The following is a 91,069-nucleotide window of genomic DNA, read 5'->3' on the forward strand; positions in this document are numbered from 1 at the left end:
CGTTCAAGATAGCAGTCCAAGCTGCATCTCCTAAGCCAATTTTTAAATTTAAATAAAATTTATAAACAATAGTATCTTTTAACACATCTTTTAAAAATTCTATAATCCTAAAAAAATCTTTATATCCTACATCTAAAGTCGAAAATTTTTTCTCTTTTTTAGTTCTCTCTAATTTTTTTGTTCCTGTACTTTTAAGTATCTGAATGCCAAAAATTTTAAAATACAATTCCTCTTTTTCAGGCTCTTTCTGTAATTTAAAGGTTAAAAAATTTACAATAAATATATTAGTTGCTATTTCCAGGGAAATATTTTTCTCCTCTTTATTCGCTTTTATTTTAATTTTAAGAGGCAAAAAATACAGTAAAATCAAAAAAATAATGGTTATAAAAAAAACAGACAAATATTTCATCCTTTCACACCTCATATTACGCTGTTTATAAACCTTTTTAGTAAAGATTTAGGTTTTTATTATAGTTTTGGTAAAAAGATTGATACTTATTAAAAACTGCCTATATTGTATTTTTATCCATATAAAGGAAATATAGTATCTTGATATATGATAACCTCTTTTTGAAAAAATAGCAAGTACAATTGTAGAAAACTTCTATGTAAAATCATAGCAGGTTAACTCTTTATAAAAGAGCACCTGCTTTTTTGCCTCTTTTAGGGTGTACTTTCGATTTGCGGTAATTCTTTTAAAGATTTAATTCCAAAATACTTTAAAAAGTCTTCTGTAGTAGTGTACAGTATTGGCCTACCAGCAGATAAAGCTCTTCCGCTTTCTTTGATCAAATTATACTCCAGTAAAGTATTCATAGCTTTATCGCTTTTTACACCCCTTATTCTTTCAATTTCTGCCCTTGTGATAGGTTGATTATAAGCTATTATAGCCAAAACCTCTAATGCTGCTTGAGAAAGTCCTTGTTTTATTTCTAATCCCAAAGCTTGTCTAACTATTTCTCCATAATTATCATTTGTACACATTTGAACTTTATCTTCAAAAAATATAATATCTAAACCACGATTTTCCATGTTGTAATATTCTTTTAATTTGTTTACAACATCTACTATTTCCTCTTGAGAAAGTCCTACTACTTCGGATAAGGTTTTTAATTTTACTGGTCCCCCTGATGCAAACAATATAGCTTCTATTTTTCCTTCATAACTCATTTTTTTCTCCTCTCCTAAAGGATTTAATAAGTATATCCCCATAAGTAGTCTTTTGTTCTGCTATAATTTTATTTAATCTCACTAACTCTAAAACAGCGATAAAAGAAATAATAATTTCTCCTTTTGCTCGACTTTTCTTAATAAATTCACTAAACCAAAGGAAAGGTTTTTTTACTAATTTCACTAATAACTCTTTAATCTTAATCTCTACAGTATATTCATCTTTTTTTATTTCTATTTCATTTTCTCTGGCGTTATTTTTTGAAATAACTTTAAGATATGCTTTATATATATCTTCACTAGAGTAGTTTAAAGCAATTTTTTTATCTATATATTTTATTTCAGGCTCTTCTCTAAAAAAACGAGAACCAATTTTGCACATTTCTCTAAAAGTCTGGGCAATAATTTTATATTTTTTGTACTCAATCAATTTAGTTACCAATTCTTCTCTTGGGTCTACTTCTTCTATTTCCAATTGTTGCCCATCAAACTGCTGTTTGGGAAGTAACATTTTAGATTTAATTTCTAATAAAGTAGCTGCCATTACAATAAATTCTGATGCTACATCTAAATCCATTTCTTGCAAAGTTTTAATATATTCCATATATTGATCTAAAATAACTGAAATCGGGATATCCATCAAATCAATTTCATTTTTTTCTATAAGGTGAAAAAGCAAATCAAAAGGTCCTTCAAACACTTCTAATTTTACGTTGTACATCTTCACACCCCAAAAGGCTTTAAAATAAGAGTTATAAAAGAGTCTAAAGCATTCATAATAGGCCACATGATTTGTCCTATAACCCCAGTGAAAACAAGAATGATCAAAATAACCTGTCCATACATTTCATATTGGGAAATTATATAAGCTTCTCTTGTGGGTAACAAACTCCACAGTACTTTTGATCCATCCAAAGGCGGTACTGGTATTATATTGAAAACAGCAAAAACTAGATTGTAAATGTACAATAGATATAAAATTGGATACAGTATAGGAACATCTTTAAATACTACCATCAATATTCGAGAAACGATAGCCAACAAGACGTTGGAAAGAGGGCCTGCTAAGGATACAAGCAATACACCTTTTTTCCTATCTCTAAAATATAAAGGATTAATAGGAACAGGTTTCGCCCACCCAAACCTTAAAAGCCAAAGCATTAAAAGACCAAGGGGGTCAATATGAGCCAATGGATTTAATGTAAGCCTACCACTTTGCCTTGGAGTAGGGTCCCCCAACTTATCTGCCACATAACCATGACTAAATTCGTGGAAACTCATCGCAATAAGAAGCGCAGGTATTCTATACAAAAAATCTATCAAATTTATTCTCCTTTCTGTAATTTTTTTATCAGTTTTTTTAAAAATGCAATTTCTTCATCTTTTGTAGCAATAATTCCATTCATTTTTGCTTCAAACACTTTGTCCATTAATTCTCCATATAAAGGACTTGGAGGAAGTCCTAAATTTTCTATGTCTTTTCCTGTTACAGTCAATTTTCCCTTTATAATTTTTTCGGCTTTTTCTCCTTCCATTACTTCAATAGCTTTTAAAACTTCTTCTTTTGTTTCTTCTATAGTTTCTCTTGTCTTTCTGATATTTTTATTTTGACAATTGAGTTGCTCTCTCAAAAAAACCAAGTCTTTTAAAGCCTTAAGATAAATTTTATTTATTCGCAACCGCTTTTCAATTTCATTAATATCTTTTTCTTTTAAGTAGTAAAAAAGCACTAAAAATTTGTATAATTCAATTTCTAAATTTACATCTACTGTATCGAGATTTTGAGTATTAAGTGTAATTCCATCAAAAATAACTTTATCAATACCGTAAGAAATAAGTTTTTCAATCATTTCTTTGACTTTACTTTCTTTCAAAATTAAAAAGATCTCATTTCTTATTCTATCAGCAGACAAAAGTCTAATATTTTCTATTGATTCCTTCATCAAATTGTGTGTCTTTTCTTCAATCTCAAAAGAATATCTGACAGAATACCTGATGGCTCTAAATATTCGCGTAGGGTCATCAATAAAACTTTTGGGATGAAGAACTCTAATTAAACCCTTTTTTAAGTCCTCTAATCCATTAAAATAATCCAAAATCTTACCTTCTATTACATCATAAGCCAAAGTGTTAATAGTAAAATCTCTTCTTGCCATATCATCGTATATATTTGAAAATTCGATTGTTGGCAGTGCAGCAGGACGTTCATAATACTCTTTCCGAGCAGATATAACATCAATAAAAATACCGTCATAGCTTAAGGTAGCAGTCTTAAAAGCTTCATACACTACAATATCACCTTTTAAATAAGAAAGCAATGTGTAGGCAAACTTAATACCGTCTCCTTCCACTACTACATCGATATCAAGGTTTTTAACTCCTAATAAAAAGTCTCTTACAACTCCACCTACAATATAAGATTTAACTTTTGTTTTTAAAGAAATTTCTTTCAGCAGTTTAATTAAATCTATTCCATTAACCTCTATACGCAAAAAATCACCCTTTTACCAACAAAATAATTCCTTGCTTTATATTATACCATAGGATAATATAAAAAAATAAGTATAGGTTAAAGTTCATTAACCTATACTTATTTCTTAGTCCTTGGATTAAAGATTAAAGAAAAAATGTATCCAAAAAATATTGCTGCAGAAATTCCTCCAGCAGTAGCTGTCAATCCTCCTGTAAAAATTCCAATTAATCCATCTTTCTCAACAGCTTTTATTACACCTTGGGCAAGAGAATTTCCAAAGCCTAAAAGAGGTATTGTAGCTCCTGCACCACCTATATCTATCAATTTTTTATAAACTCCAAGACCCCCAAGTATTGCTCCTAATGTCACATAAGTTACTAATATTCTTGCAGGAGTCAATTTAGTCTTATCAATCAAAATTTGTGCAATAGCACAAATCAAACCTCCCATTAAAAACGCTTTTATATAATCCATATTGACCTCCTTATAATGTTGTCGATATTGTAATAGCATGGGCAATTCCAGGAATAGATTCCCCTTGCTGGCTGCTGGTAGGAGATAAAAGAGCTCCCGTCGCCATAAATAAAACTTTTTTATAGACTCCATTTTGTATTTGAGATAAAAGCCATCCATTCAAAACCACTGCAGAACAAGCCGCACCGCTGCCACCAGAGTGAACGTCTTGTGATTCATCAAAAATTTCTATTCCACAATCTTTATACTTACTCTCTATATCATAGCCCTCTTTATATAATAACTCTAAAAGTATGTCTTTTCCTACTCTTCCCATGTCTCCTGTCATAATAAGGTCATAGTCTTCTATTGTAAAACCTGTATCTTTAAAATGAGTGATAATTGTATCTGCTGCAGCAGGTGCCATTGCCGCTCCCATGTTATTGGCATCCTTCATCCCCAAATCTACAACTTTGCCAGTAGTAGCATGGGTAATATAAGGGCCTTCTCCTGTGGAGGCTAAAATTGTAGCTCCTGCACCTGTCACCGTCCACTGTGAAGTAAAAGGCCTTTGAATGCCTTGTTCTAAAGGATATCTAAACTGTCTTTCGGCAGTAGAAAAATGGCTGGAAGTTGCCGCTATTATATAGTCAGCGTAGCCTCCATCAATAAGCATAGCCCCTAAAGTCAATCCCTCTGTCATAGTAGAACAAGCACCATACAATCCAAAATGTGGCACATTCAGTTGTCGCGCAGCAAAATTTGCACTTATAATTTGATTTAGCAAATCACCACCTAATAGGTAATCAATGTCTGAAATCTTGAGATTGGCCTTTTTTAATGCTAAATTTACAGCATCTTGAAACATTTTTGACTCTGCTTTTTCCCAACTTTTTTCTCCATATGTATCGTCTACTAAAATCATATCAAAATAATCTCTTAAAGGTCCTTCTCCTTCTTTAGGTCCTACAATAGTGCCTCCAGCTATTATAGAAGGAGGATTTTTAAATTTAACTGTTTGTGCGCCTAATTTTTTTTCTGCCATATCTAACTTCCCCTTTTACTTCAAAAAATAATATATTAAGCCTATAATAATTGAAGTACTGACACCATATACAATAACAGGTCCTGCAATTGTAAACATCTTTGCTGCTGCTCCAAAAACAAAACCTTCCCTTTTAAACTCCATTGCCGGTGACACAATAGAATTTGCAAAACCTGTTATTGGCACTATAGAACCTGCCCCTGCAAACTTCCCTATATCATCATAGACCCCAATTCCAGTTAAAAAAGCCCCAAGAAATACCATAGTAATTGATACAAGAGTATTGGCATCTTGCATAGAATAACCTCTTGTTAGGTAAAAATTTAAAAAGAACTGCCCTATGTCGCTTATCAATCCTCCTACCACAAAAGCCATTACTACGTTTTTAAGCAAAGTAGGTTTAGGCTCATATTTCTGTGCTATATTTTTATACTCTTGCTCTTTTTTTACATCCCTTTCCATTAATTTCACCCTTTCTTATGAGAAGAGCACCATAGACGGTGCTCATTTATTTTCAATCTAATTCTTTATCTGCTCTATAAGCTATTTGTATATTAGCTTTATATTCTACTATTTTGCCATTTTTTACATTAGCTGTTTGATTGACAACTTCAATTCCTGATATATTGTCAATAGACTTAGCTGCTTCTTCTACAGCTTTGTGTATTGCATCTTCCCAGCTCACTGTTGAATCTCCTACTACATTTAAAACTTTAACAACTGCCATACTTTTTCCTCCTCCCTTATATACCAAATCAGCACTGTCAGGTATTTTTTTATTGGTTTTGTGCATATAAAAATAGCTAACAGTAAAAATTAGCAATATTGCCACGATTATAATTAACATCTTTTTCATTTTCATTTCACCAGCCATTATTAGTATGTGAAAATAAGCAAAATTAATTCAAAAAAAGTGTAGTATTTACGTTAAAATACTACACTTCTTCCAATTCTTTTCTTAGTTTTTGTAAAACTTTTTTTTCGAGTCTTGATACTTGCACTTGTGAAATTCCTAAAATGTTTGCTACTTCCATTTGGGTCATATCCTTAAAATATCTCAAAAATATTATCTGTTTTTCTCTTGGTTTAAGTTTATTTATAACCATTTGTAAAGCTAATTTATCGTCTATATCAACTTCTTTTTCCTCTTCACTCACCATTTCAATTAAAAGTCTGTCATCTTCGTCATGAGTTATATTGTCATATAATGACTCAGCAGTAGCAGACGATTCAAAAGCCATCGCAATTTCTTCAGGACTTACATTTAATCTTTCAGCAATTTCATTAATAGTTGGTTCTCTATTTAATTCATTGCTTAAAATCTCTTTCACATAAAAAGCTTTTGTAGAAAGCTCTTTTAAAGAACGACTCACTTTTATTAATCCATCATCTCTTATAAATCTCTTAATTTCTCCGATTATTATAGGTACTGCATAGGTTGACAATTTTACATTGTAAGACTCATCAAATTTTTGAATCGCCTTTACAAAACCTATACAGCCTATTTGATATAAATCCTCCAATTCATACCCTCTATTAGAAAACTTTTTAACAATACTCCAAATAAGACCACTATTTTCTAAAATTAATTTTTCCAAGCTTTCTTTATCATTTTTTTGTGCCGCTCTTATCAATTTCAAATTCTCATCACTTTTTTCAAAATTCCCTTCTTTCATAAGGTCACCTCATTTATCAGGCCTTATATACTTTATCATTCGAACAAGAGTTCCCTTTCCTGGAGTTGATTCAACTTCCAATTCATCCATAAAGGTCTGCATGACAGTAAAGCCCATTCCTGCTCGCTCTTCTTCTAAGCGAGTAGTAAAAAGAGGTTGCATGGCTTTCTCAATATCGTCAATCCCTTTTCCCTCATCTATAACTTCAATTGTTATTTTGTTACCTGAAATAAAAGCTTTAATGGTAATGATGCCGATTTTATTCTCATATCCGTGAATTATGCAGTTAGTAACTGCTTCTGAAACAGCAGTTTTTATATCTGCAATTTCTTCAATTGTCGGATCTAGTTGAGCAGCAAAAGCTGCAACAACAGTCCTTGCAAAAGACTCATTTTGCGACTTACTTAAAAATTTTAACTCCATCATGTTTGTATATTCCATGATAATCCCCCTTCTATATTTCCTTTAAGGCTTCTTCAATGTCATTATAACATTTAATTATACGCAACAATCCAGAAACTTCAATAATTTTATGTAATTGTTTATTGGCATTTACTATAGCTACCTTGCCATTATTCTCTTTAATTTTTTTATATCTTCCTATTATAACGCCAATTCCTGAACTATCCATAAAATTTACATTTTTAAAATCAAAAATTAAATTTTTACACAACTTTTTTTCATACTCTTCATCAATAACACTTTTTATACTCTCCGCCACATGATGATCTAACTCACCTTCAATTTTGGCTATCAAAGCATCCCCTTTTTTTGCAAATTTTACTCTCATTTTATCAACCTCCCCCTATTATATTCGATATAAATTTTAAAATTCCTCCTTTTTTGTGATATTTTTCTAAAAAATATAAAAAAGCACTAAACTACTGTTTAGTGCTTAAAGTAAATTACTCATATTTTAGCCAACCAATAAAAACTTTATTGAGATTTTCAAAAAAGTTCGCTTTTTCTACTGTTTCCTGAGGATATATGTTAAATGTCTTTATAATCTTGCCATCCTGTGTTATTTTTACAGTACCTATTGGGACCTCTTTGGCTAGAGGAGCTAATACAGCATTCTTTAGCTCCACCTCTGTTTTTATATTTTTACCTTCTCCTTTTTTAATCAGTATATACTCATCATCGCGGCACACAACACTAACAGCCTGCTTTTTCCCTTTTAAAACTTTAACATTGCCAAAGCTTTGCCCTTTTGAAGCTACTTTTACACTTTCATAATTAGCAAATCCATAATCTAATAATTTAGCCGCTTCACTAAACCTCGTCTCAGAATCAGGTGCTCCGAACACCACCGCTATTAGCCTTGTATCTCCCCTTTTAGCTGTTGCTGCCATACAATAAAGTGCTTCCGATGTAGATCCTGTTTTAATACCATCTGCTCCTTTATATCGCCATAGTAATTTATTAGTATTTATGAGACTAAATTTCCCATTTCTTAAAGAATCTAATTTATTGGTTAAATATTTAAATATGCTCTCGTGCTTTACTAATTCCCTTGAAATCATTGCAATATCATATACGCTTGTCAAGTGCCCTTCCTCAGGTAGTCCAGTTGCATTTTTAAAAGTAGTATTTTTTGCTCCCAATTCTTTAGCCCTTTTATTCATCATTTCAACAAAATTTTCCTCTGTACCCGCAATATATTCAGCTAAAGCAACAGAAGCATCGTTTGCCGAATTCATCGCTATAGCCTTCATTAAATCATCTACTGTCATTTCCTCTCCTACTTCTAAATATATTTGTGTACCTCCCATATCAAAGGCATGTTTACTTGTGACAACTTTATCTGTTATTTTAATTTTACCAGAATCTATTGCTTCAATCGCCAGTAAAAGAGTCATTACTTTGGTAACACTGGCAGGCGGCAAGGGCTTATGGATATCTTTTTCATAAAGAATTTGTCCAGTATTAGCCTCTATCAAAATAGCAGATTTTGACTTTAAATTTAATGTATCAGCATATACTGTGCCATTTAAGACAAAAGAAATAGCTAGTATCACACTCACTAATAATGTTAAAAGCCTTTTAAACATAAAATCACCCTCCTCATCACTATTTATTTTGCGCTGGAGGGTAAATATTATACTTTTTAAAATTTTAAGCACGAGGGTGAAATTTATTATAAACTTCTTTTATTTTTGACTTTGAAATTAAAGAAAGTAAATTTGCGTTTAAATCCGTTTGATAACCTAACATTTCTTGAACAGCTCGAATATCTGCACCATTTTGAAGCATATGCTGTGCAAAAGATTGTCTTAGCGTATTTGGAGTAACAGGAAAACCAGGATTAATTTTATCAGTGTATTCTCTTATTATTTTCCAACAGCCTTGTCTTGTGAGTTTTTCTCCTCGCAAATTTAAAAAAAGAGTATTTTCTCCATTTTTTGTTTTTCTTCCTTTTTCAATATAATTTTTTAAAGCCTCAATTGCATGAGAACCTATTGGAATAACTCTCTCTTTATTAGAGCGAATAACTACATAGCCATAAGAGAGATTCACATCTTCTAATTTTAAAGAAATAACTTCGGAGACTTTAAGTCCTGTAGCATACATAAGTTCAATAAGAGCTTTATCTCTAATTCCTTTTTCATCATCACCAAAATCTAGTGAAAGTAACATATCTACCTGTTCAACTGTTAAAGTAGCAGGCGGCTTTTTTTCTACTTTCGGGGTATTAATCATGTATGTTGGGTCTTCTTCTATTTTCTTTTTCATAAATAGATAATGATAAAAGGCTTTAAGAGAAGAAAGATTTCGCGAAACAGTTGCTTGTGATTTTCCTTTTTTCTTCAAGTAATAAAGATAATTTAATATTGTCGATTTTTTGACATTATAATATTCAAATTCGATTTCTTCAAGGTAATTTAAAAATTGTTTTATGTCTCTGTTATAAGATTCAAGAGTGTTATTTGACAATTTTTTGTTCTTTTTTAAAAAATCCAAAAACTCCCCAACCACATTATTTAACATATTCTTTACCCCTACAATCTTGATTTTTTATAATAGATCCATTTAATTATAAATATTCAACATAAATCGTCATTTTCCTTCTTTTATGGTGAAAAAATCGGCAAAAGTAATATATAAGGTGAAAGATAAGATTCTATCAAACAGCCTATTAATATAACTAAAAATCCTGCATATACCATAAAAGTATAAGAAACAAATTGCGATATTAATTCTTCAAAATGAAATTTGCGATTTTTCAAAAGATATAAAGAAAAATTAATAGCTGTTACAGATATAAACAAGATTCCTGATAAAATAAAAACATTTTGAGGTAAAATTCCCATCAATACGAGTAATATACCTTTTATTTCAAATTCTTTTATCAAAACTCCAATAGAAAATCCTAAAATAAATCCTCTTATCCCCGCAAGCAAAAATATAAAAGGAATCCCTATAATTGTAGCTCCTAAAATCCATAAAACAAAAACAGTAACAAAATTATTTAGAAGGGATTGTTTAAAAATTTGGGCAGAATTCAAGTCTACAGATTTTGCAATTTTATAAAATTTTGAAATATATCCTATTATTTGCTCCATCTGTATGTCAGTGAGGTTATTAACAGTAAAAGATCCTGCTGCTATTCCTATCATTAAACACATTACAGCTAACACATACAATAAAAAATTATTTTTAATATGCAAATAAAGATTTCCTTTTAAAAACTTCAAGAATATTGCCCCCTATTTTTTATAAAGCTAATTTAAATTTATGATTCAAAAGGGGACAATATTCCTTTTAAGTGATAGTAACTTTGCCGTATATTCCTCCTCCTCCCGCTAAAACATCCAGTTTCCCTTCTCTTCCTCTTAAAATATTTAATGCCTTTGAAGTTCCTATCACTTTCTCTAATTCTTCATAAGGTGCATGATGCAAAGCATACAATTCACTTCCAAAGTAATTCACCAATTTTTCGATAGTCTTACCTCCAATATTAGGAATAAATTCTAGGGGAATTTGATAGACATATAAAGGTCTAAAAGGAGGATGTTTTGTATCATAATCTTTAATTTGCTTTATTCTATCCTTTACACCTAAAACTATATTTGAACTTCCACATTTTAAGCATTTTTTTACAGGAGATTCTTCCTTCGCAATATAACCACAATCCAAGCAAAAAGTTCTGTGGTATTTCCCTAATTTAGGATTTAGGCCATAATTTCTTACAATTTCTCTTCCTTTTTCTCTTTTTATAGCCAACAAAATCTCTTCAAAATTTGCATCTTTTATATCAAAAACATTAAACTCTCTGCCTATTTTTTCTAAAGAATGGGCATCTGAATTGGAAAGAAAAGTTTTATTTTGCAACTCCTCAATCTGATCAGCCATATCAGAGTCTGCACTAAGGCCCAATTCCACTCCATAAATATATTGATAAAAATCTTTAAAGACATATTTAAGCCTATCAGTAGAACTGCCATAGTAACTTTTAAAGGGAGTAAAAACATGGGCAGGAATCACAATCCCGCTGTATTTTTCTGCGATTTCAACAGCCTGTACACTTGTAAGATTTACTCGCTGAGAACTTAGATTTATATTTTTAACGTATTTAGAAATTTCTTGAGAAAACAACGAAATACTCTCAATATCTCTAAAATAACATATTAAATGAGGAGAACCCTTTTCCTCTTTGCCAATTTCTATTTCACTGCCTAAAATCAAAGTAACTTTATTTTTATACCTAAGCCCTCCTTCTTCAAGGGAGAATAGTATTCCTTCTTGTATATATTCTTTTAGCTCCTCCAAAATAAGCGGAGAAGCGCCATCTACAATGCCAACTATATCAATTCCTTTTAATATACTTTTTTCTAATATATTTAAAACAGTTAAATTTTTTGAGGCCGCAATTTTTACAGGAGCTCCTTTTATACTCCTTGCAACATGAACATGCAAATCCCCGTAAAATCTCATAAACTATTCCTCATTTTTAAATAATATAAAATTCCAATTATCGTTTTAGAATCTTTTATTTGATTTTGTAAAATCATTTCCCACAATTCCTCTGGAGTATATTCATATACTTCTAAAAATTCATCCTCATCAGGTTGAGCAGTGTATTTTTTTAAATCTTTTGCAAAATACAAATACATTTTTTCATTAGAAAAACCGGGAGTGGTATAAAAAGTAATCAAATGCTTTATAAAACCTGCTTCATAACCTGTCTCTTCTAATAACTCTCTTTTAGCACAAATCAAAGGGTCTTCACCCTTTTCTAATTTTCCTGCCGGTATTTCTAATAAAGACTCCTCTGCAGGTTTTCTATATTGTTTGACTAATAAAATCTTTCCTTCTTCATTAACTGCTACTATGGATACGCCGCCAGGATGCTCAACTATTTCTCGCGTAGTAACTTTTCCATTAGGCAGTTTTACCTCATCTACTCTTAAATTTATTATTTTCCCTTCAAAAATCTTGTTGGTGTTAACTGTAACTTCTTTTTGTTCCAAAATTCATCTTCCTTTCTATGTATAATTTTAACAATAAATACATACTATAGAAATGAGGTGAGAAAAATGATTATAGTGGGAAACACTCTTTATTATGCTGGAAAATTTTCCACACTATTATTTTTATTAAAGGAACTAAATAAAAAATACAAAACTTTAGGAGAAGTAATCAAATCAGTTTCGCACTAATTTAGACGACACATAAAGGGCTGCAGCTCCGCAAGCATTAAAAAAGTCTGGCTCACTTTCATAATTTCTTCCCATTGTTGATAAGTTAAGCCCAGATTCTTCTATGTATTTTCTTATAATTTCAGCTTCAATAAATTCTATTTTATATCGCGAAAATACAGGATTTGAATTTATCTGCTCCTTTATTATTTTTTCTTTTTCTTCTTCCATTGTAGGAAAAGTCAAAACACAGGAACTGTTACACAGCTCTAAAACAGTTATAGTATGGTGACTAATCCCTTGATGTCTCTGCCTTTTATCATTAAACCCAATTCTTGGGATAAGTACAGGCTTACCTCCTAATTTATTTGTAGCATCTATTATATGGGCTTGTTCTACCCCTGAAAACCCATATTTGGTTCCTGTGCCAATTATTCCTGGTCCCATTGCTACTATAACAACATCTGCTTTTAACACTTCCTTTGCACCTATCAAAGCAGTATAAATATTTACACACTCATAATCTCCTCCAAAAGCATGTCCAATTGTAACTGTTTTATCTATTATTCCCCTCTTTTTAAGCTCAAAAACTGTATTGCTGAAACTAATAGGCAGACATCCTCCATCTGTCATCACATACGTAATTTTAAGGTTAGGATTTGTACTTTTTAACACTAAGGCTACAGGTGCTACCATACTGTGAAGTTCTCCAACTATTACAGGCAAATCTTCTAAACTTTCGAACTCTTCAAAAGCAGTATGATAAGGATTGTTTTGCTCCTCCATTGCTAACACATTTATTTGAAAAGGTGTATATCTTAATTTCATAATATGCCCATTTCCTATAGCATCGTATTTAGGGTATTTGAGATTTACAACTATAAAGTCATAGCCCCCTGTTCCAAGATTTAAAAGGCGAGCAGTTCGGTTTACATAAACTTTATCTCCTACTTCTATTTTCCCAGTTACATCGTCATAATTTAAAGCTAATACCTTTTCTCCCTCTGACTCAACCTCTACAACAGTTATACCCTCTCTTTGTGACACAATTTTACTTACCTTAGCTAAATAAACACTAATCACCTTATCTTTCTCCTTTTCTTCCTAACATATCGAGGTAATTTAAAAATTTATTTTTTTCGATTAAAGCAGTCAAAGAATATTTTTCTGTAAAAATATGTAATAAAATTAGCAATGCCAATATTATCAACTTGTTATATAAATCAAAAATAAGAATACTGCTTATTCCCAAAGACATTCCTAAAACATTTGATCCAGTATCTCCCATCATCACATTTGATTTTAAATCCTCTGGCAAATACACTAAAAGAATCAGAGTAAGTAATATCAAGAAATAGAGATGAGCCTTTCCAATTATTAAAAAAATCAAAGAAATAGCTAAAAAAATTTTTCCACATCTTCCAGGTCGCAAGTCTACAAGGTTTAAAAAATTTGTAAAAAGTGCGATTATCAAGGTATTTATTATCAATTCCTCTATATTATTTTTCCCAACATTAAAACTTATAAAAAAAGCAATTAAAACTCCTGATAAAGCCTTTAAACTGCCTGTAGTAGGCTTTCCTTTTAAAAGCATAGTTATATGACCCTTTAGCCCTCTTACACTTCTGTCTCCTAATACATCATCTATAAAACCGACAAAAGAAATCAGTGATAAGCTCAATAAAATTATCTCTTGATATTCTATTCTAACTCCAAATAAATTGAGGATTACAATTGACACAAATAAAGCAGGAACAAATACAATACCACCACAAACAGGTATCATAACTTTTTTATAGTTTTCTTTCAAACACAAAGGCTTGTTAATAATGCTATAAAAAAGCTTTTTTGTTATAACTGTCATTATTAAAGGAATTAATATTTTAGCCCAAAACACTATCTCACCTGCTCTTCTCTAATATTCTTTGAAAACAACTTATACACTAATACTTTTAGTATATCCCAAAACTGCTTACCTCTGTGCAGAAAGCCTTTCAAGTTTCTCCCTGTAACAGAGTGTGTCATATTCACTTCTACTTCTTTTATTTTAAACCCTTTCTTTAATATATCTATTGTCATACCAACTTCTATTCCAAAACCTTTATAAAAAGTTTTTAAACTCTCTAAAACCTCTTTTTTAAAAGCCCTTTGACCTGACAAGACAGATTCAATTTCATATCCTGTAAAGTATTTTACTCCTTTTCTGGCTAAAGTTTTAACAAAGCCAAATCCAGCTTTTATATTTGTCTTTGGAAACTTAGCAATTGTAACATCTGCTTTTCCCTCAAGAACAGGCAATATAAGTTTTTTGACTTCTCGTGACGAAAGACCTACATCTGCATCTAAAAAAACTATCACGTCATTTTTTGTATATTTTAAACCTTCTTTTAAAGCTGTTCCTTTGCCAACATTTCTCTTCATATTGACTATTTTAGCTCCTGCTTTTCTTGCCTTTTCAGCAGTACTATCAGTTGAGCCATCATTTATTACGATGACTTCATCAATTTCTTCAACATCTTTTAATCCTTTTATGGTATCAATTATTCTTTCTTCTTCATTGTAAGCAGGTATCAATACACTAACTTTTTTATTCATCTGTCTACCCTCACTTTTTAGAATTAGCAGCGGAATTATGAGTAGAATTGTCAGCCTTTATAAAAGAATCTGGCATTAAACTCATCGCACTTGGCTTAACTCCATAATTGCCTTCTTTGCCTTCCATTACCATTATAAGTGACGTTTGCCCTATTATATCCTCCACATTATCTATTGTGGAAATATGCTGTTTTTTATAAGCATCAATATAGGAATATTTAGCATCACTTTGTTCAACACCTACAATAGGAACATTAAGTAGTTTCACTTGTTTTATTATAGGAATATCTATAGAAACTACATTATAGTCCTTATTATTACTTCCTCCAGCTATAATTACAAAATCTGTATTACCTGGAATTCCTGTAAAATCTATATAACCATTTGTCTTTAAATAATTAATAAGGTCCACATCCTGACCAGTTACAATTGCATTCGCTAATTTCGAAGCTACGAACTCATTCAGATGTTTTTCGTCTATTGTAACTCCATATTTATTAGAAAGAAAATTTACTAAATTTTCCACTTCTAATTCATTGCCAGTATTAAAGCTGTCTTTTATAACAGTAATTGACTCAATAGTAGCTCCTGCCTTTAAAAGAGCATTTCTCATGCCAGAATATATAAACTCATTTGTAGTTTCAATAATTGCTACCTTAACTCCACTTAACTTATCAGCTACTAACTCAGGAAAAATAATTTGATGATATTGATTATAATACCCTATCTGTTTATTTAACTCTTGAACAGTGTTTTTTAAATTGTTATTTTCTGTTTGTAAATCCTTAAATTTTTGTTCTAACTCGTTTATAATTGCGGTTTGTTGCTCTGAAAAAACCTTTTGCCCATCTAACATAAAACCTATAAAAATACCAATTCCTAAAGCAATAAAAATAGAAGCAATTGTTAAAACATAGTATTTAATATTTATATTCATAAAAATCCTCCTCAAAATCCGATTAAAAGACGAATTCTAAGTTGCAATAGCTTTAATAACTGTTGCATAGGTGGAGAAAAATACGCTATTACTCCAAGAGGAATCAAAGCTGCTAGTATAATGCTAAATATATAAGAAATTTTGAAAGTTTCCCTGTACAGTTTATTTACTCCTTTAGCATCGATTAATTTTTCTCCTACTTTTAATCGCACTAAAAAAGTGCTGGACATTCCTTTTCTCCCTTTTTCCAGAAAATCAATCATGCTGGAATGGGTCCCTACCGCAACAATTAAGTCAGCACCTTTTTCAAAAGCCAAAAGCATAGCTATATCTTCACTTGTACCTGGGGCCTTAAAAATTTCTGCTTTAAGACCTAATGCTGTTACTCTTTCCAAGCCAGGTGCTCTTCCGTCGGGATAAGCATGAACTACGATTTCTCGAGCCTTTTTTAAAGCTTCATCACTTACACTGTCCATATCTCCAATGACTATGTCAGGAATAAGCCCAAACTCTAAAAGAGCATCTGCCCCTCCATCTACTCCTATTAAAATAGGTTTTACATCGTTGATATACTGTTTTATTGTAAATAAATCTTCTTTGTAATCCTTTCCTCTAACGACTACAAGAGCATGTCTATTTTTAAAGCGCGTTTTAATATTGGGTAATTCAACCCCCCCTAGAATAAAATATTTTTCTTTTTTTGCATATTCCAATGTATTTTCAATAAATTTATCCAATTCAACACCTATGTTTTCGCGGCTTTCCTGCAATTTATAGTTTATAACGTCTTTTGTAAGAAGTTTCCCTCTTTTTATAAACACACCGTCTTTATATATTTCATTATCCATTATAGTTATTTTGTCATTTTCTTTCAATAAATCAAAAATGTCTTTTCCTACATCGTCAATAATTGGAATTCCCGCCTCACACAAGATAGAAGGTCCTATGTTAGGATATCTGCCACTTATAGATTTATCAGCATTTATGACTGCCAATACTTTTTTTTCAACTAAAGATTCAGCAGCCACTTCATCTATATCTCTATGATCAATTATAGCTATTTCTCCAGGATTTAATCTTTTCACTAAATTTTTAGTTCTTTTATCCATTTTAATTGTTCCTGTTATTTGCATACAAGCTTCCTCCATAAAGTAACATCCCATTGTTTATTATTATAGCATAAAAAATTTTTACATGAAATAAAAAGTCATTTTACTCAGTTATATAAAAATCCTTCCACTTGTTGAACTTTCAACAAATGGAAGGATTTATTACTTTGTTTTATGTTTATCATATTTTAAATGGGAGGTTAAAAAAGAGAAAGCAGGTATCTGCCCCTTTTACCCTGCTTTCATCCCCAACCTCAATTTATCAGCAATAAGCGCAATAAATTCGGAATTTGTCGGTTTACCTTTTTCGTCATTTATAGTATATCCAAAAAGTTCATTTAAAACTTCTGTTTTACCCCTGTTCCACGCAACTTCTATTGCATGCCTTATAGCTCTTTCTACTCTGCTAGGAGTAGTATTGTACTTTTCAGCAATTTTAGGATATAACATTTTAGTTACAGAATTTAAATATTCCATATTGCTAATAACAAGAGAAATAGCATCTCTTAGATACATATAGCCTTTTATATGAGCTGGTACTCCTACCTCATGAATAATTTCTGTAATCATTGCTTCAAGGTCATAATTTTTCTTCGCTTTTACCACAGGAAAAACAGTCTTTGATACTACATCTAATTCAGGTTCCATAAGCTCAGAAATCCTTTTTGACAACATAGCTAAATCAAAAGGTTTTAAAATATAATAATCTGCTCCTAATTTAATAGCACGTTGAGTTATTTTTTCTTGGCCTACTGCAGATAAAACTAAAATTTTGGGCTTTTTTAATTGTTCTTCATTTATCTTTTCCAAAACACCAATGCCATCTAAATAGGGCATTATAATATCTAAAATTAACAAATCTGGCGATTGATTTTTAATGAGTTCAATCGCTTGGTTGCCATCATTGGCAACACCTACCATTTCAATATTTTCTTGAGTAGATAAATACTCAGCTAAAATAGTTGCAAACTCTTTGTTATCATCTGCTATTCCTACTCTAATCTTCTTAACCAATTATTTAACCTCCCATTGCTAATATTAGTATATAATATTTATTCTACATAATATTTGAATTTCCTTCTTTTTCCCAAAAAATTTTAATTATTTGTAAAGACTTGCTTATTATTAAGTAGACTATTCATTTCATCGATCATCCATTCTGCATAAACAGCATATCCTTTTGTAGGGTCATTAACAAAAACGTGAGTAACTGCTCCTACCAGTTTCCCATCTTGTATAATAGGGCTCCCGCTCATACCCTGTATTATACCTCCAGTCTTTTTTAATAAATTCTTATCAACTATTTTAATTATCATGCTTTTAGAACTAGGAGTTTCTTGATACACTTTTTTTATAATATCAATATCAAATTGCTGTATGCCTGTATTGTCAATGGTAGCCAATATTTTAGCTGGCCCTTCTTTTATTTGGCTTTGATACGCTATGGGAATCTCTCCATACAAATCGTTCTTAAAATCTTCATACATATTTCCGTAAATTCCAAATTCAGTATTTTTTAATATATTACCTATTGTATCAACTTCTTCTAAAAAAATCCCTTTTAATTCCCCAGGTTTACTTCTTCTTCCCTGGTCAATAGAAGTAATTCGAGAATTCATAATCTCTCCATTTTCTATTGATAACATATGACCAGTGTCTATATCAGTTATAGCATGACCTAAAGCTCCATACATCTTGGTAGCAGGATAATAAAAGGTTAAAGTACCTATACCAGCAGTGTGGTCTCTCACCCAAAGACCTATTCTGTATTGTCTATCTTCTTTTGACTTTATAGGATAAATGGTAGTATAAAAAATATGATTTTTTCTATTTATTTTTAACTTTAAGGCTTTTCCCTGTAATTCATTTGCAATTTGTGTAATATCTTCTGCTTGCTTTATTTCCCTGCCGTTGACTTCTAATATTATATCTCCTATCTGTATTTTACCTTGCTTATAAGGACTATAAATTTTGCCGTCCTCTCCCATTATATCTGAGTAACCTACTACTAATGCTCCCTTTGTATTTAACTTAACCCCTATCGCTTGACCGCCGGGTACTACTTTTATGGTCGGAACAATGTCAACACTAATATGCTTTAAAGGAAATATTCCAAATAGCTTAAAATCCAAATTTACTGTACCGGTGTTTACTGCTTCAATAGTAATAGGTTTTTTCAAATTTAAAACATTTTTATCTTCTGTATCATTAATTTTTAAAAAACCTTTTTTATCAGCTTGAAAACTTACTTTTATTGGTATATTAAAGTTATAATTAACTTTTTCCCCTTGAAAAAATTTAAAACTTGAGGGGGTTTTTGCTATATCCTGTATAGGAGTAAAATAATTTGCAAATACTAAAAAAAAGCTTAAGGATATAAAAAGTAATAATCTTATTGTATTTTTTGTCATTTTCTCACTTCCTTTTTTGCGGCTTATTTAATCTAAAATTAACTTAACCTTTTTTAAAGTTTTATATACTGTCAATATATTATCCGATAGTAAAAGGAAGTGAGATTAAACTAAAATATTAAATTTTGCTTTTAAATTGAGATGCAATATCTAATAATTCTTTTGAATGTTCTAAAGTAGTCTGAGTAACACGCGATCCTCCCATAATACGAGCTAATTCATTTATTTTGCCTTGATAGTCAAGTTTTTCCACATTTATGTAAGTTCTTTCATTTTTTGCAATTTTGGAAATTCGATAATGTGTATCTGCCATAGAGGCAATTTGAGGCAGGTGAGTAACACAAATCAATTGAAGTTTTTTGGAAAGATATGCCATTTTTTCAGCTACTAATTGGGCAGTTTTCCCGCTTATTCCTGTATCAACTTCGTCGAAAATCAAAGTGGAAATTCCATCTGCGGAAGCAAGAATAGTTTTTAACGCCAGCATAATTCTCGAAAGCTCGCCACCAGAAGCAATTTTAGATAAAGGCTTCAAAGGCTCTCCTCTATTTGTAGAAATTAAAAATTCAATTTTATCAAATCCTGTTTCAGTAGGTTCTTCTATTTTTTCTATATTCACTTTAAAATAAGCATTTGGCATATTAAGTTCACCCAAAATTTGATTTATATTTTTTTCTATATTGTCTGCTATTTGCTTCCTTTTGAGATGTAATACTTCACCAACTTCTAAAATTTTTTCCCATAACTTTTGCTGCTTAAGCTTCAATTCTCGTTGCTTTTCTTCAAAATTTAATATATCCTCTAATTCCCTTTTTTTATTTTCTTTAAATTCTAAAACATGCTGTATTGTAGGTCCATATTTTCTTTTCAAGGAATTTATTTGATCTAATCGTATTTCTATTTCCTCTAAACTTTGCTGGTTAAAATCTAAACTATTCAAGTAATCCCGTATCTGTAAGGCACAATCCTCCAATTCATAGAGAATATTCTCCAGCTTATCTTTTAAACTTTTTAGCTTTTCATCTATAGAAAGAGCAGTTTCTAAATTTTTAATTGCAATATGTAAATTATCTAAAACAGAAAAGCTCCCACTACCTTCGTACAAAATTTTGTAACTAGAATTCATAGCAGTAAATAATTTTTCGAAATTCATCAGCAAATTTCTTTTTTCCACCAACTGACTCTCTTCTTCTACACTTAAATTCGCCTTTTCAATCTCTTCAATTTGATACTTTAAAAGGTCAATTGTTTCATTTTTTTCTTTTTCATCTTTAAAAAAAGCTGAAATCTCTTTTTGTATCTTGTTATATTCTTCTAACAGCTCCTTAAATCTTTTTTTTAAAGTTTTAAACTCTTGGTCTCCAAAATTATCTAAAATAGAAAGATGTTTAGTATTGTCTAAAAGGAACTGATGCTCATGTTGGCCTAAAATATCTACCAAGAAAGCACCTATTTTACTCAAAAAAGAAAGAGGCACTATTCTACCATTTATCCTACAATAACTTCTTCCACTGCTTGTAATTTCTCTATTTATTATCAAAGTATCATCTTCTTCTAAACTCAAACCTACTTCTTCCAAAATTTCTACGATTTTATCCTTATTGGAATCCACAAAAAATATTCCCTCAACGATAGCTTTTTCTTCACCAGTACGTATTATATCTCTGCTGGCTCGACTACCTAAAAGCAGCAAAACCGAATCAATAACTATAGATTTCCCTGCCCCTGTCTCTCCAGTTAATACATTGAATCCTTCTTTGAATTGTAATTCTACCTTGTCAATGAGTGCAACGTTTTGGATGCTAAGTGCTAAAAGCATAGCAAAACCCCCAAAAATCACTTAACCAACTTTTTGAACTTTTCTAATAATTCTTGAAGAGTTTCTTCATTTCTTACTAAAACAAAAATAGTATTATCTCCCGCTAATGTACCTACTATATTCTTCCAATTTAATGTATCAATGGCCTCTGCTGCTGCAGGAGCTGTGCCTGATAACGTTTTTATGACTATGATATTTCCGGCATAATCAACGCTCACTATAGACTCAGACAATAAAGTCATTAGTCTATCTGTAATATGGCTGTCTACTTTTCCCATCGGGGCGTATTTATATCTTTTTCCATCCTCTGTTAAAACTTTTATCAGTCTCAATTCTTTTATATCTCTTGACACAGTCGCTTGAGTCACATCAATACCTTGTTTTTGAAGTTCAGCTGCTAACTCTTCCTGTGTTTCAATTTCTTTTTCAGAGATTATTTCAAGAATTTTTGCGTGTCGAGCTATTTTCATCATATTAATCTTCACCTCTTTTAATTTTTATCTTTCTGTAAGTTTGTCCCTCAATAAGTCAAAAAAATTGGTATTTTTTACTTTTATAAGATTGGTATATTCATTGCTCTTTTTAATGTAAATTATATCTCTATAATCAAGTTTATATCCCTGTTGTCCGTCGGTTGTTATCATTAAATCTTGATTCTCTTCGCTTATTTCCAACCTGATGACATCATCTGGTGAAACTATTATAGATCTTGAATATAAAGTATGTGGACAGATAGGTGTTATTATTATAACTTCTACTGTAGGATATACAATAGGCCCCCCTGCTGAAAGTGAATAAGCAGTTGAACCAGTAGGAGTTGCAATTATTACTCCATCTGCTAAATAAGTATCTACATAGTTATTATTGACATAGGCATTAATACGAGCCATTCTTGAAAAAGCTCCTCTTGTAATGACAATATCATTTAAAGCTCTAAAATTAATAATCTCCATATCATTTTTAACTACATTTGCCTCTAGCATCATCCTTTTTTCTACTGTATATTCTCCTTTATATATTTTATCTAAAGAAACAAACACCTCATTTACATCTACTTCCGTAAGAAATCCAAGATGACCTAAATTTACGGCGAAAATAGGCGTGTCAAAAGGCGCACAGAGCCTTGCAACATTTAAAATAGTACCATCTCCACCCAAGGCAATTATAAAGTCGCATTTACCATATATATCTGTAGATTTTCTACCGTATTCATCATAACCCATTTTAGACGCAACTATTTCGTTAAGATATGGTTCAGAACTATGCTCCAATAGCCATTTTACTACAGATTTTGTCACTTCTAAGTCTTTATCTTTATTAATATTTGGAATTACACCGACTTTTTTCATTATAATATCACCACATTTATCATATTCTACAAAAAAACAAATTTTCCTGCTAAAGATTTTATTTGTTCAAATTTTTAAAAGCCTCTTCTACAATTTTCGTAATGTCAAAATTATGTTGTTTTCCAATTCCCTTTTTTCCGCAAATTAAATATTCTATATTGCCTTCTGCCCCTTTTATAGGAGAATAGGTAATACCTATTATACCGTAGTTAAACTTTTGAAACAAACTCACAATTTTTTCAATCACTTCCCTATGAACGGCAGGGTCTCTCACGACACCTTTTTTACCTACTTTTTCTCTCCCTGCTTCAAATTGAGGTTTTATTAAAGCTATCAAATCTCCCTCTGGTTTTAAAAATTTATCTGCAGAAGGTATAACAAGTTCAAGGGAGATAAAAGAAACATCTATTGTGATCATGTCCACTATTTCAGGCAATGTCTCTAAAAATCTTATATTAGTCTTTTCCATATTTATGACACGAGGGTCATTTCTTAAACTCCAATCCAATTGCCCGTATCCTACATCTACAGCATATACTTTCAAAGCACCGTGTTTTAAAAGGCAGTCAGTAAAACCTCCTGTGGAAGCTCCAATGTCTAAGGCAATCTTGCCAGTTACATTAATATTAAATGTTTCTATAGCTTTTTGTAACTTTAGCCCACCTCTACTGACATAAGGCAAAGAATTAGTTTTTACTTCAATTGAAGATTCTGTGTTGACAAACTCTCCAGCTTTTTCAATTTTCTTGCCATCAACATATACTTCTCCTGCCATAATAGAAGCTTTTGCTTTTTCTCTTGAGGAGAAAAGGCCTTTTTGAACAAGCAATACATCCAATCTTTCTTTTTTTGAAGCCATATTTACCTCATTTCCTTATATTTTTGTAGTATAGTATTTGCGATAGACTCGGCATCTAAATTGTATTTTTTAAACAAGCTTTCTACATCTCCATGTTCTATAAATTTATCAGGAAATCCTAAGCATAAAACTGGTTTGTAAATTCCTTTCAAATTTAAAAGCTCTAGTATAGCGTTTCCAACACCACCAGCTATTACATTGTCTTCCACTGTAACAATAAATTTAACTTTGTTTGAGATATCCAAGATCAGCTCTTCATCTAAAGGTTTGACAAATCTCAAATTTACAATAAATGGTTGTAAATCAGAAGCTTTTAAAATCTCTTTCGCTTCTAACACCTTCCCTACCATTCTTCCTAATGCAAAAATTGCTATTTCTGTTCCCTCAGATACTAACTCTGCTTTTCCAAACTCTATACTGCATTCTTTTGTAATATCAAATTCTCCTACTTTTCCCCTTGGATACCTTATGGCAACAGGGAAGTCAAGAGTCCTTGATAATTTAACCATTTCAACTAATTCATTTGCATCTTTGGGAGACATAATCGCTATATTAGGAATTGGCCTTAAATAAGATAGGTCAAAAACTCCTTGATGAGTTTCTCCATCCTCTCCTACAATTCCCGCTCTATCAATTGCAAAAACAACAGGTAATTTTTGTATACATACATCGTGTATAAGCTGGTCATAAGCTCTTTGTAAAAAGGTAGAATACACTGCAAAATAAGGTTTATATCCTTGTACTGCCATTCCTGCGGCAAAGGTAGTAGCATGCTGCTCTGCTATTCCTACATCAAAAAATCTTTCAGGAATCAATTTTGCAAAATGAATAAGCCCTGTTCCCTCTGGCATGGCAGCAGTTATTGCAACAATTTTGTCATCTTTTAATGCCATTTCAGTAAGAGTCTTTCCAAATACATCAGAATAAGTCGCCTGCCCCTCATTTACAAACTTACCTGTTTGTATGTCAAAAGGAGCTGCAGAATGAAACTTATCAGGAAATTTTTCTGCAAATTTATATCCTTTGCCTTTTTTTGTGATAACATGTACTAAAATAGGTCCTTTTATTTTCTTCGCTCTTTCTAAAACCTCTATAAGGCTATCAACATCATGTCCGTCAATAGGTCCTAAATATGTAAAACCCATCTCTTCAAAAAACATTCCTGGCACTAATAACTGTTTTACAGAATCTTTTATCCTTTCAATGTATTTATGAAGACTTTTCCCTATTGGAGGTACAATATTGAGTAAATTATCAACCTCTTGTTTTAATTTATTATAGGTAGGATCAGTTCTAAGTTTACTTAAATACAAAGATAAGCTACCTACGTTTTCCGAAATAGACATCTCATTGTGATTTAGCACGACAATCAAATCCGTTTTAGACCTTCCTGCATTATTTAACGCTTCAAGAGCCATGCCACCTGTCAAAGCTCCATCACCGATTACCGCTACAACAGAATATTTTTCACCCTTTAAATCTCTTGCTGTGGCGATACCCAATGCTGCAGATATAGAGGTGCTACTGTGACCTGCTCCAAATATATCATGCACACTTTCCGCTCTTTTAATATAACCAGAAAGGCCATTGAATTTCCTCAAAGTATCAAACTGGTCTTTCCTACCTGTAAGCATTTTATGCACATAGCATTGATGCCCTACATCCCAGATTATTTTGTCAACTGGCGAATTAAAAACATAGTGAAGTGCAACTGTAAGCTCAACGATTCCAAGATTTGAAGCTAAATGTCCACCTGTTTTAGATACCTTTTCTACTAAAAACTGTCGTATTTCTTCGCAAAGCAGTGAAAAGTCCTTTTTGTCTAATTTTCTTAAATCATAAGGACTATCAATTTGCTCAAGCATTTAAAACCCTCACTTTCTTTTTTTCCTTTTATTATTCTTATAATCTGGCAAAATTTTTATACCCATGTTTTTTTCTATCCAAGCAAGAATTACAGCAACTGTATAAACAATGGACTGGCTTTTAGCTATACCTATATTTTTACCAATAGCTTTTCCTCCAATTGTAATGGCAGATAATAAACCTCCTAAAATCGCAGTATAAAGAGAACCTTCGGGCCCCTCAAAAGCTAATTTTACAATTATTGCCATCAGAGCAGCACCAGAAACAATTCCAGAAATATCTCCTACTACGTCATTACAAAAATTAGCCACCATATTAGCATTTCTAAGAAGTTTTATGCCTTCCTTTGCTCCAAATACTTTTTTAGCTGCCATTGCATGAAAAGGTTCTTCTCTACCTGAAATTACTGCTATACCTATTATATCAAAAACCACACCAATTAACACTATAAAACCAAGAATACAAAAGGCTACAAAGAGATTGCTTTTTTTTAATGCAATATCAGAAAAAAAATTTAATACGGTGGCAAGAAAAAAGGTTATAATAGTTATATGTAAAATCCACTTATAATTCGTATTTATATTTTTATTTTTCATAATAAAAAAAAGACCTCCTAATATTATAGAGGCAAAGTGGTAGCATATTGGGTAAACTTTGCGGCTTAGGTCCAGTAGGATTTCCCAAGCGAGCACTGAACGTCGCCGTTCAGCGGTTCCCCTTTAAGCCCGCTTTTACCTTGTCACCAAAGGTAAGACTGGACTACCACTTAGTCCGCACCGTAATCCCCAATATGCCGCCCGACAAGACGCAGCCTAGGAGTTTTCCTCAACAGAGGAACCAACCCCTATCCTCTTTTGCAATTCGGGTTTCATCAGCAATAGCCAGTAATTCAAGAGCTCTTTGAATTATGGCTTACAACTGATATCCACCCGAATCACTCAAGGCAGGCTACACTGTCCGCAGCTTTATGGCCGCGAGACAGGTTCATCCTACCCCGTAGCCCGTAAAAGCCACGCAAGTAGGTCTCCGCGGAGGAAGGGTCAACGCCCACATGCCATTGTGGATCGCCCCCCCTCCTTAACTCCCAGCACCAGCCCCCAACTGGGCGTTGAAAGCCAGCACCAGGAACTTCATCGATGTGCCCTTGACGGATTTTTAGGCCCGTCTTCGGGATTAGCGCCTCTGACTAGGATACTGCACCACTTTGCCTTTCTTTTCAAGGTATTTTAATTATAACATAATAAAAAAGACAATATCAAACCTCTACAAAGTCGTTAAAAGGTTGCTACATTCCCTTAAATATCAAAAAACTCATTCCCTTTGAAAAGTATTGTCAATACTCCTTTATTCTTCAGTTTACTCTCTCAATTAAATAATTAGACAATTCTTTAAGAAAGAGCGCTTTTTCTCCAAACCTATCTAAAATCTTTATAGCATTCTGTGTAAGCTCTACAACCATCTCATGAGATTTTTCTAATCCAAAGATATTGACAAAAGTAAACTTGCCTTTTTCTTTATCACTACCTACTTTTTTACCCAATTTTTCCTCTTCTCCTATTACATCCAATATATCATCTTTTATTTGAAAGGCAAAACCTATTAAGCGGGCATATTCCCTTAAGGCATGAATATCTTCTTCTGTAGCACCAGCAATGTAAGCTCCTGCACAAACAGAGGCTTCTATCAAAGCCGCTGTTTTGTGTTCATGAATGAATTTTAATTCTTCATAGGTAAGCTCTGTGTTTTGTGAAAGTATATCTACCACTTGCCCACCAATAATTCCTTTACATCCTGAGGCTGTCGCAATTTCATTGGTAGCTTTCAATATTCTTTCATAATCTTCAGGATGTTCTAAAGCATGTCTTACTAACACTTCATACCCTAAATTTAAAAGTCCATCACCAGCTAAAATTGCTATAGCTTCTCCATAAACTTTGTGATTTGTGAGCTTTCCTCTTCTTAAATCATCATTATCCATGGCTGGAAGGTCATCGTGAATCAGAGAATAAGTATGAATAAGTTCAATCGCACAAGCTACAGGAAGAGCTTTTTTTATATCTCCTCCTAAAAGCTCACAAGAAGAAAGGCATAAAACTGGTCTTAACCTTTTCCCTCCCGCAAACACACTATATCTCATTGCTTCATAAATTATCTCTGGTTTTTCATCTATATCAAGTATTCTGTGTAGTTCTTTCTCAACAAGCTGTTGTTTTTCTCTTAACTTTTCTTTAAACATCCTTTTCCTCCTCTTTAAAATCAATTTCTTCATTTTCGTTGATGAGAAGGGTTATCTTTCCTTCAACCTCACTTAACCTTTTTTCTAATCTCTTAGAAATTTCAACACCTTCTTTAAATAAGTTAAAAGACTCTTCCAACATTAAATTTCCTTTTTCTAGTGTATTTACAATTTCTTCTAATCTCATCATTTCTTCTTCAAAAGTCAATTCCTCATTCATTCTCTTTCACCTCTTGTACAATCGCTTTAGCTTTGCCGTCTTTAAATAAGATTTTTATTTCATCATAAGGTTTTGTTTCTCTCACGGAGGAAACAACCTTTTCTTGTTTATTTAAAACAATTGTATAACCTCTTGTAAGCACTTTTAAAGGGCTCAAAGAATTCAACTTTTCTGCTAAAATTAAAAAATCATTTCTTTTATGTTGGTATATAGAAAGCATTTCATTGTATAAAGAGGCTGTTAAATTTTCAACTTTATGCCTTAAAATTTCACTTTTCTTAATGGGGCTATTAAGATACAAAGCCCTTTTAAGCCCTTCAAATTCTTTTTTCTTGCGATTTAATTCAGCAGTCATCAATGTTAATAATTTCGTTTTTAATAAAAACAATTCCCTTTGGTAAACTTTTATGTCTGGTACTACAATTTCAGCAGCTGCAGAAGGGGTAGGAGCTCTCAAATCCGCCACAAAATCAGAAATAGTAAAGTCTGTCTCATGGCCTACAGCAGAAACAACTGGTATGCGAGATGCATAAATACATCTTGCCACTTTTTCTTCATTGAAAGGCCAAATTTCTTCTAATGAACCTCCACCCCTTGCTAAAATAATTACATCAATGTCTTCCCTTTTGTTCAAAATTTGAAGAGCATTACATATTTCATTGGCGGCTGAGCTTCCTTGCACCAAAACAGGAACCACTAAAATGTCTACTGTTGGATTTCTCCTTCTCGAAATTGTTATTATATCTCGTATTACAGCCCCTGTTGGAGAAGTCACCACAGCAATTTTTTTAGGATGTTTAGGGATAGGTTCCTTTTTATCAGAATCAAAAAGTCCTTCTTTTTCCAGTTTCTCTTTAAGCTTATTAAAAGCAAGGTATAAAGCCCCAATACCCTCCGATTGAATAGACTGCACATAAAGCTGATAAGTACCGCTTTTCTCATAAACTGTTATTCTACCTGTAGCAATCACCGACATACCGTCCTGCAAAGTAAAATTTAAAAGTCTACTATATTCATTAAACATCACACACTTTAAAGAAGCTACTTCATCCTTTAAAGTAAAATATATTCCAGTGCTGTGATATTTTAAATTAGAGATTTCTCCTCTTACTCGGACATTTCTCAAAATTATATCATTGTCCATCATTCTCTTGATATAGTCCGTTATCTCACTGACGTTAAGTGCTTTTAATTGCATATTTAAAAGCCTCCAGGGTGTTTTTAAGTATCATAGCTGTCGTCACAGGCCCAACTCCTCCTGGAACTGGTGTTACATAAGAACACAAGTCTTTTACAGATTCAAAATTCGCGTCTCCATATATATTTCCATCGTAAACGTTTATACCTGCATCTATAAGAATTGTCCCTTCTTTAATCATATCTCCCTTTACCAAATTCATTTTTCCGGCTGCCAACACCAAAATGTCTGCTTGTTTAGTATAATAAGCCAAATCTTTTGTCTTTGAATGGCATACCGTAACTGTACAATTTTTATCCAATAAAAGCTTAGCTACAGGTTTTCCTAAAATATTGCTTCTGCCTATTACAACTGCGTGTTTTCCCTCAAATTGAGTATCAATACTTTCTAGAATATGTAAAATTGCTTTGGGAGTACAAGGAACAAAAAGAGGTTTTCCAGCAAAAAGCCTTCCCATATTATAATTAGATATACAATCAACGTCTTTATAAGGGTTTATAGTATCATAAACTAACTCGGCATTAAAGTTTTTAGGAAGAGGCATTTCTATCATTATGCCGTGGGTATTTTTATCTTCATTTAAAAACTTTAAGGTGTCAAAAAACTTCGACTCTTCACTTTCTGAAAAATAATAGATTTCAGCCTCAATCCCAACATTTTCGCAAGCTTTAACTTTAGAGTTTGCATAAACCTTTGAAGACTCATCATCTCCAGCCATCAATATCGCTAATCTGGGCTTGTAACCAAACTCCTTTATCTCTCTTTTTACCTCTTCTCTTATCTTTTTGGAAATCTCCTTACCATCAATTATCATTTGATTCTCCTTCCTCCAATCCTTTATCTCTTACAAACGCTCCCAATAAACCGTTTATAAACACATGAGAATCTTCAGTACTGTATTTTTTAGCTATTTCTACTGCTTCGTTTATAGAAATATTTACAGGAATATTCCCGTATTGCATCTCATAAATGCTGCACCTTAAAATAGCCAAATCTATTTTGGGCATGCGATTAAGAGCCCAATTTTGAGAGTATTTTTCTATTTCCTTATCAATTTCTTCTAAATGTTCAATAGCCCCTATTACGGTATTTTCTATATACTCTTTTTGTTCGCCTGGGTCGTTTTCCTTATAAAAATTCTCAAATATTTTGCTTATAGGTAACCTTGAAACGTCGTATTGATAAAGCATTTTTACAATCCATTCCCTGGCTTCAGTTCTGTTCATTGTCCCAACTCCTTGAATTTTACTTCTTACATATATTGTACCATAACTCTACTTAAACTAACCCTCTGTCTAGCAGAGGGTTAGTTTAAGTAGATATTTTAATTTTCCTCTTCTTTAACTTGCTGTTGTTTTTTATTTTCCTTATCCATATTTACCCCTTGAACGTGAATATTGACTTCAACAACTTTTAATCCTGTCATATTTTCTACAGCATTTTTAACATTTTCTTGTACATTCCAAGCTACTTCTGGAATTCTAACACCATAATCTACAATTAAATACAAATCTATTGATACTTCTTTTTCTCCCAGCTCTACTTTTACACCTTTACCTAGATTCTTTCTTCCTAACATTTCAGAAAGTCCGTTTACGACTCCCCCGCTCATTCCAGTTACTCCAGGTACTTCCGTTGCCGCCAAGCCTGCAATTACACTAACTACTTCTTCAGAGATTTTAATAGTTCCTAACTCTTGATTTTCATTTGAATTTACATTTTCTTCCATAAATTTCACCCCCTTAAAAATCAAAAATTTTTTAGAGAAAATAAATATTTGTCAAATAAATTATATCATAATTGTAGTTACAAAAACAATTAAGTTTTCTTATTCCAGCCTCGTCATAATTTTTATATTATCTAATGAGACTCCTGTCTGCCTGGAGACAATATCTACAATTTGTGCCACTTCTTCTTCTGACAGTTTATCTGCCTGTACAATTACATTTACTATTCCATTATCTATCATCACAACTGCATCTTGAAACCCCTTAGCTTTTATCAAATTTTCTATTATCATCTCTTGATTTGTTATTTCTGTAAGTTTTATTATTTGCCTTTGAGCTTCGTCTCTTGTCGCTTCACTGGTATTTTTATTTTCTACTATTTCCTTTAAAGCATCAATACTTCTACTTCTATTTATTTCTCTTTCTTCTCTATAAGTAGTAAATATTCCAGTGAAAAGTTTATCTTTTTCTGTACTAGTTTCCTTTGCAGAAGAAGTACTTGTTTGAATAACTTGTGAATTCTGACTGTACCCATTTTTAGCAGCTTCTTCTTTTTTATTGGTATACCCATAGTTTAAAACAAAAGCAATAGCAATTAGCAAGACAAGGGATATAATCGCTATAAGCTTTTTTCTCATATAGACCATAAAAACTCCTCCTCATTCTTATTTTGAAGATATTACCTTTACTTTATAGGCAGGAATCCCTAAAGCAGTTTGAACTGCCGAAGAAAGTTCGTATCTTAATCTTGGATCTTTTGCTCCATCAGCAACCACAATCACTCCCCTTATTTCTGGCATTATTCTTTTTAATACAATAGGAGTATTTTGGCCAGAGGTATCTTGAGAAGTTACTACTTTGTTGTTTGATTCTGTTTGAATGGTTTCTCTTATTCCTCCATTACTATCTTTTTCATTTGTAGTAGTACTGGATTCTACCACATCCATTGCTGCTACTACCTCTTCATCTGAATTTAGTGTTATGAGGACTTCAACATTTCCCACACCTTCAATTCTTGACAATATATTTTTTAAATCTTTTTCTAATTTTTGAGCATAATCTTCAGTATTACTTTCTTTTTGAGCTAAAACCAATTCCTTATTTTCGTTGTTATTTGAAGGGCGAGGTCTTGAAAGAGTACTCGCACCTATTAACAAAATTAAACCTATTAAAAAGATAACAGTCAAATTCTCAACCAACTTTTTATTATCTTTTAAAAATTTATCTTTAAGTTTATTAAAATCCACTCAAGTACCTCCTTTCAATTTATTCCTCATTTATAGATATATTCTTTAGTGGTACATTATAGAATGCACTTATTGTTTTTTTAATTTCTTCATAGTTAAATTTTTTATCTTCTATCGGTTTTGCTATTTTCCCTGAACCTTGAGAAACCCTTCTCGCATTTCTAAAAGATAAGGTTATTTCTTTAATTTTTCCAAACTCTTTGTCGTTTATGTTTTCTATAAAAGAAACATCTACTTCCACTCCCTCAATTTCATACAGATTTAAAAGCTTTTCTTTAATCTGTTCAATCAGCCTTTTCTTGTATTCTGCCACAATTAGGTTATTCCTCTGTTTTTCCGCTTCTTTTGAGATTTGCTCAATATTTACGTTTTTTAAAAAATAATCATTTTTAAATACGTAGGCTTCTATATTTGCTCCTCCTTTTAAAAAATTTATCAAGGGATTTAAGATAGTAATCATAATTACAAACCCTATCGCAACTTTAGCATATTTTTTTAAACTAGAGGAAGGAACTAAAAGTTCTAAAACTATCGAAAGAATTGCAATATAAATTATCTGTGCTATCCAATCTTTTAAAAACTCCATTGTTTCACCTACCTCAGCATAGTAGTAATATTAGCAGTCCCTATAATAGCTGTTATTGTAAAAAACATCATCACAGTGACAGAAGCCAATACCCCAAAAATATAAGTTAAAGAAGTTGCCACCTCTGAAAGGCAATTTACTATCCTTTTGTCTGAGATTGGCTCAATCACTGCTGCTGCAAAGCGATAAATGATGATAAGAGAAAAAAGCTTTATTAAAGGCACTGCAGAAATTATCACTATCGTTATAAGCCCATAAGTGCCTACTGCTCCTTTTATCAATAATGATGCCCCTATAATTGCATCGACACTATCAGACAAAAGCCCTCCTACCACTGGCAAAAAAGCACCTACTGTATATTTCGCTGTTCTCGATATTACTCCATCTGCCATTGAAGAAGATAAACCTTGTATAGTTATTACTCCTAAAAAAATACTCAATAAAATTGAAATAGAAGCTGTAGACAAAGTCTTAAAAAAATCCCCCATTTTATTCAAGCTAAATTTTTCAGAAATATTTCCTACAATTTTTACAGCTGTCATGAGCAAAATAACAGGCAATATAAAATCCCTCATCAGATGAGCTATAAACTCAACTGTCACAATGACAACAGGGTGAAAAAATGCTGCAGAGGTAAAAGCACCTACTGAGACAAGTAAAGTTATAAGTACCGGTAGCATTGATTGCATAAAGTCCACCATGTTGTCAATTGCTTCTTTGCCAATTCCTAAAGCTTCTGTGAAGCTTTTAACCCCTATTAAAATAAAAACTATATAAACCGCTAAAAAAGCAATCTCACTTATATTTTCATTTTCAAAGGAACCGTGTAAATTCATTAATATACCGCCAATTACAGCCAAAATTAAAAGTTGTGTTAAAAGTCTTACAGAGGAATATAATTCTTTGAAAAACAATTTTAATAAATTTTCAAAGAGTTCCTTTATATTAAAAGGTTGTTTTCCTGATATCACATCTCGTATATAAGTTTTTATATCAACATAGGGAAATATATTGCCATTTTTTTGATTAGCTTCTTTTACAAAGCGGTCAATCTGATAAGTGTCAATACCTTTCAATTGGCTTTCTATATCTTGTTGTCCCGTATCCGCTCTGGCAGTTGTTAATAAAATCATAATCATTAAAATCACAAAAAGTACCTTTTTCAATCTTTTACACCTCACGGCATTATTGAAAGAATTGTTTCCATCAATGCAACAATTATAGGTATTGATAAAAAAATTATGATTATCTTTCCTGCTATCTCTATTTTAGAAGCCAAATTTTTTTCATTTGCGTCAAGACACAGTTGAACTCCAAATTCTGTTATGTAAGCTATACCAATGATTTTTAAAGTTGTCATAAAATAAATATTGTCAAGTCTACTTTTTCTAGCAAGAGTATTCAATACTTCTACAATTGCGCTGAGTTTTGGAAGAATCATCATAAAGATGATGACTCCGGCTACCAAACTTAAAATTATTGCCATTTCAGGATTTGTTTCTCTTAGAACTGTCAAAATAACCAAAACCACTATTCCTAAAATAACAATTTGAAATATTTCCATTCTATCACCTAATAAAGTTGAAATATTGTTTTTACTGCATTAAACAAATTGTTTATCATATTTATCACCATCATTAAAACCACTACTATTCCTGCCAGTGTCACCATCATTGCTTGCTCTTCTCGCCCTGAACGGATTAATACTTGATTTAATACTGTTACCAGAATGCCAATTGCCGCAATTTTAAAAATTATATCTATGTTCATTATAATCCTCCTCTATAAAAACAATATGATTATCGCCAGTCCTGCTAAAACTCCAATATTTTTGTACAGCTTTTCGTTCTTTTTACTCTCTTCTTCTGCATTACTAAGTTGTCTTTTTAAAAGCTCAATGGCTAAATCAAAATTTTTTTCTTGATTGTATATGTCAGAATTGCCAAGTCCATACCCAAAAGACCTCAAAATTTCTACATCTTCTTTTTTAAGATAGTCATTGTTCCACTCATTTAAAGCTATCTCCCAAGCTTCTCCTGCAGTATAACCCTCATTTTGCGATAATATCATTCCTGTCTTAGAAAAGATAAATTTTACAGTTTTATCTGAGGAGCGAGAAATTGTCATGAGTATTTCTCCTAAAGGATCTTTTGAATATGTGATTTCTATTTTAAAAAGATTTAATGAAGATATCATGCTTTTAAGTATCCAATGCCTCATTTTATATTTCAAAGCAAACAAATACCCCAAACTACTGGTAGAAAAAATAACTAAAACTATTCCAAGTAATTTCATTTTTCAGTCCTTCCTCTCCTATAGGGCCCTTTAAACAAAGTATTAAAATTATCATCTAATATTTTTTCTACTGTACCTGCCCCTAAACGATTGCTTAAAATTACATAACGTTCAAAATATCTTAAAGAAATAACGTCTTTTAAAACAGGTTTTTTCATAAGGTCTTCAATGTCATTTGCATGAACTGTAGTTATAATCTTAACACCAGTATTCAGCACTTCATGAATCGCTTCTATATCCTCTTTTTTACCTATCTCATCTGTCACTACTACTTCTGGAGACATAGACCTTATAAGCATTATCATGCCATAAGCCTTAGGGCATCCATCTAACACATCAGTCCTAATTCCCACATCCATTTGAGGTATACCATTGTAACAGCCGGCAATTTCTGACCTCTCATCTACTATGCCTACTTTTTTACCTTTAAATCCCAAAAAATCTATTCCATTACTTATCCATCTTGTAATGTCTCTTAAGAGAGTTGTTTTGCCACATTGAGGAGGTGAGATTATTAAAATGTTATATATGTCTTTAGAAGGAGTAGTTAAATATTTTAATATTCCCTCTGCCACTCCTATTATCTCTTTTGATATTCGATAATTGTATCCAGAAATATTCTTTAAAGTCTTTATATAACCATTTTCTAATACACATTTTCCAACTATACCTACTCTGTAACCACCTTTTAAAGTAATATATCCATTTCTTATTTCTTCTTCAAAAGCATAAAGAGAAGATTTAGATATTAATTGAAAGGCTTTTTCACAATCTTCAGAAGTAACAATATAGGCCAAAGAAGGTGAAAGAGAAATATTCCCTTCTTTTGACACAAACTTTTCTTCATTTTTTAAATAAACTGTGAGAGGTCTATTTACTCTAAGGCGTATTTCTTCTACTTCTTGTAACAGGTCATCAGGAATTTTTATAATTACCTCTCTTACTGACGGAGGAAGAGCATAAAGTACTTCCTCAAAATTTTTTCTTGTGTTCATATACCTGTCCCTCCCCTTGTAAAATTATATTTATAAGGCTAAATATTTATGAATAAAAAAATGCCCACTAACTTCTAGTTGGGCCATTTACTTTTTATGTATTTTTAATTACCATTAATAAGTTTTAAAAGTACCTGAAAATAAGCTTTTTGGGTTACTTTACTCAATTAGACTTATCTTTTTTTATTAAAATACTTGCTACTAATGCAGTTAAAGGCACCGAAATAATAAGCCCACTACTTTCTGCTAAAGAACGAATAATTTCATTAGCTACTATGTCCAAATTAATTATCTCATTTAGAGAACTTTGATACATTACAAATAAGAAAAACAAGGCTATTGCACTTCCTGCATATGCCAGAATTAATGTGTTTACCATTGTGCCTATTATATCTCTTCCAATATTCATACCTGCTGAAAATAATTCCTTTACCGTTAAGTTTTTATTGACTTGACTAAGCTCATCTACTGCAGAAGCTATAGAAATACTTACATCCATAATTGCACCTAAAGCTCCCAAAACGATTCCTGGAAATAACAAATTTTTAAAGTCAATTTGCTGTGGTATATTCATCATCAATTCTGCTATCTCATCACTACTAAAACCAGTTAATCCCATCTTATTTTCTATAAAATAAGCTATAAAACCTGCTAATAATACTCCTCCAATTGTTCCTATAACAGCAGAAATACTTTTATTATTAATTCCTGCTATAGTAAACATAGAAAAAAGAATAATTATTGTGGAAAGAACTATAGTCACAAATATAGCATTATATCCAAGCAAAATAGCAGGTAAAAGAATTTTTATAACTACAAATATAGTAAAAATTAATGTGAAAATTGCCTTTACTCCTTTTGCTCTACCTACTAAAATTAGTAATATTAAGAAAAATACAGTTAAATATAAAATATAATTTTCACGAATATAATCTAGAATAAACACATCTATATGTCCGTTTTGCTCCCGTATATAAACAGAAACTTTATCCCCCTTCTTTAGAACTATATCATATGCGTAATTTCCTACCGTCTCGTTTTTTATTGTAAAGATTTTTCCTTTGTATTTACCACTTATTACTTTAAGAGTTACTATTTGATAAGTAGGAGAAACTCCTTCTAAAGGACCGGCTTTTAGTACAATTGCTGTATCTGTTTCTTGCATTGCATGAACAGTTATAGGAAAGAATAATAATACCAATAAAATAAATAAAAAATTTTTGTACAAGAATCGATTTAAATAAGTCATTTAACGATACCTCACTATAAATCAGCTCTTAAGACCGCCTATTTTAACCAGTCTATCGGATTAACCGGTTTGCTCATGTTTTCCAACTTATCACACAAATTTACCATAAAGATATCACATAATTATCACAAATATATTACGAATCCACTTGTTTTCAAAGCCCTTACTAAAAAAGTCATTAAATCATTTTTGAAATTTTAATAGCATTCATAATAAATCACCAAATTTCAAACATATGTTCAATTTAAATATATATCCTTTATTGACATATGTCAATAACTATTTAGATACATCTTTCTCCATTTATCCCACAACATTTCATCTATTTCATCCACTAATGCCGGATCAAACTGTGTACCTTTATTAGAAATAATTTCTTCTCTTATCTCTTGCCAATCCAGAGGGCTTCTATAAGGTCTCTTGGAAGCCATGGCATCTATACTGTCACATATAGCTATTATTCTTGCTCCCAAAGGTATAGTTAAACCTTTTAATCCATCAGGATATCCCTTACCATCCCAGCGTTCATGATGATAAAGAACTATTTTAGCAATTTCTCTAAGTCTACTGGATCTGCTAAGAATATTATAACCTATTATAGGATGAGTTTTTATAATCTCAAATTCATGATTCAATAACTTACCTTTTTTATTTAATATTTGATCTGAAATGCCAATCTTACCTATGTCATGCAAGTGAGCAGCAATATGGATTTTTTCAAGTTCTTTACCTCTAAGTCCTATTTTTTGTGCTAAATCTTCTGTCATATCAGCAACTCTTGTAGAATGCCCTTTTGTGTAGACATCTCTTGCTTCTAATGCTGCTATCAAACATTCAACAATATCATGATAAAATTTATTTGTTTTTCCAAACATCATTTTTCCTCCTTGGTTAAATTCTAAAAGAAGCAATCCCCTCACAAATTGGGATTGCTTCTTGAGAGTGTATACTCCATATTTTTTACAGGACAGTTGCTGCAAGAATTCTTGCAATTAGAACAATGTGTACATAACTTCAAGCTGAGTTGTTTTTTTAACTCTTTATAGATTACAAAGCCAGATAAAACACCAATTAAACTTAAAACAGTTATTTCTAACATACAAATCTATCCTTTCAAAATCAATTAAACCCTAAAAGTTTTCCTCCTTGATACACAATCACAGCCATAAGCCATCCCAACACAAGAGTATATCCAACTGCAAAAAATGTCCATTTCCACGAATTTGTTTCTCTTTTAATAGCTCCAATTGTTGCAACACAAGGAATATAAATCAAGGTCATTACCATAAAGGCATACGCAGAAAGTGGAGTAAAGTTTTGGCGGATTGCCTCTGTTAGTGCAGCACCTTCAGCTCCATATACAACTCCAAAAGTTCCAACAACTACTTCTTTTGCCAAAATGCCAAATATAAGGGCTGCTGCCGCTTCCCACTTTCCAAAACCAGCTGGCTTTAAAATTGGTGCAATCAAAGACCCTATTTGGCCTATTAAGCTGTTTTCACTGGCATATTCCACTCCAATAGGTAAATTCGAAAGTACCCATATAAATATTACAACACTCACAATTATCGTACCTGCTTTTTTAACAAACTCACTTCCTCTTTCCCACATGTGGATAAACAGCCCTTTTAAAGTAGGAATTCTGTAAGGAGGCAACTCCATAACAAAAGGGGAAATTTTCCCTTTAAAAAGGTATTTTTTTAACAATTTTGCTACTATTATTGCAAGAACAATTCCCAATAAATATATTGAAAAGACTACCAATCCTTGATTTGCATGGAAAAACGCCCCAGCAAATAACACATAAACAGGAAGCCTAGCAGTACAGGACATTAACGGATTTATCAAAATAGTTGTAAGCCTATCTTCTTTGTTTTCTAATGTCCTTGTAGCCATTATACCTGGCACATTACACCCAAAACCTATAATCATAGGAATAAAAGACTTTCCATGTAAACCAAGTGCATTCATTAACCTGTCCATCACATAAGCTGCACGAGCCATATATCCACTGTCTTCTAAAATAGATATGGCAAAAAACAATAGAAATATTGGAGGTATAAATACAAGAACTGAACCTATACCGCCTATAAGCCCGTCAGTTATAAAAGAAGCAACCATCTCTGGTGTTCCAATATTTGCTAACTCAGTATTTATAACTTTCCCCAACCACTCAAAAAATATCTCTATCCAACCTACCAAAGGATTTCCAATGGCAAAAGTAAGCTGAAAAACTCCCCACATTACCAGTAGAAAAATGGGTATCCCTAAATATCGATTTGTAACAATTTTATCAATTTTATCGGAAATGGTGTACCTGTCTTCTACTGTATAGTGTTTTTTTACGCATTCTTTTATAATACCAGATATAAAACCGTATCTTTTGTCAGCTATAATAATTTCAGTATCTTCTCCCAATACCTCTTCTAAATACTTGCTGCTCTCTTCTAATTGAAACAAAATATCTTTATAATTTTCCACCTCTTTTATGATGTTTTCATCTTTCTCTAATAGTTTTACAGCCAGCCAGCGTGCCAAAAATCTTTTTGTTAAATTTTCTTCTTTCTCAATCAATTTTTTTAACTTATCAATTTCTTCTTCTATCTCTTTCCCATAGTCAATCTTATAAACTTCTTTTCCTTTGCTTTCATAAACTTTTAAAACAGCCTGTAAAAGCTCTTTTGTCCCTACATTCTTTGTCGCAACAGTAGGCATAACGGGTACTTTTAAAAGTTTTGATAGTTTCTCTATATCTATTTGAATGCCTCTAGCTTTTGCCTCGTCATACATGTTTAACGCTATTATCACATTAGCATTCATTTCTAAAAGCTGCATCGTCAAATATAAATTTCTCTCTAAATTAGTAGCATCAACTACATTTACCACCACATCTGGCCTATCGTAAATGATAAAATTGCGAGCTACAACCTCATCTTCTGTATAAGCTCCTAAACTATAGATACCAGGAAGGTCTACAACATTGATATCTACACCTTCAAATTTTAATTTCCCTTCCTTCTTCTCTACTGTAACCCCTGGCCAATTCCCTACATGTTGCCTTGAGCCAGTCAAATCGTTGAATAAAGTTGTCTTACCTGAATTAGGATTTCCAGCTAAAGCTATTACAATCTCCTTTCTTACCTGCGATGTAGACACCTCTCCCATCCTTATCCTCCTTCTTTTTTATATTTCTTTTATATTTCTTCCACCATAATTTTTTGAGCCATTCCAAAGCCTAAAACCATTCTGCTTTCATCTAATGCTATAATAAGAGGCCCTATGTCTTTTTTTATTACTCGTATAACAGCTCCTCTACTTAGCCCCAGTTCCGTAAGCCTTCTTCTGATGCCTTCTCCTCCAACAACATTTACAATAACAGCATTCTTTCCTACTGGAAGCATGGCTAATGGCACTATTACTCCTTTTTTCCCTATCAATCTACATCACCTCTACTTCTATCAAAGTTGCTTCACTCTTTCTAAGGCTTAAATGATAGCCCAACACGGTAACTTCTATTGGATCTCCTAAAGGTGCAACTCCTTCTATTCTCAATTCAGTTCCTAGAATGACTCCCATGTCTGTAAGCCTTCTCCTTAAATCTCCTTTAGCCACAATTTTAACAACTTTTGCTTTGGTGCCTATTGGCAACTTGTCTAATGTAGTCCTACTTTGAGGCTCCACTTTTCTTCCTCCTTTCGTATGATTTATTTGTTTTAATTAATAAACTACTTGGATCAGGATTTTTCCATAAACAATTATGTATTTTTGAAATAAATTGAAAATAAATTACAAATGATATTGATAATATTTCTCATTATCTATATGAAAGCTTATCATACATTTTACTTTAAGTCAATATAAAAAGGCACTAAATCGTGCCTTAGTTTGTTGACAAAGTTAAAAAAATATTCAAAGGAGATATTTTGCATCGTCGCTCCGATGTTCCAAAGCGACAAAACTAAAGCTCGACCTTCGCGCTCCGGCAGGGTACCGGGCACAATCGGCCTCCTTGCCTTAAGGTGCCCGCCTTCGCCATCCATGGCTTCGGCCCTGCCTCCACCCTCGGTCTTGCTAAGTTTTGTTACCGCTTTGTCACAAGTCGCTTCTTATGCAAAATATCTCCTTTACGAAAGTTTGTCTACAGTCTGAGGCACTAAATCGTGCCTTAGTTTGTCAACAAACTTGTAGATAGAAGCATTCTTTTATCTATTTTCCCACCAGATCAATACTCTATACCCTCTTGAGCTTCAACCCCATTCTGATAGTGGTGTCTTACCTCTTTCACATCACTTATCATATCAGCCTTTTCTAAAATCCTGTCATGCGCATAACGGCCAGTTAAAACAAGTGTAACCCATGAAGGTTTTATCTCTATTAAATCTAATGCATCTTCTTCTTTTATCAATCCATAGTCTACAGCAACATTTATTTCATCCAGTATCACCAAATCGTATTCTCCACTAGAAATAACTCTCTTTGCAAGCTCTAACCCTTCATTTGCAAGCTTTAAATCCTCCGGAAGAGGTTCATTTTTTTTCACAAAAGCATCTCTTCCTTTTTGAACAATTTCAAAATTTGGAAGATATTTTGAGGCTTTTATCTCCCCGTAATTTTGACTTCCTTTCATGAACTGAATCATATAAACTTTTTGTCCATGTCCAATCGCCCTTAAAGCAAGCCCCAAAGCAGCCGTAGTCTTCCCTTTTCCGTAACCAGTATATACCATAACAAGCCCTTTTCTATCCTTCACCTTTCTCCCCTTCTTTTCTTTTACTCACCAGGTAATTATAAAGCTGTGTCAAAGTAACCTCTGCATAGCGCAAATATTTTCTGCTCCTTCCTTTTACAAAAGACATTAGCCTAGAAGAAAGCCTTCTGCCATATCTCTTTTCGGTGTTCCACAGTAATCCTACTCCCAAACCGTAAGTAATAATTTTCCTAAGAGGTCTCCTGATCACACTCCTATAGCCTGGGCCAAATGTACCAAAAACAAAACCGACTCTTCTTCTCTTCCCCTTCCCCTCCATTTTCCTTCCTCCTAAAAAGTTTTTATCTTTTTTAAAAGTATGGAAAGTATGAGAGTTATTCCACTACACAGCAATTAGGACACTCACAAATAAATATTGCAACAGATTTATATTCACATATTTTATTAGATAGTAAAAAAGCTCGAGGAATTTCTTCAATAAAAAATTTCCTCGGCTTTTTTACTTTTTATTTATGGATGTTTACAAAATGTTTGCAAATTTGGATTAAAAGTTAAATAAAATGGTGTGTTGTTATAAACCCAAGTCCCATACCTATTAAACCACTAATTAGTGGACATTTTTAAATTAATCTTCATCATCATCTACAATTTTCAAATTTTTTACTTTTAGGGTTTCATTGCAATGAGGACATACCAACTCAGCATCTTCATCTTCTAGAAGCTCTTCTTCCACACTCATCAACATATGGCAATTAGGACATTCTACCTCTACATACTCTTCATAATCCTCGTCTTCATCCTCATATTCCTCATCATCGTCATAATCATAGTCATAGTCGTCATCCTCATCCTCATAGTCCTCATCACCATATATGTGGTTTTCAATTTCAGAAAGGTCTTCATCTATTTCTCCCACATAATCATCTAATTCGGAATGGGAAGCTTCCAGCTCATTTATAGCATCTGCAAAATCCTCTAGAGTATCTAAAATTGCTAAAATTATTTTACCTTCTTTTGTGCTGTCATCTATCCCTAAGCCGTCTGCTAACCCTCTTAAGTAGGAAACCCTTTCATTTAAGTATTCCATATTCCACATACCTCCTTTACAAAATAGTATTTGACAAATTGCTGCGTTTATACCCTCTCTAAATATTCTCCGGTTCGAGTGTCAATTTTTATTTTGTCTCCAACGTTTATAAACAATGGGACTTGTATGACAGCACCAGTTTCTACAGTTGCCGGTTTAGAGCCACCCGTTGCAGTATCTCCTCTAAATCCAGGCTCCGTTTCTACAACTTCCAGCTCAACAAAAGTAGGGGGCTCAACAGAAAAGGCTTCGCCTTTATAGAACTTTACTGTAACAATCATATTTTCCTTTATGTATTTAATTGCGTCCTCAACTTTATCATAATTTAAAGGAATTTGCTCATAAGTTTCTGTGTCCATAAAATAATAAAGTTCTCCATCATTATACAAATACTGCATCTCTCTTCTTTCTATAACTGCTTCTTCAAACTTTTCTGTTGGGCTGAAAGTTTTCTCTATTACAGCCCCTGTCATAACATTTTTAAGTTTTGTCCTCACGAAAGCTGCACCTTTTCCTGGTTTAACATGCATAAAATCCACAACTGTAAAAACTTGTCCGTCAACCTCAATAGTTACTCCTTTTCTGAAATCACCAGCTGCTATCAAAAAAATCCCTCCATCGCTTTAGTTTAATTCAATTAAATATTTCGGTGATTTAGTTAAATTTATAACACCATCTTGTTTTAATAATACCATATCTTCAATTCTTACGCCACCAAAATCGGGAATATATATACCTGGTTCTACGGTAACAATTGCCCCTTCTTTTAAAATTTCTTCTTTTTTGGAGGATAAGCTAGGAGCTTCATGAACTTCAAGCCCTACTCCATGTCCTAAAGAGTGACTAAAATACTGTCCATAACCTTTTTCTTCAATAACAGACCTTGCTAACAAATCGGCCTCTTTTGACATAAGTCCTGCTTTTAAATTATTTATCGCTCTTTGCTGTGCTTCTAAAACTATATTATATATCTCTTTTTGCTTCTCATTAGCTTTCCCCATCACTATTGTTCTTGTCATGTCAGAACAATAGCCACCTACTTTACATCCAAAATCTATTGTGACAAAATCACCTTTTTCTATCACTTTTTCAGAAGCTTTTCCATGAGGAAGAGAAGACCTTTTTCCAGAAGCTACAATCGTATCAAAAGATAGGTCTTCAGCTCCTTGTTTCTTCATAAAGTACTCTAATTCTAAAGCTACTTCTTTTTCTGTCATTCCTACATTAATGAAATTTAACACATGCTCAAAAGCCTTGTCAGTAATATTTTGTGCTTTTTTTATGTTTTCTATTTCTTCTTCATCTTTTACCACTCTCAAAGTCTCTACCAAATTAGCCTGTGGTATTAGCTCAATCTCTAAAAACTCTTTTAATTCCTTATACTGTCCATAAGAAATATTTTCTTCAAAAGCTAGTTTCTTTATCTCCAATGTTTTAATATATTCTTTTAAAACTTCTTTTATGCCAGTTTTGTGCTCGACAACTTCAAAATCTTTAACTTCTTTTTGAGCTTGCTCAGTATATCTTCCATCTGTAATAAAAATAGCTTTATCGTGGGTCACAAGAGCTACGCTGTCATCTCCAGTAAATCCAGTAATATATGTAACATTGACAAATTTGTAAATAACAAATGCTTCTATATCTTTTTCTTTCATCAATTCTCTCAAATTTTGTAATCTTTTATTCATGATTTTACCCCCCAATTGAATTTTCTAAAAGCTTAACTGCATTGAGGGCAAGGACATAACTATAAGGTCCAAACCCCGTTATCACACCTTTACACTTAGATGCAGTAACAGAGGTCTTCCTGTAATCCTCCCTTCCAAAAATATTTGAAATATGAACTTCTATTACTGGAACTGACACAGCTGCAATAGCATCCATAATAGCTAAACTGTAATGAGTGTAAGCTGCAGGATTTATAATTATAGCATCGAAATTGTTTTCTGCAGAATGAATAAAATTAATTATTTCTCCTTCACTATTAGATTGTTGAATCTTGACAGCTATATCTAATTTTGCAGCCTCTCTTTTTATCAGATTATTTATTTCTTCGTAATTTATATCTCCATATACCTCTTTTTCTCTTTTACCTGTCAGATTTACATTAGGGCCATGAATTATCAAAACTCTTTTCATAATCTCACCTCACTTTACTATAATACACCTTATTTCCTTATTTGTCCACTACCTAAAATTACATATTTATAGGTGGTAAGCTCCTCAAGTCCCATTGGCCCTCTTGCATGCATTTTTTGTGTACTTATTCCTATCTCTGCACCAAAACCAAATTCTCCACCATCTGTAAAGCGAGTAGAAGCATTTACATACACAGCAGCTGAATCTACAGATTTTAAAAACATCATGGCATTTTCATAATTTTCTGTAATAATGCTTTCAGAATGGCCACTCGAATACTTCGAAATATGATCTAAGGCTTCTTCTATGTCATTTACAACTTTTACAGCCAGTATAAGGTCTAAATATTCCGTTTCCCAATCCTTATCTGTAGCCTCTTTAACTTGAGGACATATTTCTTTTGTAATCTGACACCCTCTTATTTCTACTCCAAAAGAGGTTAATTCTTCTACCATTAAAGGCAAAAATTCCCTTGCAATAGATTTGTGAACCAAAACTGTCTCTACTGCATTACATACCCCTGGTCTTTGAACTTTTGCATTCACAATGATGTCTTTTGCCATATTAAACTTGGCAGTCTCATCTACAAAAATATGGCAATTGCCTACTCCTGTCTCTATTACAGGCACTGTAGAATTTTCAATGACATTTTTTATAAGACTTGCTCCCCCTCGAGGAATAATGAGGTCAATTAGACCATTTAACTTCATCATACGGTTTACTTCTTCTCTATCAGTATTTTCTATAAGCTGTATTGCCCCTTCAGGAATCCCAACCTCATAAGCAGCCTTGGCAAGAATAGAAGAAATTTCAATGTTAGAATTGATTGCATCACTTCCTCCCCTTAAAATCACCGCATTTCCCGATTTCAAACAAAGACCTGCCGCATCAGCTGTCACATTCGGGCGAGATTCATAAATTATACCTATTACTCCTATTGGCACTCTCATTTTGCCAATTTGAAGTCCATTTGGCCTCTTCCACATCTTTTCTATACTTCCTACAGGGTCAGGAAGAGCAGAAATCTCTCTTAATCCTTTTGCCATAGCTTCGATTCTTTTTTCATCAAGTTTTAGTCTATCTATAAGAGAAGCTTTTATATTTCTTTTTTCAGCCTCTAAAACATCCTTTTTATTAGCTTCGAGTATTTTCCCTATATCTTTTATTAAAGCATCTGCCATATGATTCAAAGCTAAATTTTTTGTATTTTCATCCAACACAGCCATTCTTCTGGCCGCAGCTTTTGCCTGTTTTGCCTTTACTTCAACTTCCATACTTCTCACCTCTTTCAAGTATTACGAGATTATCCCTATGAATCACTTCATCATAATACTTATAACCTAGTATTTTTTCTATATTATGAGTTTTACAACCTTTTATCTTTTCAACTTCTTCTGAAGAATAATTAATAAGTCCTCTGGCAATCTCTTTTTCTTGATGGTCAACTACTGCAACACAGTCTCCTACATCATAATCCCCTTCAGTTTTAAAAACTCCACTTGGTAATAGGCTTTTCCCATGCTTTATAATAGCTTTCGCTGCCCCTTCATCAATAAAAAGTCTTCCGCTCACTTTCGCATTAAAAGCAATCCAAACTTTCCTGCTACTTATTGGCTTTTTCATAGGCAAAAATGTAGTGCCAATTTTTTCGCCATTTGCTATCCGATTTAATACATTGTCAATTTTCCCATTAGCTATAATCATCTTAACTCCTGAATTCCAACATATCTTTGCTGCCTGAATTTTTGTATACATTCCCCCAGTTCCTCTTTTTGTCCCAGCATTACCAGCAATTTTAAACAATTCATCCGAAAATTCTTCTACGACTTCTATAATTTTTACATCTTTATAAATTCGAGGGTCTTTATCATAAAGCCCATCAATGTCAGTCAAAATTATCAAAAGGTCAGCCTCAACCAAACTAGCAAGCAGCGCCGCTAAAGTGTCATTGTCCCCAATTTTAATTTCATCAACAGCTACTGTATCATTTTCATTTATTATTGGCACAACACCCCATTTTAGTAGGTTTGACAAGGCATAACTGACATTTAAATATCTTTTTCTGTCGCTAAAATCTTCCTTAGTCAAAAGAACTTGCGCGGTAATTTTGCCATATTCATTAAAAAACTTTTCATAAATTTCAGTTAAAAGCCCTTGTCCTATAGCTGCTAAGGATTGTTTTTCTGGGATAGTTTTAGGTTTTTCCTTTAAATTTAATTTCCCCATCCCTGCTCCAATTGCTCCAGAGGTCACCAATACTATTTCTTCACCTCTGTTTGATAAATTAGCAATTTGCCTCACTAATTTTTCCATTATTTCTAAGTTCAATTTACCATTTTCATATGTCAAAGTGCTTGTACCAACTTTTACCACAATCCTCATACTTCCGACATCCTTTTTGCAACATTAAGATATATCTCTTTTAGTTTCAAAGCATCCTCTGCCATAGTTCCTCTCGATTCACATATGACAATAGGTTCCATCTTTCTTTCATAGAAAAGCTGTGCCAAAGGTTCAAATTCTGGTCCGTATTGAGTGTCATTTAACGTCCAATGCTTTTTTTCTCCCTGCTCTGTGTATTCAATTCTGCTAAAATGGACGTGTATCTTTTTCGCCTTTTCTTTCCCAAGATACCTTTCAATAATATCCAAAACCTCTTCATAATCTTCTATAGACTTAAACCTTCCATTATCTCTCGCATGTAAATGAGCAAAGTCTATGGTTGGAATAATCCTTTCATCCACATCGCAAAGTTCTATCACTTCTTCTAAAGTACCTAATTGATTTTTCTTTCCCATTGTCTCTGGACATATGGTTATATCAGTAAGCTCTTTATCTTCCATTTCTTTTAAAATTTCCTTTAAAAGTTTTTTTGCTCTATCTAAAGCCTCTTTTCTCCCCCCTTCTGTTGCAGAACCAGGATGAAAAGTTACCCTTTTAGCCCCCATCCATTTTCCTGCAATTAAACTATCTATTAAGTATCTTTTAGAATTTTCCATTTTGGTTTTATCAGTAGTAGCTAAGTTTATATAATAAGGAGCATGAACAGTAATAGTGATGTTAAACTTTTCTGCTCTTTCTTTAAGCTCTTTAGCCATTTTTTCGCTAATTTTTACTCCTCTTGAAAAAGAATATTCATACGCATCAAGCCCCATGTTATAAAGCCATTCAGGCATCTCTAGAGAAGACTTATGCCCTTCTTTGTAAAAACTGTCAGAATTCCCAGAAGGTCCAAATTTTATCGTCAATCCCCTCATCCTTTCTTAAGTCTAATGTAAGCCTTTATGACTTCCTCTGCTACTTCATCTATTGTCATATCGGACACATCAATAATGCAGTCGGCAAACCTATAAAAAGGCTCTCTTTCTCTTAGAAGCTGTCTTATTTTTTCTTCTGGATTATTCACCATAAGAAGAGGCCTGTCTTTATTCTTTCCTATATTCCTCAATATAATTTCTGGCCTGGCTACAAAGCAAATTACTACACCATTTTTTCTTAATTGTACAATATTTGAAGGGTTTAATACAACTCCCCCTCCTGTAGCTATGACAAAATTTTTTAATCGGGCTGCTTTTTTAACTGCTGCTTTTTCCAATCTCCTAAAATAGTCTTCTCCATATTTTTCAAAAATCTCTGAAACAGTCATATTCGCCATTTTTTCAATCATTTTATCCGTATCTATAAAACCGAAGGACATAGTGGTAGCTACTTTTTTGCCAACAGTAGTTTTTCCGGTAGCCATAAAACCAGTTAAAACGATGTTTTTCATGAATATTTCCTCCCTAAGGCAATGAAGGTATTTTCTCTTTCAAAACTTTTTCTATAGTATCATTTATTATTTTATTTACATCTATGTTCTGAAGATTTTGAGGAGATTGAGAAGCAGAAGGCTGTACTACATTATTCGATTGTTCATTTCTGGTATTATCATACAGAGATTTGAAAGGGTCATTTTTACCTTTTGAAAAATCTGTCTGTATTGAAGTACCACCACTGTCTTTCATTGAATAAATAAAGATCTGTAGAGTCAAAAGAAGGTTTTGCTGATTTTGGTCTTTTTCAATAGAGAAACTTTGAATATTACAAAGTCTCTTAGAATTTTGTATTTCCTTTAGAAAAGCTATAATCTCATCGTAATTACCTGAAACAGTAATATTTACGGGTATTGTCACAAAATCTTCTTTTTTCACATTACTAGTTTCTTTTTGACTTTGTCCTTGGTTTTCAAAAGTTAAGCTTTTTGCCTTTACACCTGTATCATTGATCATTTGTTGTAAATTAAAAAGAAAAATTTCTATATCCCTTTCTTCTGGTAAAATTATGCTTAATTCCTTTAGTTGAGTTTGTTGTTTGTCTAAACCTTCTTTTAAATTTTTATTGTTTAAAGTAGTTACTTGTTCTAAAATTTGTCTTTTATTTTTTAATTCAATAGATAAATTTCGTATTTCCAAAATTTTAGGAGTTAAATAATATTGATAATAAAGTGCAAAAGATCCGAGTATGACAGCAAAGTAAATTAATACCCTTTCTCTTCTTGTAAGCTTCATCTATGATACCACCTTGATTTTTACTTGTAAAATATATTTTAAAAGTCCTTTATCAGTCAAATCTATAGATTCTACTTTCACATCTTCTACATAACTTATACTTCTTAGGTTAAGCATAAAAGCTGCTATATCAGATTCTGAAAGTGCTTGCCCATTTATTTCTAAAATATTTTTTTCATACTTCAGAGAATCAATAGATACTTTTTCAGGTATATTTAAGGCTAAATTTTGCAATATACCTACTGCATCTACTTTTTGCTTTTTCAATTTTTCTATTAAGCTTTTCTTCTTTTCTATATAAGCAGATAAATTTTTTACATTTTGCTGCAACTGCGAAATATCTTTAAATTTACCTAATTCATTATCTGTATATTTTAAGTCTTGATACAATTTATTTATATATACCAGTGGAAAGGCTATTAAGACAAAAATAACAGTAGCTAAAACAAACACAAAAAAAAGGCGGGATATTTGCTTTTTTCTTCGCATTTTTTGTTCCTTTAGTTCAGCTGGTATGAGGTTTATATCCTTCAACCTATTCCCCCCTTAAAAGGCATCCATAAACAGGTAAAAAGTATAAATAATCTTCTGTTTCTGTCACAAAAGTAGGTATCCTAAAATAATCTTCCACGTATTCTCTCAAACCTAAAAGTTTAGAAGTACCACCTAACATGATAATTTTTTGTATATTTTTATGATATGTGGCATAATAAAAGTCAAATATTCTACTTAGCTGTTGAAACATTTCCGAAAAGGATAAAAGTATAGTATCTTCTATATCCTTATAGTTTTCTTCTCCAATAAATTTTTTTGACCTTTTATATTCTTCTGCTGCTTGAAAATCTATATTAAAGGCATTCGCAATTATTTGTGTAATTTTATTTCCACCAAACTCTATGCTCCTACTAAAAATGTAATTTCCGTTATTAATCACCGTCACATTGGTAACAACTGCCCCTATATCTACAACTGACACTATCCCTTCAGCTAAATTCACCTTTTTACAAGCTTTATAAATTGAATTGCTATAAATATCAATGGCTTCTAATTTTAATTTTAACATCTCTGCTAATCTAACATATTTTTCTATTATATCCTTTGGAGAAGAGGCAATCAGTACTCTAATCATTTTATCTTTCTCCGCAATATTAGGTAAATATCTATAATCTATCACATAATTTTCATAGTCAGGAATGTATTGCTCAATCTCATAGTATAAGGCCTTTTCGACTTCCTCTTCTTTCATTAGTGGCAATTCTAAATCCCTTATTACATTATTTGAGCTGGAAATAGTAAAACACACTTGTTTTTCTTTGATATTGTTCCTTTTCAAAGTCTCATTAATTACATCTGCCAATGAATTTATATCAATAATTTTACCATTAGTTATTACATTAGAAGGCGTATTTATCATTAACCTTTTACCAAAGAATTTATTCTTTTTTTCTCCAACTAATAATTTTGTATTAAAATTCCCTATTTCAATTCCAAGCATTTTTTACCTCCTAATGGCGCTTATTGTTGTTCACTTTAATAGCAGCCATTGTTATAGCTTTTATTATGTCTACCTCAAATTGCCTGACTAACTCATTTGTCTTTACATATAGTTCTCCTTCTTCTGATACAACATATTTTGGAGGTAAATTGTTAAGTGCTAAAGCTTTTATGTCCATTCTACACCTGTCGCATTTACAAACGTCTAAATCTTTCAAAACCTTATCCATCATTTGGTCAACAGCGTCTTCCATGTAATTTTTAAGATGCATAAAAACCCTCTCCCATTATTTTATTTCCCACTTAGAAACAGTAAGTGGGTCGGACGATTCGAGATTAAGTATAAGCTCTGCATATCCCTCTTTTTTGATGTTTTTGTACTCCCCTGTTGTATTTATGTGTATAATATATGTAAGCCTATTGTAATTGCTATCTAAAGTCATACTTTGTATTGTGTATTTTTGGCCAGTATCCCCTAAATACCCTGATTGAGGATATTTATAAAATACGTTTTCCTGAAGATAGTTCTGCACAAAGGAATAGATGCTTTGATATAAAAATTCTCTTGGTATTTTTTCATTAGTGTTATTTATGATATTTTGTGCCCGCTGAGATAAATCACTAAGTAATTGGTCATTAAACTCATTTTTGGCAATATCCAAAGCTGCTTCTGCAGCGTATGAAGCAGAAATAGAATTTGCGTAGGCATGTGAAATTTTATAATTAGTAATAGTAACTTCTAAAATAGCAACCCCAAGGACTGTGAGAATTAAAATCACCATTAGAGTAAATATTAGGGCAGAACCTCTCTCATTGACCATTTATATCACTCTTTCTTAAAAAAACATCTGTAGAGAGGAAAAATCTGTTTGACCCATTATCATCACTTTGCCCAATTATTTGGATATTTATCATGTTCGTACTTTTTTTAGCCACATTAAAACCATAAATCTTGACAGCTAATTCATGCCCTGCATTGCCATTGGTATAAAGAGCGTGCTTTTTTCTGTCTAGCCTTATGACAAGGCCGTCTATGTTTATGCCATGTCCATTGTCAATTACAGTAACATGAGAAGGCCCCTTTTCTAAGGCAGTTACAATGTAATTCATGGCAAATCTGACATTTTGCTCAACATCAACGTTATTCTGTGTACTTATAAAAGACTTGTATCCTGAATAATATAAAGATGAATAAATCCCTATCACAACCCCTAATATAGCCAATGTCACGATTAGTTCAATGAGGGTAAAGCCCGCCTCTTTTTTTACCACCATTTTAACCACCATGGAATGGTAAGTCTTGCACTTTCTGCCGCTTTTGTGGCAACAGCTTTTAAATTAGTCACTCCTGAATTGATTAAATTGATGACTGTACTTACCAGTTTAGGAACTTCTATAATAGACTCCAACCCAAAAGCAGGTATTACTACAAAAAGTATGAATAAAGCAGTCCATATAGCGATAACAATTATTGCTATTAAATTCAATACATAATTTACTACTCTATCAAAGACGTTTCCTTTAGAACCACCTGAAAAAGGCATATAAACAGGCGTATAAGCTGTAATAGCCGTTTTAGGTGCCACTACATAAAGGGTATAAAAAGGAGTGCTTGAACCAGCTTTGCTGACTCTAATTTCATATTGAGAAAGTCCATCACCTGAATCTGTGACATGCTGCTCTACATAAGGCAAAAAGCCTTCTTCTTCAAAAATCTCTGCTACTTTTGACAGATCAGAATTATCCTTTACAATTCCAGCTTTTATGTTTTCTGCAATTGTCTGTGCAATTGTAGCTTCTTTTGTCTTTATCTTAGAGTTAGCAGAAGTTATAGCAGATTGACTAAAAATACCCAAAAGAGGTATTGCTACTATTGCAAATATAGCTATTGAGACAAGTACCTCTATTAAAGTCATGCCTTTATTATCCTTTAAAATTTTCATAAAATCACTCCTAATAATTCCCCTTTATCATAATACGCCCTGTAGCAGGAAGCAAAGTTATATAAATTTCTTTTTTGTCATTTTTTAAAGTTATTGTACAACCTCCAGTAGATGGAACCCCCATATGATTAAATCTTATTTCTTTTTGTATATTTTTCTCTATTAGAATTCCTTTAGGCAAATCCTTTGTCTTAATATTTTTATCGTCCTCATATCTATTTATGTAATAACCAGTCTTATCGGGTTTGATTTCAAAATATAAATTTTCTCTTTCGAAAATACTTTTGTGCTGTATGTACCTTAAGTCATTTACAACCTCACGTGCAATCAGAGTAAGCCTTATATTTGACTTCGTCGTATCAAAAAAGTCAGTCGAAGGAATAACTATAAGAACTATAACTGTAAAAATTGCCAAAACCGTTACAAGCTCTATTAAAGTTAATCCTTCATCTCTTTTCATAAGCTTAACCTCTTATGAATTTTATATAATAGTTAAGAATCTCATACCCATACAAAATTGAAATAAACCATGCAAAAGAAATATAAGGTGCAAAAGGAATATAATCTTTTCTTCCTTTAATTTTCAAAGCTACTAATATAACTCCTCCTAATGCTCCAATGATTACAGAAAGGAAAAGCACTAAAATTGTAAGCTTCCATCCTATAAAAAATCCAATTAAAGCCATCAATTTTATGTCCCCTCCTCCCATCTCTCCTCTTGAAATTAAAGAGATGAGAAGGAGAATTCCTCCACCTAAGACTAAACCCAACACATAATCCAAAAATCCATAATTGTACATTAACAATCGAAAGATTATAGCACCTACAAATCCTGCAATAATTATTTTATTTGGCACTATTTTGTGTTCCATATCAATAAAACTTATTGAAATCAATATAGAAGCTAAAAACATGTAAGAAAAAGCTTTAAAATCTAAACCAAATTTATAGTAAATTATCAAAAACACAATTCCAGTCAATGCTTCAACAACAGGATACCTTATTGAAATTTTTTCTCCGCAATACCTACATCTTCCTTTAAGTAAAATATAACTCAATATAGGCATTAAATCAATAGTTTTTAATTCATGTCCACATTTAGGGCAATGAGAAGGAGGATAGACTATTGACTCTTTTCTTGGCACTCTGTGTATGACCACATTTAAAAAACTTCCTATAATTGTGCCGAATAAAAATATGAGTATGTAAAGTAGTATTTTCATAATGACCTCCTAAAAAAATAATAGGAAGGGCACAAAAGTGCCCTGGATTATTTAATTATTTCATATGGAGCAGTAGCTAAAATTGCTCCATTATCAATAGACACTTGAACTTTATGATTATTTTTATCAAGAGTAATTACAAATTTGCTTCCGCTAGATTGAGGTATGTAATTATCAGCTAAATAATGTTCATTGTATAATTGATCCACTGTAGGGATATTATCATCACTACCCTTATCCAGAATCCATCTTGCTGCTGCATCTGCTATAATTTGTGCTGAAGCCTTATCAGCTTTTTCTTTAGAACTAGTTAATGTCCCTGTGAATTGAGGCACTGCAATGGCTGCCAGTACACCTAAAATTGCAATGACAACAATCAATTCAATTAGTGTAAAACCTCTCTCATCCTTGTTTAATGCTTTTACAAACCATTCCATCCTTTTTCACCCCCTTTCCCAATATCACTGGCCTATGAAATTGTATAATTGGAACAGCGGCATGACAATTGAAATAACTATAAATCCTACCACTGTCGCTAGTATAACAATTATTAAAGGCTCTAGAAGAGTTGTCATTTGTGACACGGCTGTATCCACTTCTCCGTCATAAAAATCCGCAGTTTTATTTAATATGCTGTCCAATGAACCTGAACTTTCACCAATACTTATCATCTGAATTACCATTGGCGGGAAAATGCCAATTCTTTTTAAAGGATCAGAAAGAGGTAAGCCTTTTTTTATATCCTCTTGCGCTTTTTTAAGTCCCTCTGCTACTACTATATTACCCACAACTTTTTCTACTACTTCCATCGCCGCAATCAAGGGTATTCCTGCGTTTATTAAAGTCCCTAAAGTCCTTGTAAATCTCGAAGTTAAAATTTTTCTGTTCAATGATCCAAAGATTGGCATGTTTAAAAGCATTCTATCATAAATGCGCCTTCCTTCAGGTGTCTTCAAAAAACTCGAAATCGAATAAGAAATCAGGAAAATTCCTCCTGTGTAAAAGTACCAATATTGAGATATAGAGCTGCTTATAGCAATTAATATTCGAGTAGGAAGAGGCAACTGGACTCCAGCATTTTTAAACATACCTACAAAAATAGGTAAAACATTTGTCAAAAGAAAAATAACAACTAATACAGCTACAACAGATACAATAAGAGGATAAGTCAAGGCAGATTTTACCTTCTGATTTAGGTCATTTTCTTTTTCATAGTGGTCTGCCATTTCATTCATAACTTTATCCAAAGTACCACTTACTTCTCCTACTTCCACCATATTGTACAAAAGCATAGGAAAAACTTCTCCATGTTTTTTCATCGCATCAGATAAAGTCTTCCCCTTCTGAACTTCTTCATAAACTTCGCTTATAGCTTTTTTTAATCTCTTATTCTCCACTTGTTCCTTCATAGTGGCCAAAGCAGTCACTATGGTAATACCTGCATTTATCAAGGTAGCAAATTGCCTGCAAAAAACAGCAATGTCTTTTATCTTAACCTTTTTAAAAGAACCAAAATCTAATATATCCTGTTTTACAATTTCTTCTTTGATATCAATTATATAATAATTTTTTTGCTTTAAAACGTCAATGCACTGAGACTTAGAATCAACTTCCAAAGTCCCTGTAACGAGATTTCCTCCCATATCCCTTGCCCTATATGCATACAACGGCATATAATCACCTCTATATCATGCGAGAAAAATTCTCTTGGTCCACACAATAGTTCAATGCATCCTCCAAAGAAATAACTCCTCTTTTTAACAGATGTAAAATAGACATATCCATTGTCATCATGCCAAACTTGCTGCCTGTTTGAACTGCCGACTGTATCTGGAAAGTCTTCCCTTCTCTTATGAGATTTCTTATAGCAGGAGTAGTAATCATCACTTCTGTCGCAACTACTCTGCCAGTGTTGTCCTTTTTAGGTATAAGCTGTTGAGAAATAATTCCCTCTAAAACATTTGAAAGCTGTATTTTTATCTGCTGCTGTTGATGGGGAGGAAAAACATCAATAATCCTATCGATCGTCTTTACAGCTCCTATTGTGTGAAGAGTGGATAAAACAAGATGGCCTGTCTCAGCAGCAGTTATGGCAATTTGAATAGTTTCTAAATCCCTCATCTCTCCAACTAATATAACATCTGGGTCTTCCCTTAAAGCAGCCCTTAAAGCAGAAGCGAAAGATGCCGCATCATGCCCAATTTCTCTTTGATTTACTATGCTTTTGTTGTGTTTATGTAAATATTCTATAGGGTCTTCAAGGGTAAGAATATGGCATGTCCTTTTAGAATTTATCCAGTCCACCATTGAAGCTAACGTAGTAGATTTACCACTACCTGTAGGCCCTGTCACCAGTATAAGCCCTCTTGTCTTTAAAGCTAAGTCTTTAAGTATTGGAGGAAGCCCCAATTCTTCTATGGAAGGAATCCGCAAAGCTACTGACCTTATTGCAAGACTATAACTTCCCCTCTGTTTATAGACATTTATTCTAAACCTTCCTAATCCTGTAACTGAATAAGACAAGTCAATGTCCCCATTTTGCTCTAATTTTCGCAATTGGTCACTTGTCAATAAATCTTTCACTATTTCTTCTGTCTGCCCAGGAGTGAAAGGTTCACCTTCTACTTTTTCTAAATAACCATTAATTCTAAGAACTGGAGGCACTCCCACCGTTATATGCAAATCAGAAGCTTTTTTTTCAACTACTAATTCTAAAAGTCCTTTTGTATCCATATGCATCAATCCTCGTACGTTAGTCGTAACATTTCATCAATTGTAGTTTTTCCTTCTAAGACAAGTCTTTTGGCACTTTCCCTTAAAGTTTTCATTCCATTTTTCACCGCTTGTTCTTTAATTACATCAGAAGAAGCTTTAGAGTTTATAAGCTCTCTGATATCAGAAGTGATAATCATTATCTCATATATAGGAATTCTTCCTCTATATCCTGTTTTATTACAAACAGGGCATCCTTTTCCTCTGGATAAAGTAATGTCTTCCTTCTCCTCTAATCCCAGTATTTTTTTCTCACTCTCTGAAGCTTTATAAGAAATTTTACAATTATCGCATATTTTTCTCGCTAGCCTTTGAGCAATAACTCCAACCACAGCAGAAGAAACAAGATAAGGCTCTATACCCATATCAATAAGCCTTGTCACTGCCCCTGCTGCATCATTTGTGTGCAGAGTAGAAAGAACCAAATGCCCCGTTATAGCAGAGCGAATAGCTATCTCTGCAGTTTCTGTATCCCTAATTTCTCCAATCATGACGACATCCGGATCTTGTCTTAAAATAGACCGAAGAGCAGTAGCAAAAGTAAGACCTGCTTTTTCATTAACTTGCACTTGATTTATTCCTTCTATTGAATACTCAACAGGGTCTTCAACAGTTATTATATTGATATTAGGTTTGTTAAGCTCTTTTAACATGGCGTACAAAGTTGTGGTTTTTCCACTGCCTGTAGGACCAGTCAAAAGTACTATACCATGAGGTCTTTTTATCAGCTTATCAAAAAGTGCCACGTCTTTTTCATCAAAGCCCAACTGTTCTTTTGTCATCACGAAATTTTCTTTATCCAAAAGCCTTAAAACTAATTTTTCTCCAAAAACAGTAGGCAAAGAAGAAACCCTCACATCTATATTCTTTTCGTTTGAAACAAACTCAAACCTTCCGTCCTGTGGAAGTCTCCTCTCTGCAATATTCATGCTTGCCATTATTTTTATCCTTGTTACCACTGGAGCATGAGTGCTTTTTATAGTTCTCATAGCCTCTGTTAATTGTCCATCTATCCTAAATCGAATTCGCAAGTCCTTCTCTGTAGGTTCAATGTGAATATCTGAAGCTCTATTTTTTATTGCCTGTTCAATTATAGAATTTACAAAGCGTACAGCAGGCGCATTTTGCACTTCTTCCAGAATTTCATTTGGCAGCTCATTCGCAGGTTCACTTTGGAATTCCTTTTTGAAATCTTGGACTGCTTTCTCTGCCTGTTCTCTTCCGTAAATTCTATCTATAGCTTTTAGAATGCTACTTTCAGAAGCAATCAATGGTTTTACATTTTGCTTTGTTAAAATTTTTACATCGTCAATAGCAAAGATATTGAGAGGATCTGCCATTGCTACCAATACACCATCTTCATCTTTTTTTATAGGAATAATAGTATGTCTTTTAGCAACAGCCTCGGGAATTAATTTTGCCACATCTGGGTCAATATAGTATTTTTGCAAATCTACATGTGGAATGCCTAATTGAAATTCTAAAGCCTCTAGTATTTGATTTTCTGTAACATACCCCAATTTAATAAGAACTTTTCCTAATTTTTCTCCTGTTTTATTCTGAACTTCTATTGCGTGTTTTAGTTGTTCTTCTGTTATAAGCCCTACCTCAACTAAAAGCTCTCCTAGCTTTTTCTTGGCCATAAAATATACCTCCAAAAATAATAAAGCCGACATAAAGCCGGTTGCACCACTGTATCCGTGAGGCATAAAGTGCCCACATATAGCCTCACTTCATCTACTCTTTATAAAATATTCTACAAATTATTCATAATTCCTTCTTTTAAATGCATGTATACTAAATTTTTGTCGAAAAATCCCCCTGTCCATAATTTGAAAGAATAATTAGCTTGATTTACCAACATAGAAAGTCCATTAGAATATTTTATTCCATTTTTTTTAGCATATTTTAAAAAAACAGTTTCAAGAGGATTATATATAACATCATAGACAAATTTAGCCTTTGAAACTACTTTTTCACTTACAGGTGAATCTTCAACCTTTGGATACATTCCTACGCTTGTAGTATTAACAAGCATGTCTATTTCTGGTATTTCTTCTACTTCATTTATACTGCAGTAATCACATGGAATCTTAAATTCTTTCTTAATGTACTCTGACAAATCTTTTGCTCTCTCAACACTTCTATTAGCAACTATTATCGAATCTATTCCATCTAAAGCAAGTGCGACACAAACAGCCTTAGAAGCTCCACCAGCTCCTAAAACAACCGCTTTTCTTCTTTCAATTTTTTCCCCTGCTTCTATTAATGAATCTATGAAGCCATAAACATCCGTATTATATCCTTTTAATATTCCTTCTTCATTAACTACAGTATTGACTGCGCCAATTTTTAATGCTTCTTCTGAGACCACATCTAGGTATTCAATTATTTTCTCCTTATGAGGGACAGTTACATTAACTCCTCTTATTCCTAAAGCTTTTACTCCTTTTACCGCTTCTTCAAGCTTTTCCGGTAAAACATCAAAAACTGTGTAGACACAATTTAAATCTAAAGAATTAAAAGCATAGTTATGTATTAAAGGCGATAAACTATGTTCTACAGGATGGCCTATAAGACCATATAGTTTAGTATTTGCATTAATTTTCATATTCCTCAATCCTTTTAAGTACGTGTCTTTCTGCCCTTCTCATAAGCTTAGTCCACCCTAATTCCTCTTGAGATAAAGGTTTTACCAAAATAGTGTACAATCCTGCTCTTTTCCCACCAAAAATATCAGTAAATATTTGGTCTCCTATTAAGGCAGTCTCATTAGGCTTAGCATCTAAAATTTTTAAAGCTTTTTTAAAAGCTCCTTTTCTCGGTTTAATAGCCCAAGCTATTCCAGGTACACCAACTTTTTCTTTAAACTCATTCACTCTTCTTTTAGTGTTATTTGAAATAAGGCAAATTTTAAATCCTTCTTTTTTTACTTTTTCAAGCCATTCAATAGTCGTTTTATCGGGAAATTTTGATTTTTGAGGCACTAAAGTGTTGTCAATATCTAAGACAAGACTGGTAATTCCCTTTTCTTTTAAAAAGTCTAAATTGATATCATAGATATTTTCCACTATAATATCAGGAATTAACTTTTTATACATATCTTCACCTCATTTAGTTAAAATTATATAATAAAAAAAAATAAACTGTCAATACAAACAGTTTTACATAGAAAGCTCTTTAAAAAGCTTATTTAAAGCCTTCTTCTCAATCCTTGAAACATATGATCGAGATATACCTAGCATCTTTGCTATTTCTCTTTGAGTCCTCACTTTTCCATTATATAACCCGTATCTCATTTCTATAATTAACCGTTCTCTATTTTTTAAAACGCTGTTCATTTTACTGTACAATTTTTTAATTTGAAGTTTTTTCTCCACTTGCTCTGATATTTCATCTTCCTCTGTGCCAAGGACATCCATTAAAGATATCTCATTGCCCTCTTTATCAACACCAATAGGGTCTTGGAGAAAAATCTCTCCTTTCATCTTTTTTTCCGCTCGTATAGACATAAGTATTTCATTTTCTATACATCTAGCTGCATATGTGGCAAGATGAGTACCTTTTGAAGAATCAAAAGTAGAAATTGCTTTTATAAGCCCTATTGTTCCAATAGATATTAAATCATCTATATCTTTACCTGTGCCACTGTACTTTTTAACAACATGAGCTACCAACCTTAAGTTTCTTTCTATTAAAATATTCCTCGCTTCCTCATCACCGTTTTTATAAGCCTCTAAATATTTCTTTTCTTCTTCTGGAGTAAGTGGATTGGGAAAAGAGTTGGTGTTTGTCAAGTAACCAAGATTTAAGAGTTCCTTTACAATTGATGCCAAAATTGCAACAACAACTTCCCACATTGCCGCCACCCCTTTTTTTAGCATTACACATCTATTATATGTGTTTTATTTAAAATAGTGCACGTACATCAATATTTCATTATTTTCTCTGCTATTTCTTTGAAAAGAGGGGCAGCTTTAGTTCCTCCAGTATCTCCATTCTTTACAAAAATCGAAATTGCATATTTAGGCTTATCAAAAGGAACAAAACCTGTAAACCAAGCATGATATATATTTAGCTCCTTGCTAACTTCAGCAGAACCTGTTTTACCAGCACTACCATAGGTAGTCTCAGCCCTTTTCCCTGTCCCTTCTTGGTCAATAACCACTTCTCTCATCATTTCTTTTAAAATTTTGGCTGTTTTTTCGCTTATCACTCTGTAAGACTTTTTTTGAGACAATTTTTCAATTTCTTTCCCTTCTTCATCAACTATTGCAGTCACTAAACGTGGAACATTTCTAACACCGTTATTAGCAATTGTCGCTGCGATATCAGCTGCTTGAAGAGGCGTCATCAGCACATCTCCTTGCCCTATTGACAAATTCCCAATACCTGCTCCATAAGTATCAGACAATTTAGGCAATCTCCCTATTTGCTCAGGTATTGGCAGACCATCATCACTTTCTATTCCAAATTTTCTCGCCATCTCCAAAATATTTTTGGCCCCTGTTATTTGCCCAATCTTTATAAAAGTAGTATTGCAGGAAACTGCAAAACCTTTTACCATGTTTATTACTCCATGACTTTCTCCTTTGTAATCGTGAAATATTATTCCATTTATATCATAACTACCACTGCAATAAAAAGTATCTTGTAAATTCACTTTATTATATTCTAACGCTGCAGCAGCTACTACAATTTTAAAAATAGAGCCAGGGGGATACATTGAGACAGCTTTGTTTATAAATTCTTCGTTAGAGCTATTTAAATAAGCTTGAATATTATTTTGGTCAAAATTAGGTCTACTTGCCATTGCAAGTATATCACCTGTTTTTATATCTAATACCACTGCTGCTCCATCTACCATATTCTTGTCAAGAACATTCTCTACTGCCTTTTGTATGTGATAATCAAGAGTAGTTTTTACCCCCAAAACTTCTTTTCCAGAAGTTTTTAACCTTACTCCTAACCCTTTTATATAATCAGTATTATTCCCATCAGTAAACACTGCAATGCTATCTTCCCTTTTGCTATTTAAAATTCCATCAAAAGTATCTTCTAAACCCATCTTTTTCTCTCCTACATACCCAATTACATGTCTTGCTAAAGAATTTTGCGAATACCTTTGAGGCAAAGCTAACTTAAAAATGCCTATAGGTAATTTGGTGTCTAAATTAAATTTAACTTCATATTCCACATAATCTTTTGCACTGCGAAGGGACTTTAATACATCCTCATAGTCTACTGCAGCAATCTCACTTATAACCTTAGCGGCTTTTTCTTTGTCAGTTAACATTTTAGGTATCGCAAATATATATTCTTTATATTCTCTATCTGTAAAAGGAATCATATTCCTGTCGTATATTTCTCCTCTTCTCTCCAAAATTTTAAAGCTTCTAATTTTTTGTTCCACTGCTTTTTGAGAATAAAAATCTCCTTTGATTATCTGAATGTAAAAAAGCCTAAAAATCAATGTTAACATTAAAATTGACAAAACTACCCTCAAAAAAACAATCCTATAATTCCTATTTTCCATAAAACTTTGCTCCTTTCAGGAAAAAGTATTCCCAAAAGGAGCAAGTTTTAACCTAATTTTTAATTTCTCGACGCAGTATAAAAAATTCTTCTACAGGATACTTTACAGGAATTTTTACTATCATTTGAGGATGGGGAGCTACCTCAATCTCATTTCCTTCTTCATCCCACATTTTTTCAATTTGCTGCTCAAACTCTACTTTAGGACCCATAATCTCAATTTTATCTCCCACAAACATCCTATTTCTTTGCTCTACAACAGCAATTCCCCTGTTTGGGTCATATTCTTTTACAATTCCTACAAAATCATGAGTCCGGATATATTTTGAAGACTCATAATTTTGAGCATCAGGACCTGGTTTGCCAAAATAAAACCCCGTGGTAAATCCTCTGTGACTTGCTTTAGCAACCTCTTCAAGAAGTTTTTTGTCAAAAACATAATCTCTTCCTTTTTCAAGGTAATCGTCAATCGCCTTTCTGTAAGCCCTTGTCACTACAGCAACATAGTAAGCACTCTTGTTTCTTCCCTCAATTTTAAAGCTTGTAACTCCAGCCTCAACAAGTTCCGGAATGTACTCTATCATGCATAGGTCTTTAGAATTCATAATATATGTGCCCCTTTCATCTTCGAAAATGGGCATATACTCTCCTGGCCTTTTTTCTTCTACAAGATAATATTTCCACCGGCAAGGTTGTGCACATTCTCCTTTATTAGAATCTCTTCCTGTAAGGTAATTACTTAAAAGGCACCTTCCTGAGTAAGAAATGCACATAGCTCCATGGACAAATGCCTCTAATTCTAAAGTTTTTGGTGTTTTCTCTCTTATTTCTTTTATTTCCTTTAAAGATAGTTCCCTTGCCAGAATTATTCTTTTTGCACCTAAATTATGCCAAAACAGAGCACTTTTATAATTCACATTATTTGCTTGCGTACTTATATGAACATCTACTTCAGGAGCTACTTCTTTTACAATAGAAAAAATCCCTGGGTCAGAAAGAATAATAGCATCTATGCCAAGGTCAACGACTGATTTAATGTATTCAGGCAATCCTTCCAAATCCTCATTGTGGGGAAAGATATTTATAGTAATATATGCTTTTTTTCCACTTTTCCTCACATACTTTATTGCCTCTTTTATCTCTTCAAGGGTCAAACCAACAGAAGCCCTTAAACTATAATGTTTCCCTCCAAAATATACCGCATCTGCTCCGTAATTTATAGCTATTTTTAACCTTTCCAAATCTCCAACCGGTGCCAAAAGCTCTAACATGATTATTCCTCCTTAAAGCTTACCGCTAATCCGTCTCCTAAAGGCAAAATTACCGTGTACAAAGTTTTATCTTGATATAATATTTCTATAAATTCTCTCATTCTGTACACAATAGTTCTTCTCTTATGTTTTACATTTTTCTCATTTACAACATATCCCTTATACAAAATATTGTCCCACAAGATTACGCCCTCTTTGCTTAAAAGTCTTTTCAGCTCTTTGTAAAATTCTATATATTGCCCTTTCGCCGCATCTACAAAAATCAAATCGTACATCTTAGTTAAATTTGGAAGAACTTGTTGTGCTTCTCCACAAATAAGCTCGATTCTATCTTCTACTTTTGCTTTCTTAAAATTTTCTTTAGCTATTTCAGCCAAATTTATATCCCTTTCAATAGTAACTACACTAACTTCTGAATAAGCTTTTGCCATTATTATAGTAGAATAGCCAATAGCGGTACCTATCTCTAATATATTGTTAGGCTTTTTTAGCTTCACAATAAAACTTAAAAAATCAGCGACCTCCGGTTTCGCAATAGGGATATAATTTTCGTAGGCATATTTCTCTATCTCATCTAAAGGATATCCAAATTTATGAGTTATCCCTCTTACAAATTTTATATCATTTGGAGTTATTTCCATAGCTCAACCCTTTCATTTAGTATTATTATTTTCATTTGCTTCAATTTCTTTCTGAGCTTTTAAATGGTCTTCATAAGTTATACTGAAAATATGAGACCCATCTTTCTTTGCAACATAATAGTAAAAGTCATGCTTAGCTGGAAAAAGAGCTGCTTTAATAGATTTAAGTCCAGGATTGCAAATGGGACCTATAGGAAGTCCATAGTGTTGGTAGGTATTGTAAGGGGAATCTACCTCCAAATCTTTGTACAAAAGTTTATCCTTGTGTTCCCCTAATGCATATTGTACAGTGGCATCTATTTGTAGTTTCATATGTTTTTTTAAACGGTTGTATATAACACCTGCAATTAAAGGTCTATCTTTATCTACCACAGCTTCTTTTTCTATCATAGAAGCTATTATCACAATTTGATCAGGTGTCATTCCTACATATTTCGCATTATCCTTTATAGTACTATTATAAACTTGTTGAAACCTGTTAAGCATAATATTTATTATTTCTTTTTCGCCAGCCTCTACAGGTATTTGATAAGTATCGGGAAAAAGGTACCCTTCTAATCTACTCGGTCTATCTTTAGGTATATCTTTAAAAAAATCATAGTTAAAAGTATCTCTTTGTGCAACTTCTAAAAATTTATCTTTATTTACTAATCCTAATTGCGATAACTTATCGGCTATATCTTTAACAGTATATCCTTCTGGAATCGTCACTTTTATTGTCTCCTCTTGTGCTTTACCTGCAAATATTTTCCTGATTATTTGATCAGTACTCATGTTAGGGCTTAAAAGGTATTTTCCTGCTTGTAATTTTCCATCAGTACCTAAAACTTTTGCTCTCCATATAAAAAACCATTCATTCTTAATTAAATTATTCTCTTTTAATACCTTGGCTATTTGTACGGTAGAATACCCTTTGGGAATATTTACAATCTTTTGAGGTGCATCACTTGTAGTAGTTACTGGTTGAAAAAGACTTTGATAGTATACAAAAGCAGAAAAAAAGAAAAAAAGTATAGTTACTACTACCACAGCATATCTGCTTTTTCTTTTGTATTCGACATTATTCATTACATTTCTCTCCCTTGGGTAGGTATATCTAAATTATATAATTAATTAAAAATAAGTAAGCTTTCCGCTTACCTCAGACTTAGACAAACTTTCGTAAAGGAGATATTTTGCAATCGGTGCGACTTGTTACAAAGCGATAACAAAACTTAGCAAGACAGAGGGCGGAGGCAGGGCCGAAGCCACGGATGGCGGAGGCGGGCACCTTAAGGCATGGAGGCCGATTGTGCCCGGTACCCTGCCGGAGTCCGAAGGTCGAGCTTTAGTTTTGTCGCTTTGGAACATCGGAACGACGATGCAAAATATCTCCTTTTAAAATTTTTTAACTTTGTCAACAAACTGAAGTAAGCTTTCCGCTTACCTGTTTTTATAAAGAATACTTATCTTTTAATCTTTTATATACTGTAACCACTACATACCCAAATACACCTGTCACAATAGCTTCACTTAAAGCGATATATAAAGCTACAAGATAATAGGGCATTTTCGTGAAATAACTTACCCATATTGAAACAATAATGGCATTTAATATTATAGGAGGCAATATACCTTTGTAAAAGATATTAGTCCTTGATGTAAGGTACGCAGCAAGTAATGTCACTAAACTTCCACCTAAAATATCGAGAAGTCCAAAAGGGCTTCCTATATTGGCTAATAAGCATCCTATAAAAACCCCCCATATTGCTGCCGGCTCTACCATGGGTAATACAACTAAAGATTCAGATATTCTAAATTGAATAGGGCCATAAGAAACACTCCCTAAAAGAATAGTAACAACAAAGTAAATGGCTGCAATGACTCCTGCTTTTACAATGTACTTAGTATCTATTCTTTTCATCTACTTCATCTCCATCGGTTCCATGATTATTTTTAGTATATCATCCATTATCTTGCCAAGAGTATACTCTAGAGACAAGTAAGAACTTATCTCAGGATTAAGATTTAATATCTCCCATAGCTTTTCTAACACTTCTTTTTCTTTAGGATCTATTTTTTCCCCTGCTAACTCTTTAGCTTGTATTTCTAATTGTTTTTTTCTAAAATCTTCTAACATTTTCTTATTTTGCTCATTTTCATTTATTTTTTGATATGCCTCTTTTAAAGCTTTGTATTCTGGCAACTGTCTTATAGCATTAGCCAGTTCATAAGCTTTATCGTAGACATTCATATTTAAGAGCCTCCTGGTTAAATTTCCATTATGATTGGCAATATCATAGGGTTTCTCTTAGTTTTTTCATATAAGAAGCTGCTTAAATTGTCTTTTATCATTGATTTTATAGTAGCCCATTCGCTAATTTCCTCTTTCTCACACTTTGATAACACATCTCTGACAATATTTTTGGATTCCTCCATTAAATCCTCCGATTCTCTCACATATACAAATCCTCTCGAAATTATGTCGGGACCCGCTATAATTCCTCCAGTCTCTTTAGAAATAGTAACTACTACTACTAACAAGCCATCTTGAGCCAAATGTTTTCTATCTCTTAAAACAATATTCCCCACATCCCCAACTCCCAAGCCATCTACTAAGACTTTGCCAGCTGTTACTGTCCCCGCAATTCTTCCGGAATTTTTTGTAAACTCTAACACTGTTCCATTATCTACCACAAAGATATTTTGAGGAGGCATTCCCAAAGTCTCTGCAAGCTTAGCATGCTGAACTAAATGTCTGTATTCACCATGAACAGGAATGAAGAATTTAGGTTTTATTAATGTATTAAGTAGCTTAATCTCTTCTTGACAGGCGTGACCTGATACGTGAATATCTGCCAATGCTTCATAAATTACATTGGCACCTTTTTTAAATAATTGGTTGATGACGCGAGAAATAAGTTTTTCATTTCCCGGAATAGCAGAAGCAGAAATTATCACTGTATCTCCTGGTACAATCTCTACTTTTTTATGCTCAGAAGAAGCCATTCTGGTAAGAGCTGACATAGGTTCCCCTTGGCTGCCTGTCGTTATAATGACAACTTTATCATGAGGCAATTTATTGGCTTCATCAATATCAATCAAAAGGCCATCAGGAACAATTAAATAGCCTAATTCCATCGCTACATTAACTACATTTAACATGCTTCTGCCTGAAATAGCAACCTTTCTTCCGTACTTGTGAGCAGAATCTATAATTTGTTGTACTCTGTGGATGTTAGAAGCAAAAGTTGCCACTATAATTCGCTGTTCTGCTTTCCTGAATAGATTGTCAAAAGTTTCTCCTACTGTCCTTTCTGACATGGTATAACCCGGTCTTTCAATATTAGTACTATCGCACAACATCACAAGTACCCCTTTTTCCCCTAACTGGGCAAAGCGGTGTAAGTCTGGTATTTCTCCCCCTATAGGAGTAAAGTCTATTTTGAAATCTCCCGAGTGGAAAACCGTCCCAACAGGAGTATGAATAGCTAAAGCCGCAGAATCTGCAATACTATGAGAAGTTCTTACAAACTCCACTTTAAACTGACCAATTTCGACAATCTCTCTCGGCTTCACTGTTATCAATTTACTATCTTTTAAAATACCCTGTTCTTTTAACTTATATTCTACTAAACCTATAGTCAGACGAGTCCCATACACAGGAACATTAAGTTGTTTTAAGACATAGGGTAATGCCCCAATATGGTCTTCGTGACCATGAGTTAAAACAATTGCTCTTACTTTTTCCCGATTTTTCAATAAATAAGTAATGTCGGGAATGACAAGGTCTATTCCCAACATTTCATCATCTGGAAAAGCAAGACCGCAATCCACAACTATAATGTCATTTCCGAATTCAAAAACCGTCATGTTTTTGCCGATCTCATTTAACCCGCCCAACGGTATTATTTTGAGTTTTGCCTTGTGTGCCAAATACTTATCTCCTTTCATTAGATATTTTTAGCTTTAATTTTATTTTCCCCCAAAAACCCAAAAACACTTACCCGTACCTTACACCAGTTAATATAAATTATACTTTATTTGAAAGGATACTTCAACCCTGTTAATGTAAATTATTTCTCAAATAAAAGCTAATTTAATTATAACTCTTCCTACATTTGCTACAATAACCAAAGAATTTCACGTTGTGATCTATTATTTCAAAATCTTTAGTTTTTTCTATTGCCTCTTCTAAATTCTCCAAAAGGTCTCCTTCCATTTCTATAACTGCTCCACATTTCAAACAAATAAGATGATGATGCTGATGGTTTTCATTATGATATAGCTCGTATCTATTTCGACCATCGTCAAAATTTAATTTATAAACAATACCTAATTCCTCAAATAACTGAAGGGTCCTGTAAACCGTAGCAAGCCCTATTTCAGGATATTTTAACCTTACAAGGTCATATATTTCCTCAGATGAAAGATGTTTATCCCTATTTTCCATAATAACGTCCAATATCACACGCCTTTGAGTTGTCAACTTATATCCTTTATCTTTTAATTTTTCTTTAAATTTTTCAATTTCATTCATCTAAATCACCGCCAAATAATATCAACTACTATTAGTTTATGATATTCATTTTCAATTGTCAAACACTTTTTTGATTTTTTAGCAAATATCAAACTTTATATTAGAGAAAGATATTTCAATTGAGAATCTTATTCCTCTTTTACATAGAAATCAAATTTTGAGGATATATAAAATTAAGATATACCAAAGCGGTATACCTTAATTAATTTCATTCTAATTTTAATTTACTCTTCATCGTCAAAATCTTCATCATCATAATATTCTTCATACTCTTCCATCAACTCATTGTATGCTTCGACAGCATCGTTGAACTCGTCTTCGTCTTCAATCCCTACAAAAATATCATTGCCATTTTCATCTTGTTCCACTCTCAAGATGTAAGCATCTTCTCCATCACCATCGACAGGGACCACAACTGCATACCTGGTATCGTCAAGGTCAAATGATGCTACAAGTTCGAAGTCTACTTCATGGCCGTGCTCGTCGATTAACTGAATGATTTCTGGTTCCATACTATTTCACCTCAATTCTACTTCAAGATAATGTAATTGTATAACATACCAAAAAGACTGTCAAGTTTTTAATAAAAATTTATTTATTTTTTTGTGAATCTAAGTAGTTCTGAAGTATAAGAACTGCAGCCAGCTTATCAATTACTTCTTTTCTCTTTGCCCTACTTATATCAGCACTTTCTATTAAAACTCTCTCCGCTTCTACTGTAGTAAGCCTTTCATCCCATAATATTATTGGTATATTAATAGCTTCCCTCAAGCGTTCAACAAATCTCACAACTTTTTGTCCTTGTGGTCCCAAAGTCCCACTCATATTCTTAGGTAATCCTACAATTATCATTCCCACTTCATATTTATTTATTATTTGTTTTATTCTCTCAAAGTCTTTTTTGTTACTACTTCTTTTAATAGTAGTAAGTCCCTGTGCAATTGTGCCTGATAAGTCACTTATAGCGACCCCGATTGTTTTATCCCCAACATCTAAACTCATAATCCTCAAAAAAATCTCTCCATTCTAAAATTGCCTCACTTTGTGTGAGGAAATCAGTTTGTTGACAAAGTTAAAAAATTTTCAAAGGAGATATTTTGCATCGTCGTTCCGATGTTCCAAAGCGACAAAACTAAAGCTCGACCTTCAGGCTCCGGCAGGGTACCGGGCACAATCGGCATCCATGCCTTAAGGTGCCCGCCTCCGCCATCCGTGGCTTCGTCCCTGCCTCCGCCCTCTGTCTTGCTAAGTTTTGTTATCGCTTTGTAACAAGTCGCACCGATTGCAAAATATCTCCTTTACGAAAGTTTGTCTACAGTCTGATTGCCTCACTTTGTGTGAGGCAATTTCATTTTTCTTATTTTGGGGAAGACAAATACTCTCTCAAAAGTTCTTCTACTAATTCATCTCTTTCAATTTTTCTTATCAAATTTCTCGCATTTTTATGGCTGGTTATATAAGTAGGGTCCCCAGACAATATATAACCTACTATTTGATTAATTGGATTATAACCTTTTTCAGAAAGTGCTTCATACACTGCTGTCAATATCTCTTTAACAGTTTTTCTATCAGTTGTAACGTGATACCTTTGAGTTTGTTCGTTTTTATCTACCATAATATATCACCTCTAGATACATTTAACTACCATCAACTTTATAATAACCTATATTTACTTGGCTAGTCAAGCTTTTCTCAATTTTTTAACTGTTCTTTTACAATTTCTATTGCTTTGTTTAACGCTTCCTCCACCTTAAATGGATTTTTGCCTGTTCCTTGAGCCATGTCTGGTCTTCCACCGCCATTTCCTTCAGATACTTTGCACACCTCTTTAATAACAGCTCCTATATTTATTCCTTTTTGAACAACATCTTTAGTAGCCATACCGACAAATATGGCTTTTTCAGGGGCAGAAGATGCTAATACTATTACTGCAGTTTTTAATTTATCTTTTAAAATATCTCCCAATACCTTCAAAGCCTCACTATCATAATCTTCAACCTTTGAAACCACTACTTTTATACCATCTAATGAAATAGCAGAATTGATTAAGCTATTTGCCAAAATAGAAGCCATTTTTATTTTTAATTGTTCTATCTCTTTATCCTTTGTCTTTAAAACTTGCTGTAAACTCCCAATTTTTGAAATTATCTCTTTATCTTGGGATTTTAATAAATCAGAAGCCTCTTTTAATATCTCTTCTTTTTCCTCTAAATATTTTATTGCGGCCAATCCTGTTAAAGCTTCAATTCTTCTTAAACCTGCACCAACTGCAGTTTCAGATAGAATCTTAAAAATCCCTATTTCGTTAGTATTTTTAACATGAGTTCCACCGCAAAGTTCCATGCTGTAATCGTCAATTTTTACAACCCTTACTTTATCCCCGTACTTTTCTGTAAATAATGCAACAGCTCCTTCTTTTACTGCTTCATCATAAGTTTTTTCTTCAATATGCACATTTAAACTTTGGTATATCTTTTCATTAACCCTATTTTCTATTTGCTTTAACTCTTCTTTAGTCACCGCTTGATAATGTGAAAAATCAAATCTTAATCGATCATCAGCCACAAGAGAACCAGCCTGATGCACATGGTCTCCTAATATCTCCTTTAGGGCTTTATGAAGAAGATGAGTTGCAGTGTGGTTTCTTGCAGCATTCCTTCGACTTACCACATCAATTTGAGCTTTTACTTCATCTCCTACTGAAATTAAACCTCTTTCAATTGTTCCAATGTGTATAAACTTATCTCCTACTTTTTTACAGTCTTTTACTTTTATCAAAGCATTTTCATTCTCTAGAATTCCCTTGTCTCCTATCTGCCCACCACTTTCAGCATAGAAAGGAGTAACATCTAGTATGATACTCACACCATCTCCCGCTTCTGCTTCCTCAACAAGCTCTTCATCTTTTACAATAGCCAAAACTTTTGAATTGCTTTCATAAGTATCATATCCCACAAATTTTGTCTTAACATCTCCTAAAGTAGAATATATGTCTTGTTCCCACAAACTATTATCTTCTTTTCTGCTACTCCTCGCTCTTATCCTTTGTTTCTCCAGCTCCCTTGTATATCCTTCTTCATCAACAGTAATGCCAGCTTCTTGCAAAATTTCTTTTGTTAAATCCAATGGAAACCCATAGGTATCATATAGTTTAAAAGCCCTAGAACCTTCTAATATGGTCTTCCCTTGTACTTTTAGTTCGTTTATATAATCTTGTAAAATTGTAAGTCCTTGATCTATTGTCTCCTTAAATCTTTCTTCTTCCAGTTTGATTATTCGCTTTATATAGTCCTTTCTCTCAATTATTTCAGGATATGCCTCTCCATAATTTTCTACAACTGAATCTACCACTTTATACAAGAAGGTATCGTTTATCCCCAGCAATTTACCGTGCCTCGCAGCCCTTCTTAAAAGCCTTCTCAAAACATAGCCTCTTCCTTCATTAGAAGGCAGAATTCCATCTGATATCATGAAAGTTATCCCTCTTATATGGTCAGTGATAACTCTCAAAGACACATCTTTTTCTGCATCTTTTCCATACTCTACTTCCGCAATCTTAGATACAAAATTAGTTATGCCTCTTATTACATCTACATCAAATATACTGTCGACTTCCTGCATTATTGTCGCTATTCTCTCAAGCCCCATGCCTGTGTCAATATTTGGATTAGGAAGCCTATGATAATTTCCTTGTTCATCCTTATTGAACTGAGTAAAAACTAAATTCCAAAATTCAATAAACCTATCGCAATCGCATCCAACTCCACAAGTAGGTTTCCCACAGCCTTTTTCTTCACCTCTATCAAAATAAATCTCTGAAGAGGGGCCACAAGGTCCTGTGCCAATCTCCCAGAAATTATCTTCTTTTCCCATCCTTACAATTCTTTCAGGAGGTAATCCAACTATTTTATTCCAAATCTCAAATGCTTCATCGTCTTCCTCATAAATTGATACCCATAACCTGTCAACTGGCAACTTCAAAATTTCTGTTACAAATTCCCAGGCCCACGGAATAGCTTCTTTTTTGAAATAATCACCAAAAGAAAAGTTACCCAACATTTCAAAAAAAGTACCGTGACGTGCTGTTTTACCCACTCTTTCAATATCCGGAGTCCTTATACATCTTTGGCAAGTAATTACTCGTTTGCTGGGGGGAGTTTCTTTTCCTGTAAAATAGGGTTTTAAAGGAGCCATCCCAGAATTAATTAATAATAAACTTTTATCATTTTTAGGAATTAGAGAAAAACTTGGTAGTCTGAGATGCCCTTTGCTTTCAAAAAAGCTTAAAAATTTTTCTCTAATTTCGTTCATTCCGAGTTTTTCCATAAAAATCCTCCTTCTTGATACAATAAAAACCGTCCCAAATTTGGGGACGGGCTTTTACCCGCTCTTTTTTGAGTATATTATACAAGATTGAACATAGCAAGTCAATAACTGGTTTATTTCTCAATAAAAATTTCTGTTACAATAACTTTCCCTATTGCCACAACAGGCACAGATAATAAAAGTCCCCAGACGCCAAAAAGTTCTTCCCCTGCAATCAATGAAAAAATCACTGTAATTGGATGAAGTCCTACACTATCACTAATTATTTTAGGTGTTATAAAGACATTTTCTATTTGTTGCACTAAAAGACACATAAATAAAGCCCAAAAGCCTTTAGATAAAGAATCAAGGAGCCCTATTAAAACGGCAGGAATAATTGACAAGATAGGGCCTAGGTAGGGAATTATATTTAATATTCCTGCCAATATTCCTATTAAAAAAGCATATTTAACTTTAATTAGAGAAAGGCCTATACTTGTAAAAATAGCAACAAAGATAGAAAGATATATTTGTGCTCTTATGTATTTACTCAAAATTTTGTCTATTTTTTTTAAAATAATGGAGAAACTACCATGATATTTGGCAGGAATTACTTTTTCAATTTCTTTTTTAAACAAATTTTTATCCTTTAAAAGATAAAAAGTAATAATCGGTACAATTATCACATCTATAATATCTTTTAATATTGCAACAGCAGATTTAAAAGCCATATCGACACGGGAGGCAAAAAGATTATTTAGGACATTCAAATTTTTATCTAAAACTTTTTCAAATTGAGGTGGTAAATAAGAAAAATAGTTAAATTTTAGTTGAAGCAAAATTTTTTGTAGTTCTTCAGTATAGAAAGGTATCATTTTTACAAAAATAACCATTTCATTTATCAACAAAGGGAGAATGTAAAAAGAAAAAAATAGTATTACCAAAGCAACAATTAAAAACACTAGAAGAATAGACAAAAAACTAGAAAAACCCTTTGAATTAAAAAATTTTACCATTGGATTTAATAAATAGGCTATTAAGGCGGAAACAAAAAAAGGGGAAAGTATATTTTTAATACTCACCCAATTCTTTATAAAAAAATATAATAAACCTATTGTACCAATGATTAAAAAAATTAGATACACTTTTTTAACTTGCATTTTATCACCTGAAAAATTTATCTAACTTTTATTTTGTTCATTGTACGCCATATTTTTGTTATATTTTTTTCTATCATATCTTTATAACGTCTATATTTTTTCATATCTATTTTGGGAATTATATATGCAGCAGCTACTATTCCTGCCAAAAATCCCTTTATATATTTGTCTCTATTCATAAAAGCCCTCCTTTGAAATCTAAAAAAGTTTCTGCTTTTTATAGATTTCCCTCTTTAAAATAAAAAATGCACACTTTTTGTGTGCACTATCTCACCTTTTTCTCAATTATTCCTCCTCCTACTACTACATCTTTATCGTAAAAGACAACTGATTGTCCTGGAGTTATAGCTCTTTGAGGTTTTAAAAATTTTACTAATACTTTATCTTCTTCATATGGCTTTATTATAGCCTCTTCTTCTTTAGCTGTATAGCGTATTTTTGCAGTTACCTTCATTTCCTTTTCTAGTTTTTTAATGGAAATAAAATTGTTATTTGAGGATATAAGCTCCTCTCCCCACACATCTTCTTGATGTCCAACAACAACCACATTGTTTTTCACATCTATATCCACGACGTATAAAGGTCTATCAGAAGATAAACCCAATCCTCTTCTCTGACCAATTGTATAGTGTATTATTCCCTTATGATACCCTAAAAATTTACCGTAAACATCTCTAAATTCTCCTGGCTTTATCTCATCTTTAACTTGCCTTTTTATAAATCCGCTGTAATCATTATCTGGGATAAAACAAATTTCTTGACTTTCTGGCTTTTTAGCAACAGGTAGCTTTAACTCCTCTGCCAAAGCTCTTATTTCTTCTTTTTTGTAATTTCCTAAAGGGAAAAGAGCATGCTCTAACTGCTTCTGTGTCAAATGATATAAGACATAGCTTTGATCTTTATAAGAATCTATACCTTTTTTTAATAAATATCTTTTTGTTTTTTCATCATAGTCTTTTCTGACATAATGGCCTGTAGCAATGTAATAAGCTCCCAACTCAAATGCTTTCTCAAGAAGCTCTCCAAATTTTATTTGCCTATTACATAATACACAAGGATTAGGAGTCCTTCCTTTTAAATATTCATTGACAAAATAATTTACTATTTTATCGTAAAAGACTTCACTAAAATCAACTGTGTAATGAGGTATTAACAACATTTCTGCAACTTTTTTTGCATCTTGTATAGCTCTTAAAGAACAACAGTTCTTATTGCTATCAAAAGCTTTAGCTTCATGGTCTACCCATACTTTCATTGTAAGGCCTATAACATCAAATCCTTCTTTTTTTAAAAGATATGCAGCTACAGAGCTATCTACTCCTCCACTCATTCCAATTACTACTCTATTGCTTATCTCCATATTATATATAAAATCCTCCCTTAAAAATCCTAAAATTATTATTTCCCTAAATGTAATACATAAAAGCACTTTTTTGATTTAATCGCCTGTAATCATCTACCATATCCTGTAAAGTAATAGAGTCTATCACTTTATTTATACTGTCTCTTATTCTTTCCATCACCAACTTCGTCGGACAACCTCCTGCTCTGCTGCACTCAAAAGGAGTATCTTCCAAAACGCAATCTGCAGGAGCCAGCGATCCTTCCAATGTTCTTATCACATCTCCAACGGTTATCTTATCAGGAGGAGCTGCTAGCATATATCCTCCCTGTGCTCCTCTGACACTTTTCACAAGGTCAGCTTTTCTAAGGATTGCTATAAGCTGTTCTAAATAATGCTCAGAAAGTCCCTCATTTTCTGCTATAGTTTTTAAAGAAATCGGGCCCTCCCCGTAGTAAAGGGCTAATTCAAACATAGCTTGTATCCCATATCGACCTTTTGTAGATAGTTTCACGATTATCCACCCCTGAATTCCTACTATTTTACCCGGATTTCAACAAAAAGAATACCACTTAAAAAAGTGGTTGTCAACACTTGATTTTCTATAATTCTTTTGCTTTATCTTGCAAAGAACCCGGCATTATTTGCATTAGTTCTATTCTATTTCCATCAGGGTCTTCTATCCAATATTGATAATTTCCATCTGCCCCCATCATAGGCTGCCCCTTTATTTCCAAGCCTCTCTTTTTTAGTTCTTCTAATGTAGCAAAAATATCATCTACATGTAGACACAAATGTTTAAACCCTATCCTTTCATCTTCATCTTTTCCCTTGTCTATCCCTCCTGGGAAAAGTTCAATGAATTGTCCTTCCACCACTTTTAAGTACACAAGCATTAATTCTCCATTTTCATGGTTAAGCCTAAAAGCTTCTTTTAGTCCCAATTTGCCACAGTAAAATTCTAAACTTTCATCAAGGTCTTTAACTTTGTAGGCTACATGGCCTAAACCTATTATCACACTAAAACCTCCCAAAAATATTATTCCTTTTTATTTTTATTATAACAGTAAATTAATGTTTTTCATAATGCAAAAAGAGGCTTATTTTTTTACGCTTCTCAGCTTGTTGACAAAGTCAAAAATTTTAAAATAGGATATTTTGCATCGTCACTCCGATGTTCCAAAGCGACAAAACTAAACTCGACCGTCGGGTTCCGGCAGGGTACCGGGCACAATCGGCATCCATGCCTTAAGGTGCCCGCCTCCGCCATCCTTGGCTTCGGCCCTGCCTCCACCCTCGGTCTTGCTAAGTTTTGTTACCGCTTTGTCACAAGTCGCACCGATTGCAAAATATCCTATTTTTGAAAGTTTGTCTACAGTCGGAGAGGCGTATTTTTTACGCCTCTTCAATGACTTTTTCTACATATTCAGATGTAGAACAGGATAAAATCCCTCCATATCTCAGCTTGAACTTTATTATATCTCCTACCTTATACGGAAATTGGGAATTTGTAACATTGACAATTAAATGATCGCTGCTTGAACCTATTAATTCAATAGAGCTGTCTATAGGAATTAGGTCATTCATATTGACATCTTGTTTCCCTATAGCCAAAATTGCCCTTTTCATTATCCCTCTATCCACATATACTTGTCTTTCTCCAAAAGCGTCCATTCCTAATATACCTCGTGGATAAGAAGGTTTTTCTTTTAATTCGACTATCTGTGCTTCTAAAGTAAATACATCGTCATAAGTATGGGGAATTCTGTCTCCAAAAGCCGTTTCCCTACCTAAGACAATAGCTTCTCCTATTCTAAGTTGCGTTATTCCTCTTGGTATGAGACCATTTTGAACTAAGTACAGACTGCTTGAGTTTCCTCCTGAGACTATATCTAAATTCAAGTTGAATTTTTTGTTGATAGAATTTTTTATTTCCACAAGCTCTTCTAGTATATCTGGCGTAGGGATAACTGAACCATAACAAGTTAAATTAGTACCTATTCCCCTTAATTTTATACCTTCTAGTTTTACTATTTGTTCTACTATTGGAATAACACCCTCTTTCAATACGCCCTCTCTCAAATCCCCCAAGTCTACCATTAAGATTATTTCATGAGTTTTCCTTTGTTTTTTTGCCTCTTCTGACAGACTTTTTATTGTATCTATTTCTGAGTTTAGGCTTATATCTGCATATTTTATAACTTCTTCCACTTCACTTTTCATGGGAATTCGAAGAAGCATTTTAGGTACCGGTATGTGTTGTAATTTTTTTAAATTTTTAATTCGAGAATCTCCTAAAATTTCTGCTCCACCTTTTACCATCGTCTGTGCTACTTCTGGAATAGCACAAAAAACTTTTGTAACACCTACTACCTTTATATTTCTCTTTTCACACAAATTAACGATAGTTTGCGTATTTTCTCGAAGTTTTTCTAAGTTTATTCTCAACAAGGGATACACTTAATCTCCCCCATTTCTACATTCTAAAGCTGTTTTTAATCAATTTCAGAGCCTCATCAGGGTACTTTTTAGACAAAACACCACAGGCTGCCATAATATAATCTCTGTCAATTAAAACTTTTGCCGATGAAGGAGGATAAAGCTCTTTTCCACTTCCCTCATCATTTATATTTCCTAATAATTTTTCTCCTCCTTCAAGTCTTGAAAATATTCCACCGGTACCTATTATCCATTTAACATTTGTCAAATCTCTTCCTTCCGCATAAAAGGTTCTTCCTGTAGGTCCAAAATAACTGCTTAATTTACCTGCGTGGCGCTTTACTGCCACTTCTAATGCCTTGTTTGCAAGATACAACACAAATTCTTTTTCTTCTTCTTTTTGGGGTATTGGCTTTATATTGTTTATTAGTTCATCTGCATTGCTGAATTTTTTATATATATCCTCTCCACACAAATCAAATAAATTTCTTGAATTAACAAAAACCCCTAAATCCCCCTCTACTGTGCGTTTAGCCAAAGGCTCTGGATTTACAGTTATTTTTTGTATTTCATCGCTTCCTTCAGTAACAGAATGAACATCTGTAGTAGCTCCACCTATATCTACTGCCATCAAATCACCTATGTCATTGTAAAGAAGTATAGCACATTCCATGACAGCACCTGGCGTTGGGATTATATTTCCTGTCACCAATTCTTTTACTTTACTCATACCTGGCGCTGTTACAATATGCTTTTCAAAAACTTTCTGAATCATTTTTCTTGTCGGTTCTACATTTAAATTATCAATTGATGGATAAACATTGTCTACAATGTATACTTCCTGACCGGCTTCTTGAAAAATGTAGGAAATTTCTTCTCTATTTTCTATGTTGCCTGCATAAATTACTGGCACATTCAACTTTAATTCCGCCAATTTTTCTCCATTATAAAGAGCAGTTTCTCTATCTCCGTAATCCACTCCACCTGCTAAAAGTATTATGTTTGGTTTGATTTGTTTTATTTTTTCTAAATCTGTTCTTCTCAGTTTTCCTGCTGTTATAAGTTTTATATTAGCTCCTGCTCCAAGGGCAGCCTCTTTAGCTGCCCTTACAGTCATGTCGTAGACTAAGCCATGTACAGTCATTTTGAGGCCACCAGCAGCACTGCTACAAGCAAGCATCTCACTATATACAAAATCTCCAATTTTATCTTTTAAATCCTCAATAGCCCCCTCAAGGCCAATATTCACATCCCCATCTAAGACTGTGGTAGGAGCCATCCCCTGACCTATAAAAACAGGATCACTGCCCAGAACAAAAGCATTTACAGTTGTCGTAGTACTTCCAATCTCAGCTACAAGTATGTCAATTGTTTTCTTCATTTTCCTTTTCCCTTCTTTTTTTAACCAAAAAACTTGCCACTTGATTTCCTTTTGTGCCTCTTCCGAATCCTGCATCAAAGCCAACACTTTTAGCAAGGTCGTTTGTAATTTGCGTACCTCCACCTACTAAAATTACTTTATCCCTTATTCCCTTTTCTACACAGAGGTCGTGAATTTTTTTCATATTTTTTATATGGACATCATCATGGGTTATTATAGTGCTAACTAAAATAGCATCAGCATTTTCCTCTATAGCTGCATCAACTAACTTTTCTACAGGACAAGAAGTACCAAGGTAAGTAAATTTTATGCCATATTTTTCAATTCCGCCGTGTTTTATGTCCAAAATCTCTCGTAAGCCCACAGAATGCTCATCATTTCCTACAGTTGCAGCAACAACCTTCATAGGCTTTCTCTTAACATCTTCTTCTATTTCCTCATCTGAAAGTATTTCCTCTTGCGGCGGTATTTCTAATTCATTTTTGCCAATAGAAAATTGAACACGCCCTCTTACTTCCACGTACGTTCCCTCTGCAGGATGCATTGGAAGTTTACCTAAAACGACTACCTCAGTAAGCCCCAGCTTCTCTGCGTATTTAATAGCAGCATATTCAGCAGTCCTCTCATCTACAGGCAAAAATAGGTTCATACTTATTATCCCGTCTCCTGCCCATTCAACTTCTGGTTTTATTTTATCTCCTTTTCTATACTCCACAGTTTCTTTTAGCCTATTTTCTACATTGTCATTCTCATCCAATTCATCTATATATTGAATTTTTTCATGTTTACACAAGGTACAGCCATCTATCAAATCACAAGGCTTGTTAATTCCTTCTGGAAGATTATTGTATCCAAAATGGGAACATACAGGTGCCATATAGTCTTTATCTCTTTTGTAAACAGTACCGGCGCCAATACCGCCATTTATAGTTCTTACAATGCCATCTCCATTTCTCTCTGGATAATAGCCTGAATCCACAAAGAAGCCTTCTTCTACTGCCTTGAAGTATCCGCCAACTTCTAAAATTTCCTCCATAAAGAGAATAGCTCTCATTTTTAATTCTCTGACTTTTTTCCCTAACTCCCCATCAAAATTGAGTTTTACCATCTCTTTTAGACCGTCCATACCGATAAGGGCTTGTTTAGCAGTGTTTATTGCGTTGATATTGTTGTAATGCCATGGGACATTTCTTCCCTCATCAGGAGTAATAGTACTTTGTATATCTGCTGAGGTCAATCGAGATATTAAAAGGTTAAGCACATGTGTTACAGTTGCTTCTCTCATATCGTGTTCGATATACTTTGTGTTCATTTGCGCTCTCATTTTATAATCTTTAAAAAGCTGCCTCAAAGCTACTGCATACGGCAAATCCAAACGTATGGAAGGAGTTGGTGGAGCATTTGGTGGCACTGTAGATAAGGCTATGTTTTCTGGTTTTATTCCTACTTTTCTCGAATAAAGTGTATTTATAGCGTGCTGAACTAAAAGTTCAGGCATAACTTTCCATCCATATTTTGCTGTTGCATTGGCATTGTGAGCCCCATCAATTTGAAGTATATTAGCATCTGCCATTATTTTCTTAGCAACTGCTGCATCTACAAAAGACCTTACCATGTTTATATTTCTATAAAGGACATTGTACTGAGGGTCTTGATGGGCACCATTTACCCCTTCTTCAGCGAACATAACAGCTACTTCAGGACCAGCTATTCCACTTACATAAGAGTGAAAGTTTATAGGCCTACCGACCTCATCTTCAATTAAATCCAATGCTTTTCTCGTCGCTCTTATTTGTTTTCTCGAAATAGGAACTCCTCCTACACCTTCAGGTGTTCCTTCAATGAGTCCATCAAAATGGCTTTGTCCTAATGTTCTAATAACCATTATGTGGTCTGCTCCATGCCATGCTGCCATTCTCATGCGCCTTATATCATCTTCAAACCTTCCTGAAGCTATTTCTGTGGTTATCACACAATCTGGCTGAGGGTCAATGTTTCCAAAGTGTTTTGCAGCAGGTAAAGGAATACTGTTTTTAAGTGGTTTTGAAACCTGATAATACTCAAAATCGCCAATTTTGTGTTTACCTACATCCTCTCTCCAGTGCCATCCTCTTCTCCTGGGCACATATTTATCCAAATCCTTCAAAATTTCTTCAATATCTATTTTTTTATCCTTTTCAAGCTTCATTTTTACTAGCCTCCCTTGCTATATCATCAAGCACCTCCAAGTACTCTCCATTAGCTATTGATTTTCCAGCAGTGAGGTAATCCTTTTTAACCCTTTCTGCAACTTTCAACACAATACTTCCTGCTCCTTTTGGCAAAAGCCCTCTTTCCTCAATTCTGTTCACAATCTCCTTTGCCTCAATACTAGAAAAACCCATTCGTAAAAGCACAGAACGCTCAATAGATGGAGATGTGTGATAATAAGCCAATTCTATCAAGGGATCTACAATTTTTTCTGCCAATTTCCAAAAATATGCGTCTAGTTCTTCGTCTGTCATGTGCTTCAAGTGTTCACTCCTTGTTTCAAAATCGTCTTCTCGTCTCATACTAACCCTCCATTCTGTAATTCTGAAATTACTTCTTTTACAAATTCTTCACTGGATTTGGTATCTTCTGCTAAAAACTTGATGTCCTTATCTTTAGGTATTATTTCAAAATGTTGAACACAGTTTTTAATATAAGATTTTTTCAAATTCGAAAGATTGACTTCTCTTGCCTTTATCATAGAAGGATGTTCAGGCAAAATTATATTTTGTCCTGGTATCTCATCATCAGGATTTCCTACTAGAATATTTATGCCATTTTGCATAGCAAAAGTAAGCTGAGCAGTTGGATTTTTACCTGCTCCTGTATACTCTGTCTCCTGTACTACTATTATCTGGTCATTTTCCATTTGCTGTGCCAAACTGAAAGCTGCTGCCAAAGAGGTATTTCCCGCTGGTCCTCTTTCTAAACCTTCTAATTGAGCTAAAAGCTCTGTCATATAAAAGACTTCCCCTTGCTTGACAAGGTAATACCCATCCATGTACCTTAATGGCCTTGCAGCATTTCGAGGCACATCCGCCCTATCCGGCCAAGTTGCAAATGGGATTCCAAATCCTGTATGTCCAGTTGTAAAAGACTTTCTATTAAAATCTTTATCTGAGGCCATGTGAAGCCCTGTCAAATCAACACTTGCTCCGTACACCTTTGTATAAGCAGCTCCTGCTTTTATAAGTCCTCTCGCAGTACCTGTCAAATTGCCTCCCCCAGCATGGGTGGTCACAACAACATCGGGAAACTTACCAGTCTTCTCTTTTACTTGCTGAGCTATTTCATATCCCAATGTTTCAATACCAGCGACTCCAAAAGGAGTGTACAAAGAAGCATTAAAATATCCCGTTTCTTCTAATAACATCAAGTTTACATAAAATAATTCCGGTCCAACAGTTAATTGTACCACTTCTGCACCAAATGTTTCACATTTTCTTCCTTTTTCTAATATTTCTGGCTGACCTATACCTCTACTATCATAAGCTTCTTGCACTACGATGCATTTTAAACCTTTCATGGCAGCTTGTGAAGCCACTGCTGCTCCGTAATTACCACTAGTAGCAGCTATGACTCCCTTATATCCCTTTTGTTTTGCGTGATATATAGAAACACTAGCCCGCCTTTCTTTAAAGCTTCCTGAAGGGTTACAAGCTTCATCTTTTATAAAAATTCTGGCAGCTTTTCCTGTTGGTGAAACTTTTCTCGCTAATTCTGTTAAATTTTTAAGCTCTATAAGTGGAGTATCCCCTACATTTGCTTCTCTTTGTATTTTAATAATCTCTTCTAATGTATAGCCTGTTTCCTTCATCATTCTTTCATAGTCAAAAGCAATTCCACCTGATTCAAATCTCTCATAATCTATTCCTAAAGATTTTTTCATTATTTCGTTTTTCCTTGCCATTATTTCCTTATACCTACTCATTCTCTTCACCGCCATATAATATCTCTCTTGCTTTCATCCCTGCTTTTATAAGTTCAGAAATTGGATTACCAAAATCGTGAATATGCCGTGGATTTACTTCTACTAAAACTCCCTCTACAATTCTACCTGTAAAGGTTTTTATTTTAACTGTATCCCCAATCTCTCCATCTTCTAAAAGTAAACCTTTAACCCACATTGTCAAGGGAGTCTCTTTTGTATCTTGAGGTATATTTTCAGCTCTTTCCTCTGGTTCTAAAATTACCTGTTTAATTTTTACCCAATCGCCTTTTTGAGCCATTTTATCTCCTCCTAATCATATCCCTTGCATCACCCATAATAGCTCTAGGTACAGGCAAATCTAACATTGTAACAAGACCCGGCGCTGCGTTTATAACATGAGGTATCATATTGACACAAAGAGCAATAGTACCTAGGCCTCCAGGTATCTCAGGATTTATAGACAACTTTATATTTGGAGTTCCTTTAATCTCAATATAGTCTCCAGTCTCTACTCCTTCTTTGTCAGGTAATATCTGCTGCGGATGTTCCAATTCTATTTTTACCTCTCCATCTACCTTTCCATACCCTATTTGGCGACATCCAGCAACGTAACCTGGCTCAACTCTTGCATAAGGGGTCTCTCTATAAGTTTTAGAAACTATAGGCTGTCTTGTCTGCTCAATACTTGAAAGTTTCCAGCCTAAAGCATCGCAAATCATTGAGATGGACTCTGGAAATCCTATGTGCCCTGTAACAGTACCGTTTTTCACACCTTCTTCAAATTCCTCTGGAGTGAGGCCTACCCCTTGTTCTTCCATAACAGCTTTTCCAAAAGGAGATAAGTCATTAATTCTTGCTGCTTTAATGGAATCAACATTTACGCAAACTCCAGTCAGTGCAATAATTAAATAGTCTAATACAAATCCTGGATTTATTCCTGTACCTAAAACAGATACGCCATTTTCTCTTGCAAGTCTGTCAATTTCTTTAGCTAATTCTGGATGTTGTGCAGAAGGATATGACATCTCCTCAGCAGTTGTAATAACATTGATACCATTTTCTACCGCCAATTTAATGAGCGGAAAAACCCTTTCTACATATGAGGATGTAGCAATAACCGCTATATCAGCACTTCCTTTTTTTATAACATCTTGAGGTTCAGAAGTTATGTAAACAGGTTTAAAATTTGTTCCTAAAATTTCATTTAAATCCTTTCCTATTTTATTTGGATCTGTATCAATTGCTCCAACTATTTCCATTCCTTTTTTAGAAAGTATCATGTTAGCAATGCCGCTTCCCATTGCACCAAGTCCCCATACTACCACTTTTATGTTTTTCATTATATCACCTCTTAAAATTTTCTATACATCTATATTGTATACATTTACTTAAGTTAAATAAAAGCTTTTACATTCCTTAAAAAACGAAGAAAACCCAATTTAATATTGGGTTTTCTTCGTTTTACAAAAGTATGCCTTAATATGGTTCGATTTTCGTAATTTTTTGGAAAATTAAGCAATTCTTTTTATATTTATTCAAAGATAAAATCAAAATCCTGCATAATATGCAGGATTTTTAATTGCCCAGATGTTTTTCTAAAAATTTTACAAAGTCTGCTTTAGGTCTTGCTCCTATTATCTTATCTACCATTTTACCATTTTTGAAAAGTCCTATTGTAGGTATGCTCATTATCCTAAACTGCATTGCCAGTTCATTTTCTTCGTCTACGTTGACTTTTCCTACTTTAATCTTTCCTTTATACTCTTTTGCTAGTTCATCAATTATGGGAGCAACTAATCTACAAGGAGCGCACCATTCAGCCCAAAAATCTATCAATACTGGTACATCAGAATTTACAACTTCTTCTTCAAAATTATCATATGTAATTTCTACTTCAAGGGGCTCTTCTGACTTTGTAGTATCTTCATTTAGATACTTTTCAATGAATCTCACAAAATCTGCTTTAGGTCTTGCTCCTATAAGTTTACCAACCATTTTACCATTCTTGAAAAGCCCTATTGTGGGTATACTCATTATTCTAAATTTCATTGCTAATTCATTTTCTTCATCAACATTAATTTTACCTACTTTGATTTTTCCTTCATATTCTTTCGCTAATTCGTCAATTATTGGAGCCACCATTCTACAAGGCATACACCATTCAGCCCAAAAATCTATCAATACTGGTACGTCCGAATTTACAACTTCTTCTTCAAAATTTTCAAGTGTAATAACTAATTCTGCCATAAAACCACTCCTATACTTTTATTTCATTTTTATTTTTATACAAAGCAATTGCTTTATACATTTTATATTATAAAACAAATTGCTCACAAAACCTAACTTTTAAAGTCATTTCATAAATTTTATAAATGTTTCAACTAATTCCTCTATCATATCATCCTGCTTTTCAGTACAGATCGCTCCCTTTACACAGCTGGTAGTATAGCTTTTAAGAAGAATTTTACCAACGCTATTTATCGCAGACCTAACAGCAGCTACTTGTACCAGTACATCTACACAATGGGCGTCATTTTCAATCATTTTTTGTATGCCTTTTACTTGTCCTTCAATTTTTCTTAATCTTCTCAATAAATCTTCTTTGCTTTCTTGGTACATACTATACCTCCCAACCCCATCGGGGTATCCAAAGAATAGTATAAAAGTTTTTCAGAGATATGTCAATAGCCTTTTGTTATTTTTTTAATAAATCCTTAACTACCTCTGCAGCAAGTATGAGGCCGACAGCAGAAGGCACAAAAGAAATACTGCCAGGTACTGGTTTCGACATTTTTCTCTTTTCATTTTCATAAAAATTTTTTATAGGCTCTTCTTTAGAATACACCACTTTTAAAGATTTAATACCTCTTTTCTTAAGTTCTCTTCTTATTACTTTTGCTAAAGGACATACACTTGTTTGATAAATATCTGCCACTTCAAATTTTGTAGGATCTAATTTATTTCCTGCTCCCATACTGCTAATTATAGGTATACCCAATAAAGTGCATTTCACTATTAAATCCACTTTTGAAGATACTCTGTCAATTGCATCAATTACATAATCGTATTCTTTTGATAATAGTTTATCACTATTGTCGCTGGAGTAAAATTCTTTGAAAGCAAAAACCTGGGCTTGTGGATTTATCTCTAATATCCTTTCTTTCATTACATCAACTTTAGGTTTACCTATCGTACGAGTGGTAGCATGTATTTGCCTGTTTACATTTGTAACACATACATCGTCTCCATCTATTAAAACCAATTTTCCAATTCCTGCTCTTACTAAAGCTTCAACAGCAAAAGAACCTACTCCTCCTATTCCAAAAACAGCAACGGTACTGTTTTTAAGTTTTAAAAGTCCTTCTTTTCCTATTAAAAGCTCTGTGCGTGAAAAAATGTCCACACTTTTCCCTCCATAAAAAAACCCCATAGTGCCGTGCTCCCCGGTAGTTCTTGAACCCGTCCTCACAACGTGGGTGCCCTCTTGGCAGCTTCATGTTTCCGTTCGAAGACGTCCTACATTCTACTGCCAAAGCCCAGGCTCCCTTATTATTGGTGTTGGCTCAAACTTTCACCGGACCTCACGCACACCACAGGGCTTTTCAACTTTATTTATACTTCTATATAAATAATAGCACAAAAGCCTCTATTTTTCAACTGGTAAACGTTTATAGGTCTACCTTTATGTGCAATTCCTTTAACTGCTCTTCTGAAACCTCAGAAGGAGCATCTGTCATCAAGCACACTGCATTTTGAGTCTTTGGAAATGCAATTACATCCCTTATGGTGTCGCTACTTGTTATAATCATTGCAAGCCTATCCAATCCATAAGCTATACCCCCATGGGGAGGAGCACCGTATTTGAAAGCCTCCATCAAAAATCCAAATCTTTCCCACGCTTTTTCTTCGCTAAATCCTAAAACTTTAAACATTCTTTTTTGAAGTTCAGTATCGTGTATCCTTATACTGCCTCCACCAATCTCTGTACCATTTAAAACTATGTCATAAGCCTTTGCCCTGACTTTTAAAGGTTCCTTTTCCAGTAGCTCTATATCTTCATCTTTAGGAGCAGTAAAAGGATGGTGCTTTGCTACATACCTTTTTTCTTCTTCGTCGTACTCTAAAAGCGGAAAATCTACTATCCAAACAAACTCATATTTATTCTCATCAATTAAATTAAATCTCTTGCCAAGCTCTATCCTCAAATGAGCCAAAGTATCAAAAACTATTTCATCTTTGTCTGCCACAATTAATAGCAAATCTCCGGCTTCTGCCTCAAGTCTATCGAGTATTTTCTTCATTTCTTCTTCACTTAAAAATTTAGTAGCAGGAGATTTCACTTCATTTTCAAAAACCTGCATCCACAAAAGTCCTTTAGCTCCATAAGTCTTTGCAAACTCTACTAATTCGTCCAACTGTCTCCTTGGCATAGAAGCAGCACCTTTTACATTTATACCTCTCACAGAACCGTTATTTTTTAAAGCAGTCTTAAACACATTAAATTCAGATTGTGCCACTATATCAGATAAATTCTTAAGTTCCATTCCAAACCTCAGGTCTGGTTTATCTGTCCCAAATCTCTCCATAGCTTCTTGATAAGATAATCTTTTAAAAGGAATTGGTACTTCAATGCCTAAAGTCTCTTTAAATATCTCTGTTATCATCTTTTCATTAATTTCCAAAACATCTTCTACTTCTACAAAGGACATTTCTATATCTATTTGTGTAAATTCTGGTTGCCTATCAGCCCTCAAATCCTCGTCTCTTAAACACTTAGCAATTTGGTAATATTTATCAAATCCAGAAATCATAAGAAGTTGTTTAAATATTTGAGGAGACTGAGGCAAAGCATAAAATTTTCCTGGATAAATTCTACTGGGTACAAGGTAATCTCTTGCACCTTCTGGCGTACTTTTAATTAAAAGAGGTGTTTCTATCTCTATAAAACCATTTCTGTTTAAAAAGTCACGAACCACTTTAGTTATTTTAAACCGAGTCATTAAATTTTGTTGCATTAAAGACCTTCTCAAATCTAAGTATCTGTATTTCAACCTTATAGCTTCTGATACATTGCTCCTATCCTCTATTGGAAAAGGCGGAGTCTCTGATTTGCTTAAAATTTTTAAAGTATTAGCATATATTTCAATTTCTCCTGTAGAAATTTTAGAATTTACATTTTCCGGAGCCCTTTTTACCACTTTTCCCTCTATTGCCAGTACATATTCACTTCTTACGATTTGCACTTTTTCAAAGGCTTCAGAAGAAACCTCATTGCTAAAAACCACCTGCACAATGCCTGTTCTATCTCTTAAATCTATAAACACTAATCCTCCATGGTCTCTTCTCCTTTGTACCCATCCCATTACTACAACAGACTTATCTATATCTTCAATTGTCAATTCTCCACACATGTGAGTTCTTTTAAGACCATTTAATTGTTCTCCCATTTAACTCCCTCCGTTTATATATTTTTTATTCTTTGTTCTATCTCATCAATGGATATTTCTATTTCGCTTCCATCTCTCATATTTTTTAATTTAACTTTGTTTTCCTTCATCTCTTCTTCTCCTATTACAATAGCAAATTTCGCATTAAGCTTATTTGCATACTTCATTTGTGCTTTTAAACTTCTATCCATGTTGTCTCTTTCTACTTTTAATCCATTAAATCGCAGTTTATTAGCAAGAGCAAAAGTAAATAATTTTGCTTCTTCCCCAACATAAGCGATAAACAAATCTACGCCTTCAGGTTTTGGAATTTCAATGCTATTTTGCTCTAATGTAATAAGGAGCCTCTCTAACCCCATTCCAAAACCTACTCCCGGCATAGAAGGCCCTCCGCATTCTTCTATAAGGCCATCATACCTTCCTCCACCGCACACAGTTCCTTGAGCTCCGATGTCTTTTGAAATTATTTCAAAAGCAGTTTTGGTATAATAATCAAGTCCTCTCACAATCCTGGGGTCAATTATATAACCATAGCCCATTACATCCAAATATTTTTGTAACTCTTCAAAATGATTTTTGCAGTCATCGCACAAATAATCTGTAATAAGAGGCGCATCTTTGGTTATCCTCTGACAGCTTTCAACTTTACAGTCTAATACTCTCAAAGGATTTATCTCATATCTGACTTTACAGTCATCACACAAATACTCCAAATTCTCCTTTAAAAAATCCTTAAGTACTTTATTATAATTTTTTCTACAAACAGGACATCCTACACTGTTTATTCTAAGCTCCAAATTATTAAGCCCCAATTTTTTTAAAAGTGTCATAGCAACACTTATAACTTCTGCATCTGCAGAAGCGCTTTTAGCACCAAAAATTTCTACTCCAAATTGGTGATGTTCTCTTAACCTTCCCGATTGAGGCCTTTCATATCTGTAAACAGGAGTTATATAGTACAATTTGGTAGGCTGTGTTTCTGCATACAAATTGTGCTCTATAAATGCTCTTACAGCTGGAGAAGTACCTTCAGCCTTTAAAGTAATGCTTCTCCCCCCTTTATCAGTAAAAGTGTACATCTCTTTTCTCACAATGTCAGTAGATTCCCCTACTCCTCTTAAAAACAACTCAGTATGTTCAAAGCCAGGCGTTCTTATCTCTTTAAAACCGTAAACATCACATATCTCCCTTATGAGTCCTTCTATATATTGCCATTTATATGATTCTGAAGGGAGAATGTCCTTTGTCCCTCTTGGCGCTTTTGTAAGCATTTCACCAACTCCTTTTAAATTTTGTAAAAACTTTATACATTTAAAAACCCCTCGTCTGCAAAAATTTGCAGGGACGAGAGGTTAAATCCCGTGGTGCCACCCTGATTTGGACTCATTCCCTTAACGCAGGTTCACGGAGCCAGCCTACATTATCGACTGGTCTGCTCACAGGTGTCATTCACAACAGCATAAGTATGAAGATACTCTCAATCGCGGTATCTTCTCCCTGTATACTTGCTATTGCTACTCTCCTGGTCATCGCATTTATCCCTCATTTTATTTGATATTATATATTATACTATTATTGGCTGTCAATCACAATTATCTTTTTATATTTTTATCGCTAATTGGGCATTGTTCTACAATATTTTTTTATACTTTTATAATATCTCACGATAGTGTAAAATTATCGTAGGATTTTTTAAGTGAAAAAAAACAAGAGACAACCCCTGTGATAAAATAGATTATGGAAAACAAAACAACACAGAAAGGGGTGTCTCTTGTGAAAAAACATATCTTTGAGGATATTATACTACAAAATGCTCTAAATTTCACTAGAGAAGTGGTAGACATTTTTGACGATTTATTAAACAAAGGAATGAATATTACAGAGCTTGCAGCAAGGATAAAGGAACTGACGGACAAACTAGGTAGAGAGGCAATAGAAGCAATTATTGAAGAGTTAGATAAGATAATAAAAGAAGACAAGAGAAGGAAAGAAAAATGGGTA

At 33.3% G+C, this 91,069-nt stretch carries 106 protein-coding genes, 1 other RNA gene, 1 pseudogene and 1 riboswitch (1 of these 109 cut by a window edge); of the genes and pseudogenes, 1 reads left to right on the forward strand and 107 read right to left on the reverse strand.

Going from position 1 to position 91,069, the window contains the following annotated elements; genetic code table 11:
* The 107 genes and pseudogenes from BUB32_RS04145 to hisS all read right to left on the reverse strand — a co-directional run.
* Window positions 1-409, reverse strand: partial view of a DUF2953 domain-containing protein gene (locus BUB32_RS04145; protein WP_072967703.1) — the 5' portion only. It extends 200 nt beyond the left edge of the window; only the first 409 of its 609 coding nucleotides appear in the window; it begins with the start codon at window positions 407-409; its stop codon lies beyond the left edge, outside the window.
* A 254-nt stretch (window positions 410-663) separates the two neighbouring features.
* Window positions 664-1,170 carry an SMC-Scp complex subunit ScpB gene (scpB, locus tag BUB32_RS04150; protein WP_072967705.1) on the reverse strand — a complete coding sequence of 169 codons (507 nt, stop codon included), beginning with the start codon at window positions 1,168-1,170 and terminating at the stop codon, window positions 664-666.
* Window positions 1,160-1,891: a segregation and condensation protein A gene (locus BUB32_RS04155; RefSeq protein WP_072967706.1), complete on the reverse strand. Its 732-nt coding sequence runs from the start codon at window positions 1,889-1,891 to the stop codon at window positions 1,160-1,162. The genes scpB and BUB32_RS04155 overlap by 11 nt, the downstream gene beginning before the upstream one ends.
* Window positions 1,892-1,893: 2 nt before the next feature.
* A complete protein-coding gene (locus BUB32_RS04160; RefSeq protein WP_072967879.1) occupies window positions 1,894-2,451 on the reverse strand; it encodes a site-2 protease family protein in 558 nt (185 codons plus the stop codon).
* A gap of 44 nt (window positions 2,452-2,495) precedes the next feature.
* The gene (locus tag BUB32_RS04165; protein ID WP_072967708.1) at window positions 2,496-3,662 is read right to left on the reverse strand and encodes a CCA tRNA nucleotidyltransferase; all 1,167 of its coding nucleotides are present in this window, start codon (window positions 3,660-3,662) and stop codon (window positions 2,496-2,498) included.
* 98 nt (window positions 3,663-3,760) lie between these two features.
* Window positions 3,761-4,117, reverse strand: coding sequence for a stage V sporulation protein AE (gene spoVAE / locus BUB32_RS04170; protein WP_072967710.1), 357 nt, complete (start codon window positions 4,115-4,117; stop codon window positions 3,761-3,763).
* Window positions 4,118-4,127: 10 nt separating this feature from the next.
* Complete coding sequence (gene spoVAD, locus BUB32_RS04175; protein ID WP_072967712.1) at window positions 4,128-5,141, reverse strand: stage V sporulation protein AD; 1,014 nt, start codon at window positions 5,139-5,141, stop codon at window positions 4,128-4,130.
* Between the two features lie 15 nt (window positions 5,142-5,156).
* Window positions 5,157-5,603 (reverse strand): stage V sporulation protein AC, encoded by a 447-nt coding sequence (spoVAC, locus tag BUB32_RS04180; protein ID WP_072967713.1) that lies wholly within the window; start codon window positions 5,601-5,603, stop codon window positions 5,157-5,159.
* A 52-nt stretch (window positions 5,604-5,655) separates the two neighbouring features.
* Window positions 5,656-6,015 (reverse strand): dodecin family protein, encoded by a 360-nt coding sequence (locus BUB32_RS12940; protein WP_200773848.1) that lies wholly within the window; start codon window positions 6,013-6,015, stop codon window positions 5,656-5,658.
* A 61-nt stretch (window positions 6,016-6,076) separates the two neighbouring features.
* Window positions 6,077-6,817 carry an RNA polymerase sporulation sigma factor SigF gene (gene sigF, locus BUB32_RS04190; protein WP_072967715.1) on the reverse strand — a complete coding sequence of 247 codons (741 nt, stop codon included), beginning with the start codon at window positions 6,815-6,817 and terminating at the stop codon, window positions 6,077-6,079.
* Between the two features lie 9 nt (window positions 6,818-6,826).
* Window positions 6,827-7,258 (reverse strand): anti-sigma F factor, encoded by a 432-nt coding sequence (spoIIAB, locus tag BUB32_RS04195; RefSeq protein ID WP_072967717.1) that lies wholly within the window; start codon window positions 7,256-7,258, stop codon window positions 6,827-6,829.
* Window positions 7,259-7,271: 13 nt separating this feature from the next.
* A complete protein-coding gene (gene spoIIAA / locus BUB32_RS04200; RefSeq protein ID WP_072967719.1) occupies window positions 7,272-7,607 on the reverse strand; it encodes an anti-sigma F factor antagonist in 336 nt (111 codons plus the stop codon).
* 115 nt (window positions 7,608-7,722) lie between these two features.
* Window positions 7,723-8,868, reverse strand: a complete 1,146-nt coding sequence (locus tag BUB32_RS04205) for a D-alanyl-D-alanine carboxypeptidase family protein (protein WP_072967721.1) — start codon at window positions 8,866-8,868, stop codon at window positions 7,723-7,725.
* A 64-nt stretch (window positions 8,869-8,932) separates the two neighbouring features.
* Window positions 8,933-9,805: a site-specific tyrosine recombinase gene (locus tag BUB32_RS04210; RefSeq protein ID WP_072967723.1), complete on the reverse strand. Its 873-nt coding sequence runs from the start codon at window positions 9,803-9,805 to the stop codon at window positions 8,933-8,935.
* Between the two features lie 83 nt (window positions 9,806-9,888).
* Window positions 9,889-10,512 carry a stage II sporulation protein M gene (gene spoIIM, locus BUB32_RS04215; RefSeq protein ID WP_072967724.1) on the reverse strand — a complete coding sequence of 208 codons (624 nt, stop codon included), beginning with the start codon at window positions 10,510-10,512 and terminating at the stop codon, window positions 9,889-9,891.
* Window positions 10,513-10,579: 67 nt separating this feature from the next.
* On the reverse strand, window positions 10,580-11,752 hold the full coding sequence (locus BUB32_RS04220) for an endonuclease Q family protein (RefSeq protein ID WP_072967726.1): 1,173 nt from the start codon (window positions 11,750-11,752) through the stop codon (window positions 10,580-10,582).
* Window positions 11,749-12,288, reverse strand: a complete 540-nt coding sequence (locus BUB32_RS04225) for an NUDIX hydrolase (RefSeq protein WP_072967728.1) — start codon at window positions 12,286-12,288, stop codon at window positions 11,749-11,751. The genes BUB32_RS04220 and BUB32_RS04225 overlap by 4 nt, the downstream gene beginning before the upstream one ends.
* 174 nt (window positions 12,289-12,462) lie before the next feature.
* Window positions 12,463-13,539, reverse strand: a complete 1,077-nt coding sequence (locus BUB32_RS04230; protein WP_072967730.1) for a DUF3866 family protein — start codon at window positions 13,537-13,539, stop codon at window positions 12,463-12,465.
* A gap of 1 nt (window position 13,540) precedes the next feature.
* Window positions 13,541-14,353: a UDP-N-acetylmuramyl pentapeptide phosphotransferase gene (locus tag BUB32_RS04235; protein ID WP_072967732.1), complete on the reverse strand. Its 813-nt coding sequence runs from the start codon at window positions 14,351-14,353 to the stop codon at window positions 13,541-13,543.
* Window positions 14,353-15,051: a glycosyltransferase family 2 protein gene (locus BUB32_RS04240; RefSeq protein ID WP_072967734.1), complete on the reverse strand. Its 699-nt coding sequence runs from the start codon at window positions 15,049-15,051 to the stop codon at window positions 14,353-14,355. Before BUB32_RS04240 ends, BUB32_RS04235 begins: the two co-directional genes overlap by 1 nt.
* 10 nt (window positions 15,052-15,061) lie before the next feature.
* Window positions 15,062-15,988, reverse strand: coding sequence for a copper transporter (locus BUB32_RS04245; RefSeq protein ID WP_042832972.1), 927 nt, complete (start codon window positions 15,986-15,988; stop codon window positions 15,062-15,064).
* A gap of 11 nt (window positions 15,989-15,999) precedes the next feature.
* A complete protein-coding gene (gene steA, locus BUB32_RS04250) occupies window positions 16,000-17,121 on the reverse strand; it encodes a putative cytokinetic ring protein SteA (protein WP_072967736.1) in 1,122 nt (373 codons plus the stop codon).
* A gap of 207 nt (window positions 17,122-17,328) precedes the next feature.
* Complete coding sequence (gene spo0A, locus BUB32_RS04255; RefSeq protein ID WP_072967738.1) at window positions 17,329-18,111, reverse strand: sporulation transcription factor Spo0A; 783 nt, start codon at window positions 18,109-18,111, stop codon at window positions 17,329-17,331.
* 83 nt (window positions 18,112-18,194) lie between these two features.
* Window positions 18,195-19,508 (reverse strand): SpoIVB peptidase, encoded by a 1,314-nt coding sequence (gene spoIVB, locus BUB32_RS04260; protein ID WP_072967740.1) that lies wholly within the window; start codon window positions 19,506-19,508, stop codon window positions 18,195-18,197.
* 118 nt (window positions 19,509-19,626) lie between these two features.
* On the reverse strand, window positions 19,627-21,327 hold the full coding sequence (gene recN / locus BUB32_RS04265; protein ID WP_072967743.1) for a DNA repair protein RecN: 1,701 nt from the start codon (window positions 21,325-21,327) through the stop codon (window positions 19,627-19,629).
* Window positions 21,328-21,344: 17 nt separating this feature from the next.
* A complete protein-coding gene (locus BUB32_RS04270) occupies window positions 21,345-21,800 on the reverse strand; it encodes an arginine repressor (protein WP_042832968.1) in 456 nt (151 codons plus the stop codon).
* Between the two features lie 24 nt (window positions 21,801-21,824).
* Entirely contained in the window at window positions 21,825-22,676 is an 852-nt protein-coding gene (locus BUB32_RS04275; protein ID WP_072967745.1) for an NAD(+)/NADH kinase, read from the reverse strand.
* Window positions 22,677-22,734: 58 nt separating this feature from the next.
* Entirely contained in the window at window positions 22,735-23,535 is an 801-nt protein-coding gene (locus BUB32_RS04280) for a TlyA family RNA methyltransferase (protein ID WP_072967747.1), read from the reverse strand.
* 2 nt (window positions 23,536-23,537) lie between these two features.
* Complete coding sequence (gene dxs, locus BUB32_RS04285) at window positions 23,538-25,400, reverse strand: 1-deoxy-D-xylulose-5-phosphate synthase (RefSeq protein ID WP_072967749.1); 1,863 nt, start codon at window positions 25,398-25,400, stop codon at window positions 23,538-23,540.
* Between the two features lie 9 nt (window positions 25,401-25,409).
* Window positions 25,410-25,997, reverse strand: a complete 588-nt coding sequence (locus BUB32_RS04290; protein WP_072967751.1) for a hypothetical protein — start codon at window positions 25,995-25,997, stop codon at window positions 25,410-25,412.
* A 755-nt stretch (window positions 25,998-26,752) separates the two neighbouring features.
* Window positions 26,753-27,637, reverse strand: a complete 885-nt coding sequence (locus BUB32_RS04295) for a polyprenyl synthetase family protein (RefSeq protein ID WP_072967752.1) — start codon at window positions 27,635-27,637, stop codon at window positions 26,753-26,755.
* On the reverse strand, window positions 27,630-27,857 hold the full coding sequence (gene xseB, locus BUB32_RS04300; RefSeq protein WP_003868778.1) for an exodeoxyribonuclease VII small subunit: 228 nt from the start codon (window positions 27,855-27,857) through the stop codon (window positions 27,630-27,632). The genes BUB32_RS04295 and xseB overlap by 8 nt, the downstream gene beginning before the upstream one ends.
* Window positions 27,850-29,055, reverse strand: coding sequence for an exodeoxyribonuclease VII large subunit (gene xseA, locus BUB32_RS04305; RefSeq protein WP_072967753.1), 1,206 nt, complete (start codon window positions 29,053-29,055; stop codon window positions 27,850-27,852). Before xseA ends, xseB begins: the two co-directional genes overlap by 8 nt.
* Window positions 29,036-29,869: a bifunctional 5,10-methylenetetrahydrofolate dehydrogenase/5,10-methenyltetrahydrofolate cyclohydrolase gene (locus BUB32_RS04310; RefSeq protein ID WP_072967754.1), complete on the reverse strand. Its 834-nt coding sequence runs from the start codon at window positions 29,867-29,869 to the stop codon at window positions 29,036-29,038. Before BUB32_RS04310 ends, xseA begins: the two co-directional genes overlap by 20 nt.
* Window positions 29,859-30,281 carry a transcription antitermination factor NusB gene (nusB, locus tag BUB32_RS04315; protein ID WP_042832960.1) on the reverse strand — a complete coding sequence of 141 codons (423 nt, stop codon included), beginning with the start codon at window positions 30,279-30,281 and terminating at the stop codon, window positions 29,859-29,861. Before nusB ends, BUB32_RS04310 begins: the two co-directional genes overlap by 11 nt.
* Before the next feature lie 98 nt (window positions 30,282-30,379).
* Complete coding sequence (locus tag BUB32_RS04320; protein WP_072967755.1) at window positions 30,380-30,784, reverse strand: Asp23/Gls24 family envelope stress response protein; 405 nt, start codon at window positions 30,782-30,784, stop codon at window positions 30,380-30,382.
* Between the two features lie 99 nt (window positions 30,785-30,883).
* Window positions 30,884-31,429, reverse strand: a complete 546-nt coding sequence (locus BUB32_RS04325; protein WP_042832958.1) for a SpoIIIAH-like family protein — start codon at window positions 31,427-31,429, stop codon at window positions 30,884-30,886.
* Window positions 31,430-31,447: 18 nt separating this feature from the next.
* The gene (gene spoIIIAG, locus BUB32_RS04330; RefSeq protein WP_072967756.1) at window positions 31,448-32,029 is read right to left on the reverse strand and encodes a stage III sporulation protein AG; all 582 of its coding nucleotides are present in this window, start codon (window positions 32,027-32,029) and stop codon (window positions 31,448-31,450) included.
* A gap of 19 nt (window positions 32,030-32,048) precedes the next feature.
* Window positions 32,049-32,615, reverse strand: a complete 567-nt coding sequence (gene spoIIIAF / locus BUB32_RS04335; RefSeq protein ID WP_072967757.1) for a stage III sporulation protein AF — start codon at window positions 32,613-32,615, stop codon at window positions 32,049-32,051.
* An 8-nt stretch (window positions 32,616-32,623) separates the two neighbouring features.
* On the reverse strand, window positions 32,624-33,781 hold the full coding sequence (gene spoIIIAE / locus BUB32_RS04340; RefSeq protein WP_072967758.1) for a stage III sporulation protein AE: 1,158 nt from the start codon (window positions 33,779-33,781) through the stop codon (window positions 32,624-32,626).
* Between the two features lie 11 nt (window positions 33,782-33,792).
* Complete coding sequence (gene spoIIIAD / locus BUB32_RS04345; protein WP_072967759.1) at window positions 33,793-34,179, reverse strand: stage III sporulation protein AD; 387 nt, start codon at window positions 34,177-34,179, stop codon at window positions 33,793-33,795.
* An 8-nt stretch (window positions 34,180-34,187) separates the two neighbouring features.
* Window positions 34,188-34,385, reverse strand: coding sequence for a stage III sporulation protein AC (gene spoIIIAC, locus BUB32_RS04350; RefSeq protein ID WP_003868788.1), 198 nt, complete (start codon window positions 34,383-34,385; stop codon window positions 34,188-34,190).
* Between the two features lie 12 nt (window positions 34,386-34,397).
* Window positions 34,398-34,910, reverse strand: a complete 513-nt coding sequence (gene spoIIIAB / locus BUB32_RS04355; RefSeq protein WP_072967760.1) for a stage III sporulation protein SpoIIIAB — start codon at window positions 34,908-34,910, stop codon at window positions 34,398-34,400.
* Entirely contained in the window at window positions 34,907-35,905 is a 999-nt protein-coding gene (gene spoIIIAA / locus BUB32_RS04360; RefSeq protein WP_072967762.1) for a stage III sporulation protein AA, read from the reverse strand. Before spoIIIAA ends, spoIIIAB begins: the two co-directional genes overlap by 4 nt.
* 163 nt (window positions 35,906-36,068) lie before the next feature.
* Window positions 36,069-37,154, reverse strand: coding sequence for a YibE/F family protein (locus BUB32_RS04365; RefSeq protein ID WP_072967764.1), 1,086 nt, complete (start codon window positions 37,152-37,154; stop codon window positions 36,069-36,071).
* Between the two features lie 272 nt (window positions 37,155-37,426).
* The gene (locus tag BUB32_RS04370; protein WP_072967766.1) at window positions 37,427-38,029 is read right to left on the reverse strand and encodes an HD-GYP domain-containing protein; all 603 of its coding nucleotides are present in this window, start codon (window positions 38,027-38,029) and stop codon (window positions 37,427-37,429) included.
* A gap of 244 nt (window positions 38,030-38,273) precedes the next feature.
* Window positions 38,274-40,319, reverse strand: coding sequence for a ferrous iron transport protein B (feoB, locus tag BUB32_RS04380; protein ID WP_072967771.1), 2,046 nt, complete (start codon window positions 40,317-40,319; stop codon window positions 38,274-38,276).
* A gap of 29 nt (window positions 40,320-40,348) precedes the next feature.
* Window positions 40,349-40,591, reverse strand: a complete 243-nt coding sequence (locus BUB32_RS04385; RefSeq protein ID WP_072967773.1) for a FeoA family protein — start codon at window positions 40,589-40,591, stop codon at window positions 40,349-40,351.
* 1 nt (window position 40,592) lies between these two features.
* Window positions 40,593-40,835 carry a FeoA family protein gene (locus BUB32_RS04390; protein ID WP_072967775.1) on the reverse strand — a complete coding sequence of 81 codons (243 nt, stop codon included), beginning with the start codon at window positions 40,833-40,835 and terminating at the stop codon, window positions 40,593-40,595.
* 161 nt (window positions 40,836-40,996) lie between these two features.
* Window positions 40,997-41,194, reverse strand: coding sequence for a hypothetical protein (locus BUB32_RS04395; protein WP_072967778.1), 198 nt, complete (start codon window positions 41,192-41,194; stop codon window positions 40,997-40,999).
* Window positions 41,195-41,376: 182 nt separating this feature from the next.
* Window positions 41,377-41,904, reverse strand: coding sequence for a cob(I)yrinic acid a,c-diamide adenosyltransferase (gene cobO / locus BUB32_RS04400; RefSeq protein WP_072967783.1), 528 nt, complete (start codon window positions 41,902-41,904; stop codon window positions 41,377-41,379).
* On the reverse strand, window positions 41,894-42,181 hold the full coding sequence (locus BUB32_RS04405) for a hypothetical protein (RefSeq protein ID WP_072967785.1): 288 nt from the start codon (window positions 42,179-42,181) through the stop codon (window positions 41,894-41,896). Before BUB32_RS04405 ends, cobO begins: the two co-directional genes overlap by 11 nt.
* 306 nt (window positions 42,182-42,487) lie before the next feature.
* A complete protein-coding gene (locus tag BUB32_RS04410) occupies window positions 42,488-42,949 on the reverse strand; it encodes a CD1247 N-terminal domain-containing protein (RefSeq protein WP_003868440.1) in 462 nt (153 codons plus the stop codon).
* 47 nt (window positions 42,950-42,996) lie between these two features.
* A complete protein-coding gene (gene efp / locus BUB32_RS04415) occupies window positions 42,997-43,554 on the reverse strand; it encodes an elongation factor P (protein WP_042832943.1) in 558 nt (185 codons plus the stop codon).
* A gap of 18 nt (window positions 43,555-43,572) precedes the next feature.
* A complete protein-coding gene (locus BUB32_RS04420; RefSeq protein WP_072967788.1) occupies window positions 43,573-44,637 on the reverse strand; it encodes a M24 family metallopeptidase in 1,065 nt (354 codons plus the stop codon).
* 4 nt (window positions 44,638-44,641) lie between these two features.
* A complete protein-coding gene (gene aroQ, locus BUB32_RS04425; RefSeq protein WP_072967790.1) occupies window positions 44,642-45,088 on the reverse strand; it encodes a type II 3-dehydroquinate dehydratase in 447 nt (148 codons plus the stop codon).
* A 29-nt stretch (window positions 45,089-45,117) separates the two neighbouring features.
* Window positions 45,118-46,362, reverse strand: a complete 1,245-nt coding sequence (locus tag BUB32_RS04430; protein WP_072967793.1) for a glutamate-5-semialdehyde dehydrogenase — start codon at window positions 46,360-46,362, stop codon at window positions 45,118-45,120.
* Window positions 46,352-47,470: a glutamate 5-kinase gene (proB, locus tag BUB32_RS04435; RefSeq protein WP_072967795.1), complete on the reverse strand. Its 1,119-nt coding sequence runs from the start codon at window positions 47,468-47,470 to the stop codon at window positions 46,352-46,354. The genes BUB32_RS04430 and proB overlap by 11 nt, the downstream gene beginning before the upstream one ends.
* Entirely contained in the window at window positions 47,467-48,345 is an 879-nt protein-coding gene (locus BUB32_RS04440; RefSeq protein WP_072967797.1) for a TIM barrel protein, read from the reverse strand. Before BUB32_RS04440 ends, proB begins: the two co-directional genes overlap by 4 nt.
* The gene (locus BUB32_RS04445) at window positions 48,342-48,857 is read right to left on the reverse strand and encodes a shikimate kinase (protein WP_072967800.1); all 516 of its coding nucleotides are present in this window, start codon (window positions 48,855-48,857) and stop codon (window positions 48,342-48,344) included. Before BUB32_RS04445 ends, BUB32_RS04440 begins: the two co-directional genes overlap by 4 nt.
* Before the next feature lie 13 nt (window positions 48,858-48,870).
* A complete protein-coding gene (locus BUB32_RS04450) occupies window positions 48,871-49,635 on the reverse strand; it encodes a type IV pilus inner membrane component PilO (protein ID WP_072967803.1) in 765 nt (254 codons plus the stop codon).
* Window positions 49,636-50,169: a PilN domain-containing protein gene (locus tag BUB32_RS04455; protein ID WP_072967805.1), complete on the reverse strand. Its 534-nt coding sequence runs from the start codon at window positions 50,167-50,169 to the stop codon at window positions 49,636-49,638. It lies immediately after the preceding gene.
* Window position 50,170: 1 nt separating this feature from the next.
* On the reverse strand, window positions 50,171-51,130 hold the full coding sequence (gene pilM / locus BUB32_RS04460; RefSeq protein ID WP_072967807.1) for a type IV pilus assembly protein PilM: 960 nt from the start codon (window positions 51,128-51,130) through the stop codon (window positions 50,171-50,173).
* 10 nt (window positions 51,131-51,140) lie between these two features.
* Window positions 51,141-51,401, reverse strand: a complete 261-nt coding sequence (locus BUB32_RS04465) for a late competence development ComFB family protein (protein ID WP_003869819.1) — start codon at window positions 51,399-51,401, stop codon at window positions 51,141-51,143.
* A 15-nt stretch (window positions 51,402-51,416) separates the two neighbouring features.
* A complete protein-coding gene (locus tag BUB32_RS04470) occupies window positions 51,417-51,950 on the reverse strand; it encodes a pilus assembly PilX family protein (protein ID WP_072967809.1) in 534 nt (177 codons plus the stop codon).
* Window positions 51,940-52,404, reverse strand: a complete 465-nt coding sequence (locus BUB32_RS04475; protein ID WP_072967811.1) for a PilW family protein — start codon at window positions 52,402-52,404, stop codon at window positions 51,940-51,942. The genes BUB32_RS04470 and BUB32_RS04475 overlap by 11 nt, the downstream gene beginning before the upstream one ends.
* Window positions 52,395-53,072: a type IV pilus modification PilV family protein gene (locus BUB32_RS04480; protein ID WP_072967813.1), complete on the reverse strand. Its 678-nt coding sequence runs from the start codon at window positions 53,070-53,072 to the stop codon at window positions 52,395-52,397. Before BUB32_RS04480 ends, BUB32_RS04475 begins: the two co-directional genes overlap by 10 nt.
* Before the next feature lie 10 nt (window positions 53,073-53,082).
* Window positions 53,083-53,532 (reverse strand): prepilin-type N-terminal cleavage/methylation domain-containing protein, encoded by a 450-nt coding sequence (locus tag BUB32_RS04485; RefSeq protein WP_072967815.1) that lies wholly within the window; start codon window positions 53,530-53,532, stop codon window positions 53,083-53,085.
* 4 nt (window positions 53,533-53,536) lie between these two features.
* Window positions 53,537-54,295: a prepilin peptidase gene (locus tag BUB32_RS04490; protein WP_072967817.1), complete on the reverse strand. Its 759-nt coding sequence runs from the start codon at window positions 54,293-54,295 to the stop codon at window positions 53,537-53,539.
* A gap of 47 nt (window positions 54,296-54,342) precedes the next feature.
* Complete coding sequence (locus BUB32_RS04495; protein ID WP_072967819.1) at window positions 54,343-54,732, reverse strand: type II secretion system protein; 390 nt, start codon at window positions 54,730-54,732, stop codon at window positions 54,343-54,345.
* Window positions 54,733-54,756: 24 nt separating this feature from the next.
* The gene (locus BUB32_RS04500) at window positions 54,757-55,968 is read right to left on the reverse strand and encodes a type II secretion system F family protein (protein ID WP_072967820.1); all 1,212 of its coding nucleotides are present in this window, start codon (window positions 55,966-55,968) and stop codon (window positions 54,757-54,759) included.
* A gap of 10 nt (window positions 55,969-55,978) precedes the next feature.
* The gene (locus BUB32_RS04505) at window positions 55,979-57,028 is read right to left on the reverse strand and encodes a type IV pilus twitching motility protein PilT (protein ID WP_072967881.1); all 1,050 of its coding nucleotides are present in this window, start codon (window positions 57,026-57,028) and stop codon (window positions 55,979-55,981) included.
* Window positions 57,029-57,033: 5 nt separating this feature from the next.
* On the reverse strand, window positions 57,034-58,710 hold the full coding sequence (gspE, locus tag BUB32_RS04510; RefSeq protein WP_072967822.1) for a type II secretion system ATPase GspE: 1,677 nt from the start codon (window positions 58,708-58,710) through the stop codon (window positions 57,034-57,036).
* Between the two features lie 26 nt (window positions 58,711-58,736).
* A riboswitch (cyclic di-GMP riboswitch) is annotated at window positions 58,737-58,820 on the reverse strand.
* 3 nt (window positions 58,821-58,823) lie between these two features.
* Window positions 58,824-59,678, reverse strand: coding sequence for a shikimate dehydrogenase (gene aroE, locus BUB32_RS04515; RefSeq protein WP_072967824.1), 855 nt, complete (start codon window positions 59,676-59,678; stop codon window positions 58,824-58,826).
* Window positions 59,668-60,168 (reverse strand): YqeG family HAD IIIA-type phosphatase, encoded by a 501-nt coding sequence (locus BUB32_RS04520; RefSeq protein WP_072967826.1) that lies wholly within the window; start codon window positions 60,166-60,168, stop codon window positions 59,668-59,670. Before BUB32_RS04520 ends, aroE begins: the two co-directional genes overlap by 11 nt.
* A gap of 63 nt (window positions 60,169-60,231) precedes the next feature.
* Window positions 60,232-60,927, reverse strand: coding sequence for an RNA polymerase sporulation sigma factor SigK (gene sigK, locus BUB32_RS04525; protein ID WP_072967828.1), 696 nt, complete (start codon window positions 60,925-60,927; stop codon window positions 60,232-60,234).
* A gap of 68 nt (window positions 60,928-60,995) precedes the next feature.
* Window positions 60,996-62,603: a peptidoglycan D,D-transpeptidase FtsI family protein gene (locus BUB32_RS04530; protein ID WP_072967830.1), complete on the reverse strand. Its 1,608-nt coding sequence runs from the start codon at window positions 62,601-62,603 to the stop codon at window positions 60,996-60,998.
* A 52-nt stretch (window positions 62,604-62,655) separates the two neighbouring features.
* Window positions 62,656-63,873 carry a peptidase U32 family protein gene (locus BUB32_RS04535; protein ID WP_072967832.1) on the reverse strand — a complete coding sequence of 406 codons (1,218 nt, stop codon included), beginning with the start codon at window positions 63,871-63,873 and terminating at the stop codon, window positions 62,656-62,658.
* A gap of 2 nt (window positions 63,874-63,875) precedes the next feature.
* Window positions 63,876-64,514, reverse strand: a complete 639-nt coding sequence (locus BUB32_RS04540) for an O-methyltransferase (RefSeq protein ID WP_072967840.1) — start codon at window positions 64,512-64,514, stop codon at window positions 63,876-63,878.
* A 12-nt stretch (window positions 64,515-64,526) separates the two neighbouring features.
* Window positions 64,527-65,582 (reverse strand): endolytic transglycosylase MltG, encoded by a 1,056-nt coding sequence (gene mltG, locus BUB32_RS04545; protein ID WP_072967842.1) that lies wholly within the window; start codon window positions 65,580-65,582, stop codon window positions 64,527-64,529.
* Window positions 65,583-65,946: 364 nt separating this feature from the next.
* Entirely contained in the window at window positions 65,947-66,417 is a 471-nt protein-coding gene (locus BUB32_RS04550) for a QueT transporter family protein (RefSeq protein WP_072967844.1), read from the reverse strand.
* Window positions 66,418-66,747, reverse strand: coding sequence for a YlbF family regulator (locus tag BUB32_RS04555; protein ID WP_072967846.1), 330 nt, complete (start codon window positions 66,745-66,747; stop codon window positions 66,418-66,420).
* Window positions 66,748-66,764: 17 nt separating this feature from the next.
* A complete protein-coding gene (locus BUB32_RS04560) occupies window positions 66,765-68,429 on the reverse strand; it encodes a ribonuclease J (RefSeq protein WP_084726979.1) in 1,665 nt (554 codons plus the stop codon).
* A gap of 163 nt (window positions 68,430-68,592) precedes the next feature.
* Window positions 68,593-69,033, reverse strand: a complete 441-nt coding sequence (locus BUB32_RS04565; RefSeq protein ID WP_003868472.1) for a Fur family transcriptional regulator — start codon at window positions 69,031-69,033, stop codon at window positions 68,593-68,595.
* Window positions 69,034-69,257: 224 nt separating this feature from the next.
* Window positions 69,258-69,545 (reverse strand): DUF1292 domain-containing protein, encoded by a 288-nt coding sequence (locus tag BUB32_RS04570; protein WP_003869798.1) that lies wholly within the window; start codon window positions 69,543-69,545, stop codon window positions 69,258-69,260.
* A gap of 79 nt (window positions 69,546-69,624) precedes the next feature.
* The gene (gene ruvX / locus BUB32_RS04575; RefSeq protein ID WP_072967850.1) at window positions 69,625-70,044 is read right to left on the reverse strand and encodes a Holliday junction resolvase RuvX; all 420 of its coding nucleotides are present in this window, start codon (window positions 70,042-70,044) and stop codon (window positions 69,625-69,627) included.
* A gap of 346 nt (window positions 70,045-70,390) precedes the next feature.
* Window positions 70,391-70,648: an IreB family regulatory phosphoprotein gene (locus BUB32_RS04580; RefSeq protein ID WP_072967852.1), complete on the reverse strand. Its 258-nt coding sequence runs from the start codon at window positions 70,646-70,648 to the stop codon at window positions 70,391-70,393.
* Window positions 70,649-70,725: 77 nt separating this feature from the next.
* Complete coding sequence (gene alaS, locus BUB32_RS04585; RefSeq protein WP_072967854.1) at window positions 70,726-73,359, reverse strand: alanine--tRNA ligase; 2,634 nt, start codon at window positions 73,357-73,359, stop codon at window positions 70,726-70,728.
* 113 nt (window positions 73,360-73,472) lie between these two features.
* Window positions 73,473-74,498 carry an AI-2E family transporter gene (locus BUB32_RS04590; protein ID WP_072967856.1) on the reverse strand — a complete coding sequence of 342 codons (1,026 nt, stop codon included), beginning with the start codon at window positions 74,496-74,498 and terminating at the stop codon, window positions 73,473-73,475.
* 17 nt (window positions 74,499-74,515) lie between these two features.
* On the reverse strand, window positions 74,516-74,677 hold the full coding sequence (locus BUB32_RS12945) for a hypothetical protein (protein WP_200773849.1): 162 nt from the start codon (window positions 74,675-74,677) through the stop codon (window positions 74,516-74,518).
* 86 nt (window positions 74,678-74,763) lie between these two features.
* The gene (gene mnmA / locus BUB32_RS04595; RefSeq protein ID WP_072967883.1) at window positions 74,764-75,858 is read right to left on the reverse strand and encodes a tRNA 2-thiouridine(34) synthase MnmA; all 1,095 of its coding nucleotides are present in this window, start codon (window positions 75,856-75,858) and stop codon (window positions 74,764-74,766) included.
* 46 nt (window positions 75,859-75,904) lie between these two features.
* On the reverse strand, window positions 75,905-76,354 hold the full coding sequence (locus BUB32_RS04600) for an RrF2 family transcriptional regulator (RefSeq protein ID WP_003868830.1): 450 nt from the start codon (window positions 76,352-76,354) through the stop codon (window positions 75,905-75,907).
* An 88-nt stretch (window positions 76,355-76,442) separates the two neighbouring features.
* The gene (locus tag BUB32_RS04605; protein ID WP_042832907.1) at window positions 76,443-76,859 is read right to left on the reverse strand and encodes a VOC family protein; all 417 of its coding nucleotides are present in this window, start codon (window positions 76,857-76,859) and stop codon (window positions 76,443-76,445) included.
* 376 nt (window positions 76,860-77,235) lie between these two features.
* A complete protein-coding gene (gene orr / locus BUB32_RS04610; RefSeq protein WP_072967858.1) occupies window positions 77,236-78,300 on the reverse strand; it encodes an ornithine racemase Orr in 1,065 nt (354 codons plus the stop codon).
* Window positions 78,301-78,316: 16 nt separating this feature from the next.
* Window positions 78,317-79,660, reverse strand: a complete 1,344-nt coding sequence (locus BUB32_RS04615) for a GlmL-related ornithine degradation protein (RefSeq protein ID WP_072967885.1) — start codon at window positions 79,658-79,660, stop codon at window positions 78,317-78,319.
* Complete coding sequence (gene oraE / locus BUB32_RS04620; RefSeq protein WP_072967860.1) at window positions 79,644-81,848, reverse strand: D-ornithine 4,5-aminomutase subunit OraE; 2,205 nt, start codon at window positions 81,846-81,848, stop codon at window positions 79,644-79,646. The genes BUB32_RS04615 and oraE overlap by 17 nt, the downstream gene beginning before the upstream one ends.
* Entirely contained in the window at window positions 81,838-82,212 is a 375-nt protein-coding gene (locus BUB32_RS04625; protein WP_072967862.1) for an ornithine aminomutase subunit alpha, read from the reverse strand. The genes oraE and BUB32_RS04625 overlap by 11 nt, the downstream gene beginning before the upstream one ends.
* Window positions 82,209-83,621, reverse strand: a complete 1,413-nt coding sequence (ortB, locus tag BUB32_RS04630; protein ID WP_072967864.1) for a 2-amino-4-oxopentanoate thiolase subunit OrtB — start codon at window positions 83,619-83,621, stop codon at window positions 82,209-82,211. Before ortB ends, BUB32_RS04625 begins: the two co-directional genes overlap by 4 nt.
* A complete protein-coding gene (gene ortA / locus BUB32_RS04635) occupies window positions 83,614-83,919 on the reverse strand; it encodes a 2-amino-4-oxopentanoate thiolase subunit OrtA (protein ID WP_072967866.1) in 306 nt (101 codons plus the stop codon). Before ortA ends, ortB begins: the two co-directional genes overlap by 8 nt.
* Before the next feature lies 1 nt (window position 83,920).
* On the reverse strand, window positions 83,921-84,961 hold the full coding sequence (ord, locus tag BUB32_RS04640) for a 2,4-diaminopentanoate dehydrogenase (RefSeq protein ID WP_072967868.1): 1,041 nt from the start codon (window positions 84,959-84,961) through the stop codon (window positions 83,921-83,923).
* A gap of 235 nt (window positions 84,962-85,196) precedes the next feature.
* Complete coding sequence (trxA, locus tag BUB32_RS13085; RefSeq protein ID WP_052210499.1) at window positions 85,197-85,565, reverse strand: thioredoxin; 369 nt, start codon at window positions 85,563-85,565, stop codon at window positions 85,197-85,199.
* Window positions 85,566-85,868: pseudogene (trxA, locus tag BUB32_RS13090) on the reverse strand (thioredoxin); the annotation flags it as partial. It abuts the gene before it with no gap.
* A gap of 105 nt (window positions 85,869-85,973) precedes the next feature.
* Complete coding sequence (locus BUB32_RS04650) at window positions 85,974-86,240, reverse strand: metal-sensitive transcriptional regulator (protein WP_042832900.1); 267 nt, start codon at window positions 86,238-86,240, stop codon at window positions 85,974-85,976.
* A 76-nt stretch (window positions 86,241-86,316) separates the two neighbouring features.
* Window positions 86,317-87,051: a tRNA threonylcarbamoyladenosine dehydratase gene (locus tag BUB32_RS04655; RefSeq protein ID WP_200773850.1), complete on the reverse strand. Its 735-nt coding sequence runs from the start codon at window positions 87,049-87,051 to the stop codon at window positions 86,317-86,319.
* A non-coding RNA gene (ssrS, locus tag BUB32_RS04660) (6S RNA) lies at window positions 87,041-87,223 on the reverse strand. The genes BUB32_RS04655 and ssrS overlap by 11 nt, the downstream gene beginning before the upstream one ends.
* 66 nt (window positions 87,224-87,289) lie before the next feature.
* The gene (gene aspS, locus BUB32_RS04665) at window positions 87,290-89,068 is read right to left on the reverse strand and encodes an aspartate--tRNA ligase (protein WP_072967872.1); all 1,779 of its coding nucleotides are present in this window, start codon (window positions 89,066-89,068) and stop codon (window positions 87,290-87,292) included.
* Window positions 89,069-89,082: 14 nt separating this feature from the next.
* On the reverse strand, window positions 89,083-90,339 hold the full coding sequence (gene hisS / locus BUB32_RS04670) for a histidine--tRNA ligase (RefSeq protein ID WP_072967873.1): 1,257 nt from the start codon (window positions 90,337-90,339) through the stop codon (window positions 89,083-89,085).
* Between the two features lie 502 nt (window positions 90,340-90,841).
* Between hisS and BUB32_RS04675 the strand changes: the two genes are divergently transcribed.
* Window positions 90,842-91,069, forward strand: a 228-nt coding sequence (locus BUB32_RS04675; RefSeq protein ID WP_200773851.1) for a UPF0236 family transposase-like protein, incomplete at its 3' end; no start/stop codon positions are given.

It is taken from the genome of Thermoanaerobacter uzonensis DSM 18761 (genome assembly GCF_900129115.1).
GTDB lineage: Bacteria > Bacillota > Thermoanaerobacteria > Thermoanaerobacterales > Thermoanaerobacteraceae > Thermoanaerobacter > Thermoanaerobacter uzonensis.

Bases quoted from the DNA above. Each gene is read 5' to 3' on its own strand.
- BUB32_RS04410 (WP_003868440.1), bottom strand. From the start codon at position 42,949: ATGGAATACTTAAATGAAAGGGTTTCCTACTTAAGAGGGTTAGCAGAC.
- BUB32_RS04205 (WP_072967721.1), bottom strand. From the start codon at position 8,868: ATGTTTAAAAGGCTTTTAACATTATTAGTGAGTGTGATACTAGCTATT.
- gspE (WP_072967822.1), bottom strand. From the start codon at position 58,710: ATGGCCAAGAAAAAGCTAGGAGAGCTTTTAGTTGAGGTAGGGCTTATA.
- BUB32_RS04465 (WP_003869819.1), bottom strand. From the start codon at position 51,401: ATGCATCTTAAAAATTACATGGAAGACGCTGTTGACCAAATGATGGAT.
- spoVAE (WP_072967710.1), bottom strand. From the start codon at position 4,117: ATGGATTATATAAAAGCGTTTTTAATGGGAGGTTTGATTTGTGCTATT.
- dxs (WP_072967749.1), bottom strand. From the start codon at position 25,400: ATGCTTGAGCAAATTGATAGTCCTTATGATTTAAGAAAATTAGACAAA.
- aroQ (WP_072967790.1), bottom strand. From the start codon at position 45,088: ATGAAAAGAGTTTTGATAATTCATGGCCCTAATGTAAATCTGACAGGT.
- steA (WP_072967736.1), bottom strand. From the start codon at position 17,121: ATGCAAATAACAGGAACAATTAAAATGGATAAAAGAACTAAAAATTTA.
- BUB32_RS04320 (WP_072967755.1), bottom strand. From the start codon at position 30,784: ATGGAAGAAAATGTAAATTCAAATGAAAATCAAGAGTTAGGAACTATT.
- BUB32_RS04155 (WP_072967706.1), bottom strand. From the start codon at position 1,891: ATGTACAACGTAAAATTAGAAGTGTTTGAAGGACCTTTTGATTTGCTT.
- BUB32_RS04270 (WP_042832968.1), bottom strand. From the start codon at position 21,800: ATGATGAAAATAGCTCGACACGCAAAAATTCTTGAAATAATCTCTGAA.
- feoB (WP_072967771.1), bottom strand. From the start codon at position 40,319: ATGGGAGAGGTGTCTACATCGCAGGTAAGAAAGGAGATTGTAATAGCT.
- spoVAD (WP_072967712.1), bottom strand. From the start codon at position 5,141: ATGGCAGAAAAAAAATTAGGCGCACAAACAGTTAAATTTAAAAATCCT.
- BUB32_RS04370 (WP_072967766.1), bottom strand. From the start codon at position 38,029: ATGTTTGGAAAAACAAATAAATTTTATCATGATATTGTTGAATGTTTG.
- spoIIIAA (WP_072967762.1), bottom strand. From the start codon at position 35,905: ATGAACACAAGAAAAAATTTTGAGGAAGTACTTTATGCTCTTCCTCCG.
- BUB32_RS04505 (WP_072967881.1), bottom strand. From the start codon at position 57,028: ATGGATACAAAAGGACTTTTAGAATTAGTAGTTGAAAAAAAAGCTTCT.
- xseA (WP_072967753.1), bottom strand. From the start codon at position 29,055: ATGCAATTAAAAGCACTTAACGTCAGTGAGATAACGGACTATATCAAG.
- aroE (WP_072967824.1), bottom strand. From the start codon at position 59,678: ATGAAAATTAATGCAAATACTAAACTATATGGTCTTATAGGCCATCCT.
- spoIIIAF (WP_072967757.1), bottom strand. From the start codon at position 32,615: ATGGAGTTTTTAAAAGATTGGATAGCACAGATAATTTATATTGCAATT.
- BUB32_RS04655 (WP_200773850.1), bottom strand. From the start codon at position 87,051: ATGGGGTTTTTTTATGGAGGGAAAAGTGTGGACATTTTTTCACGCACA.
- sigK (WP_072967828.1), bottom strand. From the start codon at position 60,927: ATGTGGGAAGTTGTTGTTGCAATTTTGGCATCAATTGTAAAGGAACTC.
- BUB32_RS04590 (WP_072967856.1), bottom strand. From the start codon at position 74,498: ATGCAAGTTAAAAAAGTGTATCTAATTTTTTTAATCATTGGTACAATA.
- BUB32_RS04450 (WP_072967803.1), bottom strand. From the start codon at position 49,635: ATGAAGCTTACAAGAAGAGAAAGGGTATTAATTTACTTTGCTGTCATA.
- spoIVB (WP_072967740.1), bottom strand. From the start codon at position 19,508: ATGACAAAAAATACAATAAGATTATTACTTTTTATATCCTTAAGCTTT.
- mnmA (WP_072967883.1), bottom strand. From the start codon at position 75,858: ATGGAGATAAGCAATAGAGTAGTAATTGGAATGAGTGGAGGAGTAGAT.
- BUB32_RS04160 (WP_072967879.1), bottom strand. From the start codon at position 2,451: ATGAGTTTCCACGAATTTAGTCATGGTTATGTGGCAGATAAGTTGGGG.
- BUB32_RS04325 (WP_042832958.1), bottom strand. From the start codon at position 31,429: ATGGTCTATATGAGAAAAAAGCTTATAGCGATTATATCCCTTGTCTTG.
- BUB32_RS04365 (WP_072967764.1), bottom strand. From the start codon at position 37,154: ATGACTTATTTAAATCGATTCTTGTACAAAAATTTTTTATTTATTTTA.
- sigF (WP_072967715.1), bottom strand. From the start codon at position 6,817: ATGAAAGAAGGGAATTTTGAAAAAAGTGATGAGAATTTGAAATTGATA.
- aspS (WP_072967872.1), bottom strand. From the start codon at position 89,068: ATGGGAGAACAATTAAATGGTCTTAAAAGAACTCACATGTGTGGAGAA.
- oraE (WP_072967860.1), bottom strand. From the start codon at position 81,848: ATGAAGCTTGAAAAGGATAAAAAAATAGATATTGAAGAAATTTTGAAG.
- ord (WP_072967868.1), bottom strand. From the start codon at position 84,961: ATGAAAAACATAAAAGTGGTAGTATGGGGACTTGGTGCAATGGGAAGC.
- BUB32_RS04290 (WP_072967751.1), bottom strand. From the start codon at position 25,997: ATGAAAAATAAAAATATAAATACGAATTATAAGTGGATTTTACATATA.
- BUB32_RS04625 (WP_072967862.1), bottom strand. From the start codon at position 82,212: ATGAGACGAGAAGACGATTTTGAAACAAGGAGTGAACACTTGAAGCAC.
- BUB32_RS04555 (WP_072967846.1), bottom strand. From the start codon at position 66,747: ATGAATGTCTACGATAAAGCTTATGAACTGGCTAATGCTATAAGACAG.
- recN (WP_072967743.1), bottom strand. From the start codon at position 21,327: ATGCTTTTAGCACTTAGCATCCAAAACGTTGCACTCATTGACAAGGTA.
- BUB32_RS12945 (WP_200773849.1), bottom strand. From the start codon at position 74,677: ATGAATAGAGACAAATATATAAAGGGATTTTTGGCAGGAATAGTAGCT.
- BUB32_RS04310 (WP_072967754.1), bottom strand. From the start codon at position 29,869: ATGATAATTGATGGTAAGGAGATTTCCAAAAAGATAAGAGAAGAGGTA.
- BUB32_RS04495 (WP_072967819.1), bottom strand. From the start codon at position 54,732: ATGGAATGGTTTGTAAAAGCATTAAACAAGGATGAGAGAGGTTTTACA.
- ortB (WP_072967864.1), bottom strand. From the start codon at position 83,621: ATGAGTAGGTATAAGGAAATAATGGCAAGGAAAAACGAAATAATGAAA.
- BUB32_RS04245 (WP_042832972.1), bottom strand. From the start codon at position 15,988: ATGAATATAAATATTAAATACTATGTTTTAACAATTGCTTCTATTTTT.
- spoIIIAD (WP_072967759.1), bottom strand. From the start codon at position 34,179: ATGGAAATATTTCAAATTGTTATTTTAGGAATAGTGGTTTTGGTTATT.
- BUB32_RS04210 (WP_072967723.1), bottom strand. From the start codon at position 9,805: ATGTTAAATAATGTGGTTGGGGAGTTTTTGGATTTTTTAAAAAAGAAC.
- BUB32_RS04550 (WP_072967844.1), bottom strand. From the start codon at position 66,417: ATGAAAAGAATAGATACTAAGTACATTGTAAAAGCAGGAGTCATTGCA.
- BUB32_RS04440 (WP_072967797.1), bottom strand. From the start codon at position 48,345: ATGAGGGGATTGACGATAAAATTTGGACCTTCTGGGAATTCTGACAGT.
- mltG (WP_072967842.1), bottom strand. From the start codon at position 65,582: ATGAATAATGTCGAATACAAAAGAAAAAGCAGATATGCTGTGGTAGTA.
- BUB32_RS04475 (WP_072967811.1), bottom strand. From the start codon at position 52,404: ATGGTGGTAAAAAAAGAGGCGGGCTTTACCCTCATTGAACTAATCGTG.
- BUB32_RS04580 (WP_072967852.1), bottom strand. From the start codon at position 70,648: ATGGTAGATAAAAACGAACAAACTCAAAGGTATCACGTTACAACTGAT.
- BUB32_RS04490 (WP_072967817.1), bottom strand. From the start codon at position 54,295: ATGAAAATACTACTTTACATACTCATATTTTTATTCGGCACAATTATA.
- BUB32_RS04220 (WP_072967726.1), bottom strand. From the start codon at position 11,752: ATGAGATTTTACGGGGATTTGCATGTTCATGTTGCAAGGAGTATAAAA.
- spoIIAB (WP_072967717.1), bottom strand. From the start codon at position 7,258: ATGGAATATACAAACATGATGGAGTTAAAATTTTTAAGTAAGTCGCAA.
- BUB32_RS04570 (WP_003869798.1), bottom strand. From the start codon at position 69,545: ATGGAACCAGAAATCATTCAGTTAATCGACGAGCACGGCCATGAAGTA.
- BUB32_RS04480 (WP_072967813.1), bottom strand. From the start codon at position 53,072: ATGAAAATTTTAAAGGATAATAAAGGCATGACTTTAATAGAGGTACTT.
- BUB32_RS04275 (WP_072967745.1), bottom strand. From the start codon at position 22,676: ATGAAAAAAGTCGGTGTAATTCCAAATATTAATAAAGATAAAGACTTA.
- BUB32_RS04405 (WP_072967785.1), bottom strand. From the start codon at position 42,181: ATGGAGGGGAAGGGGAAGAGAAGAAGAGTCGGTTTTGTTTTTGGTACA.
- hisS (WP_072967873.1), bottom strand. From the start codon at position 90,339: ATGCTTACAAAAGCGCCAAGAGGGACAAAGGACATTCTCCCTTCAGAA.
- nusB (WP_042832960.1), bottom strand. From the start codon at position 30,281: ATGAACAGAACTGAAGCCAGGGAATGGATTGTAAAAATGCTTTATCAA.
- BUB32_RS04445 (WP_072967800.1), bottom strand. From the start codon at position 48,857: ATGAAAAACATCGTTTTAACTGGTTTTATGGCTACCGGAAAAACTACT.
- BUB32_RS04520 (WP_072967826.1), bottom strand. From the start codon at position 60,168: ATGTATAAAAAGTTAATTCCTGATATTATAGTGGAAAATATCTATGAT.
- BUB32_RS04430 (WP_072967793.1), bottom strand. From the start codon at position 46,362: ATGGAAGTTGAAGTAAAGGCAAAACAGGCAAAAGCTGCGGCCAGAAGA.
- BUB32_RS04485 (WP_072967815.1), bottom strand. From the start codon at position 53,532: ATGAAAAGAGATGAAGGATTAACTTTAATAGAGCTTGTAACGGTTTTG.
- alaS (WP_072967854.1), bottom strand. From the start codon at position 73,359: ATGGAAAAACTCGGAATGAACGAAATTAGAGAAAAATTTTTAAGCTTT.
- BUB32_RS04650 (WP_042832900.1), bottom strand. From the start codon at position 86,240: ATGTACCAAGAAAGCAAAGAAGATTTATTGAGAAGATTAAGAAAAATT.
- scpB (WP_072967705.1), bottom strand. From the start codon at position 1,170: ATGAGTTATGAAGGAAAAATAGAAGCTATATTGTTTGCATCAGGGGGA.
- BUB32_RS04395 (WP_072967778.1), bottom strand. From the start codon at position 41,194: ATGGATGGCGAAGGCGGGCACCTTAAGGCAAGGAGGCCGATTGTGCCC.
- BUB32_RS04565 (WP_003868472.1), bottom strand. From the start codon at position 69,033: ATGAATGAAATTGAAAAATTTAAAGAAAAATTAAAAGATAAAGGATAT.
- BUB32_RS04470 (WP_072967809.1), bottom strand. From the start codon at position 51,950: ATGGTCAATGAGAGAGGTTCTGCCCTAATATTTACTCTAATGGTGATT.
- BUB32_RS04615 (WP_072967885.1), bottom strand. From the start codon at position 79,660: ATGAAGAAAACAATTGACATACTTGTAGCTGAGATTGGAAGTACTACG.
- BUB32_RS04420 (WP_072967788.1), bottom strand. From the start codon at position 44,637: ATGAATAAAAGATTACAAAATTTGAGAGAATTGATGAAAGAAAAAGAT.
- spoIIIAC (WP_003868788.1), bottom strand. From the start codon at position 34,385: ATGAACATAGATATAATTTTTAAAATTGCGGCAATTGGCATTCTGGTA.
- BUB32_RS12940 (WP_200773848.1), bottom strand. From the start codon at position 6,015: ATGGCTGGTGAAATGAAAATGAAAAAGATGTTAATTATAATCGTGGCA.
- spoIIAA (WP_072967719.1), bottom strand. From the start codon at position 7,607: ATGAGAGTAAAATTTGCAAAAAAAGGGGATGCTTTGATAGCCAAAATT.
- BUB32_RS04295 (WP_072967752.1), bottom strand. From the start codon at position 27,637: ATGTTTAAAGAAAAGTTAAGAGAAAAACAACAGCTTGTTGAGAAAGAA.
- spoIIIAB (WP_072967760.1), bottom strand. From the start codon at position 34,910: ATGAAATTACTTGGAATAGTTTTAGTTATTTTTTCTACCAGTAGTTTG.
- BUB32_RS04540 (WP_072967840.1), bottom strand. From the start codon at position 64,514: ATGGAAATAACTCCAAATGATATAAAATTTGTAAGAGGGATAACTCAT.
- ortA (WP_072967866.1), bottom strand. From the start codon at position 83,919: ATGGCTCAAAAAGGCGATTGGGTAAAAATTAAACAGGTAATTTTAGAA.
- BUB32_RS04535 (WP_072967832.1), bottom strand. From the start codon at position 63,873: ATGTTAGAGCTTTTGGCACCGGTTGGAGATTTGGAAAGGTTAAAAATA.
- pilM (WP_072967807.1), bottom strand. From the start codon at position 51,130: ATGCTTGGAATTGAAATAGGGAATTTTAATACAAAATTATTAGTTGGA.
- BUB32_RS04240 (WP_072967734.1), bottom strand. From the start codon at position 15,051: ATGAATAAAAAAGTTAGTGTATTGATACCTGCTTACAATGAAGAAGAA.
- proB (WP_072967795.1), bottom strand. From the start codon at position 47,470: ATGAGGATTGTGGTAAAAGTTGGTACAAGCACTTTGACATATGAAAAT.
- xseB (WP_003868778.1), bottom strand. From the start codon at position 27,857: ATGAATGAGGAATTGACTTTTGAAGAAGAAATGATGAGATTAGAAGAA.
- BUB32_RS04280 (WP_072967747.1), bottom strand. From the start codon at position 23,535: ATGGCTTCAAAAAAAGAAAGATTGGATGTATTGCTTGTTCAAAAAGGC.
- BUB32_RS04530 (WP_072967830.1), bottom strand. From the start codon at position 62,603: ATGGAAAATAGGAATTATAGGATTGTTTTTTTGAGGGTAGTTTTGTCA.
- spoVAC (WP_072967713.1), bottom strand. From the start codon at position 5,603: ATGGAAAGGGATGTAAAAAAAGAGCAAGAGTATAAAAATATAGCACAG.
- BUB32_RS04500 (WP_072967820.1), bottom strand. From the start codon at position 55,968: ATGCCGTTGTATGCATATAGGGCAAGGGATATGGGAGGAAATCTCGTT.